The sequence below is a fragment of the Pseudomonadota bacterium genome, from assembly GCA_008501635.1.
Taxonomy (GTDB): Bacteria; Pseudomonadota; Gammaproteobacteria; order QQUJ01; family QQUJ01; genus QQUJ01.
On the sequence record QQUJ01000030.1, the window covers coordinates 57,672 to 173,014 of the forward strand.

Sequence of the window (115,343 nt, forward strand, 5' to 3'; positions counted from 1 at the left end):
CGCCGAAGATTTCGGCAATCGCTTCGGGGTGATCGCGTACCCCCGCCGTTTGCCCCAAGATCGTAATCAGCAGAAAACTGATCAGCGGCGTGCCCTCCCAGCGCAGCCAGTTGGGGATAGGCCGTTGCAGGCCTTTTTTATTGGCCCACTCCGAAGCGGCCCCCATGGGACACAGCAGCCCGCACCAGCTGCGGCCGGTGAAGATGACTGAGAGAAAGACCAGTGGAAACCACAGCCCCCACATGGCGTAGTTGGCGAAAAGGGTGAAGTGGGAGAGAGGCGTGGCGGTTTCGGCGGGCTCATCCAAAAAGACCGGTAGCACTACGAGCGCCAAAAACCCCACGAACATGACCCCGTGGATCCAAACCAGCTGCGGACGATGGTGCACGAAGAAGCGCTCAAGACTCTCCGCCAGGCGCTTCCACGACGAACTGGTGGATGGGGAAACCTCAACCCGAACGGAAATCTCCGCCAAACGTTCGCCTGCCGTACTCATCCGGACGGAACCACGGCACTGCGCTGACGGCGCATCCACCACCACGCCGCCGCCACCAGCGCGAGCACGACCAACACCCCTTGTGCGGCTACACCTTCCCAGGAGGGGAACAGCCCCAGCCACGGCCATTGAGGAATACCGGGGGCCGGCGTGATGGAGATCCAGCCCGCCTCCTGCAGCTCCAGCACGCCACTGCCAGCGAACGAGACCGCCAGGTAGTAGAGCAACGCTGCGGTCACCGCGAAGAAGAGCCCCAGCGGCAGTCGGAACGCGGCGCCGCGCATACCCCAGTAGACGGCCGCCAACGCAAGACATGCGGCGGCGAAGCCGGCGAGAATGGCTATTCCCTGTCCCTCGGTCTGCCCCGCAAGCGCCTGGTAGAACAGGGCGGTTTCCGCCCCTTCGCGGTAGACCGCGAGGAAGGCGGCTGATCCCAACGCGAGGAGGCTGCCCCGCGACAACGCCTTGTCGATCTGGCCACGCACATAGGCCTGCCAGCGCACCGCTTCACGCTTCGAGATGAGCCAATAGCTGACGTAGAAGAGGACTGCGGCGGCGATCAGCAGGGTGACGCCTTCCAGTGCCTCCTGCCCAGCGCCGGAAATCCGCAACACCACTGTCAGCAGGTAAGCAGTGGTCAGACTCGCCACCAACGCCCAACCGACACCGTGATAGATCACGCGTATCCTGTCGGCGGCACCCACCTTGCGCAGATAGGTGGCCAGGGCCGTAATCACCAGGATCGCCTCGAAACCTTCACGCAGCAGGATCAGAAACGATTGCAGCCCGGCGGTCCAGAATCCGCTGTGCACAGGCTGCCCAAAATCGCGGACCGCCGACTCCAGTCCCTCTTTCAACGCCTGCCAGGCGGCAACCACCTTCTCCCTGGGCTCACCACTGCCGGCGGATCCAATGACGGCAGCGAACTGTGCCTCCAACGCTGTCTTGCGCCGTGGCTCGCGCAGGCCTATCACCTGCTCCATGCCACTGCTCTCAAAGACGTCGAAATAGAGATCGGAGAATCGATCCGCACTGGCGACACCGTTGCCGGGATCGTAATCCTCTATGACCACGTCGCCTGCTTCGTTGAGATGCGCAACGACAGCCGCAAAATCCACACGAACGGGTTTTTCAGCATGACCAGCGCCTGCCCAGACCAGCAACACCGCGATACTTAACACACGCCAATCTCGCAGCACGGTCATTGCCCTGTCTGAAAGACCTCAGGAGGAATCTGCGCGGCATCGAGGACTTTCGCATCGCGCACCAGTGACGCCATCAAACCCTCGATATCGCCCTGCACTTCGTCAATCCCCACCCCCTGTTTAATCGCCTTGCGTAGAGCACCGAACTGGCGTTCGACAAGATAGTTGTACTTGGCTCCCTGCTCGATTCGCATGGCCGCTTCCATCTTGCTGCCTTCAAAGGCCCCGAAGTACGCCTGCGTTACCTGGCGTCGCGCACCTTCGGCATCGCCTCCCTGATACAGGATCAGCGCCTGGTGTAGCTCAGCGTTTACCTGGCTTGCCACACCTTGCCAGTACCCACCGCTGGCCAAGGCTGTCTCCGCCTTCAGGGTCGACGCCAACAACGTCCCCCAGACCAGTACGCCCAATACTCTTATCTTCAGAGAATGTGATCGAAACGACGCCACAGCACTTCTCCATTACCATTCTTGATGGGAATGATAATGGTTCTCATTACTAATAACAACATAGTGCTTTAGTAAGGTTTTCGGTGAGTCCCTTCCTGGGCACTGGCGGGAATCCAGCTTGCCGCCTGAAAGGTCAATGTCGAATGCCGCCGAACGATGGTTTTCGACGTCTGCGACGCTAAGCATCCCTGACCCGCAACCACACTACCCGCTGCTTTTAATACGTGTGCCCCATAAAAAAGGCCGGGCATTGCGCCCGGCCTGTTTCGGAACTGTCGATCCCGCATTGCGGTATCGTATCCTTCGTATTTTCCCTGGGTACTCTCAGCGTGTGTTGAGAATAACGTCAGTCCGGCGGTTGAGACGCCGACCATCGGCAGTCGTGTTAGCCGCAATCGGCTTGTCCGGTCCGAATCCGATGGCGTTGATCAACTCAGCACTGAAACCGCCGTTGTTGACAAGATATGCCTTGACCACGGCGGCTCGCTCCTGCGACAGCACCTGGTTGACAGCCGCGGTGCCGCTGGTGTCGGTATGACCCTCCACCGTCATGCTTCCGGCATCGACAATACGCGATGCCTGCATCACCTTGGTCAAGAGAGGATAGTGCTCAGGTAAGACGTAAGCCTTGCCGACTTCGAAGTTCAGGCCCTTGAGCCGGATCAGCAAATCATTCCCTTGCCGATAGACCTCGGCCTCGTTCTTGGAGAACATCTGCTGGACCCGCGCAAAACGTGCTGCCAAATCCTTCTCGTTCTCTAGTGCGGCGGCTGCGCGCGCCTCTTCCGCGCTAGACTTGGCGATCGTTGCCTGGTACTCGGTTTCACGCTTAAGCGTTTCTGCAACTTCCCTGCGGCGCTGTTCCTGCAGGCTGCTCAGCTCAGAATTGAGGAATCTCTGGTTGTCCACCAGCACACGAACACGCTGCTGGATGTCATCCATATGTTGATCCAGTGTCTGCACTTGCCGATCCTGTGAATCGCCCGCCAACGTTGCATCGATCTTGGTCAAACCGCTGTCCACGGAACGTATCTGATCCTCGAGGCTGATCCCCCCCCAAGTCTTGACCTGCTGCAGAACAATGTTCAGGTAGGATGCACGGCGCAAGGTGTCGCTGGCCCGGGCCTGGATCTCCTGCGTGGCACGCGGATTGCCCGTAATGAACTTGTCGGTTGCTGCCAGACTGCTCTGTGCCTCCTTGAGCGAACGCGGCGCGTTGCGATGTGCACCGTTGTCGATGGCCGTGTCGATGAGTCGACGTGCTTCGCCCAGGGTGTGCTCTTTGATGGCCCGTAATTCAAGTTCGCGGTAGACCTGAACAACGTTCTTACCGTCGTTGCGTGCACTCGACAGGTTCTCGTTCTCGACATCCTCGCCAAGCGCCCTGAACCGAGCCTCGACAGAACCGAAATCACGTCCGTATAGCTCTGCGGCACCCGCAGCGATCGCATCCTTACGCGCCTGATAAGACTCGGCGAGTTCCGTGCGGGCGATACCGGCAAACCGGTTGGCTTGTTCCAGCTCAGCCCTGCCACGGGCGACGGCTGTGAGCATGGTTTGAATGTCGCCACCGCGCTCGCGCAATCCGGCAGCCTCAGAGCTGCTGGCATCGGCACGTGCGAACCAAGTCGGTGAAAATAGATGAACCTCATTTTTTCGCGCAGTGTCGAGCGCCTCTTTCAATGATTTGATCTGCGCTGTGGGATCTGAACTCAGCGCAATCGGCTTGACCTCAAGCGCTGGTGCGCAGGCAACGATCCAGGTCGTGGTCGCGATCATGGCGATCAGGCGTACCAGCCATCCGCTGTGGGCGCGCACGATGTGATCCGGCCCAAGATACCGTTGAGAACAGGAGGCATTCATGTGGGTAAACTCCTTTTGCCTAGAGGGATGCTGCCTGAACAGAGGTAGAGGACTTCGACTTCTCCCTATTCCAACGTCTGGGCGCCGCGCATTGTAGCGCTCTTTCCAAAAAATAGATCTCTAACGAAGACTCATTTTGACCGATCACTTGAGCTGGCGCCCCTCTTTTTGAGAGAACTTACCCAGAGAGTGGATCGCGCCTCTCTTGGCGGCCCCAGCGGTCGTTTCGCGACCTCACTGTCTAAAAAACCGGCCATCGCCCACCTGGGCATGAGGAAGGATCCGATGAGGGATGGGTCGGCCACCGACCATTGCGCAGGCAGAGCCCCGTTCGGGCGATGCCCGATGCGCGCGGCAAAAGGCGAACTGAGGAATACACCAAGGGAATTTGGTGGGCCGTGTAGGATTCGAACCTACGACCAATTGATTAAGAGTCAACTGCTCTACCAGCTGAGCTAACGGCCCATTATGTTTTCTGGGTTGACCAGAAACCTGTGTAAACAATCTCTGATTGGGGGCTGAGCGAATTTAGGGTTACTTGCTCTGCCGATGGTGCCGACCGCCCCGCGCGAGGCTGCATAGTAAACCAGAAACATTGTTTCACCTCAAGGGTATAGAGCGGGCAGGAATGGTAATATCCCCCGCTGTAATCAAGCTTACGGCGACCACTTCCTTGGATCTTTCGCTACTTTCCGCCATGCTCATCGGCCTTTTCAGCGCAGTTCACTGCCTGGGTATGTGCGGCGGCATCATGGGCGCGCTCACCTTCAGTCTCCCGGCTGAAACACGGCAAAAATCCGGGCACCTGGCGCTCTACATCGCGGCCTTCAATGTCGGTCGAGTTGCCAGTTACGTGGCCGCCGGCGCCTTATTGGGCGCCATTGGCGAGACCTTCTATCACGTCGTCAATCTGCCGCTGGCCCACTACACGCTGCAAACCATCGCCGCACTGCTATTGGCCGGTATCGGTCTCTATCTGGCCGGATGGTTTCCCAGATTCGCCCTCATCGAACGCATCGGTGTCCCAATCTGGCGCCGGCTCGAACCCCTCGGCCGACGCCTGGTGCCGGTGCGATCGCTGCCGCAGGCGCTGCTCTACGGCATGATCTGGGGTTGGCTGCCTTGCGGATTGGTCTACACCACGTTGTTGATGACGCTCGCCGCGCCAAGCGCGCAACAGGGGGCGCTCTTCATGCTGGCTTTCGGGCTGGCAACCATACCTGCCGTGGTCAGCGCGGGTATCCTAACTGGGTGGGTGACACGCCTGACACGTTTGCCCTATCTTAGACCCGTGGTGGGGAGTCTCTTGATTGCCATGGCATTGGCAAGCATCGCGGTGCCGGGACTTATCGGGTCGATTCCCGCCCCTACTCATTGACACGATGGAACTGACACCATGAACGCATTTGAACGGTTGTTGGTCGGAGAATCTCCCGAACTCAAAGCGCTGATCAGGACGGCGCAGATCGCGGCGCTCACCGATGTGCCGCTGATGATCATCGGCGGCAGCGGCAGCGGCAAGACGCTGATGGCCCAAGCTGCTCACCAGCACAGTCCGCGCTACCGCGGTCCAATGATCGAGCTCAACTGTGGACTGCTCGAACTCGAGCGGCTGGAGAACGGTTGGAATAGCGCTCGCGGAGGAACCCTGGTGCTTGAAGATCTGGGTGACCTGCCCAGCGCAAGCCAGGCGCGGCTGCTGATGTTGCTTGAACAGAACCCCGAGACCCACACCCGCGATACGAAAGGGCAGGTGCAGAATGTTCGCGTGATCACGACGCTGGGCAGCGATCTCTTCGAGCGCGTCGAGAACGGACAGTTTCGCCGTGATCTCTATTTCCGTTTGAAGGTCGTTCCTCTGGAACTGCCTGGCCTCAAAGAGCGCACCGGAGACGCGTCGTTTCTGTTCCAACACATCACCTTGGAATTTGCGCGCCGCTACCAGGTGAACCGGCCTTACCTGACCCGCGGTGCAGAACAGGCTATCGCCCGTTACAGCTGGCCAGGCAATGTGCGCGAACTCAAGAATCTGTGCGAGCGCATGGTCATTCTCTTGGCGGGCAAGGCGATCGACGTCACCAATCTACCGCGCGAAATGCAGGAACCCGCCCAGCAGAACACCCGTTTCCAGTTACCGGACTCGGGGTTGAGTCTTGATGATCTGGAAAGGGACATGATCAAGCAGGCACTCGAAAGAACCGTCGGCAACCGCAGCCGTGCGGCCCGATTGCTCGGTATCACGCGTGATACGCTGCTGTACCGATTGAAGAAGTACGCGATCCAATAGTCAGCCGTCTCAACAGAAAAAGGCGGTCTTGGACCGCCTTTTTTCGTTCCACCCGCGACCGACGCCCGTCACCTGTGCCCCGAAGGCGCGTGTCCCTCCGAATTGCCGTCACTTCTGCTCACGGTGAACTCCACCGTCTGCCGGGTTCCGTCGCTGAACACCAGATCGATCGCAACCTGATCACCGAGTCTCAACGGCCGCTTGGGCCGCAGCAGCATCAGGTGGTAACCCCCGGGTTCGAAGATCAGCTCAACGCCCTTCGGTAACTCGATTCTCTGGCGGTGAATCATCATCGCCATGCCATCTTTGGTGACAGTCTGATGCAGCATGACGCTCTGGAAATCGTCGCTCTCCGCACTTACCAGTGTCTTCTGCGAGGAGTGGTTGCGGATCTTCATGTACCCCGCCAGCGCTTTTGCGGTGGGCGGCGCCTCACGAATCCACGGGCTTTCGATCACCACACCCCTATCGACAGCATGTGCCCAACTCATCGTCACCACCATCGCCATCGGGAATACCAGCTTCTTCAAAACGCGCATAACTCAATCTCTCTCATACACTCGAATGCAAGGCGCCCAACGATAACGTAATGCATGTAGCGGAGAAAGCGTACTCAGGCGCAAAAGGGCGAGAATTCCTCGGAATCAGTCTGTGCCCTGGCTGAAGGAATGTGATAGGCAGGGACCCGCTATCAGGCGGTCGGCGCCAATCCCGGCTTGGGCCTGTCAGCGCAATGAAAACTCCATGCCGAAGCGGATCGGCATCGGGCTTTCGACCTCGGCGGGCACCGCTGGCATCGGCAGGGCGTTTTTGACGGTCTGTTCGGCGGCCTGCGCCAGTATCGGATGTGACGCCTGCCCGTTCACCCGCAACGCCTCGATAGAGCCGCCGCGATGCAGGTTGAAGCTGACCTCGACCACGCCACCCAGGCGTCGGCGCCGGGCTGCATTGGGGTAGTGTTTGTGTTGCTCGATATGGGCGATCAGCAGGCCGAGGTAGGTCTGACGCGCCTGTTCGACCAAGGCGGAATCACCCTGAGGCTGAACGGCTGCCGCAACCGGCACGCCGGTCGGCTTCCCGGCCGCAACAGACTTCTGCGGCGGGGGTGGCGGCTCAGCAGGCCGGGGTACAGGGCGCGGCTTCGATTTCGCCACCGGCTCGGGTTTGGGCCGGGGTTTTGGCTTCGGTTGAGGTTTTGGGGATTGCGGTTGGGGAGGCGGCGATTTGCGCACCTCCCTGACGGGTTGCGGCACCGGTTCGGCCGCGGGCGGGGGAGGCACCGGCCGGGGCTGGGTGCGAAAGGTCAGTCTGGTGGCGCCGGCCTGCACCGCCTCGCGTCCCTGTGTGGCGCTGATCAGTGTCGATTTCTGCAGCAGCAGACCGCCATGAAGCAGCAATGAAGCGGTCAGGGCAACGCCCCAGATACCCGTGTCGCGCTGGATCATGGTTCCTCGGTCACGACATCGACGCCCAGCGCACCCGCCCTGCGGGCCGCGTCCAACACCTGCACGGTGACGTCGAGCGTGGCGCGCCGATCTCCCCGCAACCGCACCTTGCGTTCCGCGTTGCCGCTGAGCGCGTTGCGAATGACTGTTTCCAACTCCTTCGCTTCGACGAAGTGGTTGCGCACCCGCAAGCGGTTCTGCTCATCCACCACCACCTCGAGCACCTCCTCCTCTTCAAGCGCCATCCCGCTCTCGGCCGCGGGCAGATCGATCTGCAACGACTCCTCGCGCACGAAATGCGAGGTCAGCATGAAAAAGACCAGCATCAGAAACACCACATCGATCAGCGGCGTCAGATTGGGCACCAGGCTCGTTCGCCGCCGCCCTTCAAACTGCACGGATCACGCCCTCGCGGTGATGCACCGCTGCTTCATCCTCGGGTACGACAGCCTGCGGGAACTGCTCGATGATCAGAGAGGCATAGCCGCGCATCGATTGCGCACGCCGATCCGCAATGCCCTCCAGCAGGTGCAGCGCCAGCAGCACGGGTATCGAAACGGCGAGCCCCACTCCGGTGGTGACCATCGCCTCCCAGATCCCCCCCGCCAGCGCCTGGGCATCGACGCGCCCGCCGGCCTGTTCGATGACCATGAAGGCCTTGATCAGCCCGAGTATGGTGCCGAACAGACCGAGCAGCGGTGCGGTATTGCCCAGAATGGCCAGCGTGCGGAATCCCCGCTCCATGCGTTGCTGCTGCTCGGAGCCGAGTCGTATCGCCACCAGGGTCAGGTTCTTCACCCCCGCCTCCGCCGCCTGCACGATACCGCGCACCACGGCAACTTCGGGCCCCGCCAAACGCTCCAGCAACTCGCCCGCCCTGCCCTCGTTCAACGCCGCCAGCAGATCGCGCTCGAACCGGCGTGGAGGTCTGCGCATCGATGCCAGTTGCAGCAGACGCTCGATGATCAGCGCCAGCGCAATGCAGGAGTAGGCCGCCAGAATCCAGACGACTATCCCGCCTTTGGCGAACAGCGCTTCCAGGCTCATGGCTGCACCCAGCCGATAGCCGTCACTATGCCCAGCAGGATGAGCAGCGCACCCGCTCCCCCTTCGAGGGCCGTCTTCCAATGCTGCAGATGGCTGCGAATCTCCGCGCCCAGATAAGCGATGAGGGTCCCGAACAGCACCAGGGGAATCAGTACCGCACCGACGCCGAAGGCAAAACCCAGCGCCGCACCGGAGGCGGCCTCCGCCGTCGCCGCTGCGGCGACCAGCACGGTGCCAAGCGGCATGCAGGGATTCAACGCCATCCCCACCCCCATGCCGAAGAGTCCCAGGGGCAGACCGCGCTGTCCGGCACGCGGCTTGCCCCGCGATACGGACGGTTTGGCGCAGTCGGTTCTAGCGCGCCGGCTGCGCCACACCACGAGCACCCCGACGATCATCGTTGCACCGCCCAACGCGGCACGCCCCGGTTCGCCGATAAGCGCCTCGCTGAGCACTTTTCCGGCGGCGCCGGCCACCGCCGCCAACAGCGTATAGCCCACCAAGCGGCCGAGAAAAAACGGTGTCACCGTGCGCCAACTGCGGCGCATCCCGCCTTCATTCATCAGCAGCACCGGTCCGAGGAACGGCAGGCACGTGACGTTGCAGGGGCCTGCACCGAAGGCCAGTCCCATCACCAGAACGGCCGGCAGGCTGAGTGCAAGCGGCTCCATCGGCTCAACCCTCCGCGGAAACGGCGCGCCGCCGTTTGCCGTTGCGCAGCAGGTTCAGAAGATTGAACCGTTCCCAACGATTCTGCGCCTGCTTGCGCCGCTTGAAATAACCGGGATCGGCGCGAAAGATCGGGATCACGGCGTACTTGAGGCTAAGCACGTCCTTGTCGGGACAGAATTCGACGCAGCGGCCGCAGAGCGTGCAGTCGGCGAACAGCACATCCTTGCACTCCATCTCGGTATGCACCTCACGGATATCCATCGGGCAGGCCACGGCGCAGAGACCACATTTGTTGCAGCGTGGCTTGGCGTTCTTGACCAACCGCACCAGTCCGATTTTGCGAAACACCGCGTGCAGCGCGAGCATCGGACAGATACGGCAGAAGGGCTGGCGCACCTTGAGTGCCAGCGCCACCATGAGTCCGAACAGGAAGGTGCCGATGACGGACAGCACCACGTAGCCCACGCTGGTGTTATCGACCACCAGCTGCGACGTGTCGCCGCTCGCCAGGGTGGTGAGAATACGGCTCGGGCAGATGCTGCAATAGGGACTGCCCAACTCGCGACCTACCACGCCAAACCCCGCCAGCAAGGGAAAGACGAACACCAGCAGCACGAGTACCAGCCATTTCACCGGCCGCACCCGCTGCACGGTGGACTCGGGCAGACTCGCCTGCGTCTCGAGGCCCAGCTTCTGACCCACCAGGGTCACCATCTCCTGGAAGAACCCCAGCGGGCAGATCCACCCGCAGAACGCCTTGTTGAGCACAACGAAAAACAGCAGAAAGGTACCGAGCGTGAGCAGTGTCGGCATGAACGCTGCCACCACCGATCCGCCGGCAGCGAGAACCGCACCCACCCGGTGATCCATCTGATGCTGAAGCGGAATCAGCACGCAGTAGTCGGCGGTCTCCAGATCATAGGCACACGCCAGCGCTGGAAATGCCGCGCTGATCTTGTCCGCCAGATAAAACCCGACCACCGCCGAGCCATAGACCAGGAACAGGAACGCTGCCAGCTGCACCAACTTGCGGATCACCGAGAGGTTAAACAGCGGATTCATGACGTTACCCCCTTCGTTGGTGTTGCCTCCCGCCGGCGCGTCAGCCCCAGGATGCCCAGGCCGACCGCGAATCCGGAGAGCGCAGCGGCCAGCCCCGCACTGTTCGATTGCCAGTGCTGGGGATTGACGTAGTACGGCGCGCTCAGGCTGGTTCGGTATTCTTTGCCGTTCTCGGTATGCCGGGCGCGGAGCACGAAATCGGCCGGCGGGTTGTTGCGGCGGCCGATTTCGATATGGGTGAAATCCTCGGGTAACCGCAGCTCGATGCGCCCCTCGCCATCCGTCGTCAGATCCGCTTGTGTGCCATTGGACGTTTCCAGGCGCACCGGTGTGTTGGCCAACGGCTGCCCGCGATAATGGAGCTGGTAATTCGCGATGCGATCCGACAGATAGCGCTGATGTTCGCGCACCAGGGGTGCGGGCACGATTTCCAGCGGCAGCTTGTCGATAGCCACCAGTTCTGCCGGCGAACGCCCCGCAGGCTTGCCGTTGAGATAGAGGTAACGTATCGCCGACTCGTGCAGATTCCCCTGAGTTCGTTCCGCCACGACCGCGTGATAGTTGTCGACCCCGGTGGGCCGCACTACCAGCGCATCGTTGTCAGCCTTCAGTTCGACACGTTGCAGATCGGAACGCCACATCGAAAGCTGCGCGCCTGCCGACCCGTGCAAGTTCAAGGTTTCCGGCCGGCGATGGCGGCCATGGCTGCTCTGATTGCCGCCCTTCCGTTTGGCGGTAACCGATGAGTCCGGCGGCGGAGCTTCTGGCGCCGGACCGTGCTGATGTAGATTCAACGTTGCCGGCGCTCTCCAGACCAGATCGGCAGCGGCTGTTGCAGGATTCGTGAATAGCACCATCACCAAAAAAACGCTTCGTGCATGATCTCTCATGCTTACTCCCCAGTTTGCAATGCAACGTATTTCTATCAGCACTCACTTAGCGCGTAAGAAACGGACCGGCTGCTCAGGTGCATCTCTCATTGACGACGTTGGAAAGATCTTCGGCTCCATAACTACCATCCTCGTTGCCGTCGCCATGGCAGCACTGGGTGTCGTGGTAGAACTCGTCGAAGGGGTTATCGATGCGGTCTTAAAGGGAATCGACTCCCCACGGGGGGTGCCGGGTTCCATGGTGAATCTCAATAGTGCGGCAAACGGTGCCTTAGATAAGACAGACGGTGAGTCCACCTGAGAAGGCGTACGGGTAGAGATACCTGATCGCATTTTCACTCCCCGTCAGTCGCTCTCACAACAGCCTGTGGTCTTGATCAGCGGGGAATACTAGCGTCTTGTATCTTTTTGAATAATCGGAGATTTAACTCACAACAGGTGATTTGGCGCAGTTTTGACGACACCACATGATATGCGTCAAAGATCGCTTGGTGAAAACCGAGAAACCGGTGGTAAGAAAAAAGAACAGCCCGGCGCGAGCCGGGCTGTTCTTTAGGGATTGGGGTGAACGATGGGAATCGAACCCACGACCGCCGGAATCACAATCCGGAGCTCTACCTATTGAGCTACGTTCACCACTGTAACCAGTTGCACGGGCAGAAGTGGTACGCCCGGCAGGACTCGAACCTGCAACCCTCGGCTTAGAAGGCCGATGCTCTGTCCGGTTGAGCTACGGGCGCATCGGTTGAATCGCACTGCCGCGCATCGGGATATTGGTCGGGGTAGAGGGATTTGAACCCCCGACATCCAGCTCCCAAAGCTGGCGCGCTACCAGGCTGCGCTATACCCCGTAAACACATGGTGGCCCACTCGCATCGCCCTGAACGGGCCGACCATCCCGCGCAAGATGGGCGATAATACGCAGGCCCCGCTGCGCAGTCAATTACGATGCGGCCCCGCGCCTTGCACGACGCTGCTAGTTTAACGCCTTGTTCGCCCAAAGGGCACCGTGCGAGAATCCAGGGCCTTTCCGCATCACCCGCAAGAGGAGCGCCATGACCGCCCAGCTCATCGACGGCAAGAGTGTTGCCGCCAGCATCCGCCAGCAACTGCGGGGCGAAATCGCGCAGCGGGTAGCCAGCGGCAAGCGGGCACCCGGATTGGCGGTGATCCTGGTGGGCAGCGACGCCGCCTCACAGGTCTATGTGCGCAACAAGCGCCGCGGCTGCGAAGAGGTGGGTGTGGCCTCCTTCTCCTACGACCTTCCGGCGGAAACCACCCAGGAGGAGTTGCTGGCGCGCATCGCCGAGCTCAACGCCAACCCCGAGGTGGATGGCATCCTGGTGCAACTGCCCCTGCCGGCGCACATCCACTCGGAGGCGGTCATCGAGGCCATCGATCCCGCCAAGGACGTGGACGGCTTCCATCCCTACAACGTCGGGCGCCTGATGCAGCGCATCCCCAAGCTGCGACCCTGCACGCCGTACGGCGTCATTCAGCTGCTTCAACGCACCGGCATCGAACTCAAGGGTAAGGAGGCGGTGGTGGTCGGTGCCTCCAACATTGTCGGACGTCCCATGACCCTGGAGCTGATGCTGGCCGGCTGCACCACCACGACCTGCCACCGCATGACCCGCGATCTGCCGGCACACGTAAAGCGCGCCGAGATCCTGGTGGTGGGTGTCGGCAAACCCGGAATAGTGAAGGGGGATTGGATCCGCGAAGGGGCGGTGGTCATCGACGTGGGGATCAATCGCCTGGAAGACGGGCGGTTGGTGGGTGACGTGGAGTTCGACGCCGCCCGCGAGCGCGCGGCCTGGATCACACCGGTGCCCGGCGGTGTCGGCCCCATGACCATCGCGGTGTTGCTGCAGAACACGCTGGCCGCGCAGAAGCTGCGCGAGTGCGAAATGTAGGACAGGTCAAGGGCTATGGACGCGTCGCGTTGCCTCCCTCGAGGCAGCGGCAGAACACTAAACATATGTAGGTTGGGTTAGCGCAGCGTAACCCGACATTTCCGAATCCTGGCACCAATCGTTGGGTTACGCTGCGCTAACCCAACCTACGAGAACACCCAGGTAGTGCAGGATTTGCGCGAGAGTTGATTACCGTTACTCTCGGCGCCAAGTAGTCCCCTGTGGGCCATCTTCCAAAACGATACCCTCCTTTGACAGTTGATCACGTATTTGATCAGCCAGCCCCCAGTTCTTCTCAGCTCGGGCGTCGTTGCGTTGCTTTATTAATTCTTCGATTGTGCTTTCGGACATATGATACGTAAGAGTTGCAGGATGACCTTTGACCTCATACCTTCCTGGCGACGCCACCATAACTGTTCGCTCTGGGCCACCTTTCAGCCAGGCGTCGGGGTCACACTGCAGCACCCCAAGCACCCCTCCTAACTCAACCAGAACACCGGCAAGCCGGGCCGTTTCGGCGGGCGCCTCATCGCGACAACGGTTGATCTCGCGCACCAGATCGAACAGCACCGACAGCGCCTCGGGGGTGTTGAAGTCGTCATCCATCGCCGCCGTGAAGCGTGCGTGGAAGTCGGTATCACCCGCCGCAGGGGCTGCGTCGATGCCGCGCAAGGCGGTATAGAAACGCGTCAGTGCGGCACGCGCGTGGTCAAGCTGTTCGGTGGAGTAGTTGAGCGGGCTGCGGTAATGGCTGGTGAGAATGAAGTAGCGGATCTCCTCGGCGCGGTACTTCTCCAGGATCTCGCGAATGGTGAAGAAATTGCCCAGTGACTTGGACATCTTCTCCTCGTTGACGCGCACGAAACCGTTGTGCATCCAGACGTTGACGTAGGGGTGGCCGGTCGCGCCCTCGGACTGGGCGATCTCGTTCTCGTGGTGCGGGAACTGCAGATCCTGGCCGCCGCCGTGGATGTCGAAATGATCCCCCAGCGTCGCGGTGGACATGGCCGAGCACTCGATGTGCCAGCCCGGCCGCCCCTCGCCCCAGGGCGAAGGCCAACTCGGCTCACCCGGTTTGGCGGATTTCCACAGGGTAAAATCGAGCGGATCGTCCTTGGCCTCCCCCACATCGACCCGTGCACCGGCGCGCAGATCTTCGATCTGCTTGCCGGACAGCTTGCCGTAGTCTTTGAAACTGCTTACGTCGTAATAGACATCGCCGTTGTCGGCGGCATAGGCGTGGCCCCTGGCGATCAAGCGCTCGATCATCGCAATGATCCCGGGGAGGTAACCGGTGGCGCGCGGCTCGAGATCCGGCGGCAGTATTCCGAGCGCCTCCGAGTCCTCGTGCAGGGCGCGGATGAAGCGCTCGGTCAGACGCTCGAAGGGCTCGCCCTTTTCCGCAGCGCGCTGAATGATCTTGTCGTCGATATCGGTGATGTTGCGCACATAGGTGACGTCGTAGCCGATGTGACGCAGATAGCGCACCACTACATCGAAGACCACCATGGCGCGCGCGTGCCCGAGGTGGCAGTAGTCGTAGACCGTCATCCCGCAGACGTAGATGCGCACCTTGCCCGGCTCGATCGGCGCGAAAACCTCCTTGGTGCGGGTGAGCGTGTTGTGGATCTTCAACATGGTGGCCTCATTCACCGCATACCGCGGCCGCTTCACGGAGCCGTAGAATCTTCAGGGCTTCGGGCATCAGCGCCATGAGGCGGCCAAGCTCCGGGCCGCCCGCCTCGCCCGTGAGCGCAACCCGCAGCGGATGGAACAACGCCCTGCCTTTGACACCCAGTTGCTCTTTCAACACCGCGCTGAGCCCGGCCAGATCGTTATGTCCCGCGGCGGCCGCGGCGGCGGCTTTGGTATAGAAGCCGGGGGTCGCTTCACGCAGCGCGTCCTGCGCCGCGTCGCTAAAGGGTGGTAGATCTCCGTAGACGACTTCGGACCAGTAATGGACATCGGCGGTGAACAGGATGTTGGGCCGCACCGTTTCCAGAAACTCGACGCGGTCGTGGCGCGGAATCGGGTTCAGGTTGTCGCGGCCAAGCCAGTCCATCAGTTCCCTTATTTCGCAGCGATCAACCGCTACCCGCTGCCAATGGCGCAACTGCCCCTCATCGAACCGCGCCGGGGCCTTTCCCAGACGTTGCAGATCGAATCCAGCGACCAGTTCATCCCAATCAAACAGTGCGTCATCCTCAAAATGATGACCGAGACGCGCCAGATAGGCATTGATCGCGGCGGGAAGGTAACCCTGCTCGCGCAGATCCACCAGCGTCGAACTGCCGTGACGCTTGGAGAGCGGCGCGCCATCGTCACCGACGATCATGGAGATATGGCCGTAGGCCGGGATGTTCAGATCCAGGGCCTGGAGCAGCAGAATCTGACGCGGGGTATTGGTCAGGTGATCCTCACCGCGCAGCACGTGGGTGACGCCCATCACTGCATCGTCGACCGCGTTGCTGAAAAAGAAGGCCGGGCTGCCCGAGGCACGACGGACAATGAAATCCCCGATGTCGGCGGTGGCAAAGCCCTGCGCACCGCGCACCAGGTCGTCGAAGGCAACGGTTTCGCCCTCAGGCACCCGAAACCTCAGCGTAGCCTCGTCACCCGCCTGCAGACGCCGTGTGGCCTCCTCTGGGGCGATGCACGCGCAGCGGCCCGAATAACGCGGCGGCCGCCCGGCCGAGAGTTGTGCCTTGCGCTCCAGTTTCAGCTCGCGCTCGGTGCAGAAGCAGGGGTAGACGCGTCCCGCCGCCTCCAGACGATGGAAGTAATCGGCGTAGACTGCATCGCGCTCGGATTGCCGATAGGGGGCATGGGGCGCCTCCGCTTCCGGCCCCTCCTGCCAATCGAGCCCGAGCCAGCGTAGATCCTCCTCCAGGGCGGCGATATAGGGTTCATCGCTGCGCGCGTGATCGGTATCTTCGATGCGCAACAGGAACACACCCCGCTGCTGGGCGGCGTAGAGGGCGTTGAATAGCGCGGTGCGCACATTGCCGAGGTGCAACCGGCCGGTAGGGCTTGGTGCAAATCGCGTTTTGATAGGTTTGTCACTGGGCTGGTCGTGCATCGCGCGCATACTACCGGAAAGGCCGAGGCTGGACAAAACGATACTCGACGCACCATTCACCCCTGCGCAACGAGGCCGGTTACGCCCTGTGAGTGAAAACGTCTATCATTTGGGTCACGGCCTCGCGCCCCGTCATAAACCCATAACCGATGGATGCCATGAAACATTTTGCTCGATTCCTGACTCTTGTTCTCTCCCTGACGGTCACTCCCGGCCTGCTGGCGGATCAAACCGACGTTAAACCCCGGATACGCATGATCACCAACCTCGGCGAGCTCGTCATCGAACTGGAACCCGGGCGTGCGCCGCAGACGGTCAACAACTTTCTCACCTATCTGCAATTGGGTTGGTACGACGGCACCATCTTTCACCGGGTGATCGATGGCTTCGTGATTCAGGGCGGCGGTTTTCACCCATCGCTTGAGGCCATACCCCAGCGCGACCCGATCCCCAACGAGTCCGGGAACGGCCTGAGCAACCGCACCGGCACCATTGCCATGGCCCGCACCCGTGACCCCCATTCGGCCTCCAGTCAGTTCTACATCAATCTGCGCGATAACACATCGCTGGACTACAAAGGCGGTGCAGACCCGAGCGGCTGGGGCTATGCGGTGTTCGGCCGCGTCGTGGAAGGCATGGAGGTGGTGAAGAAGATCGGCGGCGTGCCCACCGGGTCCAAGGGCCCGTTTCCGCGTGATGTGCCGCGTACCGACGTGGTGCTGGAGAAGGTCCTGTTGATCGAGACCGCCAAATCTCAGTGACGATGAACGTCGCCGACCGCCCCACACTGTTTATTTCCGATCTGCATCTGGATGAGGATCGACCGGAAGTGGTGGAGCTGTTCTACGCGTTTCTCAACCAGCGCGCCATGCGGGCGGCCGCTCTCTACATCCTGGGTGATTTCTTTGAGGTATGGATCGGCGATGACGACGATTCGCCCCTGGCCAGCACGGTGATCAAACAGCTGCGCCGCCTTGCCGATCGCGGCGTGCCGGTTTTCCTGATGGTCGGCAACCGCGATTTTCTCATTGGCGAGCGATTCGCCGAGATGAGCCGTTGTCGCCTGCTGCCCGAACCGAGTGTCATCGATCTTTTTGGGACACCGACGCTGCTGTTGCATGGCGACAGTCTATGCACCGACGATCGGGAGTATCAGGCGTTTCGCAAACAGGTGCGCGGCGCCGAGTGGCGCAGCGGATTTCTCGCCCGGTCGCTGCAAGAGCGCAGCGCGGCAGCTCGCGAACTGCGCACCGCAAGTCGGCGCAGATCGCGTGACAAGCCGCAGGCGATCATGGATGTCAACAATGGTGCGGTGATCGAAGCGCTGCGCACGCACGGTGTCTACCAGCTTATCCACGGCCATACCCACCGCCCCGCCATCCATCGTCTTGAAGTGGATGGAACATCGGCGCAACGCATCGTGCTGGGTGACTGGAACGACACCGCGCAGGTTCTGGTGTGTGGCGCCAACGGCAATCGACTCGAGACCTTTGGTAACCGGGCATCGGTAACGCCGCACTCTCCGGTGGACTGAGAGTCCGGCGTCGGCCCCGTCGCTTCGGCGGAGAGTTGCGTCTTGAACACCCATCGCGCCCGCGAAGAGGCGAAGAACGCCAGGGTACAGACCACCCGTGCCGCGCTGCCCGGTATCCCCCGTTTATTCTGCAGGGCGGCCGGGCGTGATTGGCTGATCCCGGACCGGCGCTTTCACCGCAATCACCAAATCCATCACATTGGTACCGGTGGGACCGGTCTGGATCAGGTCGCCGCTCGCCGCCAGGAATCGCCCCGCGTCGGCACGGTCGAGACAATCGTCGGCATCCAGTCCGTACTCGGCGCCGCGCGCCAGGGTCCCGCCGTCCACCAACGCCCCTGCCTCCTCGCCTGGACCGTCGGTGCCATCGGTACCCACCGCGAGCAACACCACCGACTCGCTGCCGGCCAGCACCTGCGCCGCCGCCAATCCAAAGCTTTGATTGCGCCCACCGCGCCCAGGATTCTCGGGCAGTTCGATAGTGGTTTCGCCTCCCCACAGGTATATCCCCGGTGCGCCCTCAAGGACCGACTGGGCGCACTCGTGTGCTTCGTTCACCGTATGACCGGCCAACAAAGCATTGTGTTGGAAGACCGTGTACCCCAGGGCCTGGCCGGCTTGTGCGGCTGCTTCACGGGCAGTCGCGTTGCTGGCGACGATCTGCATCGGAATCGCTGTAGCCACTGGCGCTTCATCAAGGCGGGTGGCGTTGATCAGCGCTCCCAGCCAATCCGGGAGATCGCTATCGGATTCAGAGCTCATCAGGGTGGTAACCAGCAAACCGGAGCCGATGCTTGCCGGGTCATCACCAGGGACATCGGAGATCAACAGGCATCGTGTGGCCCGCCCTTTCAGGTAGCGAACCAATCTCCCCCCTTTGATACAGGAGAGGCGCCGCCGTACACGATTCATGCGATGGATATCCCAGCCGCTGCCCAGCAACCACTGGTTGACGCGCTGGTAGCTCGCCAGGTCCACACCCGCAGGCAGTACTTCCACCAGACTCGATGCACCGCCGGAGATCAGAAACAGGAACTGCGCGTTCACCGGGGCGGCGGCCAGGAACTCGAGCAGCGCCTTGCCGGCCGCCAGACTTCCCGCGCCCGGCACTGGGTGCTCAGCCTCCAGTTGCGTAATTCGCACATCACCGTGCAACGCCGGATCCCGATGCCCCGTTTTGGTGATGACCAACGCGGCGACCAGCATGTCGCCCAACACATCACGCGCGCCCAGCGTCATCGCCGCGGCTGCCTTGCCGATGGCGACTACATAGGTACTTGCCATCAGATTATCGGCGCGCAGCGCCTCCGCCGTGCATTTGCGACCCTCGACCTGGCGGAGCGCGTTCGCGTAGATGGAGAGGGCGTGGTGCCGCAGCTCCGCGACGGCTGCCTGCCGCTCAGACATGCCGCGACCCGAGGATACCCAACCGCCCGTCGGCGGTGATGAATGGTTGTGCGACCTCTCTGCGCGAAACGTTCGCGCGCAAAACGACGCCGCTGCCAGCATCGTGCTGATTGATCTCGGCCATGCTGGCGTCAGACGGAATCAGGTCAGGTAATCCCCCATACAGCTCAGTACTCTGAAAATCGGTGCCTGTCCACGGTCGCGATGGTTCGTGGTTTCAGCACTCGGCGCCGTGCCTTGGCCGACAAGCTTGACCGTCAGCCGGTTCCGATCCCTGCCATCTTCCGCCATATTGAACGGCCGTAAATGCGGTTTCAGAGATCCTCGTCGTCGAGAATGATTGCGCCGTCTGCATCACGATTGACACGCGTCAGCGCAGGATGCTCACGCTCGAGATCTCTGAGCGCCAGTTCATGGCGCGAAATAATGCCTTTCTGTTCGCGCACCTGATCGGCCAACCTTTGGTTCTCCAACATCAGATCGCGATGTTCCAAGGCCTGCCTGATGGTTATCAACAGCTCCTGGTCATTCCAGGGCTTGCTGACGAATCGATAGATCTGCGCATCGTTGATGGCACCCAACAGTGCCGAGAGATCGGTGTAAGCGCTCAGAATCATGCGCGCCGCATCGGGCTGCACCTGGCGGACCTCTTTGAGAAATACGACACCGTCCATTTGCGGCATGCGGTAGTCCGATACCACCAGATCAAAGGCGACCTCGTCGATACGCCCCAATGCATCGAGTGGGTTGGTAAATGTCTCCACTTCAAACTCGTCGCCCCTGAGCAAGCGCTTTAGCGACTTCAGGACATTCTCTTCGTCATCAACCAGCAAAATGCGTCTCATCGCCCTCTCCTAACGGCGCACGATATAAAGTGTATAGCTTCGTCCTGCCTCGCGTTCGAAATCCTTCAACTTCTGGATAACGACGGCTTTCAACTCATAACCTGCACGCAACAACAACATCCCATCGAAGTGAACCAGATCCCGCGACAATGCCATCCCTTCCTTCAGGTCTGCTGTGAATAGGCGCATTTCATCGGAAATACTCGCGTCTTCCTCTGGCTCCACCCCCGCAAGGAACGCTGCCACCACCCGTTCATCGTATCGACCTCCAATGTTACTGCGCAGATAGGTGCGTGCCTCCTCATCAGTGAAGGTGCCATCGACCAGCGCACCCAGTTTTAGAGCATCGTAATCGCTGGCGACAGCCAGAATGCGGGCTCCGAGAGGAATCGCATCCTCTCGCAAACCATCGGGATAGCCTTGCCCGTCGTAACGCTCGTGATGACTGCGTATCATTCGCGCCGAATTCTGAAGAGGTTCCAATGCCACCAGAGCACGTTCTCCGATCAACGGGTGCTGTTCCATCTTCTTACGCTCGGCTTCGTTCAGCGACAGATAGGGTTTACCCAACACGCTATCGGGCAGAGTGATTTTGCCTATGTCATGCAGTAACGCTGCGAACTGCACATCCTGCACCTCGAGTTCGTCCAGCCCCAGGTGCTGAGCAATCTTGCTCGCATACTCTGCTACGCGACGGCTATGACCTGAACCTATCCCTTCGCGTTGTTCGAGCAGGCTGGCAAACACCTCCACCGCGACCGCATACGATTGTTTTAGCTCCTCGTAGGCGAGATCCAGCATATCCGCTGTCTGCTGCACCTCGCTGGTGCGCGCCTCAACCATTTTTTCGAGATTCTCATTAAGGTGCTTGAGCTCTTCATTCTGTTTTCTGGTGAGCGCCTCAAGACGTCGGCGTTCGTGTTCGAGAAGCTTCTGTTCGAGCGCCCGTCGCACCAGAAGCTTGATATCCTCATCGTTCCAGGGCTTGCTGACGTACTGGTAGATCTTGCCCTTGTTGACGGCTGCGACGGTCGATTCGATATCAGCATAGCCGGTAAGCAGAATGCGCATGGTTTTTGGCCAGCGTTTGGCGACCTGTTCGAGAAACTGGGCGCCGTCCATCTCCGGCATGCGCATATCGGAGATCACCACATCGACGGGTTCCTGAGCCAGCACTTCGAGCCCTTGGGCGCCACTGTCTGCCACCAGTACTTTATAACGCTCAGTGCGGAACAGCCGCTTTAGCGCGCTCAGTATGTTCTGCTCGTCGTCGACACACAGCAATGTCGGAGGGCGTGTGCTCGTCTGCGCTTGCGTTGTTGACGGAGTTTCGACTTCGTTGTTCACGCTGCGGACTCCTCAGTTTCAACTTTCGGTCCGTCAACCGGAAGAACAACCCGAAATTTTGTGCCGATGCCCAACGCGCTCTCAACGTCTATTTTTCCGCCATGCTTTTGCACAATGCCGTAGGAGAGGGACAATCCCAACCCCGTGCCCTTGCCCACCGGTTTAGTGGTGTAGAACGGATCAAATATCCGCGTCAGTTTATCTGCCGGGATACCATTGCCGGTATCCTGCACCTCTATCCATACGTGATCGTCTTCTGCTCCGGTACTGATCGTGATCGTACCTCGCTCCGCCATCGCTTGCGCCGCGTTGACGAGCAGATTCATAAACACCTGGTTCAACTGAGAGGTCATGCAGCGTACATGGGGCAGATCACCATAAACCTTGTTCACTTCAGCCTTGTACTTGACTTCGTTCCATACCACATTGAGCGTGCTGTCGATACCCGCGTGAATATCCGCCCACTCCCAATCACCCGAATCGACGCGCGAGAAATCCTTCAGGTCCTGGACAATCTTTTTGACCCTTGTGATGCCCTCATCGCATTCGTCCATCAGAGACTGGCAATCGTCGCGCAGATAAGCGAGATCGATCTGTTCCTTGAATTCGCGAAGGCTCTGGAGCAATTCCACTGATCCGCTGAGGTTCGTCTCCGCCTCTTCGTAGCGCTGCAGCAATTCCAGCAGGTCGCGCAGATATCCCCGCAGGGTTGACAGATTGGAGTTGACATACCCGATGGGGTTGTTGATCTCGTGCGCCACGCCCGCGGCGAGTTGTCCGATCGACGCCAGTTTTTCAGACTGCAGAAGCTGATTCTGCGCCTCTTCCAAACGATTGTTCAGCACTTCCAACTGCTGAATACGATGTTGCGACTCACGGTGCAGCTGTGCATTTTCCAACACGAACGTAAGCATATTAACCAAGGAGCCGCCCTGTTCCAGTGCCTTCTCGGTAAACGCTTCCACACCCTCTTTGCGATTGATTGAGATTACACCGAGCAGCCGCTGATCGGTCGTCAGGGGCCAACACATGGCGGAGTTGGCGCGTACGGTTTGCCTGGGACGAACGGGCAACTGAAAACGAGGGTCACTGGAGACGTCGCCATTGAGCAACAACTCCTGCCGGTTCTCCGCCACCCAGCCCATCACCCCTTTTCCCAGGGGGATCGTCTGGCCGATTGCCTCTTGCGGCAGTTCGATGCCGGCGACGATGGTGAGTAACTCGGTTGATGAATCGTAGCTCGCCAACGAACCCGTGTTGGCCTGAAAAGCGCGCACGACATGTTGCAATATCGCTGTCTGAGCCTCTGCAGGATCCTTATGGCGGCTGAGATCGCGTCCCAGTTTATAGAGGCTGAAGTACCAGCTCGCGCTATCCATCATCTCTCCTGCAATCGCAAATCACAGAAACAGATTCGAATGCATGTTCAGCTGCTCGATCTCTCCGAGACACCGCCGCACATCAGCCCATTCAAATCGCATACGCTCCCATATTCTGGGATCCAGCGCCGGGATGGTGTCATCTCCACCATTACCGATATCCAGAGAGCGGCAGAAAATATCACCGATATGTACGACTGCCGCCAAGTCATCCTCCGTCTCGGCCGGTCGATGATGATCGCGTATCGCGAGGGTGACACCGCCCGGCAGTTTCCACCGCTCGGCAGCCAACGCACCGGCGTATGCGTGGTCGAAACCCATCACCTCGCGCTCGGCCTCGAGAAGCAGACAGCCCCGTTCCCGTGCCAGTTGCAGTGCCCGATGAAACTCTTCTGTCATCACGGTATCCATGACCAGCTTTCCCACATCGTGGAGCAATCCCGCCGTAAAGGCCGTCTCACCCTCCAGACGGCAATGATTGCCCACGACTTTGGAGGCGACTCCAGTCCCGATGGCATGTTGCCAAAAGGCCAGGCGATCAAACCTGCTCTCCTCTTCACCGGAAAACAGCGCCATCACGCCGGCGGTAGTCACCACATTGCGAATAGTATGCACACCCAGTACGACGGTGGCTTCTTTCAGCGAGGCGATTTGGCGTGACATGCCGTAGAACGGCGAATTGGCAATACGCAGAATACGCGCGGAAAGCCCCTGATCCTTGGCAATGCGCTGTTCGAGCGACGAAAGATCCACATCACGCTGATCCAGGATCGACAGCACCTCGGTTATCACCACCGACAGCGAGCCCAGATTTTCGCTCAAACCCTTTTCCAGTTTGTCTCGCATTGCCACATTCACCGCAGCACTTCGCCACGATAGTCGATAACCACCGCTTTGAACCGCTGCATCAGGTCATTGTCGCGGTGACGTTCGAAGCGGGCTTCCACGCGTTCGACTATTTCAAGCCGACGCGTCTCGATCTCGGCGGCATCCATCTCGTTCTCAGCCAGAACTGACACCATTTCAACGTTACGCCTGCGCAGCGCACTGAGTTTTTCGGCTGTCAACTCCGTACCCTGTTTCATCAACATCCGCCCTTTGTCGTCCAGCAGGTCCGCTGCCAATTCAGCCCCCTCTGTGACATCGTCTATAGGAATGCGCAGTATCTGCCTCACCTATTCCTCCTGTATCGGCACCATCACCACGACCAAGCCTCTTCCGCGTGATTCCTGATCAAGCTGGCTTATGGTCATGTCGCACTCTTCTCCGTGACAATCCACTCGCCCGCAATACCACGGATCGACATCGCCCGGAAAGGCGCTGAGCGCTTCAAAGACCTCACGAGGTGCTGCATGCTCTACCGTCATTCCAACCAGGCTGGAACCGGCTGCCAGCGCTTTTGCTTTTTGATTGGCCACCACAATCATGCCATCGCTGTCGACACCGATGACCCCAACCGGCAGATGTTCAAAGACCTCCTGGGCGATCTTCAAGGCCTGGAGGTTGATCATTACTTCACGCGTCTTCTCCTGCACGCGTTTCTCGAGATTCTGATTAAGCATGGACAACTCGTCATTGGCGCGCTGCAACTCTCCCGTGAGACGACGATTCTCGTCTTCGAGTTCGAAATGCTCGAAGGCCTCCCGGATATTCTTCCTTAGCAGTTCGTCATCCCACGGCTTGGTCAGAAACTTGTAGATGGCCCCTTCGTTAATGGCCGTGGTGACGGATTCCAACTCGGTATAGCCGCTGAGAACTATGCGTACGGTATTGGGGTGGTGCTCCTTGACTCGGCGCAGAAACTCAACGCCGGTCATCTGCGGCATGCGCTGATCCGACACAATGACGCCAACATCGTTTTCCGCCAGAAGTTTCAGTCCCTCATCGCCGCTCGTGGCGCTGAGGATGGTGTAGCCATCCCGGCGGAAAAGACGCGCCAGCGAACGAAGGATATTCTCCTCGTCATCCACCAAAAGTAACGTGCGCCCCATCTAACCACCCTACCTTCCTGGTCTGCGGAATCGATCGGATCGGTCTTACTTGCCCTATTCTCCACAATTATGACCGATTTGCACCGCATAGCAGCGTTATCGGGTGAACTCGCGCCGCGGCGCTGCGGAGTGAATTGAGCAGGGAACGACAGAGGATTGTTTACGGTTGCCCGTGAGAGCTTGACGCCCTCTGTTTGGGCTTGCGGAGGGGAATCGCTAATCGGCCAGGGCGCACCAAACCATGAAACTCGATGGGCGAATCACAGGCCACGGCTGAGATCGCGAATCAGGTCCGTCGCATCCTCGAGACCCACCGCCAGTCGAATCAAGCCCTCGCCAATCCCTGCGGCCGCCCTCTCCGCTGCACTGATGCGGCCGTGAGTCGTCGATGCCGGATGCGTAATCGTGGTCTTGGTATCACCCAGATTGGCGGTTATGCTGCATAACCGCGTCGCATCGATAACCCGCCAGGCCGCCTCTCGCCCGCCCTCGACCTCGAACGACACGATACCGCCATAACCCCTCTGCTGCCGCGTCGCCAGGGCATGCTGGGGGTGACTCGCCAATCCTGGATAGTGCACCCTGGCGACGCCAGGGACGGTCTCCAGCCATCGCGCCACCTCCAGCGCCGCTTCGCTGTGAGCGTTCATTCTCAGCTTAAGGGTCTCAAGCCCCTTGAGAAAAACCCATGCATTGAATGGGCTCATGGTGGGCCCTGCAGTGCGTAGAAAACCGAATACCTCTTTTCCGACGCGCTCGGCATCACCGATCACCGCACCGCCCACGCAACGACCCTGACCATCCAGATATTTGGTCGCCGAATGCACCACCAGGTCGGCCCCCAACGCCAGCGGCTGCTGTAGAGCGGGCGTGCAGAAACAGTTGTCCACCACCAGCAGGCAGTCGTGACGGTGCGCGATCTCAGCCAGTGCCGCGACATCCGCGATCTCGGTCAACGGGTTGGAGGGTGTCTCCAGAAAGAGCATGCGGGTACTGGGGGTGATCGCCGCCTCCCACCCGTCGTTGTCCGAAAGCGGCACAAAGGTTGTAGTAACACCGAACTTGGTCAGATAGTTGGAAAACAGCGAACTCGTCGTACCAAATATGTCACGCGACGATACGATATGATCTCCCTGGCGCAGCAACGCCATGCAGATGCTGAGGATTGCCGCCATCCCTGAAGAGGTCGCGACACAACACTCTCCGCCCTCCAGCGCCGCGAGGCGCTGCTCGAATATGCGTACCGTGGGGTTGGTGAATCGCGAATAGATATTGCCGGCCGCATCCCCCGCAAAGCGTGCAGCGGCTTCCTGGGCGTTGGCGAAAACAAAGCTCGATGAGGTGAATATCGGTTCGCCCTGCTCGCCCTCGTTGGTGCGAACGTGACCGGCGCGCACCGCCATGGTCGAGAATCCCCACTCTTCCCAATCGTTATCGCTCATCGCCGGATCACCTCATGGGCAAAAAAAAACCCACCTTCAGCTGATTGCCAAAGCAGGTTTCCCAACTCGCTTTAGCCGTATTTTTAAAGCGCCCGCAAGCTGATTGTTCAAATCGGCGCTACCGACGGAAAGCGTATTCCCAAGGCACTCTTAAGTCAACCACATCGCCGGCATCGCGGTTGTTAGAGGTTGTTGCGCAGATCCATCACCTCGGGATCAGCCAGCTCTTCGATGATGCGCTCATGCCTTAGCTTGGCACCATCGTTGCGCCTGGCTTCGAGGTGGTCCAAATACTGCTGATCGACATCTCCCGTCACATACTCTCCCGTAAACACAGAAGTGTCGAAGCGATCCACTCGCGGATTACCCTTACGCACCGAACTGATCAGATCATCCAGTTCCTGATAGATCAGCCAGTCGGCTCCTATCTCACGAGCAATCTCGTCGACTTCGCGGCCATGAGCAATCAGTTCGCTCGCCGACGGCATATCGATACCGTAGACGTTGGGATAGCGCACTGGAGGCGCTGCCGAGGCAAAGTAAACCTTCTTCGCACCGGCACGCCGCGCCATCTCGATGATTTTTGCCGACGTGGTGCCGCGGACGATGGAGTCGTCCACCAGCAGCACGTTTTTGCCGCGGAACTCCAGATCGATCGCATTGAGCTTATGGGTTACCGACTTCTCGCGCATCTTCTGCCCGGGCATGATGAAAGTGCGGCCGATGTAGCGGTTCTTGATGAATCCCTCGCGATACTTGACCCCTAACTTGAAAGCCATTTCCAACGCCGCAGTGCGGCTGGTGTCGGGGATGGGAATAACCACATCGATGTCGTGATCCGGTCGCGCACGCAGCATCTTGTCGGCCAAGCGTTCACCCATACGCAGCCGCGCTTTGTAGACCGAAATGTCGTCGATAATGGAATCCGGGCGTGCCAGATAGACGAACTCGAATATGCACGGCGAGTAGGTGGTGTTGTCGGCACACCGGCGGGTGTAGAGCTGACCGCGCTTGTCGATAAACGCCGCTTCGCCGGGCGCCAGATCGCGAATCAACTCGAAACCGACCGCGTCCAGAGCCACGCTTTCCGAAGCAATCATGTAATCCATGCCCTGCGGTGTTTCGCGCTGCCCGATCACGATGGGCCTGATACCAAAAGGATCGCGAAACCCGACGATCCCATAGCCGGTGATCATCGCCACCGCGGCATATCCGCCGCGACAACGCCGGTGCACACCGGCAACCGCCTCGAATACGTCATCTTCCGTGGCGCGCAGTTTGCCCCGGGTCTGGAGTTCATGGGCAAAAACATTGAGCAGGATTTCGGAATCCGACTCGGTGTTAATGTGGCGTAGATCCTCGGCGAACAGGTCACGTTTCAGCTGCGCGGAATTGATCAGGTTACCGTTGTGCGCCAGGGTGATGCCGTAGGGCGAGTTGACATAGAAAGGCTGAGCCTCGGCCGAAGAGGCGCATCCGGCCGTGGGATACCGTACATGGCCGATACCCATCTTGCCGCGCAGACGCAGCATATGCCGCTGCTGAAAGACGTCGCGCACCAGGCCGTTGTCCTTGCGCAGCGCCAGATGGGATCCCTCACAAGTGACCATACCGGCGGCATCCTGTCCGCGGTGTTGTAACACGGTCAGCGCGTCATACAGGTCCTGATTGACCGGGCTCCGCGCGACAATGCCAACAATCCCGCACATGTCGTATCCTCATGTCATACTCGGGCGCGCGGGTGCACACCCTGTCAAAACACCACGTTCCCGGCAATATCTGCCGGCAGATAACCGCGCACCCATACCGCCATCTTCTCGAACGAACCCAACAGGCGCGACTGGTCCCACCACGGGTCGCCAGGCAGGGGCGTCAGTCCCGCCAGTAACACCAGCACCACAACCACCAGAACCCCGCGCGCCGCTCCGAAGGCGACGCCGATGATCCGGTCGGTACCGCTGAGTCCGGTCTTCTGAACTATCTTGTAGACCAGATAGTTGAACCAGGCCCCAAGCGCCAATGTGACGAGAAACAGCAGCGCAAAGGCAGCTGCCAGCTGCAGCGAAGGCACCGAGATCCAGGCGGCGAAATGGACGGCCAGCGCGGCGGAGAAAGCGAAACTGATCCAGAAGGCCAGGATCCAGGAGGCCAGCGACAGCGCCTCGCGAACGAACCCCCGCAATAGGCTGACAACAGCGGAAATGGCAATGATGGCCAGAATGGCAATATCGACCCACGTCATGGATTATCGGCAGATGCTGAGTAAGGGGTGAGTGTCTCTGAGATCGGGACTGGGAGTGCCGTTCAGCATGGCGGGCATTCTAGCAGAGAGGTCTTCCGCGAACACGGTTTGCAGCTCAATTGTCCGACCGATCAGCGATGCCTGACCACAATACCTTCGATCCTGGCCTTCGCCTTCAACTTTTCAAGAAGCTTTTTGGCGCGCTCTTCATCCAGCTCGGGCCCCACCCTGACGCGAGTAGCCTGTTTGCCGTCCTCTTCATGCTCCTCTGTATAAGCGCGGAAACCGAGTTTGCGCAATTTGTCGCGCAATCGAGTGGCGTTCTCCTCGCTGGAAAAACTACCCACCTGTACCGCCCAGGTGGCGAGCTGCGGGTCGGGAGACAAGGCGCGCGGAGAGCGACTGGGCGCGGGTAGATCGGCGACCCGGGCCGGAGGATCGCGCACCTCACTCCGCTCTGGCTGGTTTGTGGATGACGAGCGATCCGACTGCTCCGGTTCCGTGACCACTGGAGGCGCGGCCATCCTGGCTGATTCGGCAAGGTTCTGCAGCTCCTGGAGCGGTGCGGGGATCAATGGTCGATCTTCCCCCAACCAACCGCGATTGGGTGTATCGAAGAGCATCGGCAGAAAAATGACGCCCAGAGCCACGAGGACGGTTGCCCCGACCAGACGCTGTCGAATTCGATCATCCATGGCGATCTATACACGCTCCCCTGTCGCTACAGCTGTGCGGACCCGCTTCTATTATACGGATCTCGAGAGGATAGCGGCGACGCTAAAAAATGAACCGCACACCACGATGCGATCCCCGGGTTGAGCCGCTGCAGTGGCGGCGTCACAGGCCGCGGCGACATCCGCCTCGACCGCTTTGGGTACCAGGCCCACTGCCTCTAAGCGCGCCGCCAACGCCCTGCCCGAAAGCCCGCGCGGCGCCGCGATGCCGCCCACATACCATGCCGTGACCCGATCACGCAGTGCTGACACGAATCCCGCGGTCTCCTTGTCTTCGAGCATTCCCAGCACGGCATGAGTGTTGCCGGCGCAGGGTCGTCGTTCCAGAAAATCCGCCAGGGCAGCCGCCGCCTGGGGATTGTGGGCGACGTCGAGGATGGTCTCCACCGGCCCCGGCAGCACTTGGCACCGCCCGGCAACATGGGCCTCCATCAACCCCCGCCGTATCGCACCCTGCCCCACCGGAAGGCGTTCGTTCAACAACTCCAACACCATCAGTACCGCGGCGGCATTGTGGATCTGATGCATCCCCGGGAGGGATGGCAGCGGCAGCGCCGTGCGCCGCCGCGCCGCACACCACCACTCCCACCCGGGGGGCGCGGAGCGCAGGTGAAACGCTGTGCCCATTTGATACAACGGAGCACCGAGGCGCTGAGCCTCGGCAGCGATGCTCGCCGGGGGCTCCGGATCACCGCACACCGCGGGCTTGCCGGCGCGGAAGATACCGGCCTTCTCGCGACCAATGGTTTCCCGATCCGGCCCAAGCCATTGCTGGTGGTCAAGTCCGATGCGCGTCACCAACGCCACATCGGCATCGAGGATATTGCAGGCGTCGAGGCGCCCCCCCAGCCCCACTTCCAGAATCACCACATCGGGCCTGGCGGTCATGAAGTGGTCAATGGCGGCCAGGGTGCCGAACTCAAAGTAGGTCAGCGGAACCTCGCCACGGGCCTTGTCGACGCGCTCGAACGCACTGCACAGCACAGCGTCTTGCACATCCATCGCCGCGACACGCACACGCTCGTTGTAGCGGATCAGGTGGGGCGAGGTATAGGCGGCTACGCGATATCCGGCGGACCGCAGTACCGCCTCCAACATCGCGACGCAGGATCCTTTGCCGTTGGTGCCGGCAACGGTGATGACAGGCCACTCGGGCGCGCCGTGACCGAGTCTGCCAAACACCTCCCGGACGCGCTCCAGGCCCAACTCGATGCGCGCGGCACTGCCGCTCTCCAGCCACTCGAGCCATTGCTGCAGATGAGAGAATCGCATAGCGGCGAAAAGCCTCGCGCGCAGCCGCCGGATCCTGGCGGGAGATCCTAGTTGACGGGTTGCTTGGTAAGAATCGAGAGCAGGTTGGCGATACGATCACGCAGATCGCGCCGATCGACGATCATGTCGATGGCGCCGTGCTCCAACAGAAACTCGCTGCGCTGGAAACCCTCGGGCAGAGTTTCGCGCACCGTCTGCTGAATCACACGCGGTCCCGCAAAACCGATCAGCGCACCGGGTTCGGCGATGTTGACATCACCCAGCATGGCCAGGCTGGCCGAGACGCCTCCGGTCGTGGGATCGGTCAGCACCGAGATGAAGGGGACGCCCTTTTCCGCAAGCCGCGCCAACGCCGCGCTGGTTTTGCTCATCTGCATCAGTGAAAAGAGCGCCTCCTGCATGCGTGCGCCCCCACTGGCGGAGAAACAGATCAGCGGAATATTCTCCTCGAGCGCCTGATGCGCCCCACGCACAAAACGCTCGCCCACCACTGAGCCCATGGAACCGCCCATGAAACTGAATTCGAAGGCTGCCGCAACCACCGGCTGCCCCTTCAACGCGCCCTTCAGCACAATGAGAGCATCGTTCTCTCCGGTACTCTTCTGCGCCTGAATCAGGCGATCACGGTACTTTTTGCTATCGCGAAACCTGAGGATATCGACCGGTTCCAGCTCTTCGCCGATCTCATCGCGCGGTTCGGCATCGAGAAATCCATCGAGACGTTTACGCGCGCCGATACGCATGTGGTGGGCGCACTTGGGACAGACTTCGAGATTGCGTTCAAGCTCGGGCCGGTAGAGGATCGCACTGCAGGCCTCGCACTTGGTCCACAACCCTTCCGGCACCGCGCGCTTCTGACCGCTCGCCTCGGTGCGGATCCGACTTGGCATCAACTTTTCAAACCAGCTCATTCTTTATTGGCCTTGTTTGGTTTTCCGGCCGACGGGCCACCCCGCCTGGCATTATAGGTCAGTCCCCTGAGCGATTCACTCGTTCCCTGCCGCAGCGCCGCGCCGCGGCAAGGCCTTGCGCATCTCGCCCACCAGCGCGGCGATGGACTGGATCAGCCGCTGCGTATCCTCGCCCTGCGACTCCACCAGTCGCACCAGCGCACTGCCGACGATCACCGCATCGGCGACTGCGCCAATGGCTGCAGCGGATTCTGCGTCCGTGATTCCGAAGCCGACGCCAACCGGGAGATCGGTATGGGTGCGAATCCGCTGCACTGCCTCAGCGACCGACCGGGCATCCAGTTTGGCTGCGCCGGTGACCCCCTTGAGCGAGACGTAGTAGAGAAAGCCACAACCTGCGGCGCTGATGGTGCGGATACGGGCATCGCTGCTGTTCGGCGCAACCAGATAGATGGGATCGACACCGTGGTCCTTGAGGGCGGGTCCAAACTCTCCCGCCTCTTCGGGTGGCATATCGACGGTGATCGCACCATCCACTCCCGCCGCCGCCGCCTCTCGAGCGAAGACTCTGTAGCCCAGTACTTCGATGGGATTCAGGTAACCCATCACGATCACCGGTGTCTCGGTATCTCGAGTACGGAACTCGCGCGCCATTCCGAGCACCTGACGCAAGCTGACATGATGCGCCAGGGCGCGCTGGCTGGCACGCTGTATTACCGGACCATCAGCCATGGGATCGGAGAAGGGAACCCCCAGCTCGATCATGTCCGCTCCCGCCGCCACCAGCGCATGCATCAGCGGCACCGTCACCTGAGGGTTGGGATCGCCCGCCGTGATAAAGGTCACCAGGGCAGCCCGATGTTCTTCGCGCAGTGCCTGGAAGCGTGTTTCGATACGGCTCATATCTCGATACCCTCGAGCGCGGCCACGGTATGGATGTCCTTATCGCCGCGCCCGGAAAGATTGACGATGATGAGCTTTTCACGCCCCAACTCAGCAGCCAGTTTCTCCGCATAGGCCAAGGCATGACTGGACTCCAGCGCCGGCATGATCCCTTCGGTTCGTGTCAGACGATGAAAGGCGTTGAGTGCCTCGTCGTCGGTCGCTGCGACGTAGTTGGCGCGCCCGCTGTCCTTCAACCAGGCGTGCTCCGGTCCCACACCGGGGTAGTCGAGACCGGCGGATATCGAATGGGTTTCGATGATCTGCCCGTCGGCATCCTCCATCAGGTAAGTGCGATTGCCATGCAGTACGCCCGGCTTACCGGCGCAGAGCGGCGCGGCATGATGACCGCTTGCCAGACCGTCGCCGGCGGCTTCTACACCATAGAGATCGACGTCTTCGTCATCCAGAAAGGGATGGAACAGACCGATGGCGTTCGAGCCGCCTCCCACGCACGCTACCAGCGCATCGGGAAGACGACCCTCGCGTTCCTGGATCTGCGCTCGCGCCTCGCGCCCGATCACCGCCTGAAAATCGCGCACCATCATCGGGTAGGGGTGAGGTCCGGCCACGGTCCCGATGATGTAAAAGGTGTTGTCCACGTTGGATACCCAGTCGCGCATCGCCTCGTTAAGAGCATCCTTGAGCGTCTTCGACCCCGATTCCACGGCAACCACTTGCGCCCCGAGCAACCGCATGCGAAAGACATTGATCGCCTGGCGCTTGATATCTTCTGAACCCATATAGACCACACACTCCAGCCCCAGACGCGCCGCAACGGTAGCGGTCGCGACCCCATGTTGGCCGGCGCCGGTCTCGGCGATGATCCGGGTTTTACCCATACGCCGGGCCAGCAACGCCTGACCAATGCAATTGTTCACTTTGTGTGCACCCGTATGATTGAGGTCTTCGCGCTTGAGATAGATGCGCGCACCGCCAACCTCACGGCTCAAACGTTCGGCCAGATAGAGCGGCGAAGGGCGGCCGACATAGTGCGCGAAATCGTCATCCATCTCGGCCAAAAACTCCGGATCTTCGCAAAAGCGCAAATACGCGGCACGCAGCTCCTCCAGTGGCTCCATCAGCGTCTCGGCGACGAACCGGCCGCCATAGGGGCCAAAATGCCCTCTGCTATCGGGCATGGTCTCACTCCCTGGTACGAAATCAACGGCATTCTGCATTGCGAACTCCTCGGATAAACGCGGCGAGCTTGGCGGGATCCTTGATCCCCTTTGCCGCCTCGACGCCTCCGCTCACATCCACCGCGTCGGGACGGACCTGGCGAATCGCCTCTTCAATATTCTCAGGTGTCAGCCCACCGGCCAGCACGATGGGTTTCGCGCGCTCATGGGGTATACGCTCCCAATCGAAACGGTTTCCGGTTCCGCCAGGGATACCCGGTTGATAGCTGTCCAGCAACACCCCGGCCGCATCACCGAAATCACGCATCACGCGCTGCAGATCCAGGCCGTCCCGCATCCGTATCGCTTTCAAATAGGGGCGCTGGTAGCGCCGGCATTGCTCCGGGCGCTCGTCGCCGTGAAACTGCAGCAAACCCAGCGGCACCCGGCCAAGCACCTCCTCAACGAAAGCGGGTTCCGGATCAACGAAAAGACCTACGACCGTGAGCAGGGGTGGCATTGCCGCGACCACTGCCTGAGCCTGCACAACCGTCACGGCGCGCGGGCTCGCCGGATAGAAGACCAGGCCGATCGCATCGGCACCCAGGCGGGCGGCAACAGCGCCATCATCGGGGCGCGTAATGCCGCAGATCTTGATTCGAATATGCACAGAGCCAGATCATCGAAAAGAGGGTGAGCGTAGCAGAAAACCCCAACACGTAAAAACGCAGCGATCAGTAGGGAAGGGATGGCAGTTGATGAGCGGGTAACGGGAAGCGCTGTGGATACTCGACCGCCATGAAATAGAGCCCTTGAGGTGGCGCGGTTACCCCACCCAGGGTGCGATCGCGATGCTTCAGCACTTCACGAGTCCAATCACTGTCCCGTTCCCCACGGCCAATGGTAATCAGTACACCGGCAATGTTGCGTACCATGTGATGCAAAAACGCATTCGCCACGACGTCAATCACCACCAGTTCACCGTGCCGCGCCACGCCCAGATCATGAATCGTGCGCAACGGACTTTTGGCCTGGCAGGCGACGGCGCGATAAGAGGAGAAATCGTGTTCACCCATCAGATGCAGGCACGCCGCCTGCATCCTGACTTCATCGAGTGGCGCGTGAATCCAGCTCATGCGGTTGCGCCCCAGCGCCGGCCGCACCCGGCGATTCAGAATCACATAGCGGTAGTGGCGTTTGATCGCGCCGAACCGGGCATGAAAATCATCGGCAACCGGTAACGCCCAGCGGACTGTGATATCCGCGGGCAGATTCGCGTTGGCTCCCAATACCCAGGAGCGCTCAGCCCGCTGAGCGGCGGTGTCGAAGTGTACAACCTGCCCGAGACCATGGACACCAGCATCGGTACGCCCGGCGCAGACCACCTGAACCGGGTGATCTGCGACCTGGGTCAGCGCCGCCTCGAGACAGTACTGTACGGTGCGCGCACCGGACTGTGTCTGCCACCCGCTGAAATCGGTACCGTCGTATTCGACGCCCAGGGCAATCCTCACGCCCGCAACACCCCTATCGGATCACTTCCGGCCAAAATGAAAGGAGGGTCGCAGGACCCCCCTTTTAACTGTGGTCAGCACCGTGTCGCCACGGTCGCCACAACCCCCTTTGCCCGTTTCTTATGACAGATTGGCGATCAACTCCTCGGCTTCCTTGCGCTGGGCGTCGTTACCCTCTTTGGCGACTTCGTCGAGAATATTCTTCGCGCCGTCCGCATCGCCCATGTCGATATAGGCCTTGGCGAGATCGAGTTTGGTCGCCACCATATCCGCCTCACCGTCGTCATCGTCATCGAGCGGGACCGCGGTGAAATCGAGTATGGCGGTCGATTCCAGATCATCCGGCTGTTCGGTTAGATGGGCACCACTGGTGTCGGCCTCACTCTCATCCTCCGGCGCCTCGAGCCCCATGCCGGTGATATCCCATTCGATGGAAAAATCACGGTCCTCGGCCATGGAAGCATCCTCTGGCGCGACGGCAGCGGTTTCTTCCTCGGCTTCAGGCGCCTCAGCGGCCTCTTCCGTGCCGAGTTTCGTGGTATCGGTCTGGATGGTGTTCAGCTCCAGGTCGAAATCCGTCGAGCTGAGATCGGTGTCGACCCCTTCGCTCTCCGCACCCCCGAAATCCAGATCGAGACCCGACTCGGCACCCTCGTCGGCGGCCTCTTCCAGATCGAAGGAGAGATCCAACTCCTCGTCATCCTGATCGACTCCCAGCAAGGTGGAGTCAAATTCCAGCGCCTGCGAAGGTTCGCCCTCGACCGCGGGGAGTTCGGCCTCGTCCTTCGCCGGCTCTTCATCGAGATCGAAACGGAAATCCGCACCCTCCTCTTCGGCAGTTGCGGCGGCGATCTCTTCTTCCGTGCCTGTCTCGGGTGCTGCAACCCCATCCAACTCCAGGCCCAGGTCTTCGTCCATGGTTTCATCCCCAGCAGCCTCACTCGCCGCTTCGCCGAAGGGATCGAAATCGATACCGGTGTCCAGGGCACCGGGTGGCAGTGTGCTTTCAGCATCGCCCGCACCTTCACCGCGATCACCAAACAGCGGATTCCCGGGACAGAGGTCCTGTCCCATAAGCTGCAACTTGTCCCACTCGGAACCGCCTTCCGCCTGAAGTTCGCTGTGCACGTCCCCGACAACGGCCTCGAACTCGCTGCGATTGCGGGTAGCGAAATAGACTTCGAGCAGTTTGCTCTTCAGATCGAGGCGCCCGGGATTTTCATCGAGCGCCCCCTTGATCAACTCTTCGGCCTGTTGGTAGCGACCATAGGCGAGGTAGACATCCGCTTCGGCGATCACCTGATCGACACCGCTCTTCTCTTCTTCCGCAGCGGCATCGACTTCCGGTTCATCGAAATCGGCAATCTCCATTGCCGCTGCCGCATCGAGCAACTCCTCGTCCATGCTGGAAGACTCCACTTCGTCCTCCGCTTCCATCAGGTCCGCTGAAAACCCGGAAGCCTCGGCCGCAGCGGCCTTGCGCCGACCGACCGCGTAAAAGAGCAGCAGAATCAGCAGCAGAACACCGCCACCAACCCCACCAAGCATGACCGGATCGGCCATCAGGTTGCCCAGCAGATCGTCAATAAAGCCCATGGGGCCAGGCTCTGCGGCGGGTTCGACCTTCGGCGGCTGGATAGAGGCCTGCGGCGCGGGTTCGCTCGCGGGAGGCGCAGGCTGCTCCTCTTTCATCTCGGCCATGGCCGGTTCGGGTCCGGGCGTCACCACGGCGGGTGCGGCGTCGCTTGGCGCAGGCGTCTCGGCCTTGGGTGCAACCTCGTCACCGGCCATCTCCGCTTTCGGTGGCTCTTCGGTAACGGGCGTTGGCGTAGCCTCGGGGGGCGCCATCGTGGCGGTCCGCTCTTCGGCACCCGCCTCTTGCAACCGCGCCTGCAGGGCAGCCAACTCGTCGACCTTGAGCGTCACCATACGCTGCATTTCGGCGAGCTTCTCTTCGAGGCCGGTGACTTGCTCGCGCAATTCCTCGTTTTCCAAACGGCGCGCCTCGGCCGCTTCGGTGGCCAATGCCAGATCGCGCTGCAAGCTCTGCGTATCAGCGCCGACGTCTTCCGTGCCCCCGGCACCAGAGGCCGCCGCTCCCGCCTCGCTCTTTGGTGCAACCACCTCGAGCCGCGGCTGCGGGGCGGCGGCGACCGAGGATGCAGCACCACCACTGTCGGCCATGCGCTGCTGACGGTAGGTACGCCATTCCGCGACCTGCCGCCGTACTTCAGCAACGGCTTCGGCCTGATCGACACTCAGGGCTTCCTGCGCGGTCGGCACCCGCAGCACATAGCCCTCTTTCAACAGATTGATGTTGTCATTGATGAAGGCTTCACGGTTGGCACGCAGAAAGGCCAGCATCGCCTGCTGTGAGCTGACACCTGGATCGGAGAAGGTATCGCGAGTGATCTTGAGCAGACTGTCGCCACGGCGCACACGATATTCATCGCCCCCTACCGGCAGAACCCGCGGAGCCGGGGCAGCGCGGGGGGTGCGGGTCGCCTGAGTCGGTGAAGTCGGCAGTGCCGGCTGCACCGGCGCCATCTGTGGCGCAGACCCCGCCGCGGGCGCTTGAACCGCGGGAGCGGCTTCCCTGGTCAGCACAGGCGGGTCGAGCAGCAGCGTGTATTCTCGCAGCAAGCGGCCGTTGGGCCACTCAACTTTCAGCAGGAAACTTACGAACGGTTCGCGAAAGGCATCCTTGGTGGTGACCTTGATAATGTTTTTATCGCCCCGCTGTACGGTTTCGAATACCAAACTGGCGAGGATAAAGGGGCGATCAAGCCCGGATCGTTCGAATTCTTCGCGGCTCGCCAGACTGACCTGCAGCTTTTCCAGGTCGCCGGGTTCGACCGAACGGAGTTCGATTTCAGCATCCAAGGGCTGATTGAGGCGCGACTGCAGCGAAACTCCGCCAAGGCCGAGGGCATGCGCGCCAGCGATGGGCAGTAATAGAAACGCCAACGCCAACAACAGCTTCCGAAACATGTTCACTCCCTTTCTTACGCTGTTTCAGCCCCGCGACGTAGGCGGAACCCTTGTTATCGTACCCACTGCACCGGGGCAACAGTTAGGTCCAATATTGGAGAATGCACTTTATATTACTCGTGTAACTATATTCTACAAATACCTTTTTACCAAAACTTCGGTATTTAGAACACCCTCATTCATGGGGATGTTCTACTTCTGCCAGGATAGTGGTTGCGGGAAGGGGCACGGCTATGCGGTGAGAATCGCGAAATCCGGCCGATCACGCCCTTCGGGCAACGGTTGGAATCGACACGATACGGCAGGAGCCACCACGGGGCCGCCACCGATACCGGTTGTTGGGGTCAGCGCGACTCAATTCTCCAGCAGGATACGCAACATGCGACGCAGAGGTTCTGCGGCTCCCCACAGCAGTTGGTCACCGACGGTAAAGGCGGTGAGGTAATCGTTGCCCATGGTCAGTTTGCGCAGGCGACCGATCGGTACGCTGAGTGTGCCGGTGACCGCCGCCGGCGTCAGTTCACGCACCGCGATCGCCCGTTCGTTCGGTACCACCTTGACCCAGTCATTGTGATTGGCGAGCAGCTGCTCCACATCAGCCAGTGGAACCTCTTTATTCAGCTTGATGGTGAGTGCCTGGGAGTGACAGCGCATCGCCCCGACACGCACGCAGATACCGTCGATGGGAACCGGGTGATCGCCGCGTCCCATGATCTTGTTCGCCTCAACCTGCGCCTTCCACTCCTCGCGACTCTGGCCCGACGGCAGTTGAGTATCGATCCACGGAATCAGGCTGCCGGCAAGTGGCACACCGAAGTTATCGCAGGGATAGTCGTTGCTGCGCAGGAAATCGGAAACGCGACGATCCAATTCGAGAATAGCACTGGCCGGATCGGCCATCAGATCCTTGCTGATCTCGTAGACACTGCCCATCTGCTGAATCAGCTCCCGCATATTCTTGGCGCCGGCGCCCGAGGCGGCTTGATAGGTATGGGGGCTCACCCACTCCACCAGATCCTCGGCAAATAGTCCGCCCATGGCCATCAGCATCAGACTCACGGTGCAGTTGCCACCGATGTAGTTTCTTATCCCGTTGGCAAGCCCGTCCTTGATCACCTTGCTGTTGACGGGATCGAGAATGATGATGCTGTCATCGTCCATACGCAGCGCTGAGGCGGCATCAATCCAATAACCTTTCCAACCTGCGCCGCGCAGTTGCGGGTAGATCTCCTTGGTGTAATCGCCACCCTGGCAGGTGATGATCACATCCATAGGCTGCAATGCCGCGATGCTTTTGGCATCCTGCAGTGGTGGTACATCCTTACCGATCGCCGGGCCGGCCTCACCCAACTGCGAGGTGGTGAATAACACCGGCTCGATAAGATCGAAATCACGCTCTTCCTGCATGCGCTGCATCAGGACCGAGCCCACCATACCGCGCCATCCAACCAAACCCACACGCATTGCACCAATCCTCAAACGTTGTCCCGGTAAATATTCCGATTCTAACCGCGCAATGCCTTGACCACAGCATCTCCCATCTCGCCGGTACCCACTTTGACCATACCCGCGGCATGGATATCCGGTGTGCGCAGATTCTGATCGAGCACAGTGCTGACGGCGGCCTCCAGGCGACCGGCAAGTTCACTCTCGCCCAATGAGTAACGCAGCATCATCGACACGGAAAGAATGGTGGCCAGAGGGTTGGCGACACCCTTTCCTGCAATATCCGGGGCGGAGCCGTGTATCGGCTCATACATGCCTCTGTTCTGCGCGTTCAAACTGGCTGACGGCAGCATGCCGATGGATCCGGTCAGCATCGCCGCACAATCCGAAAGAATGTCACCGAACATATTGGTGGTCACCATCACATCAAATTGCTTGGGTGCACGCACCAGTTGCATGGCAGCGTTATCGACGTAGATGTGACTCAGCTCCACTTCCGGATAATCCTTACCGACCTCAATCATCACCTCACGCCACAGTTCGGTGCACTCGAGCACGTTGGCTTTATCAACCGAGCAGAGTCGCTTGCCGCGCTTCATCGCAATACCAAAAGCGACCCGCCCGATGCGTTCGATCTCCGATTCGCTGTAAACCAACGAATTGAGTCCAACGCGCTGACCGTCGTCGCGTCGGCTTACGCCGCGTGGCTGCCCGAAGTAGATGCCGCCGGTCAGCTCACGCACAATCATGATATCCAGCCCTGCCACGACTTCCGGTTTGAGTGTCGAGGCGCTGGCGAGCTGTGGATAGAGAATCGCGGGACGCAGATTGGCAAACAGTTCCAACTCCGCGCGCAGTCCCAGCAGGCCGCGCTCCGGCCGCACCGAGTAAGCCAGGGGCTCCCACTTGGGCCCCCCGACGGCACCCAGCAAAAGGGAGTCACTCTCCTTTGCCAGCTTCAGCGTCTCTTCGGGCAACGGCGATCCGGTGGCATCGTAGGCCGCACCGCCCACCAGCGCCTGCTCCATCTCGATCTGCAGACCGAAATCGCTACGCAGGCAATCAAGCACCTTGATCGCTTCAGCAACGATCTCCACTCCGATCCCGTCCCCCGGGAGCACCAGAATCTTTTTTGTCATGCCTTCCTCGTTCCTAAATCAACACCACTACTCTCGCCAAACCGCGAAGTTCGCAAAGAAACCCATCAGGACCAGCTGGCGACCCTGGTGTCTCAGCGAGAGACCGAATTACCGGTTGTTTACGCGCGCTTGCCCGGAAACAACCATGGCGCCTCAACCCGACGCCGTTGCTCGTAGGCTTCAATATCTTGCAGTTTCTGCAAGGTGAGACCGATATCGTCCAGTCCTTCCAGCAGACAGTGCTTGCGGAACTGATCGACTTCGAACGCAATCGTCGCGCCTGCCGGTGTGGTCAGGGTCTGATTCGCCAGATCGACCGTGAGTTCATAGCCAGGCTGCGCTTCAACCTCACCAAACAGGCGGTCGATCTGCTCGGGCGGCAGAACAATGGGCAGCAACCCGTTCTTGAAGCAGTTGTTGAAAAAGATATCAGCATAGCTCGGTGCGATCACCACGCGAAATCCGTAATCCGCCAGTGCCCAGGGCGCATGCTCGCGTGAGGAACCGCAACCGAAGTTCTCCCGCGCCAACAGGATGCGTGCACCTTGATAGCGCGCCTGATTGAGCACGAAGTCATGATTGAGCGGGCGATTGACACAATCCATTCCTGGCTCGCCATGATCTGTGTAGCGCCATTCGTCAAACAGATAGGCACCGAATCCGGTACGCCCGATCATTTTCAGAAACTGTTTGGGTATGATGGCATCGGTATCGACGTTGGCGCGGTCCAGCGGCGCCACGATAGCCGTCAATTTCTCAAACTTCTGCATGTATCAAACCCCTCTATCTCCCGCAAAGGCGCGAAGTGCCCGAAGACCGCAAAGGATGAACCGAAAAGGGCCTTGGCGTTCTTTGCGTTCCTGACAACCTTGCACGTGGCTCTCTTTCACGATTTGCGGATATCCACGAAATGGCCGGCCAGCGCCGCGGCCGCTGCCATGGCGGGACTCACCAGGTGTGTGCGTCCACCCTGTCCCTGGCGGCCTTCAAAGTTGCGGTTCGACGTCGAGGCGCAGCGTTCGCCGGGCTCGAGCCGGTCGGCATTCATCGCCAGACACATGGAACAGCCCGGTTCGCGCCACTCGAAACCTGCTGCAGTAAAGATTTTATCCAACCCTTCAGCCTCGGCCTGCTCCTTGACCAAACCTGAACCGGGCACCACCAGGGCCAATTTGACATTGCCAGCGACCTTGCCGCCACGGGCCTTCACCACCTCGGCTGCCGCCCGCAGATCTTCGATCCGCGAGTTGGTGCAGGAACCTATGAACACCTTATCGAGCGAAATGGCGGTGATCGGCGTACCCGAGGCGAGCCCCATATACCGCAGGGCACGCGTCCACCCCTCACGGCGCACCGCATCGGGCGCGTTCAGGGGATCTGGAACCGACGCCGTAACCGGCAACACCATCTCCGGCGAGGTTCCCCAGGTCACCTGGGGAACGATATCGGCGCCCGCAATGTGCACCTCGTGGTCGAATACCGCATCTTCGTCGCTGTGCAAATGCTGCCAGGCACTCACAGCCCGGTCCCACATTGCGCCCTGCGGCGCATAGGGACGGCCCTTGAAATAGTCGATGGTTTTCTGATCGGCAGCGATGATGCCGGCACGCGCGCCGGCCTCGATAGCCATGTTGCAGACCGTCATTCGCCCCTCGACCGAGAGGGCACGAATCGCCTCACCGGCAAATTCGATGGTGTAGCCGGTACCGCCCGCTGTGCCAATGACGCCAATGATGTGCAGCACGATATCTTTTGCCGTCACGCCCGGACCGGCGGTTCCGGCAACGTTGATCCGCATGCTTTTGGATTTTTTCTGTATCAGCGTCTGCGTGGCGAGCACATGCTCGACCTCAGAGGTGCCGATCCCGAAGGCCAAGGCGCCAAAAGCGCCATGGGTCGCCGTGTGCGAATCGCCGCACACCACCGTCATCCCCGGCAGTGTCGCGCCCTGCTCCGGCCCCATTACATGTACGATGCCCTGGCGCAGGTCGCCCATGCGAAATTCGGTAACACCGAACTCGTCACAGTTGGTATCCAAGGTATCGACCTGCAGGCGTGAAACCGGATCGGTGATACCGCCCTCGCGATTGGTCGTCGGCACATTGTGATCGGGCACCGCCAACACCGTATCGGGTCGGCGCACCTTGCGGCCTGCCAGTCGCAGCCCCTCGAAAGCCTGGGGAGAGGTGACCTCGTGAACCAGGTGGCGATCGATGTAAATCAACGCCGTCCCGTCCTGCTCCTGGCGGACGAGATGGGCGTCCCACAGTTTGTCGTACAGGGTCTTGCCAGCCATCGTTTCTTGCACCGGGTTTGCGTGAGAATGCAGCATCTTACGTGGCGCTGCAGCATTACGCAAATTCATCTTTTTCATGAGACAAATTCATATTTTTCATGGCTTTAATAATTTCGTAGACTGGATTTTGCACCGATTGGGAAGGGGGAAACTCAGTATGGATATCGCTGCGCTCGACACCTTTGTCGCCGTCGCCAGCTGCGGCTCATTCTCCGACGCCGCGCAGCAACTGCAGCTCACCCAACCGGCCATCAGCAAACGCATCGCCGCGCTGGAGAGCGAACTCAATACGCGGCTGTTCGATCGCATCGGCCGGCAAATCACTCTCACCGAATCGGGACAGGCGTTACTACCCCGCGCCCAGCGCATACTCGAGGAGTTGGAGGACAGCCGCCGCGCGCTGAGCAACCTGTCGGGCACGGTGGCCGGACGGCTCACCATCGCCACCAGTCATCACATCGGTCTGCACCGGCTACCGCCGGTGCTGCGTTCATTTATGGCGCGCTACCCGGCGGTGGATTTGGACCTGCAGTTCCGCGCCTCCGAGGTGATATGCGACGACGTCGAGCACGGCAAACTCGAACTGGGGATCGTCACCCTGCCCGCCGAACTGCACGAGAACCTGCGGATGCACACCGTGTGGCACGATCCGCTGCGTATCGTCTGTGCCAAGACCCATCCTCTCGCTCAACTCAAGACTTTTGATCTCACACAGCTCAGCCATTACCCCGCCATTCTCACCGAGAAGGGAACCTTTACCCGCAATGTCCTCGAACAGGCCTTTGGCCCGCTGGGCATCTCGGTCCAGGCAAAGCTCTCCACCAACTTTCTGGAGACCATCAAAATGATGGTCTCGGTGGGGCTCGGCTGGAGTTGCATCCCCGAAATCATGGTGGATGCCGATCTGGTGGTACTGGATACCGGTCAGCTGACGCTCAGCCGCGAACTGGGCGTCATTCGTCACCCGCGACGCACCCTCTCCAATGCGGCCCATGCCATGTTGGCACAATTGGGGGCGGCCGGTTAAAGCGCACGAACGGGGTGATCAAAGCGGCCAGAAGAGAAGAATCATGGGCAACGCGGTGACAATCACGATCCCGGTAAGCGGCAAGCCCATGCGCCAATAGTCGGAGAAGCGATAACCCCCCGGGCCCATTACCAAGGTGTTGGACTGGTGCCCAACCGGGGTGAGGAAGGCACAGGACGCGGCCACTGCCACCGTCATCAGGAACGGGTCCATGCTCACCTCCATTCGCTGGGCTATCCCCACCGCAATGGGGGCCATCAACACCGCGGTGGCGGCGTTGTTGATCACGTTGGTCAAGGCAATCGTCACCACCATCAACGGCAACAGCGTCAACCAGGCTGGCAGTGCGGAGGTGATGGCCACGAAACCATCGGCGATGAGTTGGGTGCCGCCGGACGCATCCATGGCCCGCCCAACCGCCATCATACCCCCCAAGAGAACGATAATCGGCCAATCGACCTCCTTGTAGAGATCGCGCGGTGGCAAAATGTCCAGAAACACAAAGGCCATGATCGCCGCGCCGAAGGCGAAGGCGATATGAATCCAACCCGCCATACTCGCGGCGATAGCCGCGGCGAAAATAAGGAAGGCCAGGAACACGCGTCTTGGGTGATGCAGCATCAGATCGCGCTCCGCCAGAGGCATCAGGCCAAGGTCGAGATGCATTCCGGTGACGACATCCTCGTCCCCCTGCATCAGCAGCACGTCACCGGCCTTGAACTTCTGATCACGCAGGCGACGGCGGATCGAACGCCCCTGGCGTGCCAGGGCCACCAACTCCACACCCCCACCCATCTTGCGTCGCAGATAACGCAGATCACGACCCACGAGCGATGATTCCGCGTTGATCACCGCCTCGCACAGCGTCAGCCGATCGGCGCCCACATCCTCCAGCGCCTTGGCGCCACTGGCGGCCAATTCCAATCCGTGATCGTCCATTACTGTCTTGAGTCCGACGGCATCGGCCTCCAATACCAGCACATCGCCGGCGCGAATCTCGGGGTGCCTGGATGCCGGCGTAAACAGACCGCGTCCCCTGACGATACCGATGGGGACCGCTTCCCCCTCGGTCAGCTCGTCGACTTTGGAGAGCAGTGTTCCCACCAGATCACTCCCCTCCCTGACCCGTACCTCGATGATGTACTCGCCGATCTGAAAGTGCTCTTGAATCTCGCTCCTTTTACCGCGGCAATCGCTGGGGATCAGGCGCCAGCCGTAGAGTGCGATGAACAATACTCCGGCGATGGTGACGACCAGTCCCACGGGTGCGAAATCAAACATGGCGAACTCGGCGAAGCCCAGTTCGGCGCGGTAGGTGGCGATGATGATATTGGGCGGGGTGCCGATCATGGTGATCAGTCCCCCCAGGATGCTGCCGAAAGCCAGCGGCATGAGCAGCAGCGCGGGAGAGCGTTTGTTCTCCCTGGCCGTCTCCAGGGCGACCGGCAGCAACAGCGCCAGCGCCCCGACATTGTTCATGAACGACGAAAAGAAGGCAACGCCACCGGTGAGCGCCGCGATATGCATGCCTTGGTTTTTCGTGAACGGCGTCAGGACCCGGGCGATGAGATCGATCAGCCCGCTGTTGCGCAGCGCCCGACTGATGATCAGCACTGCCGCAACCGTGATCACCGCCGGATGACCGAAACCTTCAAGGGCTACCCCGGCCGGCACCACGCCACCGGCCACCACGGCAAACATGGCCCCCATGGCCACGAAGTCGTAACGCCAGCGTTCCCAGGCAAAGAGCGCGAGACTGATCAACAGCACTACGAAAACGTAAATCTGATCACCGCTCACGTTTGCGCCTGCTCCATGGTCAACACCGCGGCCCCTTTTACCTCACCGCACCTCAATCGCGCCAGTGCTTCGTTAGCGGCAACCAAAGGAAAGGTCTCGACAGAGGTAACCAGGCGCTGCTGCGCAGCAGCGGCCATGAACTCGATACCATCCTGCCGGGTGAGATTCGCCACCGAGCAGATACTGCGTTCGCCCCACAACAGCGAGTAGCTGAAGGTCGGAATCTGGCTCATGTGTATTCCAGCGCACACCACACGCCCCCCTTTGCGCACAGCGGCGAGAGCCGTCGGGACCAGCGCCCCCACCGGGGCAAAGAGAATCGCGGCATCCAGTGGCACCGGTGGCACCCTATCCGAAGCGCCCGACCATTGGACGCCCAGCTCGCGTGCAAATTGCTGCGCCGCTTCGTCACCCGGCCGGGTGAAAGCATAGACCTCGCGCCCCTGATGCAGGGCAACCTGAGCGATGATGTGCGCAGCCGCACCGAACCCATAGAGCCCAATGCGTCGCGCATCCCCCGCCATTCGGTAGGAACGATAACCGATCAGACCCGCGCACAGCAGCGGTGCAGCGTGGGCGTCATCGTAACCGTCGGGGAGCGGAAAACAGTAGCGGTGATCGGCCACCGTGTACTCCGCATAGCCACCGTCGATCCGGTAGCCGGTAAAACTCGCCACCTCACACAGATTTTCGCTTCCTGTCCGACAGTAGGCACACTTCCCGCAGGTCGCGCCCAGCCAGGGCACGCCTATGCGCTGCCCGGGGTCGAGCCCGGTCACCGCCGAACCCACACGCTCCACGCTGCCGACGATCTCGTGACCGAGTATCAGCGGGAGCCGCGGTTGGGTGAGCTCGCCATCGATAATATGCAGGTCGGTGCGACAGACGCCGCAAGCCCGAACCCGAAGCAGCACCTGCTCCGGACCGGGCTCAGGCACGGGCCTTTCCACCAATCGCAGCGGCCGCCCGGTGCCCTCGAAGATCATCGCACGCATGGTGTCAGCTCAAGCGGCTTCGGCCCGATCCAGATGCACGTCCATCTGCGGGAAGGGGATGGAGATTCCCTGCTCGTCGAAGGCCAGTTTGATCTTCTCGTTCAGATCAAAACGCACCGCCCAGTAGTCATCGCTGTTGACCCACGGGCGCACGTTGAAGTTGACGCTGCTCTCCGCCAATTCACCCACCGCGATCAACGGTTGCGGATCCTTCAGGATCCGCTCGTCGGCGTCGATGATCTGCTGGATGACGGCCTTGGCCTGCTTGATGTCATCGCCGTAACCAATGCCGAAAACCATGTCGATGCGCCGCGTCGATCGCGCCGAAAAGTTGGTGATGGTCCCGCCGTAGATGGCGCCGTTGGGTACGATCACTTCGCGGTTGTCGCCGGTACGCATCGTAGTGCTGAACATGCTGATCTTCTCGATCACACCCGCAGTGCCGGCGGCCTCGACAAAATGCCCCATGGCGAAGGGACGGAAGACGATCAGCATTACACCAGCGGCGAAATTCTGCAGCGAATCCTTCATGGCCAATCCGACAGCGATGCCGGCGGCGCCGATCAATGCGATCAGTGAAGTGGTGTTGACCCCCAACTGCTCGAGGGCTGCAACTACCACGACCACCGTCAACAGGGTCTTCAGAATCGACCCGGTGAAATTGACCAGGATGGCATCCATCTTGGCCCTCATGAGCAGGTTCTTGATCACACGAACGATTATGCTCGCGATCCAGCGGCCCACCACAAAGACAATCAACGCGGTAGCAATGTTGATGCCCCAGGGAATCAGGTAGTCCACACTCATCTTGCTCAGGTCCAATGTTTCCAGCATCGGGAATCTCCTTAAGATTTATCAGTTGTTACTTCCAGAAAAATAGTCTCCCGCCGCGCATTTGACCCGAGCGGGGGAGATTCCGACGATCTTACTTTGTTTATTGTTCCAAAGTCTCCGCCCTCCCGAACCCCCCGGGTGATCGGCAACAATCCGACACCGATTGCGAGGCACAGCACTCGCCTGGGCACAACCTGGATGTGAGAATGGCGGGTAGGTGCGAACCGGGTACCCTACACCCGACCTGCCGTTGCCGGGGTGGGTTCGCGAACCCAGGCCACCGCAACCAACAGCGACAACAGGGCCATCGCTGCAGCGGCATAATAGGCCCAGGCAGGGGCAAAACCCTCCCAGAGATAGCCGGCGGAGAGGCTGCCCAGGGCGCCACCTACCCCGAAGCTCATACTGCTGTAGAGCGCCTGTCCCCTACCCTGCAACCGGCCCGAGAAGTAGCGATGCACGAGATCGATGGCCGCCGCATGAAACGTACCGAAGGTCGCTGCGTGGAGCAGCTGCGCGAACACCATTACCGCCAGGTTGTCTGCAAAACCGCCGATCAGCAGCCACCGCACCACGGCCAGCGCGATACTCACCAACAACAGTCTTCGTGGCCCTATCAACGGTAACCAGCGGTGCATGAGCAGAAAAATGATGATCTCGGCAATGACCCCCAGCGCCCACAGCTGACCAATGGCGTTGCGCGAGTAACCATTGTCCTCCAGATAGAGTGTGAAGAAGACGTAGTACGGCCCGTGGCTGGCCTGCAGCAGGCTGCACGCGACGATGAGCGCCAACACCGGGGTGCTGCCCAGTGTGCGCCGCAGCGAAACCGCGGGTAGCTGGCTATGGTCGGCCAGCCGCTCGGGCACGTAGAGGCTGAACAGCCATACCCCCGCAAAGAGTCCCAGCAGTATCCACGGCAGGACGGTCGGCTCGTAGCGCTCGAGCAAGTGTCCAATACTCGCCACGGTCACAATGAATCCGACCGATCCCCAGAGCCGGATGCGGCTGTAGCGGTGGGCCTGCTCGCCGAGATAACTCAGCGTGATCGCTTCAAACTGAGGCAGCGAGGCGTTCCAGAAAAAACTGAAGGCCAGCATGACCGCAACCAGCCACCAATAGCTCGAACCGAGCAGCACACCGACGAATGCGATCAGCGCGGCCAGCGAAGCCAGGCGCACGATCCGCATACGGCGCCCGGTGTGATCGGCGATCCAACCCCAGACGTTGGGGGCGACAATCTTGGTGGCCATGAGCGCGGCCAGCAGTTCGCCGATCTCGGCGGCGTTGAATCCCTGATGGCGCAGGTAAAGACCCCAGTAGGGGATCAACGCCCCCAGGGTCGCGAAGTAGCAGAGGTAGAAACCCGACAGGCGCCAGTAGGGTGCGGCGCCCAGAACCGCTGTCATCAGTGTCCCGCTGGGATAACCGGCGTAGCGGAGCGCACATCCGCGTTCTGACCGCGATGGCGCAGGCAGTGATCCATCAGCACGATCGCCAGCATCGCCTCGACGATCGGCACACCGCGGATACCGACGCAGGGGTCGTGGCGCCCGGTGGTCGACACCTCCACCGGCGTCCCCTCCACATTGACGGTCTGTCCGGGGATGCGGATACTCGATGTCGGCTTGAATGCGACGCTCGCCGTAATCGCCTGCCCGGACGAAATCCCTCCCAGCACACCTCCCGCATTGTTGGAGAGAAATCCCGCCGGGGTGATCGGATCGCGATGCTCGCTGCCCTTCTGCTCGACACTGGCAAATCCGGCCCCGATCTCCACCGCCTTGGCCGCGTTGATCCCCATCATCGCGTAGGCGATATCGGCATCGAGGCGATCGAAAACCGGTTCTCCCCAGCCCGGGGGCACACCGTCGGCGACCACATTGACCCGCGCCCCCACCGAATCCCCGGCCTTGCGCAGGGCATCCATATAGGCCTCCAGTTCGCTCACCCGATCGGCGTCGGGAAAAAAGAACGGGTTGTGCTCGACCGCCTGCCAGTCGAGACGCTCAGCCTTCAGCGGGCCCAGGGCCGCCAGGTAGGCGCGGATAGTGATCCCGAACTGCTCGTGGAGGAATTTCTTGGCGATCGCTCCGGCCGCCACGCGCATCGCTGTCTCGCGAGCCGAAGATCGCCCACCGCCGCGATAGTCGCGAAAACCGTACTTCTGTTGATAGGTGTAGTCGGCATGACCCGGGCGAAAGCGGTCGGCGATATCGGAATAATCCTTGGAGCGTTGATCCTCGTTGTGGATGATCAACCCGATGGGCGTTCCCGTAGTGCGTCCCTCGAAAACGCCGGAGAGGATCTGCACGGTGTCGCTTTCCCGCCGTTGCGTGGTGTGGCGTGATTTGCCGGGTTTGCGTCGATCCAGATCATGCTGCAGATCGCTTTCGCGTAACGCCAGGCCCGGCGGGCAACCGTCGACGATACAGCCGATCGCCGGGCCGTGACTCTCACCAAAACTGGTGACGGTAAAGAGCTTTCCAAGGGTGTTTCCAGACATGGCGTGTTATCGGGTGGGTGCTGGGTCAGAAGGATTCAACGCGGGCGCTTTCCTTAAATAACCTTGGAGAAGCGTCGCTCCTGGCCTTCGCGCAAGTAGCGATCGAAAACCATGCAGACATTGCGAATAAGCAACTTTCCCGCCGGTTGAACTTCGATCCCGGAGTCACTGAGCGCAATCAGCCCATCTTTCTCCAGAGCGCGGCAATCCTCTATCTCGGCGCTGAAATAATCGCCGAAGGAAATTCCGTACCGGGTGCCCACGGCGGCGAAATCGAGATGGAAGTGGCAGATCAACTCGGTGATGACCGCGCGGCGCAATTTATCGTCAGCGCTGAGTTCCAGGCCGCGGAACACCGGCAATCGATCGGCGTCCAGACAGGCATAATAACCCTCCAGATCGCGGACGTTCTGCGCGTAGCAGTCGCCGACCTGACTGATCGCGGTCGCGCCCATGCCGATCAGATCGCAGTCGGCATGGGTCGAGTACCCTTGAAAGTTCCGATACAGCGTCCCCTCGCGCTGGGCCACCGCCAGCTCGTCATCCGGCCGCGCGAAGTGGTCCATGCCGATATAGACATAACCCGCCCTGGCGAGGCGCTCTCCCGTCAACTGCAGGATATCGAGCTTCTCCGCGGGGGTGGGCAGTTCATCGGCGTTGATGCGCCGCTGCGGCTTGAACAGATCGGGCAGATGCGCGTAGTTGAATACCGAAAGGCGGTCGGGCCGGTGCTCGATCACCTTGTCCAGGGTCGTCGACCAGCGCGCCAGGTTCTGGTGCGGCAGGCCGTAGATGAGATCGAGACTCACCGATTTGAAGCCTTCCTCGCGTGCGGCGGAGAGCACCGCCCAGGTTTCGTCCTCGCTCTGAATACGATTGACCGCCTTCTGTACCTGTGGATCGAAGTCCTGCACGCCGAGGCTGAGTCGATTGAAGCCGATCTCGCGTAACAGCGCGATGGTGGTGCGATCCGCCTCGCGCGGATCGACCTCCACCGAGTACTCGCCGCTATCGTCACCACGCAGCCGGAAGTGTTCACCCGTCACGCGCATCAGTTCGCGCATCTGCTCGTGACTGATGAAGGTGGGTGTGCCCCCACCCCAGTGCAATTGATCCACCGACCGGTCGTTGTCGAACAGTGCGCCCTGCAGGGCGATCTCGCGATGCAAGCGTTGCAGATAGGGGCTGGCCAGCGAGCGGTCTTTGGTCACCACTTTATTGCAGGCACAGTAGAAACAGACGGTGTCGCAGAACGGCAGATGGAAGTAGAGCGACAACGGTGGTTTCGGGGTTACATCATTCGTCCTCTCTGCCCGGGAGCGGAACTGCGTCTCGCCGAAACCATCATGAAATTGCACCGCCGTGGGGTAGGAGGTGTAGCGTGGTCCCGACTTGTCGTAGCGTCTAATCAGATCGAGATCGAATACCAGCGATTGATCCATGCAGAGCCTCGGAGGTGTATCAACGGGAGCGCGCGGCGCTGCTCCCTCAGCAAAACGCGCGGTGATGTTCGTTCACCTGGTCGGCGGTCAACAAAAACACACCATGGCCGCCGCGCTCGAATTCCAGCCACAAAAAGGGCACATCGGGAAAGCGCTCTACCAATGCCGCTTCACTATTGCCGACTTCGGCGACCAGTATACCACCGGGCGCCAAATGATCGGGGGCATCGCGTAGGATGCGCACCACCACACCCAGGCCATCATCGCCCGCAGCAAGTCCCAGGGCGGGTTCGTGTTGAAACTCCGCGGGCAGTGCGGCCATGTCAGCGGCATCGACATAGGGCGGATTGGCGACGATGAGGTCGTAGCGTTCTCCGGCCACGGCCTGATAGAGGTCCGAGACCAGCGCCCGCACCCTGTCACCCACACCATGTTCGGCGATGTTGTGTTCGGCCACGGCAATGGCATCGGGCGAGATATCGATGGCATCGACCCGCGCAGCGCCGAAAGCATAGGCGCAGGCGATGGCAATGCAGCCGCTGCCGGTACAAAGATCGAGGACGCGCGCCACCTCCCGCCCTTCCAGCCAGGGTTCGAATCCATGCTCGATCAACTCGGCAATGGGCGAGCGCGGCACCAACACCCTTTCATCGACATAGAACGCCAGGCCGGCGAACCAGGCGCGATGCGTAATGTAGGGTGCGGGGAGCCGTTCTTCGATGCGGCGGCGAAAAAGCATCAACAGCGCCGCCCGTTCCGCACGTGTCAGCCGCGCGTTCCCATAGTCGGCGGGCAGGCTGTGATCGAGATGCAGGCCGGCGAGCGCCAACGCCAGCGCTTCATCGAGTGCGTTATCCGTACCGTGCCCGAAATGCAGACCATTCTCGGCAAAACGGCTCGCTCCCCAGCGCACCAGATCGCGCAGCGTTCGCAATTCATCCGCAGCGGAGGCGTAGGTGGCTGTGGTGGGTAGCTTGACCATCTCTCCAACCCTTAGGGTGAAAAGGCGGTTACCTTACCGCGCAACGCTGTTCACGACCACCGATATCTGGCCTCGGCGCAATTGCCGCGACCCGGATGGTCCAGTGTCTGGCTCAGACTGCGCACCAAGGGGATTCCACGCCCATGGTAGTCCCGCGGGGAACGCAGTTGCTGTTCGACCGCAGCAAAATCAAAGCCGTTCCCGCTGTCCTCGACGCGCATTACGATCTCGCCGCCGACCTCTTGCGGTTGATGGTGAAGGGCGATAGCGCTGCTGGCCGGCAGCGCCCGGTTGTTCTCCTCGTCATCAACGATCAGGATCAGCGCCGCTGATTCCGCAGCGGGTGGCACAGCGGCAGCGCTCCACTTCAGCTGATCTTGAACAGCTGGTTGAAATTGGAAATGGTGAGAATGTTCCTGATCTCCGGCGGACAGTTGACGATATCGATATCCGATTTATCCCCGCCGGCCCGCTCGCGCAACAGCAGCAACATGCCCAGCGCCGAACTGTCCATGTACTCCGTCGTCTTGAGGTCGATCTGATAATGCACCTGCTTCGGATCGACCTGCTCATAGGCGGAGCGGAATTGCTGGTGCAGATTGAAATCGAAGCGGCCATCAATGGCGATGGTATAGGTTCTTCCATCTTCGGACAGGGTGGTCTGTACGGACATTCGGGGTTCCCTCACCACGTTACTTTTGCTACCGGGTCGGTTGGGTCAGAGGCCGCCGCCAGGTTGTCCTGAAACCTCTGAATCGGTGGTATCCACTATCGACATGGCCCAAACGTGGCCTATCATAACGCCCCTATTTGGTATTTGGCCAATACCTCTCCCGATCGCTCCGCAGCTCGCGATCGTCGGACATTTCAGGATAATTTGCCCCTTTCCCGATTTTCTCAAAGGAACACATCAACCATGGCGCAATACGTCTACACCATGAGCCGCGTCGGCAAGGTGGTGCCCCCCAAACGTGAAATCCTCAAAGACATTTCCCTCTCGTTTTTCCCGGGCGCCAAGATCGGCGTACTGGGTCTCAACGGTTCGGGCAAGTCGACCCTGTTGCGGATCATGGCGGGGATCGATACCGACATACTCGGCGAAGCGCGGCCGCAACCGGGGCTGCGCGTCGGCTACCTCCCCCAGGAGCCCCAGCTCGATCCCACCAAAGACGTACGCGGCAATGTCGAAGAGGCGGTCGCCGAGGTAAAGGGCGCGCTGCAGCGTCTGGATGAGGTGTATGCCGCATACGCCGACCCTGATGCAGACTTCGACGCGCTGGCCAAGGAACAGGCCGGGTCGGAAAACCTGATTCAGACGGCCGATGGCCACAATCTGGAACGCAAGCTGGAGATTGCGGCGGATGCGTTGCGTCTCCCGCCGTGGGATGCCGATGTCACCAGGCTCTCCGGCGGCGAACGTCGCCGCGTTGCACTCTGCCGTCTGCTGCTTTCGGCGCCGGACATGCTGTTGCTCGACGAACCGACCAACCACCTGGATGCGGAATCGGTGGCCTGGTTGGAGCGGTTTCTGGCCGAATTCCCGGGCACGGTGGTGGCCGTGACCCACGATCGCTACTTCCTCGACAACGTAGCAGGCTGGATTCTCGAACTCGACCGCGGCTACGGCATCCCCTGGGAAGGCAACTACTCCTCCTGGCTGGAGCAAAAGGAGCAGCGTCTGGAGATGGAGGAGAAACAGCAGAGCGCCCACACCCGCACCATGAAGAACGAACTGGATTGGGTACGCTCCAACCCCAAGGGCCGACATGCCAAGAGCAAGGCACGTCTTCAACGTTATGAAGAGCTGGCGTCACAAGAGTTCCAGAAGCGCAACGAAACCCAGGAGATCTACATCCTGCCCGGTCAACGTCTTGGCGACCTGGTCATCGAAGCCGAGGGTCTGGGCAAGGCCTACGGCAATCGTGTGCTCTACGACAACCTCAGCTTTTCGGTACCCAGAGGAGCAATTATCGGCATCATCGGTCCCAATGGCGCCGGTAAATCCACGCTCTTCCGGCTGATCACCGGGCAGGAACAGGCTGACAAGGGTGCTCTACGCGTGGGCGACACGGTACAGATCGCCTACGTCGATCAATCGCGCGATGCCCTGGATGCGAAGAAGACCGTTTGGGAGGAGATCTCCGACGGACAGGACATCATCAACGTCAACAACTATCAGATTCAGTCGCGCGGGTACGTGGGACGCTTCAACTTCAAGGGCACCGATCAGCAGAAGCGCGTCGGCGATCTCTCAGGCGGCGAACGCAACCGCGTGCACCTGGCCAAGCTGCTGCGCAGCGGCGGCAACGTGTTGCTCCTCGACGAACCCACCAACGACCTTGATGTCGAGACACTGCGCGCCCTGGAGGACGCCATCCTGGCCTTTCCCGGCTGCGTCATGGTGATCTCGCATGATCGATGGTTCCTCGATCGTATCGCCACACACCTTCTGGCCTTCGAGGGCGAGAGTCAGGTAACGTTCTTCCAGGGCAACTACACGGACTACGAAGAGGACCGTATCAAGCGTTTGGGCGCGGAGGCCGCACAACCGCACCGTATCAAGTACAAACGGTTGGAGGGATAATCGCTGAGGCATGACCCGGCAGTGAACGCGTACAGGCAGGAGGAACAATCACCCCAATGAGCGATAAACCGGCGACAAATCACGACGCGTTGGTCAACGTGGTGGAGACGGCAACAGCGCTGCTGGAACGGGTCGAGCACCTGCTGCCCCATGTTCCGCAGTCCGTCGCCTGGGAAGAGCATGTCGCCTTTCGGTGGCGCCGACGCCAGGGACGCGGATGGCTTGAAGGCGTGCGTCATCCGCACACCTTGAGGCTTCAGGATTTGTTGTGTATCGATCGCCAGAAAGATCGGATCCAACGCAACACCCGGCAGTTCGTGCAAACCAGACCCGCCAACAACGTGCTGCTGTGGGGGTCGCGCGGGACAGGAAAGTCATCGCTGATCAAAGCTCTGCTCAACGAATACGCGACACAGGGGCTGCGCCTGATCGAGGTCGACAAGCACGATCTCCTCGACCTGCCCGACATTGTCGACCTGGTCTGGGATCGTCCCGAACGGTTCATGCTGTTCTGCGACGATCTCTCCTTCGAAGCCGAAGACCCCAGCTATAAGGCGCTCAAGGCACTGCTGGACGGTTCGATCAGCGCCGCTCCCAACAACCTTCTGATCTATGCCACATCGAATCGCCGCCATCTGTTGCCCGAATACTTCGATGAAAACCTCGAGGCCCGCAACATCGGTGGCGAGATTCATCACGGCGAAGCGGTGGAGGAAAAAATATCGCTCTCCGACCGCTTTGGGTTGTGGATCTCTTTCTATCCTTTCCGCCAGGAAGAGTTTCTCGATATCGTCCACTACTGGCTGCAACAGCACGGAGTGGACACGTTCGACACGCGCGAAATCGGTCACGCCGCGCTACAGTGGGCGCTCGCACGAGGCTCGCGCAGCGGGCGCACGGCATACCAGTTTGCACGCGACTGGGCGGGGCGCTCGCATCTGGAGTGAATCTTTGCACGTACCGGAAAGCCCTTTTTGGCCATCAGAAATTCCGGTTCAGATCAAGCGACACCATCACACCTGCTTTGCGTATCCGGGCACATTTCACTCTCTTCGTGTCGCGCATATTTTGTGCTCAAGTGACCGTTGCTGTCGTCTCGCACTAATTCTTTAGCGACTCCTTCGCGCAAGCTATCAGCCTCGCAACTGGAACTGCGCCGTATCTATCAAAGCCCCTTCTCTTGAGTTCCATCGAAATTTTCGCTTAACGGAAATCACGCATCGGAAAATGCCGGCATGATCACACTGGTCGTGTGAGCGCACCCACATAACCAATCGAAAAATGGTGCCGTTTCCGCCATCGCGACGCGAGTGTGACGTCACCCACAATTGAATGAAGTTTATCTCTATACGTTTGCAACCGACGGAAACGGATGATCGTCACGCATTCAACGATCTTATGAGAGGTTGCAAACGTGACAGCAGTTTTAGCAAAGAGTGCCGCCCTTCTTGTGCGTCTTGCGACAATAGCGTTGAGTGCGACACTCCTGACTGCATGCCTGGAGATCGGCGATCAGGAAGTCAGCAGCGGCGGGCAGGCATCCGCTGTCGGTGCACCCCTGGCGGCGCCGGAAGTGACATTTGCGGCGGCACCCGCGTCTGTCGCCCCCAATGGCTCCACCACCCTGAGTTGGAGCAGCGTCAACTCAACCAGCTGCAGTGCAACCGGCAACTGGTCGGGCAGCAAAGCAACCTCCGGCAGCGAATCCATCACGTCGATCAGCAGCGACAGCACCTACACTTTGACCTGCACCGGCGACGGGGGTACCACCAGCGAGTCCATCACCGTAACCGTCGTGGTGCCCGCAACCCCGACACTCACCCTCAGCGCCAACCCGGCGACTGTTGCCTTCGGTGCAAATTCTTCACTGACATGGTCCACCAGCAATGCTTCCGGCTGCACCGCATCCGGTGCCTGGTCGGGTTCGAAGAATACATCGGGTAGTGCATCGGTTGGACCGCTGACTGCCGATAGCACATTCACGCTTACCTGCACCGGTGCCGGCGGCCAGATCAGCCGCTCCGCGACGATCGATGTCGGCGCCCCACCACCCGCATCGCCAACACTCTCGCTCTCGGCCAATCCCACGTCTGTCGCGTATCAGGGCAGCACCAGCGTCAGTTGGACGTCGAGCAATGTGACCAGCTGCACCGCATTCGGCGCCTGGTCCGGGTCAAAGAGTGCCAGCGGCAACCAGAGCTTCAGCGCCCTGACCAGCGATCGCACGTTTACCCTGAGCTGCACCGGCGCCGGTGGCAGCATCACGCGTTCGGTGACCGTGGCCGTTGCGCCCCCGCCTGCGCCCACGCTCAGCCTGAGCGGCAATCCAACCTCCGTGGCCTACAATGGCACCTCGGTGTTGAGTTGGTCGTCGAGTAATGCGACCTCCTGCAGCGCCGCGGGTGATTGGAGTGGCACCAAGGGCGCTTCCGGCGCCGAAACCGTGGGGCCGCTCACCAGCGACGCCAGCTATACACTCACCTGTACGGGTATCGGTGGCAGTGTGAACCGCACCGTATCGCTTACGGTGCAGGCACCGCCTGCTCCCACGATCACCTTGTCGGCAAGCCCGACGACATTGGCGGCCGGCAGTAACGCGACCTTGACCTGGTCCACCACCAACGCCACCAGCTGCAGCGCTTCCAACGCGTGGTCGGGAAGCAAGGCAACGTCGGGCAGTCAGTCGGTGGGGCCCATCAACAGCACCAGCACCTTTACGCTGAGCTGCTCCGGCCCAGGCGGCAGCAACAGCAGCAGCCGAACGGTAACCGTGGCGGCTGCACCAACGGTAACATTGAGCGCCAATCCCACCTCGGTGCAATCCGGTGGATCGTCAACATTGACATGGTCCTCGTCCAACGCCACCAGTTGTTCCGCATCCGGCGCATGGTCGGGCGGCAAAGGAACCTCGGGTAACGAAACCATTGGTTCGCTGACCAGCGACAGCACCTTTACGCTGGTCTGCACAGGTACCGGTGGCAGCACCACCCGTTCCACGACCGTCACCATCGTGGTCAACAGCTCGCGTTCGGTGGAGGTCACCTGGGATCCACCCACCACGCGCGCCGATGGCTCACCGTTGACCAACCTCGACGGCTACAAAATTCACTACGGCACTGCCTCTGGCAGTTACACGCAGACAATCACGGTGGACAACGCCAGCATTACCAGCTACACCGTCGACAATCTCACCAACGGCACCTACTACTTTGCGGTAACGGCTTACGACACGGATGCGATGGAGAGCGGCTATTCCATGGAGGTGAGCACCACGCTCAATTGATGCGGCATCACCTGTGGTGGTTTTGAACTTAAAACACGACCTCTCGGTGCATCGGCGAGGTCGTGTTGCTATTCAGGAACCAACTCCAGGCCGAGCTGACAATCGGTGAACTCCAAGTGGTGAACCGAGGTGCCGGCGAGCTTTTCCAACGCGGGTATTGTTCCACCAATCACCGCTTCCCGACGGCGGTCTGTCGATGTTGTCCGTCGATTCTGTATTCGCGGCAAACGCTCCAAAGGATGGTGCGGATATAGCGTGTTGGATCCGAATCGCATCGGGGGCGTGCGACACTCCATAACTCGCTTGGCCGGACCGGCTCGCAAGCGCAGTGCATTCAAGCGCCGCGCCCGGCTACTCCCTTACCAGGGCACGCCCGTTGACCACCAGACGAGCCGGTCCCGGAAGGGTCTCACCCGGTGGCACATACGCGCTGGTCTGCCACATGCGTCCATCACGATCGCGCAGCGTGAGGGTGAAATTCTCATAAGTGTAGGTACCGCTGCCACCCGCCATGGCGCGGCGCGCCTCGGCCTCGCTCCAGCGCGATAACATCACACCGCCATCCGGCACCACCAGATTCCATCCCGAGCCGATCATGCGCATGATATCGCCACGATCTTCGTAACTGCCATCGGCGCGCAACACCAGGCGCGGTGCAGAGGCATCGCGATAATCAGCACGTGCATAGGTGCCTTGGAACCGCTTACCGCTGTGCGGTGAGATCTTCATCCACGGGCGTCCGCGATCCGAGATCAGGGTGTGATCGTTTTCGATAGTATAGGTCGTCGTGTAGGAGCCGCGTTGCACGATGACACGCCTGCCCTCGCGCCGCCAGGTTCCCCACAGAATCCGTTGCTGCTGGCGCTCCCAACTGAAATCCGATGCAATTCCCCGCACCGGCAATCGGCGGCGATAGGTGCCGTCGGGATAGAAGACATCGACCTCCAGATAGTCGCTGATCTGTGTCTGTACCTGCGGCGCCGTACCCAGGTTGGAGGTCTCGTAACGTCCCGTGGACGGATTGAAGATCTGCTGCTGTCCGCTGCCGACACCCGCGCTGGCGGAGAGGCCGCGTTCTACCCCGACGTAGACCCCCGACAGGCCCTTGCCGAACTCTGGATCGAGTTGGTGAGATTTGATCGGCGGCGCCTTGACCGGTGCACTGACGGACGGCGCCGTGGACGCACTCACCGGATGCGTGAAGTCCTGCACGCTGCCGATGGCGTTGACAAAAATGGACTCGTAGCGATTGTAGGTATCATCGCTGTCCGCCAGCACCCAGAAACGCGCACGCAACGAGCCTAAACGCGCGACAGCGGTCAGTGCGGTATAGGTCGTGCCCTCCAGTTGCGTTACACCTACGCCTTGGCGAAACCCCCATCCATTTGGCAGTGATTGTTGTATGGGTTGATGAACGGGTGTCCACGGACCGAGATCGACGAGCGCTTTTTCGTAATCCGATTCCAGTGCCCCCCCTTCGGGTACCGGTGGTTCAATAAGGAACAGCAGCGAATTGCCGGGTGCAAGATCGCCGGGCACCGCAACCACCACATTGTTCTCAACGCTGCGTGACCAGTCGGCTGGAAGATCGAGCCACGCGACCAGATCGCGCGCTGAGCTTGCCCACAGCAACGCAGGCATCAGCAGCGCGGCGCCACAGACCTTGACCAGAACACCCGGGATACCAGTGCGCATACTAGCGTTCCTTATGATGGTTTGATCCGACATGGAAACCGATCCACTCTGCAATCCCCGTGCGGCTGGTCGACGAGGCGAAAGCGTTTGCACTTGGGGCCGCTGCGCCGAAGGCGCACACCAGAATACAGATGCCAACGGGCGAATTCTTCGAGTCTGACACCGCCTGGAATTCCCGCTAGCGATTTCGATCGCTGGAACAAACAACCCGCTGATCACTCAGCCTCAGCGCGCAGATTACGGAGGCGCGAGGAACATCACGATAGTTGAAAATACCGCCGGGATAGACTGCGACGACGGTCCACTCATGCCTGCCCACGGTGCGAATATCGGGAACGAAGAATCGGGTATCCGGCGTTTGCGTGCGCGGTAAATTGCTTCCCTCAACAAAGTAGTGAATGGCGCCGAGTCTGCCTTGCCATTCCAGCAGAACCGATCCCGGAATCTGGGGTCTGACGACGGGGAAAGCCCTGAAGCCCGTGGGATTCTGCGGACCACTCGTGGTCACGGTCCGCAATTCGCTCGCACCGGACCTGCCGTCCGGATACTGCACGGTGACCCACACGTGATGTTCTATACCGGGAGCGAGTCCGGATAAGAGAAAGTTCATCGAACTCGGCAATCCTGGCCGATTGGCACCGTCCAATGTCGGCTGCCTCACCTGCGGTCCCGTAGCGGTGTGGTTGAACCCTTTGGCGGTTGCGTGAACCTGGTAATTGCTCGCTCCCGGCAGCGGTCTCCAGATAACGTATGCAGTGACGGCATCTTCAGCTTGCACCGCGACCAGCGACGGTCCGGATACCAAGTTGCGCATCGACACTTCGCGCTCCCCTGCCGCAGCGTTCCCGAATTGACGCGGTACAGCGTCAACACCTGTCTGGGTCGTCGCGGTTTCGCCCTGCCGCCCGCCGCCTAACAGAGAGACGCCACCTGTATCGCTCCCCGCCCTGGTCGCGGCGACCAGTCCGCTCCCCACTTGATAGCGCCCCGCCAACGTCGCCTGCCGGGTATTGGACAGACTCAGATAAATCCGCAACACCCCACCGCCGAACTTGCTGCTGGCCCCCGACTTCGCCGGGTCCTCGGGTAACGTGATCTCAACCTCATCCGGACTCAGGCTGTCACCCAGTTTCGCGTTCAGGCGCAGCAGCGGCTCATGCGTGGCATCATCGTCGGGATAGCCGCTTACGTGCGCATACTCCGCGCTGCCAAATCGCGCGCCCTTGAGTCGCATGGTGGCTCCCCAAGGGCCCCGTTCCGGCGCCACCGTCCCGGCGGTCGTCTCCTGTTCCGCTGTGACAAGCCGCGCCGCCTTCGACGCCTGGGTGGCTTCGCTATAGAAACACTGATAGCGCAGGGCGTACTTAATCGGCTCATCCTTCCCTGCCTGGTGACTGCGTACCAGAGGCTCGCCCGCCGGCTCGCAACCCGCGGGACAGGGATTGCCCACCGTGGGATCGCTGCCCCAGTTAATCCATTGAGTGCCGCAGTTACGGCGCGGCGGTTGTTTTGCGGCTGGCGCAGACAGTGGAACGTACATGGCTCTCGCGTCACGCTTCGACTTGTTTCCCACATAGGGATCGTCTTCGGTCTCTTTCAGCGCACCGCCATCACCCGATCGGGTCAACCGGGAGGCGCCGGGAGTATTACCTGCACCAATTTGATCGCTGGGCCGCAGGGACTGATCGCCGAGCGCTTTGCCGAGTGCCGGCGAATCGGGCATCCCAATCTGACCCTGCGGGCGTTTGCGTCCCACCCAAAGGTCATCCTCTGTTTCCGAGACGCTTCCGCCACCGATAGTGCGATTGTTTGATGAAATCGGACCAGGCACCGAAGGTGCGCCGGGTATTCCCTCCTGCGCAATGCCTGGCGCATCGGCGCCTGGGACCGTGCGGCGCTCGACGATCAGGGTATCGATACCGCCGGCACCTTCGTCGTCACCGCCCCCGCCCTGACCACCGCCCGATCCACCGCCCGATCCACCGCCACTTGAACCACCGCTGCCTCCGGAGTCGCTACCACCGGTACCACCATCCTTCGCCAAACCACCCCGTGGCGGGCGCAATCCCCCTACACCCAGGGTCTGCTCCTCTACCTGCGGTGTCTCCTCGCCCGGCTGCACCTCGCCCGGCTGCACCTCGCGCTGCGGCACCACGTCCGGCAGCGGTGCAACGCCGGTCACCGGCGTCCTGTTCGTGACCAACGGCCTGGGCACGCTCACCCCGCCCGGCGGCGCAATGTGAGGCGCTGGCGTCCCGGGTGGCGCACCCGAGTCATCGACGGACAAGCCCCGTTCGGTTGCCACGGCGTAGGAGGAGAGGAACGCAGACACCGCGCACCACAGGAATGCGCAAGCCCTGAGTAACGTCGTGTTCTGCATCATTCATTCCTCACCGCGGTATGTTGCGCGTTGGCACCGACGGTGCGGGGAGTTCACCCGAAACCCTTTCCACCAACGCGGTACCCGGCGCGGGTCGTAAAGCTTCGTCGGCATTGTTACTAGGTAACTTGGGGCCGAACAGACTCGGACTGCCGTCCTGATTTATCCCAGTGCCGGAATAGATGTACATGCTGCACTCCCATTTCGTGGCGGACTGCCCTTTGTTCGGCTCACTTTGCACATGAATCACGACACTCTCCTTGGTCGGCCTGCCGGTTGCGGTGTCGACCGATACGGTTTCCTCGTTCCACCCCACCGCTGTGCCGTCGGGCTGCTGAATCTTGCACCCCACAATAAGGTTCTGAATCGACTCCTGCAGTCCGGATACCTGGAGAGGAACCGTAAAATTCACGGTTTGAGCTGCGACGCCTAACGGCGTCCAGGCCGTTAACAAAAGAGATGTGATGATTTTTGTTCTACCGTTCATGGTGTGATTCCCTCTTTCCGTGATTCGAACTAGTCGGTTCCGCGCCGTTAAATGCATCAGCGCGGGGGTTGTGGCGTGAGGCCAATGCGGCCACTCAAGGCTTTCGGCAATACCGGCCGGGATCGCAATCGTTGACCCGCCATCTGCAGCGCTGGCGTCGTAAGCGAGAGGGGAGGCAGTTCGAGTTCCTCGCGGGGCGAAGTCCCCAGGGTCGCGAGCCGCTTACCGGTCATTCGCAAGGGCAGCGTGGTCAGTGCGGTCGGCGGTGATGTGAGTTCGCGATTGGCTCCTGCACTCAGGCGCAGGAGTCTTTTACCGGTCATCTGCAACGGCGACGTAGTAACCGCGATGCTCCCTTCGGCAAGCGTCTTTTCGCGCGCAACGTTGCCCAGTTGCTGAGGTTGCACGCTGTATCTACCCGCCAGCAGCGGTTCCACGTTTTTGGGTAAAAATAGATACACCCGCACCACTCCACCCTTGATCTCGCCCGACCATCCCGACTTGGCAGGATCGCTCGGCAACTGGATGTCGATCGCGTTGGCTCCATGCCGCCTGTGGATCGTGGCGGTCTGCTGCATGACAGCGGGTTGAGTGTCATCATCGTTGGGATACCAGTACACCCGCACGCTCTCCACGCTAGCGAACTTCTCGCCGCTGACGCGCACCGAATCACCCCAACCTCCGCTGTCAGGCGTCAGGGTGCCGACGGCCTTGACGGGCATGCGCGGCCCGCTGCTGATTGTCTGTGCGCTGAGTACGCGATTGCATTGATACTGCCTGGCCACCACCACGGTCTCACCCTGTGGATGGCTCTTCTCAAGCAGCATTTCACCCGGTTCGCAGTTGGCGGGACAGGGATTGGTCTGGGGATTTTTCTTGTCGGCCCAATCGGTCCAGTGGGTCCCGCAACTGATGCGTTTCATGGACGCCGGCTTCGCCGACGGGGCAATGTCCCTAGCCGCCTTGGCATCCGGCTTGGGTTTGTTGCCGACATAAAGATCGTCTTCGGTCTCCCTGGCACCCCCGCCGCTGCTCTCCGACCGCGCGCGGTCGGTAGCGCGTTTCCTGGCACGCTCAACGATCAGATCGTCGATATCATCGTCGTCGCCGGTTTTTGCGCCCACCAGAAAACCTGACGCTGCGAGCATCGATGTGGAACTATCGCTCGCGCCTGTCATATCGGCCATGGCCATAGCCATGAGTCCAAGAACGCAAAGTATGAAAAACCGATACATCAACCGCTTCTCCCTCATCTTTCATTTCAGTCCAACGGACCGCGGTGATCCATTTCTACGCCATTGCCGCGTCACGCACAGTCACATTGCTGGCAGCCAACAACACCGGTCGGTGCGCTTTTTTGAACACCACGAGGGGTCCCGCTAAAACAACTTCTTCAGCGCCTTCCAACCCTTCTTGGCAGCGTCCTTGATCTCGTCCTGCGGTTGGCTCGGTTGCTCGGGCTGCGCCGCCGGTTGCGACTGCGGCTGGGCGGTCCGTTGCGAGGCCGCTTGCGCTACGGCGTCGTAGCGCATTCCCAATACACCGTGCGGGCCCAGACTGGCGGTACCCTTAGCAAGCGGTGCACGATCGCGGGAGTAGCTCTTCTCGTCGCCGCGCAACGCCTCGTCGATGACGATCAACGTGTAATAAGCCTCCTTCTCCACGGCGTTGAGGTACTCCAGCCAGGTTCCCCAGATGGCTTGGTCCATCTTCTTGCCTTGTGCCGCCATGGCTTGGTTTTCCTGCGCCTGCCCGGCGGCACTCGCGGCCGCTGAGCGCTCGTCTTCCTGGCGCTCCAGGGCGGCCAGTTCCGGGTGGCTTTCGACGAGCTTTTCCAACTCTTCATCAACGGCATCCGCCTCGTCGAATTTGCCCGCTTGCATCAGCGTGCCGAGCTTCTTGGTGAGTTCCGTGTAGCGGCGCGCGGCCTGCGGATTCTTCTTCATGAAGGCGTTGAATCTGGCGTCTTCCGGCGTTGCGTCCTCGTTGGCAGGTCGTGCCGTATTCGCGGCCTGCTGCATCTGCTGAATTTGCGCTTGGCTCGGCATCATGGTGCCGAAGGCCGCTTGCTTGAGCTCGTTCTGTTTTTTGCTGTAGCGAGCGCTCAAAGTTGCATCCACCGCTTCCGATTTCGGACCCTTGCGCTGGAAGAACGCCGACTCGACGCGACTGCGTTTCTTGTAGAGGGCATCCAGTTCCGCCGGCTTGCGTTTTCCGGGCTCCCCGTTGAACCAATCAACACCTTCCAGGAAGCCGCTGAAATGCCGCAACCCGGCGTAGAACTGATAGGCCTCCTGCCCCGCCCAGCTATCATCCGTGTTCTTTGCCTCCTTGCCCCTGGGCGGAAGCGGCGCCAGCGCGTGCAGGGAAATACCTCGATAAGTAGGGCCGGTTTCACCCCCGGACTTGGTGATCGCCGTTTCGACATACGCCGCGTAGGCCTGCGCGGGCGTCTGACCCGACGCTCCCTTGAAGGCCTGCATCGCCCCGAGGGACTTTTCGTAGAACGCCTTGACCTTGTCGATGGGGTCGCGGGTCAGAAAGCACCAGGAGCGGTCATTGCCGCTTGCCGCGGCCTGTGTCGGTGTCAGAACCTTACCGTCGAAACCCCGCGATGGGTCCAATCCACGGCAATCGAGGGCTTGCAGGCCACCGAAGCTCGCGGGACTGCGTGGCGCGTTCTTGACACCAGCGGCTGGAAAAGCAGGCACCGCACCCTGGTAGAGCGGTGCCACCAGCTTCGGGGATTCCGCCGCCCACGCGCCGCTGATCAACAACAGCGCCGAGGCGAGCACCGTGGAACGGAGTGTCATCGAAGTTTTCATGATTCGCTTTCCTGTCTATGTGTGCGGTAGATATTCGCGTCACTTGCATCGTGTAGTTTCTTAGGCCCACGCTTTGGGCTCTCCCGATAATCACGCTGCCCGCGTTCAGTGCGTGAGCTACGGTCTCGCAGCGTTGTACTCTCTAAACAGTCGCCAACTGATGGATTGGGTTATCGCCAAGTCTTCTTCCTCTTCAGCCTTTTTGATGAAAACGGAATCTCCCGCGAGGGTGGCGTTATCTCCTCGCAGTCGTTGGTACCCCGGTTCGGCGAGGCTTGTTTGTGTTGTCAGCGGAAGCGTCAACTCCATCTCTTCTATCGTCGTCGTATCGCCATCTACGCACTTATGCGGTGCAACCACAGAGAACAATGTGCTGAAGATGTAGGAGTCTAGCGATGAGTAGAGGAACAGATTGCCGCTAAGCGGGGCGTCAGGATTGAACGAGACCAAGTTCGACTTGAGTTGATCCAACTGGAGTTGACAGGTTCTCGAATCGTCCTTAACCGTCCACTGTTCGAGCTTCACCCAAAATCTCATTTTGGTAAGCCATGCCGAGCCGGGCGCGATGTCGTAGCGAACCCCGCCTTCGAACGCCTCTGCGAAATCGAAAACCAGCCGCGCTGTGCCAGAGTATTGAGTGGTTTCGCCCTGCTCGACACGCTTGCCGCTGAACGAAATCTCTCCCACGTAGAACTTGCCGTCGACAATGGTGATGTTGAGGACCGCCGTCCCCCCCTGCCAGCCCCGGGGATCCAATTCCGCGCTGATCGTAACGGTTGCCGGATTGGGAACCGTTTTCGGAGCGGTATAGACGGCTTTATTCCCGTTCGCCTTGATGTGACCGACGACGCTGTTGCCACCCCTGATGCCGTTTACGCTCCACTCGGTTGTAATCAGCTTGAACAGCGGCTTTTTGAACATTGCCTGGTCGTGCCTGGACAAGCGTTCGTTGCACTCAAAGTAAATGGATTGGTCTCCCCGTGAGTTCCTGAAACAGTACTTCACCTCCAACGGCAATGACTGGAAGACGCTGATCAAATCTTTCTGTGGCAGTATCTGCGCCCCATGGAGATCCGAAGGCACTGAGAGTTCTGGCGCCACGAGCGGCGCGAGTATGTCGCCCTCGGACGCCGCCGAAGAAATCGGTGCAAAGACCAGTTCCGTGCCGATCAGGCCCGCGCAGGCAAGGGCTCGAAACACTCTGTGCACAGCAAACCCTCCGTGGGATAAGGAATAACGCCGCATCGACGCTCCGCTCAGCGATTTCCCGGGTGGTGCGCCAAGCCACCTTCCTGTATCGGTAACTCCCTTTGCATGAACCCTCGGCTCACCCATCAGCTACTTCAACAACTTGGCCACCTGTCGCCAGTCGGTCTGCTCGACGATGGCGATGGGCACGCGGATCTGCACCGGTTGCTGCTGGGGTGGCACGTCGCGATCCTCCCAATCGGCGGCCGAACCGATACCCATGACCAGAAGTTGCATCGCGCTGGGAGCGAGTTTGGGATCGAAGAAGGCGGGATTGTAGGCCATCAACGGGGTCGCGCCGGATGTGCCAGCGGTGACGATCTCTTCCTGCAGAAACGCCTCCGGTACGATCCGGGTTGCGGCGGGTGCGTTGCGCTGTGCAGGTGTCATTGCTCCGAGCCTGGTCTCCATTTCGGCGACCGCCCTGCGCACCGCCAGCGAGATGGGATTCTCGTCCGCCGACTGTCCGGCCATCTCGCGGATCTGGCGCTCCTGCTCGTGATCGTCACGCTCTGCCTTGGCACGCGCTGCGGCGGCACGCTTGGGATCGGACTCACTCGCCCCCGCCGCCTCGATCGCCTGGCGACGCATCTCCTTCATTTCGGGGCTGTTGTAAGTGGCCAGCATTTCCTGGGCAGCACTGTTGCCCTCGCTTGCCTGCTGGATCTGCACGCTGGCTGCTGCAATAGCCGCCTGCAGTGCCCGCTCCTGGCTGACCGGTATAAAGAGCGGCGCCTTTCCCGGCGCAGTGACCCAGAGATAACCGGCAAGTACCGGGAAGCCGGCAATCTCCCGTTCCGCCGGCGGCAGCATGAAGAACTCGCCGGACTCGTCGCGGTACCATTCGCTGCGTTGTAAACCCTGGGTGCTGCCGTTGCCCCCGGCGGGCAGACGATTGATGTCGAGACTGAAGCCACCGGGACCGTTGAGCGCGTATTGGCCCTTGATACGCAGCTGCGGCCCAGCGCCGGAACCGGGTATGGTCTCAATCGCGTAGGGCCACCAGATCTGCACGTAAAGATTGCCGGTGTGCAGCGATTCATCTGGTGCGGTCACGTTGACCCGCAGCTTTGGAAAGTAACCGCCCAGATCGGCGAGCGCCGGACTCTGGCGAATCAGTTTCGCCAGCTGGCGCAGGCTCGGCTCCCAGGCGTTGCGCACCTCGGGCAGCAATTCCTCCAGTTGCGCGCTCTCTTCCGAGTCGAGCCAGGCGCCCTTATCCGCACCCGGCTCCGCCGGCGAGCCCTTGATCAGCGGGAAACCGGTGAATTTGGGCGGATAACGACACTCGTACTGCACGTCGTAGAGGAGCTTGCCACCCTGTTGATGGGTGCGCTCCTTAATCCGTTCGCCGCGCTCGCAACCGGCGGGGCAGGGACTGGTGGTCGGATTGGCCTGATCTCCCCAGCCCGTCCAGTGTGTACCGCAGCTTCGACCCGGCGCCGCGTCGGCCGTGGAAAGCGCACACAACCACAGCGCACATGCCAGCACCTTGTTGTTTCGCCCTGTCAAACTCATCCCTGCCTCTACCGCACCTGCTGCCACTCGGCTTCGGGCCAGCTTTTTGGATTCTCAGTCCCTCATTGTCAGGTTTTCAGACGCTCTGTATATTCGACGGCAGACTTAAGACTCTTGGTATCCAGGTCTTAGTACTCTCATTACGAAAGGACGCTGTTGAGAATCCTGCTCGCTGACGACCACGCGCTGTTCCGCGACGGACTGCGTCATTTACTTGCCGGGCTGAATCGGGATATCGAAATCCTCGAAGCCAGGGACTTCCAGGAGACTCTCGACACTATTTCTCTCCACGGCGACCTCGATTTGCTGTTGCTCGATCTGCGAATGCCCGGGATGACTGGCCTGGGTTCGCTGAAGCGATTGCTGGCAGCGGCGCCCGCGCTGCCGATTGCCGTCATTTCGGCCAGCGAGGACGCCGAGGAGATGCACGAAATACTCGAAACCGGAATTGTGGGTTTCGTTCCGAAAAGCGAATCACCGGCGGTGATGAAACACGCCATCGAACTCGTTCTGGATGGCGGGATCTATGTACCACCCGCTCTCCTGCGCACCTCGCGCAACGCCAGACATCCGCTCCACGAGGAACTGACACCGCGACAACAGGACGTTCTGCGCCTGATCGTTGCCGGCCACAACAACAAGGAGATCGCTCGCGACCTGAATCTCTCCGTCGCAACGGTCAAAGCCCATCTTGGTGCGGTCTTTCGCGCGCTGGATGTGACGACCCGTGTTCAGGCGGTGATCAAGGCTAAGCGATTGGGTATTTTCGCGCTGCATGATGAGCGTTGAAGCGCACTATTTTCTTACCAGCGCCCGCCTAGGACGCAACAGGGTCAGGCTGCAACGGCCCGGTCAGGAGTTTGTTCAACAAGGTTCGGAGTTTCGCCGGCTGCACCGGTTTGTGCATCAGCTGATAACCACTGGCTTGCGCCTCTTGCAGTCTTTCCGGCGCGGTATCTCCAGTGATGATCAAACCCGGCAGTGAGGCGCCGTATATTGCCTGCAACCGTTCAATGACTTCAGCACCGGTAACACCCTCGCGTAACCGGTAGTCGGCAATCACGATATCGGGGTAATCACCCGTTTCCTCCAGTTGCGCCAACGCACCGGTCAGCTCTTCGGCTGCGATTACGCTGCACCCCCACCCTTCAAGCAAGACACGGGTGCCTTCGCGCACCTCAGCCTCGTCCTCGATAACGATGATCGTTTTACCTGCAAGATGATTGGTCAAAGCAAAACGTGATTGAGAGGGTGACTGCGCCAGCGCTTGCTCGTCCCCAACAGGAATCTCGAAAATAAAACGTGACCCTTCACCTGGCCTGGAGCGCAGTTCCACGCGACACCCCAGCAGATTCGCCAGGCGCCGCACGATGGCCAACCCCAAGCCCAGTCCTTTGGTACGATCGCGCTCCGGATTCTGCAGTTGAACAAACTCGTGGAAGACCTCTTCCTGCTTGTCGTAGGGAATCCCGACACCGGTATCAGTGACGCCTATAGCGATGCTGTCGCGCACCGGGGTGACATCGATTTTTATGCGGCCGTTGTCGGTATAGCGAATCGCATTGCTGAGCAGATTGAGCATAATGCGCTCGACAAGCGCCGGGTCGGAGTAGGCCACCAGATCCGCGCACTCCCAGTCCAAGCGCACCTTTCTTGCGCTGGCCTGTGGCGCATACTCGTGTGCGAGTCTTTCAATCAGTGGGCGCAGTTTGAAATGCGCAGGACTGGCCTCCACGATACCGGCGTCCAGCCGTGAAATGTCCAGCAAGGATTGGAACAGGTCATCCAGCGCGGATACGCAGCGTCTGATGCTCTCGACGATACCCTGGTCGGTGGAGCGCGATCCACGCTCCTGCAGCGCTGTGGTAAAAAGGGTGAGTGCATGCAGCGGTTGACGAAGATCGTGACTGGCAGCCGCCAGGAACTTCGACTTGGCGATGTTGGCCTGCTCTGCCGCCTCCTTCTGCTCGCGCAGTTGCTCGATGAGATCTAGATTCTCGAAGCGCAACAGGATGGCATCCAGCGCCGCTCTGTGGGCACGCCGCATGATCTGGTACAGGATCACCAGATAGACCCACATGCCGATTCCCAGTCCCAACCATGCGGGAGAACCCACGCTCATCAGTTTCAACGCCATGAGCCCTACCGCCGGTATCGCAAAGGCATACTGCACTTGCGGCCAGTAGGAGGTGACGAACACGGATCCCGCCGGTATACCCACCACCATGGTGACCATCAGCACCTGGTGGGGCACCGAATCAGGAAGGAAAAAGAGCACGCCGGCAGCGCCCCACACCACGCCATCCCAAAGGGCGGTCCATGCGATCCGCTGCGCCCAACGCCGCGCTGAGGCCCCTTCTGCGCTGGCGTCGGCGAAGTACGCGTGCACCAGCGCGAAACGCAGGACAGGAACGGAAACCGCAGCCAGCAGCCAAACCCCCAACAACCGGTGATCGACCCAGCCCCACATCCCCAGCACAACCACCAAGGGTAGAAGCGGCATAAAGGGTTGCACGCCCTGCAGCGCATGGAACATACGCCGGATACCTTCCGCGACCGCCGCCTCATGGTACTTGTCGGTATGCTGATCCAGCGCTCGGGACATGGGGAAATCCAGTGCCTGACGATTTGGCCAAGCATCGGAGAGATCATCGAAGGGTGTCAATAAAGATATTGCAGCGGGATGACTGGAACCTATCTCAACATCCCCAGCGTGCTGTGTAGGGGACTGAGAGATAGGTTCTAATTGCGTGGGTGGGATGGCGACATCGCACGCGAAACAAAGGGCTTGAAGCCGCGCTTGACCAGTCGATATCCCAGCAGCACAGCGAGGATCGCGCCGTAGATCAACGGTTCCCGCAGATCCGCTTTGACCAGCCACAGGAAATGGACGACGACGCCGATGGCGATGACATAGACGGACCGGTGCAGCCGTTGCCAGCGGCGCCCACCCAACCGTCGCACCATCGCATTGGTCGAAGTGATCGCGAGCGGGATCAGCAATACGAAACTGGCAAAGCCTACGGTGATATAGGGTCGTTCAGCGATATCGTCAACGATGTGCTCCCAGGCAAAGAACTGATCCAGCACCAGGTAGGTCGCGAAGTGCAACACGGCGTAGAAGAAGGCATACAGCCCGAGCATGCGCCGCAAGCGCATCAGCCAGTTCCAGCCGCTGAGATTGCGCAGCGGTGTCACCGCGAGCGTGATGAATAGAAACCGCAGCGTCCAGTCACCCGTGTAGCGGGTGATGGTCTCGATCGGGTTGGCACCGAGTTGATCGGACCCGCCCAACCAGACCAACCAGCCGAACGGCAGCAGCGCCGCAACAAACACCAGCGGCTTACCGATCCAGCGGACGCGCTGCTGGAGTGTCAGCATCGGTGTCGGTTACCGGTGGCCACAACCATCGCTCAAAAGAACTTCTGGAGATCCATGCCGCTGTAGAGCGATGCCACCTGTTCGGCGTAGCCGTTGAAGGGCAGTGTATCGATCCTGAAGAATTGCCCGATCCGGCGTTCGCGTTTCTGGCTCCAACGCGGATGATCCACCGCCGGATTGACGTTGGAGTAGAAGCCGTACTCGCGGGGTGCCTGCATATTCCATGAGGTCTGCGGCTGCGTTTCGCTGAAACTGATCTTGACGATGGACTTGATGCTCTTGAAGCCGTATTTCCAGGGCACAACCAGCCGCAGCGGTGCGCCGTTCTGATTGGGCAGCACCTCGCCATACATCCCCACCGCCATCAGCGTCAACGGATGCATCGCCTCGTCGATACGCAGCCCTTCCCGGTACGGCCAATCGAGTACCGAACGGATCTGCCCCGGCATCTGTTTGGGGTCGAACAGCGTTTCAAAATAGACGTATTTCGCGCGCGACGTCGGGGCGAATAGTTTGAGCAACGCGGACAACGGAAAACCCACCCACGGCACCACCATCGACCAGGCTTCAACACAGCGTAACCGATAGATGCGTTCTTCGTAATCCAGATTCGCAAGCAGATCATCGACATCGAAGGTCCCGGTCTTCTCTGCCTCGCCCTCAACGGTGATCGACCACGGCCGCGTCTGCATCAGGTGCGCGTACTGCGCCGGATCCTCTTTCCCGGTACCGAACTCGTAGAAATTGTTGTAGCTGGTCGCCGACAGCTTTTTGGTAAGCTCATCTTCGGTAGCGTAGAGGGTGTTTGGCGCGAACTTCAGACCTTTACCGGCCGCTTCTTTGGCCTGCAGCAGTTGCGGTCCGGCAACCAATGTGCCGATGGCGGCCAATGCCGAGGTGCGCAAAAACTCACGGCGTTGCTCGTAGATTCCCTGTGATGTGATCTCCGAAGAACGGATGGCGCTAGGCTTCTTGATCAGCATGGCGGACCTCTGTGCGATGGCGGTATTCGATTCGATACCCTGCTTACCCGGAGAGTTCACCATACCGGCTGGCAAGGGTCGGAGTCTTCACGCAAAGATCACATCTCGCCTAGGCACTGGCGATCGCGCCGCCGGCCGGGAGATCAAAGGGTTAGCGCCCCTCCAGGGCGCGATTGAGGTCGGCGATAAGATCCCCCGGATTCTCCAGACCCACCGAGAGGCGGATCATCGAGTCGGTAATACCGCGCCGCTGCCGTTCGTCCGCCGCGAGCCCGTAGTGCGTCGTAGCGAAGGGTTGGCAGGCCAGGCTTTCGACACCGCCGAGACTCGGTGCGTTCAGAAACAGCTCCAGACTATCCACCACCGCCGTTGTCTGTTGCGCATCGCCGTCAAGATCGAGTGTCAACATACCGCCGAAGCCACTCATTTGACGCCGCGCCAGTTTGTGTCCGGGAAACTGTGGCAGCCCGGGATAGAGGACCCGTTTCACCCGCGGATGCTCGAGCATCGCTTCGGCAATCCGCAGCGCGGAGGCATTCTGGCGTTCGACCCTGACGGACAGGGTACGCACGCTGCGCGACAACAGGGCGGCGACTTCCGGAGCCGGAGCCTGCCCCAGGTTCTTGCGCCAACTCCAGACCGGTTGCAGCCGTTCCGCCGCACCCATCACCACACCGGCAGTGATATCGGAGTGCCCACCCAGGTACTTGGTCGCGGCATGGATCACCAGATCGGCGCCCAGTTTCAGCGGTTGCTGGTTGATTGAAGTCGCAAATGTGTTGTCCACAGCCAGCAACGCCCCATGCCGGTGGGCGATCGCAGCGACCTGGGCGATGTCACGGATGGCCAAGGTCGGATTGCACGGGGTCTCAAGGATCAGCAGCGATGCCTGCTGTTCCTCGAGGGTGCGATCGAGATCGGCAATTTCGTCATCGCGCAGCAGCCGTCCCGCGATGCCCAGCTGCGGCAACTTGTTACCGACCAGTTCCATGGTGCCCCCATAGACATCACCGACACAGACCACACCGTCCCGCCCATAGGCCAGACAAGTGGCTGAAATCGCCGCCATCCCCGCCGAAAAGGCGAGCGCGCGTTCCGCTTCCTCCAGGGGCGCCAATTGGCGTTCCAGCGCCGTGATGGTGGGATTCATGCCATAGCGCGTATAAAACCCGCCTTCGCGCTTGCCCGTCTGCATGTCGATCAGCGCCGCTGTGTCCGGAAACACAAAGGTGGTGGTGTTGTAGATCGGCGTGTGCGGAGCGCCATGTGCATCCTCGATCGGCGCGGGGTGAATACAGCGTGTGGCAATATCCAACTTATCGGGCATAGCGTGTTCCTTGAAGGCCAGATTGTCAGGCTGTGGATATCACGTTCTTGCGAACCCCCACAAGGGACAGCTTTGTGCTAGTTTTGCGGCACATCTCAAGAACCGGAGCCAACCATGCGTATTGTGCGCTTTATCGATCCTCAGGGTTCAGTGCGGCTCGGCGAAGACCAGGGCGATGGCAGCGCGCGCCTGCTGGCCGGCTCGTTGTTTGCCGGACTCACCGCCACGGATTCCACGGCAACCATCAGCCGGCGCCTCGCCCCGCTCGAGCCCGTCAACATCCTCTGCATCGGCAAAAACTACAGCGACCATGCCAAGGAGATGGGTTCGGAAGCACCCGAACTGCCTATCGTCTTCATGAAGCCGACCTCGGCGCTCAATCACCCCGGCGCACCGATCCCGATCCCCGCCGCCTGCGATCACGGTCCCGAAGTCGACTATGAGGCGGAACTGGCGGTGGTGATCGGCAAGGCCGCGCGCGATGTGCCGCGCGACCGGGCGCTGGACCACGTCTTCGGCTATACCTGCGCCAATGACATCTCCGCACGCTGGTGGCAGAAAGAGGGCAGCGGCGGTCAATGGATTCGCGGCAAGAGTTTCGACGGCTTCTGCCCCCTGGGGCCGGTCCTGGTCACGGCAGAGGAGATCCCTGATCCGCAAAAACTCTCGGTGCGCATGCGGCTCAATGGCGAACTGATGCAGGATGGCAATACCGGCCAGATGATGTTTCCCGTCGATTACCTGATTGCCGAACTGAGCCGCGATATGACTCTGCTACCGGGTACCGTCATTCTCACCGGAACCCCGTCGGGTGTAGGCTTCGCTCGCACACCGCAGGTGTTTCTGCAGCCGGGGGATCAGACGGAAGTGGAGGTGGAAAAGATCGGCGTGCTGTCCAACCAGATCACCAGCGCCGTATAGCAGGGTAAAAAAGAAGGGGTGCCGCGAGGCACCCCTAAGGTATCCAGGAGAACCGTCGCGCAGAGGAGGAGCGAGAGGCAATCGAGATAGTGACGGTTCTCCTGCTTCAAACTTATGCATTGTGCGTGCCAGTTTATTATTCTATTTAATTATCAAGTAGTTAGTAATTTTTGCTCCCCGCCGATATTTACCAAATCAGCCATAAGTGGCAAAAAAAGACGGAGGATTGCCGCTCAGCGTCACTTTTTCGGCGTTGCCAGAGCCTATCCCAAATAGACCCGGGCATTGCGGAACAGCCGCAACCAGGGGGCATCCTCGCCCCACTCCGGCGGATGCCAGGAGTATTGGACTGTGCGGAACACCCGCTCCGGATGCGGCATCATGATGGTGAAACGACCGTCGACGGTTGTCAGGCCGGTGATGCCCGCGACCGAACCATTGGGATTGTCCGGATATACCTCGGTGGCCTGACCCCGGTTGTCGACAAAGCGCAGTGCCACCAGTTTTTGCTCAAGCGCCCGTTCGGCACCCCGGAGAGAGGCGAATTCCGCCCTGCCCTCACCGTGGGCCACGGCAATCGGCAGCCGTGAACCGGCCATGCCGGCGAGAAACAGCGACGGCGAATCGAGCACCTCGACCAGCGAAAGGCGGGCCTCAAACTGCTCGGATTCGTTGCGCACGAAATGGGGCCACAGCTCGCTGCCGGGAATCAGCTCATGAAGATTGGAAAGCATCTGACAGCCGTTGCAGACACCCAGTCCGAAGGTATCCGGACGCGCAAAGAAGGCGGCGAACTCGTCACGAGCCTGGTTGTTGAAGAGGATCGACTTGGCCCATCCTTCACCGGCGCCGAGGACGTCGCCGTAGGAAAACCCACCGCAAGCCGCGATGCCGTGAAACTCTCCGAGGGTGTGACGACCGGTGATGATGTCGCTCATATGGACATCGACAGCGAGAAATCCGGCACGATCGAAGGCCGCCGCCATCTCGATCTGACCATTGACCCCCTGCTCGCGCAGGATGGCGATACGTGGCCGGACCCCGGTCGCGATGAAGGGCGCCGCCACATTGTCATCGGGATCGAAACCAAGGCTGGCGGTCAATCCGGGATCGTCGTCGTCCAACAGCCGGTCATACTCCTGCTGGGCGCAGCGCGGATTGTCGCGCAATGCCTGCATTTGGAAGGTCGTCTGTGACCAGACCCGGTGCAGATCCAGCCGCGTCTCGTCGATCAGCGCCCGGCGGTCGTGGCGAATGCAAATCCGGTGCGTGTCGTTCAGTGTGCCGATCACATGACTGTACTTGCCCAGGCCGTTGTCGTGCAGCCATTTCACGACCGTATCGGCGTCGCTGTGACGCACCTGAATCACCGCCCCCAGCTCTTCGGTAAACAGGGCGGCTACCGGATCATCGCCCAGATCATCCAGCTCCACGTCGAGTCCGATCCGTCCCGCGAAAGCCATCTCGCAGAGTGTGGCGAAGAGGCCCCCATCGGAGCGGTCATGGTAGGCCAGGAGCAATTGCTCCCGGGCCAGCTCGCGTATCGTCTGGAAAAAGGCGGTGACGGCCTGGGGATGATCCAGATCGGGTGCGTGGTGTCCCACCTGCTTGTAGACCTGCGCCAACGCCGAGCCCCCCAGTCGATTGCTGCCGCGCCCGAGATCGATGAGGATGAGGTCGGTATCCCCCTGATCGGTGCGCAACTGCGGGGTCAGCGTGCGCCGGGCATCCTGCACCGGGGCAAAAGCGGAAACGATCAGCGACAGCGGTGCCGTTACCGCTTTTTCCTTACCACCCTCTTCCCAGACCGTTTTCATGGACATGGAGTCCTTGCCAACCGGAATGACGATCCCCAACGCCGGACACAGCTCCATCCCCACGGCTTTTACGGTGTCAAAGAGCGCCGCGTCCTCGCCGGGGTGCCCGGCAGGGGCCATCCAGTTCGCCGAGAGGCGTACGTCCGAGATTCGCGCCACATCAGCGGCAACGATATTGGTCAGGGCCTCGCCGATGGCCATGCGTCCGGATGCCGCCGGATGCACCAGGGCGATCGGCGTGCGCTCGCCCATGGCCATGGCCTCTCCGGCGTAGGTCCGATAGCCGCTGGTGGTGACCGCCACATCGGCGACCGGTACCTGCCAGGGGCCGACCATCTGATCGCGCGCCACCAGGCCGGTGATGGTGCGATCGCCAATGGTGATCAGGAAACTCTTGTCCGCTACGGTCGGCAGGCGCAATACCCGGCGTGCCGCCTCGGCCACATCGATACCCGTGGTCTCGAACTCGGATTTGGGGTGGGGATGGTGGTGCACATCGCGCAGCATCTTCGGTGGTTTACCAAGCAGTACCTCCATGGGGATATCGATAGGGGTGTTTTCGAAGTAGGCATCGCCAACCACCAGCTGGCGCTCTGCCGTGGATTCGCCCACCACTGCATAGGGGCAGCGCTCGCGCTCACTGATCGCCTCGAACTCCGCCAGTCGATCCCGGTCGATGGCCAGCACGTAGCGCTCCTGCGCCTCGTTGCACCAGATCTCCTTGGGTGACATGCCCGGTTCGTCATTGGGCACGGTGCGCAGTTCGATACGCCCGCCGCGCGCGCTGTCGTTGAGCAGTTCGGGCAGGGCGTTGGAGAGCCCTCCCGCGCCCACGTCGTGGATCGAAAGAATCGGATTGGCGCCGCCGAGCGCCCAGCAGCGGTCGATCACCTCCTGGCAGCGGCGTTGAATCTCGGGATTGCCGCGCTGCACCGAGGCGAAATCGAGATTTTCCGCACTGGTACCGCTGGCAACCGAGGAGGCTGCCCCGCCCCCCAGACCGATCAACATCGCCGGGCCGCCCAGCACGATCAGCGGCGTCCCCGGGGGTATCTCCATTTTCGCGACGTGGTCGGCGCGGATATTGCCTAACCCGCCGGCGATCATGATCGGCTTGTGGTAGCCGCGCATCTCGGGACCCCGCGGTCCCTGCACCTCTTCCTCGAAAGTCCGGAAATAGCCGCACAGATTGGGCCGCCCGAACTCGTTGTTGAACGCGGCGCTGCCGATGGGTCCTTCCAGCATGATCTCCAGGGCACTCGAGATACGTCCCGGTTTACCGTAACTCCCCTCCCACGGTTGTTCGGAGCCCGGAATACGCAGATTGGAGACCGAAAAACCGGTCAGCCCCGCTTTGGGCTTGGAGCCGCGCCCGGTAGCCCCTTCGTCGCGGATCTCGCCACCGGAACCGGTTGCGGCACCCGCAAACGGCGAGATGGCGGTTGGGTGATTATGCGTCTCGACCTTCACCAGGATGTGGACGTCTTCGTCACTGTACCGGTAACTTCCCGTTGCGGAATCGGGATAGAACCGGCCGGTACGGTGTCCCTCGATAACCGCGGCGTTGTCTTTATACGCCGAAAGCACGCCCTCCGGGTTGCTGGAATAGGTATTGCGGATCATGTCGAACAGAGTGTGATTCTGGCGCTCGTGATCCACGATCCAGTCGGCGTTGAAGATCTTGTGCCGGCAGTGCTCGGAGTTGGCCTGGGCGAACATCATCAGTTCGACATCGGTGGGATTGCGCCCCAGCGCCTGATAGTTCTCCACCAGATAATCGATCTCGTCTTCCGACAACGCCAGACCCAGTTCCGCGTTGGCCAGCACCAGTGCCGCGGCTCCGACCCCCAGCAGATCGATACTCGCCACCGGTGCCGGCTCCGCGTGGGAGAACAGCACCTGTGCGTCCTCCAGATCGCTCAGCACCGTTTCGGTCATTCGATCGTGTAACAACGCCGAGGCCAGCGCCAGCTTGGCACCGGTCAGGACTTCGCCGCGCTGGGTACCGAGGTAGTAAATAATCCCTCGCTCCAGGCGCCGGATTTTACCCAAACCGCAATTGTGGGCGATGTCGGTTGCCTTGCTCGACCACGGCGAGATGGTCCCCTTGCGCGGCACGACCAGGCGCATCTGTCCCTCGGTCTCGACGGGCTGACTCCTGGGACCGTAGGCCAGCAGGCGTTCGAGGACTTTGAGCTCGGCGCGATCCAGTCGTTGCTCGAGTTCGGCGAAGTGCACGAATTCCGCCGCGATGCGGGCGATTTCCGGCACGCGCGAACGCAGCTGATTGAACAGCTTTTCGAGTCGGAACGGTGAAAGGGCAGCGCTACCACGCAGTCGCAGCATCGGATTCTCTGGCAGTTGGACGGTGGAGGAAAAGAGGCGTAATGATACTGGAAGCGGGGGATGCCTTAAACCATAAAGGCGTCAATCCGCTTCTTCTAACCACAAAGTACACGAAGTACACAAAGTGAAGTGCATTGAGACCTTGCACCCCTGCCTAAGGAAACATTTGCGCCAGGGCAGAAAGGTGCCCGATTTTCGACGTCAAAACGTCGTGAACTTCGTGTACTTTGTGGTTAATAGCCTTTTTATAGTCCATCCCCCTGATCGGCAACCCGCAGCCGATCGATATCGCCCAACACGTCGTGCAACACGGCGCACGCAGTCGCAGCATCGGATTCTCTGGCAGTCGGACGGTGGAGGAAAAGAGGCGTAATGATACTGGGGGCGGGGGATGCCTTAAACCATAAGGACGTCAATTCGCTTCTTCTAACCACAAAGTACACAAAGTGAAGTGCATTGAGACCTTGCACCCCTGCCTAAGGAAACATTTGCGCCAGGGCAGAAAGGTGCCCGATTTTCGACATCAAAACTTCGTGAACTTCGTGTACTTTGTGGTTAATAGCCTTTTAAGCCCGTCACCCAGATCAATCCACCACCACCCAGTCCAACCCCGCCTCCTGATCGGCAACCTGCAGCCGATCGATGTCACCCAACACTTCGTGCAACGCGGCGATGGCCAGATCGGGATGATTGTTCTTTTCGCTAAGGTGCGCGGCTACCACGCAGCGCAGCCGCGCATGATCGAGCCGCGCCAGCAGATCGGCCGCCTGCTGATTGCTGAGGTGCCCCCAATCGCCCCCCACACGGCGTTTGAGCGCCGCCGGGTACTCGCCGCGCATCAGCAGATCGGGGTCATGGTTGCACTCCAGAAGCAAGGCATCGCACGCCGTCAGCATTTCGACGACATGCGGGGTGACACTGCCCAGATCGGTCAGCACGCCGAATCGGCAACGCCCATCGTCGATCACGAGCTGGGTGGGTTCGCGCGCGTCGTGCGGCACGGGGAAGGGGTGGATCGAAACGCCGTTGTGGGTGAAGGGCTGATGGCTGGAGAAGAGCGTGACATCGACACCCTGACGGGCGCCAAAGGCCGAAGCTGTACCCGCCGTCATCCATACCGTGAGCCCAAGCCGCCGGGCAAGGCGCTCGACGCCACCGATGTGGTCGCTGTGTTCGTGGGTCACGACGATCGCCGTAAGATCATCCAGCGTACGGCCCAGACGCCGCAGCCCGGACTGCACGCGGCTCACCGACAGCCCGCAATCGATGAGGAGGCACATCGCACCGCTCTCAATCAGCGTGGCGTTACCCCGACTGCCGCTGCCCAGTGAAGCCAGGCGCATCGTGCTCGATTACCTCCACCACCAACCGTGTCGATCGATCAGCGCAACTGCTCCTCCAGAAGAGCAAGAATTTTCTCCGCTGCCTGCGCGGTGCTGGGCGTCGCCTCGTTCTCTGGATTGACGCTCACCCGAGTGCCCGCACCTGCCTCGGTCAACAGAACACGGAACCTGACCTCTTCGAGCGATTTCTGCTCGTCGTCACGCCAAAACGCCAGATTGGCGAAAAATCCTTTCTTTTGGGTCAGCTCCGTCAGCGGTTCCGCTGAGCGGACCAGGTAGGTGCCCTGTTGCTGATCACGGTCCTCTACCACGAAACCAAGATGATCCAGCGCGATGCCGGTCAGCCGCCAGGCACGCGCATAGCGTTCGTCGACGTCGAGAACATTACCGCCGCCGGGACCACTCACCAGACGCGCACGCGGCTCCTTCGGCGCAGTTGCCAGGCGCTGCGAGGCCTGTTCCTCTCCCACGCCGAGATAGACAACCAGGCGATTGAGGAACTCCGCTTCGAGTTCGGGATCGGAGGGGCGGGAATCCCACACCGTGGACTCGGGGTCACTGAGGGGGCCACCGCCAACGACGACCTGCTTCACCCCCCAATGGGTGAGAAAAATCTCAGTGGTGTTCCCCTCCGCGCCGCGTTCCATACGCACGCGGTATTTATCCCGTGTCGGCGCGGAATAGGCAAAATCGAACACCTTGCCCAGCCAGCGACGGATGACCCCTTGCGGGATATCGGCGCGGTTCTCGGCCCACTCGGTCTCGATAATACCCAGGCGCGGGTCTTCGCGTTTGATGAGGAAACCCTGATGCAACCAGAATTCCCGCACTGCCGGCCAGATCTTCTCCGGCCCCCCCTCGACGACCAACCAGCGACGCCCACCGTCGTGCTCGACGCGAAGTGAATCCGGTCGCGGCAGCAGGCTGGCGCCGGCTTTGCTGGTTTCGTCACCCTGGCCGCTGGTGAAACTGGAGTAGGTCGCGGTACCCAGCGCGCTGGTCGGCGCCAGACTCCCGCCGCCACGGGCTTCAACCTGGGTGAGGTCGGGGGGGACTTCCAGTCGCTCCAGGGTACGCGCCTGCCGATAGTCCACTTTGCGCTCGCGCACAAAGCCGCCCTCCCCGCTACAGCCGGTCAGCTGCAGGAGAAAAGAGAGGATTATCAGACTGATTGCGAGATGCCGTAACGGGTTGGCGCGGAAAAAAGCTATCACAGGGCTCCGGCCTCCCGCATCGCCTCGCGCAACGGTTCATGGAACCGCTCTGCCAGGGGTGTCATCGGCAAACGGATGCCCGGGGCGATCATGCCCATTTCAGTGAGCGCCCATTTGACCGGGATCGGGTTCGACTCCAGGAACAGGTTCTTGTGCAGCAGCGCCAAGCGGTTATTGATCGCCTCCGCCGCCGCCCGATCGCCGCGTAATGCCACAGCGCACATCTCGTGCATTGACTTGGGCACGACGTTGGCCGTCACCGAGATATCGCCTTTGCCGCCGGCCAGAATCAGTTCCATGGCGGTGGCGTCGTCGCCGCTGTAGACATCCAGACGGTCGCCGCAACGCTGCAGTATCTCGCGCGCCCGGTCGACATTACCGGTGGCCTCCTTGATGCCGACGATATTAGGGATCGGTGCGAGCCGCTCGACGGTCTCCGGCAGCATATCGCACGCCGTGCGTCCGGGAACGTTGTAGAGGATCTGCGGGATCGCGACCGCCGCGGCGATCGCCTTGAAATGCTGATACAACCCTTCCTGGGTCGGCTTATTGTAGTAGGGTGTGACCAGCAGGCACGCATCGGCACCCGCTTCCATCGCTCCCTGCGTCAACTCGATCGCCTCGTGGGTGGAGTTGGCGCCGGTGCCGGCGATGACGGGGAAACGGCCTTTGGCCAGCTTCACGATGCGGCGGATGACATCGAGATGCTCAGCCTCGTCCAGCGTGGCCGACTCGCCCGTGGTGCCCACGGCGACGATGGCGTCGGTGCCGTTCTCCACATGGAACTCCACCAGCCGCGCCAGGGCCTCGTGGTCCACGGCCCCATCTGGCTGCATGGGCGTGACCATGGCCACCATGCTCCCCTGAAACATCGCTCACTCTCCCCGAAGGAACAGAAATAGGGCATGGTACTTACCCACCCTGATGATGACAAGGAGCATGGAACGAGCCGGCGCGGCGCTGTTATCGCACCGCGGGGGGGATGGTACACTTGCCGCATGGTGGCGCCACCCGCCCTGGCTGCAAGAAGGCGTTCACCCACAGGATCTACACCCTACGACAAGATGGAAGCCCGCATGCTCAACTACCTGGTTATCTCGGCTCTCGGTGAAGACCGCTCCGGCATCGTCGATCGCCTCGCGAAGGTGGTGCTGGATGGCGGCTGCAATATCGAAGACAGCCGCATGGCCGTGCTGGGTGGGGAGTTCGCGGTGATGCTGCTGATTTCGGGCCAGTGGAACAACATCGCCAAGGTGGAAAACAGTCTGGAGCGGGTCGGGTCGGAACTGGGCCTGACCGTGTCGGCGAAACGCACCGAGGGACGGCGCTCGCGTCGCCATCTGATGCCCTACGCGGTGGATGTGGTGTCTCTGGATCATCCGGGCATCGTCTATAATCTGGCGCATTTCTTCTCGTCGCGTGACATCAATATCGAAGACATGACCACCAGCAGCTACGCCGCCGCCCACACCGGAGCACCGATGTTCTCGGTGCGATTGATCGTCGACATCCCCGCAGCACTGCAGATCGCCGCCCTGCGCGACGAGTTTCTGGATTTCTGCGATGAACTCAACGTCGATGCGGTGATCGAACCGGTAAAATCGTAATACTGTCCTGGCCAGACTGGCAGATTGGCCAGCAATTCCCGAGGATCTTGCGTATGTCCGCACCCAGCGTCGGCAAACCTGCTCCGCCATTCGAGCGCCCCGCCACGGGTGACAAAACGATCTCGCTCGCCGCTCTGAAGGGCAGGAACGTGGTGCTCTACTTCTATCCCAAGGACAATACGCCCGGCTGCACGCGTGAAGGCCAGGATTTCCGCGACCAGCATAAGGCTTTTGACAAACTCAATACCGTGGTCCTCGGCGTCAGCCGCGACAGCCTCAAAACCCACGAGAATTTCAGATCGAAACACAGCTTCCCGTTCGATCTGCTCGCCGATCAGGACGAGATTCTATGCCGTGCCTACGACGTGATCCGCAAAAAGAAGATGTATGGCAGGGAGGTCGTCGGCATCGAGCGCAGCACTTTTCTGATCGACGCCAAAGGCATTCTGCGCCGCGAGTGGCGCAAGGTGAAAGTCGATGGCCACGTGGATGAGGTCCTGGCTGCGGTAAAGGGGTTGTGATCTGACCGCTGCCGACCCATCGGCCCGCCATTCGGACCGGGCACCCTATTTCCCATACCTGCTGATGAACGGTGAGGCATGATCAAAAGCGCTGCCGGTAAACGCCTGTACGTACTCGACACCAATGTTTTGATGCACGATCCCGCTGCGATCTTCCGGTTCAAGGAGCACGACGTGTTTCTGCCGATGGTGGTACTGGAAGAGCTGGACGCCAATAAACGCGGCACCTCGGAATTGGCGCGCAACGTGCGGCAGGTGAGCCGCTTCCTCGATGAATTGATGATCGACGCCAGCAAGGACGACATCGATCGAGGCCTTCCTCTGCCCGCCACCGTCAACAGCGGTGAAACCGAAGCGCAGCGGGGCAAACTTTTTTTTCAGACGCAGGTACTCGACACACAACTCCCCGATTCGCTGCCCGGTCACCGCCATGACAACGAGATCCTCGCCACCGCGCTCGCTCTGCAAACCGTGCGCAACAACGACATCGTGGTGCTGGTCTCCAAGGACATCAACCTGCGTATCAAGGCCTCTGTGCTCGGCGTGCCCGCCGAGGATTACCGCAGCGACCAGGTGCTCGAAGATGTCGATCTGCTCTTTACGGGCTATGCCGCATTGGAGACTGGCTTCTGGGACAACCATGCCAAAGCGTTGGAGTCGTGGCAGGAAGCGGGTCGCAGTTTTTACCGTGTCGTCGGCCCCGAAGTGAGCGCGTGGCACCCGTCGCAGTTTCTCTATCTCGATGACGAGAGCCGCTTTGAGGCGATAGTCCGCAATGTAGGCAGCGAGAACGCCACCATCGAGGTGATCGACGACTACTGCCAGCCGCAACACTCGGTATGGGGTATCAACGCGCGCAACCGTGAACAGAACTTCGCCATCAATCTGCTGATGGATCCCGACATCGATTTCGTATCGCTGCTCGGGGCTGCCGGTACCGGGAAGACGCTGCTGGCACTTGCCGCCGGTCTCGCTCAGACGTTTGAATCAAACCGCTACGCGGAGATCATTACCACCCGCATCACCGTGCCGTTGGGTGAGGACATCGGTTTTCTTCCCGGTACCGAAGAGGAGAAGATGACGCCGTGGATGGGCGCGTTGATGGACAATCTTGAGGTGCTGACGAAAAGCGAATCCGGCGGCGAGTGGGGACGTTCCGCGACTGCGGATCTGCTGCGCAGCCGTATCAAGATCCGCTCCCTTAACTTCATGCGCGGTCGTACCTTCCTCAACAAATTCATCATCCTCGACGAGGCGCAAAACATGACGCCGAAACAGATGAAGGCGCTGATCACACGCGCCGGCCCCGGCACCAAGATGGTTTGCCTGGGTAACGTCGCGCAGATCGACACGCCCTATCTGACCGAAACCACCTCGGGCCTGACGTACGCCGTGGACCGCTTCAAGCATTGGCCGCACAGCGGGCACGTGACACTGCAGCGTGTCGAGCGTTCGCGGTTGGCGGATTATGCGTCGGAGGTGTTATAGAAATCTGGTCTCTCGCAGAAACGCCAGGTGCGCGGAGAAAAGCAACGAAATACAGGTCATTGTAAAGGTGCTCATAGGATGATGAGTCTATATATATCAGCAGGTTTGACCGCGACCGCCGTAATCACATGATAAAACCCGCGCTGGTCGAACTTCCGGAATCACGCGCCGCGCTGGGCAGCTCGGCTTTCGAGACGGTGCTCAAACATGAAGTCGCTGAACTCGGCTCCGACGTGCTGTCGTTGCGTTACGCCCTGGCGCAAGGAAACTATGTCCTCGATGACGGCATCGAGGTTATCGTGCTGAACGTTTCGGAGACACCGGAGACGGTCCGCGTGAAAGCCGGTATCCACTTCCTCAGCATCCTCACCGGTTGCGCCTGCGACGACGATCCGACGCCGGTCTCGGAGCTCAACGAATACAGCGAGGCGCTGGTAACAATCGATCGGAGCAACGGAGCGGCGACAATTCTGCTGATGTCGGACTGACCGCTCTATTACACCGCCACCCAATCCCTGTTCTCCCTCGCCAAAATTCATCCCAGATGCCTGAATGGCCGGCGTGGCATCCGCATCAGCATGGATGGCAAGGGCCGGTGGGTCGATAACGTCTTCGTCGAGCGCCTGTGGCGTAGTGTGAAATATGAGGAGGTGTATCTGAAGGCCTACGACAGCATCGCCGATGCGCGCACGTCGCTGGGGCGGTACTTCGCTTTCTATAATTCGGAAAGGCGGCATCAATCGCTTGACCGGCGTACGCCGGACAGCGTGTACTACGAAACCGCTGCCAGGCTGGCGGCTTGAACTGAGGACGCACTTATCGCGCCGTCCAATTTTCGGGGTCCATTTCTGGGAGCCTATTGACAGCCCTGTCGCTCGTTAGGTCTTGTGTACATCCATTACTCCCTCTCGATTAAAATATGGAGGACTTTGTTCTTGTAGTTACTGCTTCAAGCACCTTCATTCCTTTATGAGAATTCCCGTTCACATTTAGCTTTGGGCTCCAAACAGCAATACTGTATTTTCCTGGATGAATTGCGACGATGCCCCCGCCAACACCGCTCTTGCCGGGCAAGCCCGTTCTAAATGCGAACTCGCCTGATTCGTCATAAAATCCGCACATCTGCATAATTGAATTTATACGTTTCGTTCGACTTGGACTGATGACAGCTTCATTTGACATTGGATTTACACCGCCTGAAGCCAGGAATAAAAAAACTTGAGACAATTCTTTGCAGGTCATCTCAATCGAGCACAGATGGAAGTACAAATCCAAAACAGGTTCTACATCATTGTGAATATTCCCAAAATCCTTCATGAAATTAGTCAGGGCATAGTTTCTATAGCCAGTTTGTTTTTCGGAATCTGCTATTTGCGAGTTATAGTCAATACTAGCGATACCCGATGTTTTTCTGATGAATTCCAGTAATTTTAATTTTGGCTTATCCAGACAAGTAACCAATATGTCGCAAATAACAATAGCGCCTGCATTGATGAATGGATTCCGGGGGATGCCTTTTTCATATTCTAACTGGACCAACGAGTTAAAAGCAGAACCGGATGGCTCAACACCCAAGCGATTCCACAATTCTTTTCCCATGATCTTTAAGGCTAAAGTTAGAGACAATACTTTTGCGATACTTTGAATCGAAAACTTTTCATCTGCATCGCCAAAGGTGTAGTGAATTTTCTGTACAGTCGTAAGATGAATGCCCAATTTATTTGGATCCACCTTGCCCAATTCTGGAATGTATGTGGCAATCTCACCGCAATCATCTGTGTCTTTAAATTCGGCCACTATTTCACGAAAAATCTTTTGATAGTCTATGTTATTAATCATCTATTTAGTGGTCCAGATTAAGGGGCCAGGGCTCTTTTTCCCCACATTGTGTGATCTTCTTCTGAGTCGCTTTACGTTGTCCTTCCCCTTAGCACAGAAATCTCACTGCCTATCATCCACCACCTGCGGTTCATCCACCGCTCGCGGCCACGCGCGAAGCACCGCTTGCACCAGTGTCGCCAACGGAATAGCAAAGAACACTCCCCAAAAACCCCAGATACCGCCGAACACCAGCACAGCGGCGATGATCGCGATGGGATGTAGGTTGACCACTTCGGAGAACAGCAGCGGCACGAGGACGCTGCCGTCGAGCCCCTGGATCACCAGGTAGGCGATCATCACGTACCAGAAATCGGGATTGAGTCCCCACTGCGAGTAGGCGACCAGCATCACTGGCAGCGTGACGACCACCGCGCCGACATACGGGATCAACACCGAGATACCGACCAGGAAACTCAGCAGCATGGCGAACTTTAGCCCCATGACCGTAAAGGTGACATAGCACGCCACCCACACCACCAGGATCTCCCAGAACTTGCCGCGGATGTAGTTGCCGATCTGCAGGTCGACCTCCTCCCATACCTGATTGGCCAATCCACGTGCACGGGGCATATAGCCGCTCACCCAAACGAGGATTTTCTCCTTGTCCTTGAGAAAGAAGAAAACCAGCAGTGGCATCAGGACGAGGTAAACCAGAATCGTGAACAATCCGACGAGCGACGCCAGCGAATAGGAGAGAACGCGTTGACCCAGGCCGGCCAGTTCGCCGCGCAGATGACCGAGCACCGAGGTGATCTCTTTTTCGCTGATGAGTTGCGGATAAGCCTGCGGCAGGCGCATCAGCGCCTTCTGTCCTTCATTGATCATCAGCGGCAAATCCTGCACCAACTGTGTCAGCTGTCGCGACAACAACGGTAACAAGCCAAACAACGTCAGGAGCAGCAATGCGAGAAATGCAGCGTAGACGAGGATTACGGCCGGCAGGCGCAACGCGCCCTTGCGCACCAGCAGACTGACTACACCCTCCAAGAGGTAGGCGATGATGATGCTGGCGATGATCGGCACCACCATTTGACCGAACAGGATCACGCCGCCGAACCCGATCACGAGCAGGAAGGCGAGCATGAGCGCCTCGGGATTGGAGAAGTGGCGGACGTACCAACTGCGCAGGATCTCAAGCATCTCTAATTATTCTCTTTTTCTGCTTTGAAGCGCTCGTAATGCGCGGCGAACGTCGCCTCCAGATCATCGATCACCGCTTCTGCATCGCGCCCCTGCAAGGTGTGCTCGGCCAATAACCCGGCGGCCCTGTGCAACAGGGCCTGCGCCTCGATCATCGGGTAGGTGCTGCGCAGACGGCGCATCGCAGCGACCACGGTTTCGTGGTCGGGGCGCCCCAGTGGCAGCGGTTCTTCAATCGACTCCTCGACTTTCTCAAGCCCCGCCCGCCCGGCGAGAAATTCGGCCAGGGCGAGCACCGTTTCCCGGTCGTTTTCATTGAGGCGGCGAAACCTCGCCACCAGACGCTCTTCGGCGGTTTTCATCACTCACCCGGACTCCGGTGCAGTGTCGATTGCGGGTGCTCCCGCACCGCGGTATTGGACGTACTGAGTGAAGCGACGTCGATCACAGGCGGTCGTTGGGATGCTCTTCGCAGTAGCGCTGGGCGAACTCGTGCAGCTTTTCCATCACCCGGTGGCGAAACTGCTGTTTCTGGTGGACGAACGAGAACTCGCGCTCCAGGGGCGGGTCGAGCGGTATCACTCGCAATGTGCCCAACTGAATCTCTTTGTGCATGGTGGCGCGCGACATGATCGAGACCCCCATTCCCGCTTCGACCGCGCCCTTGATCGCCTCGGGGTTTCCCAGTTCGATGGAGATATTGAGACTGCTCGGATCGTGGCCGCACTGTTCGACATAGTTGGCGATCACCTCGCGTGTGCCGGAGCCCTCTTCGCGGGTGATGAACGGGTAGTCGAGCAGATCGCCGATCTTGAGTTTGCGCGAATCGGCAAGCGCATGATCGGGCGGCAGTATCACCACCAGCTGATCGATGCGGCACACCTCGACCGCGAGGTTCTTGTTGCTCACCGGTCCCTCGACCACACCGAGGTCGATGGTGTTGCCCTCGACCATCGAGACGATGCCTTCGGTATTGCTCACCTTGAGCTGGATGTTGACGTCGGGGTAATGGCGCTTGAAGTCGCCGAGCAGTGCCGGAAGCATGTACTCGGCGATGGTGGTGCTGGCGCCGATGGTGAGCACACCGCTGAGATCGCCGGTCATTTCGCGCACCGAATTGTCCATCTCGCCGTAGAGTTCGAAGATGCGGTCGGCGTAGCGATGGACGACCTTGCCCGCCTCGGTGAGACTGATGCGGTTGTGGGTGCGGTCGAAGAGCCGGGTGCCGAAATACTCCTCCAGCTGTCGCACCTGAAAGGTCACCGCCGGCTGGGTCATGTGCAGGGTTTCGGCCGCTTTGGTGAAGCTCAGCAGCCGTGCCACGGTGCGAAATACCTGTAACCGCCGATCCGCCATATTCTGTCCTGTCTCTGCGATCTGGCATGACAATAGGCCGAGCTTGTTTGTGACTTATTGTTCGCCAGCGCGGCGCCCGACAGCGCCCGCTTCAGGCCAGCATGGTATCAACTATCTTTATCCACCTAAAGGCGCTCCTTTTGCCCCGCGGCGGGCGGCATATCTCCGGCAAAACGCCTTTGCATCAAGGCGTAGTACATGACCGGAATCACGACCAGGGTCAGCAGCGTCGAGACCAGGACGCCGAAGATCAGGGCGATAGCGAGGCCGTTGAAGATCGGATCATCGAGAATGAAGAACGCGCCCAGCATCGCAGCCGCTCCCGTCAGCATGATGGGGCGCGCGCGCACCGCACCGGCGCGAATGACCGCCTCTGCGAATTCGACACCACGAGCCAGCTCGTGATTGATGAAATCGACCAGCAGGATGGAGTTGCGCACGATGATGCCTGCCAGCGCGATCATGCCGATCATCGAGGTTGCGGTGAATTGCGAGCCCAGCAGCGCATGCCCCGGTAGCACGCCGATCACGGTCAGGGGGATGGGCGCCATGATGATCAACGGCACCAGATAGGAGCGAAACTGCGCCACCACCAGCAGATAGATCAGCACCAGACCAACGGAATAGGCGATGCCCATATCGCGGAAGGTCTCGTAGGTCACCTGCCATTCGCCGTCCCATTTGATGCTGTAGCGATAGGGATCATCGGGCTGGGCGATGAGGTGCTGCGGCAACATGCCGAAATCCCCAATCGGCTCTTTGTGCAGCTGCGCAAAGAGATCGAACATGCCATACAGCGGGCTGTCCAGCGGGCCGGCCAGATCGCCGGTGACGTACACCACCGGCAAGAGGTCCTTGTGATAGATCGCCTGCTCGCGCGTACCCTCGATGACCTGCACCACCTCGCCCAAGGGTACCAGTGCGCCATCGCGGCTGCGCAGGCGCAGATCCAGCAACGGCAGCAGATCGGCCTTATCGGCTACGCTGAACTCCAGGCGCACCGGGATGGGATATTTGGCCTTGGCATCGTGCAGATAGCTGACATCCTCGCCGCCCAGGGCGGCAGTCACCGCGGCAACCACATCCTGCTGCGCCAGCCCCAGCAGCCCCGCGCGCTGCCGGTCCACCCTCAGCACCCACTTGGTCGCCGCTGTCTCGATGCTGTCATCCACATCGACCACATCGGTGGTGGCGATGAACCGGTTGCGCAACTCGCGGGCCACCGCCATCTGCCCCGCGTAGTTCGGCCCGTACACCTCGGCGACCAGCGGTGAGAGTACGGGCGGCCCGGGCGGCACCTCGACCACCTTGACGTTGGCGCCCATGCGCTGGCCGATCGCAGTCAGCGGCCCGCGTACTGCCAACGCTATCTCATGGCTCTTGCGATCGCGCTCATCCTTGTCCAGCAGGTTGACCTGAATATCACCGACATGCGCGCCGCGCCGCAGATAGTACTGACGCACCAGTCCGTTGAAGTTGATGGGTGAGGCCGTGCCGACATAGGCCTGGTAATCGGTCACTTCCGCTACTGTCGCAAGGTGAGCGCCCAACTCGCTGAGCACTGCTGCGGTGCGCTCGGCGGCGGTGCCCTCCGGCATGTCCACCACCACCTGGAACTCCGATTTGTTGTCGAAGGGCAGCATCTTGAGCACTACCCACTGTACGGCAGCCAATCCGCCGGAGAAGATGATCATTACCATCAGCACCAAGGTCAGCAGCCAGCGGCGGCGGCGCCCTTTGCCCTCATCCAGAAAGGGTCCCATAAGCCGCTGAAACAAGGGATAGAGCTGGAGATTCTCCTCACCTCCATGTCCCTGGAGATGATCCTGATGGCGCAGCATGCGATGGGTAAACCACGGCGTCACGACAAAGGCCACCGCGAGAGAAATCAACATGCCGGCGCTGGCGTTGATGGGGATCGGGCTCATGTAGGGCCCCATCAGGCCGGTGACGAAGGCCATCGGCAGCAGTGCCGCGATTACCGTGAAGGTCGCCAGAATGGTCGGCCCGCCGACCTCGTCGACCGCCACCGGAATCGATTCGATCAGCGACTTGTTGCCCATCGCCCAGTGGCGATGGATGTTCTCCACCACCACGATGGCATCGTCGACCAGGATGCCGATGGAGAAGATCAGGGCGAACAGCGAAACGCGGTTGAGCGTGAAGCCCCAGGCCCAGGAGGCGAACAGGGTCGCCGCCAATGTGATCACCACCGCGCTGCCGACGACAAAGGCCTCGCGGCGGCCGAGGGTGAACAGAATCAGCAGGACGACGGCCCCGGTGGCGAAGATCAGCTTCTTGATCAGCGTCTGCGCCTTGTCATTGGCGGTGGCGCCATAGTTGCGCGTGACGGTGACATGCACACCTTCGGGGATGAAGGTGCCGCGCAGCGCCTCGAAGCGCTGGATGACCTGCTCGGCGATGGTGACCGCATTGGTACCCGGCTTTTTTGCCACGGCAATGGTGACCGCGGGAAACGTGCCCTGCCGGGTTATGCCTTTCGTTGCGGCGGCCTGCCCGGTGCCGAACCAGACGTATTGTTCCGGTTGATCGGGTCCCAGGCGTACCGTCGCCACATCCTCCAGGTAGACCGGCGCACCGTCGCGCAGGCCGACAATCAAGCGGGCGATCTCCACGGCAGTGCTGAGAAATTCACCGGCCTGAACGGTGATCTCCTGATTCGCGGCGACGACCGCACCCGCCTCCGCCGAATGGTTGGCACCACCCAGCGCCTGGCGCAGATCATCGATGCCGACACCCATACCCGCCATGCGTTGGGGGTCGAGTTGGACGTGCACCACGCGGTCGGGGCCGCCGATGGTGTAGATGTCGCGTGTTCCCGGTACGCGTTTCAGCTCCGCCTCGATGGCGTGCGCGACCCGCAGCAGTTCATCACCGCCGCGCTGGGGGTCATCGGTCCACAAGGTACCGGTGACGATCGGCACGTCGTCGATGCCCATTGGCTTGATCAACGGCTGGCCGACGCCGAGATTGGCCGGCAACCAGTCCTGATTGGAATAAATGGCGTTGTAGAGGCGCACGATGGACTGGGTGCGATCCTCACCCACCTTGAACTCGACACTGAGGATCGCTTGCCCCGGGCGCGACATCGAATAAATGTGATTGACCCCTTCGATCTCGGAGAGCACCTGCTCGAGGGGTGTGGTCACCAAATGCTCCACCTCTTCAGCGCCCGCGCCCGCGAAAGGCACGAAGACGTTGACGAGGGTGACGTTGATCTGCGGCTCCTCCTCGCGCGGCGTGACCACGACGGCGAACAGGCCCAGCAGCAGACCCACCAGGGCCAGCAGCGGGGTGATCTCACTGTGGAGAAACGTGCGGGCGATACGCCCCGAAATACCCAATTTACCGATCACGGGGCAGCCCGCCCCTGTTTCAGCACCGCCGCTGCCGCCACCGGATTCAAAGCGACGCGCTCGTTCTCCTCGAGACCGGCCAGCACCTCGACCTGCCCGTCAGGCCCAGGGCGCCCGGCACGGATCTGGCGCAGCAGCACCCCTCCGTCCGCGCCGATCACGTAGACCGCGGTCAGTTCGCTGCGCTGCACCACCGCCGCGCGTGGAATCAATAGCCGTTGCTCGGCCCCGGTGGGCACCATCACCTTCACCATCATGCCCGGATTCACTCCCTTGATACCGGCAGGCAGCTCGACACGCACACGTACCGTATGGCTGGCCGCATCGGTGAAGGGAAATACGGTCATCTGCGCGCTGGCGATCGCCAATTCGCCGCCGTCGGGCAGCAGCACCGTTACACCCCGATCGCGCTGCAGCTGGGCGATGACCTGCTGCGGCAGGGCGGCGGTAAGGCGCAGCTGCTCCAGCGAGAGCCCCGCCATCAGCGGCTGGCCGACCGTGACCGATTCGCCGACCTCTACAAGTCGCTTGACCACAATGCCGGCGTAGGGTGCGCGCACCTCGGTGTAGCCCAGCAGTTCCTCGGCACGCTGCAGGCCCGCTTGTGCGGAATCCGCGCGCGCCTTGGCGGCCTGAAGATCGGCCTTGGCTCGATCCAGGGCAGACTTGGAGACCAGGCGTCGCTCGTAGATCTGCTCTACCCGCTCGAACTCGATCTGCGCCTCGCTGAGGCGCACTTCGGCCTCGCGCAACACGGCTTGGGCGACTTCGAACTGGGTGCGCTGTTCGGTGTCTCTGAAACTGATGATCACCTTGCCGCGCGGCACATAGTCGTGGATATCGAAGTAGATCCCGACGATGCGCCCGTTGATCTGGGCCGACACGGTGGCCTGGTTGACCGCCTCCACCGTCGCGTCGAAAACGCGTTGCTTAGGCACAGTCTGATAAGCAGCGGCCGCGGTCTGCAACTCAGCCGTTGCGCCCAGTCCGCTCCAGGCGAGAAGAGAAACAATTACCAACCAACGTCCGGATCGTTTCCGCATCGCTCAGATCCCCAATAGATGTTCGACAAACCGACCCTGATTCTATATTAGTATTTTCTAATATGCCAATTATTGATGCGGGCGTCATGCCAGCAACGCTGCAACGATACCCGTAATAAAGATACCGTCGTAAGTGCCCGCCCCACCGATTGAGGCCATGGGCGCCCCCATGCGGCGTATGTCGTCCAGGCGCAGCAGATCCGCCCCGATCAACACCCCCAGCGTACCGCAGATGTAGGCGAGCGGCGCGCTGACGTCGGGCTCCAGGGTGACACCCACCACGGCCGCCGCAACGGGTGCGATGAACAGCGGCAGCGCAATCCCCATGCCCTGGATGGGACGGCTCACAATACGGCACAGCAGCGTCACCAGCAGGCAACCGAGGATTACCTCATTCCAGCCTACTTCCGCGTTGCGCAACAGATAGAGGCAGAAAAAGACCGGGATCACACAGCCGCCGACATTCACCATGATCAGGGTACGACCCGGCCTGAAATTCGGCGGTAGCAGCAGCGAACGTCGCCGGTACTGTTCCAGCAGACCTGGGGGTGGCGGATCAGAGGTGATCGAGAACAGTGGCAGGTTCACCACGCTGCCCGCCAACGAACCCAGCAACAGCAGAAAGCCCGCCTCAGCCGAAAGGCCCAACTTGTCGAAAGCGACGGTCAACAGCCCGATCTGGACCATCACCACCACCCCGACCAGCATCATTACCAGAAAGACGTACGGCATTCGAGGTCAGCATCCTTGTCGCTTGGCGCGGATCAATCCACCGTAGCACGGCGCACCGGGCTCACAACACCGTAGGGCGATATTCCCTCTATCGCTTCTGTGCCAATGCGACGAAATCTGCGGCGCTGACCGGTTTGCTGAAATGATAGCCCTGGTACGCGTCACAGCCGCGTTCGCGTAAAAATTCGAGCTGTGCCTGCCGTTCCACACCCTCGGCAATCACGTGATATCCGAAGCGCTGCGCCATGGCGAGAATCGTCTCGACAATCGCGGCATCATTGGCATCGTCCAGCACCCCGTCGACAAAGGAACGGTCGATCTTCAGAACTTCCAAAGGCAGTCGCTTTAGGTACATGAGCGAAGAGTATCCGGTACCAAAATCATCGATTGCAAAGCGGATGCCCAGTTCGATCAGGCAGGCCATCTTGTAAGCGGCATCCTGCACATCATCGACAAACATCCCCTCGGTGACCTCCAGCTCCAGATGACGGGCATCGATACCTGTTTCAGCAACTATGGCGGCCACACGTTCGACGAAATTCCACTGGCGAAACTGTTTGGGACTGACATTGACCGCGAGACGGAAATCCTCACCGACCACCCCCTGTTCAATCCACAAACGTATCGATCGGCACGCCTCGCGCAACACCCAGTCACCCACAGCCAGAATGATGCCCGTCTCCTCGGCGATGGGGATGAAGTCACCGGGCGACACCAGACCACGACGCGGGTGATTCCAGCGCACCAGGGCCTCCGCCCCGACAATGGCTCCGCTGGCGACGGCCACCTGAGGTTGGAAATAGAGTTCCAACTCCTGGCGATCCAGCGCGTTGTGGAGATCGTTCTCTATCTCCAGGCGATGTTGCGCGGCTAACTGCATTCCCGGGAGATAGAAGTGAAAGGTGCCGCCGCCCGCCCCCTTGGCCTGATACATGGCGGTATCGGCCTGCTTTAACACCTCGTCGGCGTGGGCGCCGTCCATGGGAAAGAGCGCGATCCCGATGCTGGGCCCGGTGTGCAGTTCGTGATTGCCGATTTGAAAAGGCCGCGCAACAGCCACCAGCAGTTTCTCCGCCACCGCTTGCGCGACTACGGCGGCACGCTCGGCATCACCTTTCAACTCCGCCAGCACCACCACAAACTCGTCACCCCCGAGGCGTGCGACGGTATCGGTCGCGCGCACCGCTTTTCTGAGACAGTCCGCCACCGCCTGCAGCAATCGGTCACCCACTGCGTGCCCCAGCGAATCGTTGATGGTCTTGAAACGATCGAGATCGATATAGAGAACAGCGCCTCTATGGCTGTGGCGCTCGGCGGTCACCAGCGCCTGATGGAGACGGTCGCGCAACAGCGCTCGATTGGGCAGCGCCGTCAGCGGATCGTAGTAGGCCGATTGGCGCAACTCACGTTCCCGGCGCTCCAACAGGCTGAAACCGGCGACCAGCCCCGCGATGCCCAACAACCAGAGGAAGGTGTGGCCAAACGTAAGCGCGGTTACCCGCCCTGTAAGCCACTCAGCATCGGGCTCGACAAGCGGCACGCTGACGCTGACGCCGCCGAGCACCTCGCCGGGTTGAAATCCCTGATCTTTGTGACAGGCAAGACAGCTCTCCTCGACGAAGCGGGGTCGCATCACCCGGTAGTGTTGTTGGCCGGAGGCCGTCACCACGACCTCGGCCACCTCCGCCGTGCCGTTCTGAAAGCGCAGGAGTGCGCTCTGTTCCCAGCTATCGGGGGCATTCTGCACCCGTAGCGGACGCAGGCTGGTCACATGACTCACCGTACCATCCCCTCCCTCCTGCACCTCGGTATCGTGCAGGAGGCGCATGAAATACGAGGAGTTGATGAGCGTCAGCGCAACCCCTCGATCCGAGGCGATATCGCGATCGGGAACGTGAGCGAGATAGGGGTTGGGAATCGCGCCGCGGTCGGTGCGCGCATAGACACCCCCCAATCGGGCCACCAGGGCGCGGGCGCCCATGTCCTTTTCCAGCACCGCCACTGCCTGACTGTAAGCCTGATCGATCCGGGCCTTGTCATGCAGGTGGATATTCCATACCAGGGAGGCAGCGACCGCGGCACTCCACAGTACAATGACCAACCAGCGCCACAAAATCAGACGGGTGGTTGGTGGTTCTCCACTTTCCGCTGGTGAGTTGCGGCCGGTTTGATCGAATCGGCGATCGGAGCCGTCCGTCATCAACTGTGAGTCCCCTGCACTGATCTGGCGCTTCTGGTCGCGCAGCGCACTTTCTGTGTGGTGTGCGCTTGTGGTGTAGTGTGCGTGTTCTTCGCACGGCTGAGGGCAGTGTACCCTAGGCCAATCGCCTCATGCCAATGAGGGATAGCTGCAACATAAGCGACACATTTAACAGGGTTTTAGGGTGTTGAACCTACCGCTGTATCACGGCGCAAAAGGAACTTCAGCCGGTTTTGCAGGAGTTCAATAGCTGGCCGGGCAGAAGCAGACTGAAGGTGGCCATTCCCTCTTCCTCGCGTACTCGATCGAACACTTCGCAACTCATGCACGAGAGGCGGTTTTCCGCAAACGACCCGTGGACGATACCGCTGCAGTAGGTACCGGTCACCGCCCAGCAGATCCGCCCGCCGTTGAAACCGTGATTGATGCCGTCGGCTTCCTCGGCAATGGCCGCCGCACACACGCCACGGGTTTCTGCCATGGTGCCACCGGGCTCACGCCCGCAACGCTTGATCTCCCAGCAGTTCTGCCGCTCAGTCATGACGCCCCTCCTCTCAGGTGTTCACAACAGCCGCCGCTTTAGTGGGATACCTCTTTGGGAATAGATGGCGGACTACGATGCAGTAAGCGTGAACGTGCCCGGTATTGCAAACAAAATATTGAATTGAGGTATAGAAACGGATTATCGAAGAGTTACCAATAGTGCATGGCGTTGGCATAGAGCTCCGCCAACGCGTCCTGATCGACCACGCGCGGAGCATTCTTCAGCAGCCGCTGCTGGGCAAAAGCCCCCTCGACCAGACCGGGTATATCACTGCTGTTGTAACCCACGCCGCCGACCCCGTTGGGCATGTCGGTGGCGCGCATCAGTGACTCAAGATGGCGGGCAACCAGTTCCCCGGATTCCTCGGGTGCCACATCGCGCACCTCCGCCCCCAGCAGCCGAGCGCCTTCCAGATGACGCTCCGGACAGGCGCTACCGGTGAATCGGAATGCCGCCGGGGCATTGACGATGACCGACATGCCATGAGGGCAGATCGGTTCGTTGGCGGGATAGCCTGCAGGTTGAAAATCCTTGACCAGTCCCGCCACGGAGTAGGACATGCCGTGCGGAATGTGCACACCGGCATTGCCAAAGGCGAGTCCCGCCAGCGTGGCGGCGAACATCATTCCGTCACGCGCCTCGTGATCGGAGGCGTCGCGCACCGCGCGCACCAGAAGCCTGCCCGCCAGCCGCAGCGCCTCACGACAGCCGATATCGCTCCACGGATTGGCCCCCTGACTCATGGGCCGCAAACTTGGCTGCGTTGGCCGCGCGCGCTGCGTATAGGGAATGGCGGTGAAACTCTCCAGCGCGTGGCTCAGAACGTCGAATCCGCTGGCGGCCACGACATTGGCGGGCAGCGTGTAGGTGGTGGTGGGATCGATGACAGCCCGCGTCGGGCGCAGTTCGCGATGGGCGATACCGGTTTTGGCGCGCATCGCAAGCAGGTCGAATACCGCGATGCCGGTGCACTCGCTGCCGGTGCCCGACGTTGTCGGGCAGGCGATGTGCGGTTTCAGCGGGCCGGGTACGGCCACGCCGTTGCCGATCGGCGGATTGACGTAGTCCATGAACTCTGCCGGCCAGGTGCTGTAGAGATTGGCCGCTTTGCAGGTGTCGATGACCGAACCGCCGCCGACCGAGACAAAGCCATCAAAGTCGCCTTCCATCGCGAACCGTGATGCCGCCTGAAACGCCACGTCCGTCGGCTCGACACGGACTTCGTCATAGACGGCCACGTCGATTCCTGCCTCCTGCAGCGCTTTGCGGACCTGCGCGACATGGCTCGATTCCGAAAGCAGGCGATCCGTGTAGAGCGCGACGCGCTTCAGGCCCAAAGCGCGGGCATCATCACCCACCTCGCGCAGCGCACCAGGTCCGAATTTGATGGCAGAGGCGTCGACGCTGAAGATCTCATCGCCGTGCTCGGTAAACGCATAGTGATGACAGCAGGCCATACGAGTTCTCCAGTAATGGCGTGATGCGCGGCGTGCAGTTACTCGGTTTCCGGGTCCGGAGACACAAACCGCAGCCCGACACCGGTCGGCTCGGCACGCACGATCTCCATCTTGACGATCGGCAAATCCTCGACCGGTCCCTGAACCTGCCCCTCCACCACCGTCCCCACGGGAGGTATTGGTGCCCCTTCGGTTATCAGAAACACGCCGCCATCCGAGACATCGCGGGTGGTCAACACCACGCTTCCAATGGCGTCATGCCAAACACGAACCTTGATGCTGACCGGTGTGCGAATATATCGACGTTTATCGCTCATAGTTCTTTTTCGATTTTTTAGTGCCCCTGCCCTGCACCATGCGCGAGCAGAATGCCGACTCAGAATACAACATAACCTCCGACGCGTCAGACTCCGTCCGCTACCGTGTCCGCATGCAGGATTCCTGCGAATCGGATGGCCACCAATCGCCGCGGCTGTACCCGTGATGGAAGCTAGCCGGGTAGCGTCGGGAAACCAGGCCGTGGCCCGATATCGAAGCGATCCCGATCGTAGAGCGGCCGACTCTGGACATAGGCGGTGAGCAGCCGGACCAGCGATTCAAGAGCATTGCAGTGGATGCGCTCGTAGCCATGCGAGGCGTCGATACCGAAACAGATCAACGAGGTGCGCAGATCATTGCCCGCCTCGACGGCAGCAGCACTGTCGGAGCGATAGTAACGAAAGACATCGCGCTGGTGGGGGATCGCAAACTCCTTGCACAATTCCAGCAGCCGATGGGTCAGATGGTAATCGAAGGGTCCGGTCATATCGGCCATGGCAATGGTCACACCAAACTCACTGGAGTTCTGCCCTGGGGCGGTCGTGCCGTTGTCGATAGTCACCATCTCGGCTACGTCCTGGTGCAGGACGGCCGAAGCGCCCGATCCTACCTCCTCGGAAATGGTAAAGAGCAGATGACAGTCAACCGGTAATCGGATATCCGAGTCACGAATCGCCTTCGCCAGGGCAAACACGACCGCGGCGCCCGCCTTGTCGTCGAGGTGGCGCGAATTGATGAAACCATTGCTGTGGAATTCAGGGATCGGGTCGATGGCGATGGTATCGCCGACGTGAAAGCCGAGACGCATCAGGTCAGCGCGACTGGCACACAGCTCATCCACGCGCACCTCAATATTGTCCCAGGCCACCTTTTGTGAATCGATTTCCGGACCGAAGGTGTGCCCCGAGGCCTTCAAGGGCAGCAGGGTGCCGCGGTGAGACCTTTCGTCGGTAAATACCGTGACCCTTGCACCCTCGGCGAACCGCGCGTTCCAGTGCCCGATGGGCACGACCTCGAGCCGCCCGTTCTCCTTCAGCGCCTTGACCATGGCGCCCAGCGTGTCGAGATGGGCGACGATAGCCCGATCGGGGCTTTCGCGTTCTCCCTCGATGGTGGCGCGGATCGCGCCGCGACGGGTAAGTTCGAAGGGTATGTTCAGCCGCTCCAGTTCATCGCACGCCAGATGCACGATACGGTCCGTGTACCCGGTGGGACTGGGAGTCTGAAGCAATCGGGCAAGGGTATCCAGCAGATAGCCCCGATCGATCGGGGGCAGCTTCATGCGATCCCCCTCCTGTGGGCGCCACGGGAGGCGGTTTGCGGGAACAGCAGATCGATAAAACGCTCGGCGGTCGGCTGAGGTTCATGATTCGCCAGACCGGGCCGCTCGTTGGCCTCGATAATCACGTACTCCTCACCCCTTACATCGGGGACCAGAAAATCGAGTCCCACCACCGGGATGTTGAGGGCCTGGGCAGCCGCCACCGCAGCGTTGCGCAATTGCGGATGCAACTGCGCGGTAACGTCGTGGATGGTACCTCCAGTGTGCAGATTGGCGGTCTTGCGCACTTCCAGTTCCTGATTGAGCGAGAGCACATCATTCAATGCATACCCCTCCTGGCGGACACTGCGTTCGGTTTCACCGTCGAGCGGGATACGACTCTCCCCCCCGGTCGCGGCAGCGCGCCGGCGGCTCTGCTTCTCGATCAGCTGGCGGATGGTGTGGCGGCCGGTTCCGACTATCGCCGCTGGTCGCCGCACCGCGGCCGCGACCACCTCAAACCCGATCGTGATTATGCGCAGATCCAGACCGGTTACGTAGCGCTCGAGCAACACGGTATCACAGTGGCGACGAGCCTCCGCGATTGCGCGCTCCATCTCTTCGACGGTGGCGACCCCCACGCTGATCCCCGTACCCTGTTCACCGCGCGCCGGTTTCACAACGATTCGCGTGTGGAGTGACAGGAAACGCCCGTTCTCAGCGGCGGCCCCTGCCACCTGCTGAGGCGGCACCGATAGGCCCGCCTCCGCCAGCAGGCGGTGCGTCACCCGCTTGTTGTCGCAACGACTCATCGCCACCGCGGTGGTGAGCTCCGAGAGTGATTCACGGCAGACGATCGTGCGCCCGCCCAGCGACAAACTGAAGTAGTTATCCTCCTCATCCAGCACCTGCACCGCGATACCGCGGCGCCGCGCTTCGCGGACGATAATCGATGCATAAGGATTCAGTGCTTCCTCCGGTTCCGCCGCAATGTACAGTGGCTCGTTGAAAGCGTTCTTGTTTTTCAGGGCGAACACCGGAACACGAACGAAACCGAGCTTCTCGTACAGTGCTATCGCCTCGTGATTGTCGTGCATTACGGAAAGGTCGAGAAATGACCGCCCGCGGGTCAGAAAGTACTCGGCCAGGAACCGCACCATCGCCTCGCCGACGCCGGGCAGCCCGGTTTGCGGATCGACCGCCAGGCACCAGAGACTGGCACCGTTCTCCGGATCGTTGAACGCCACACGGTGATCTATACCTGTCACCGTCCCGATGATCTGCCCGCTGCCCACCTCCTCCGCCACCAGATAGGTGAGGGTACGCGAATCGCGTTTGGCCCAGAGAAAGTCCGGATCGACCTGTACCATTTGACGCTTGGCGTAGAGCTCGTTGATCGCCCGCGCGTCCTCGCGCGCGAGCATGCGCCGCACGATGAATCCCTTGGGCATCTCATCACTGGTTTGATAACGATCGAGCCACAGGCGATAGGTGTGGGAGGGATCGAGGAACAGTTCGTGGGGTGCCATGGCGATGACGACATGCGGATCGCGCAGGTACATGCCGATATCACGCCTGCCCGGTTGCTCGGATTGCAGCGTTCGAGCCAATTTCTCATTGCTGCCGAAGGTGTGCGCGAATATCAGGTGTCCCCAACCGCAATCGACGGTGACATCCGATTTGTACTGCTCCACCGCAGGTCCCTGCAGACGTTGCCAGTTTCTAACCGAAGGCGCGTTGCGACGTTCAAAACGATGCTTCTTGACCATTAGCGTGACGTCCTATCCTGTGTATCTGTGCTCCATTGCCGACTCGCGACCAGCGTCCCGATACCGCTCCGTGATGCCGCCGGATTCACAGCGCGCAAAAAACGCATCTTCGACGCGCGCTGCCCCCAGGGCCGGTTAGCGCCATACGGAGAGCCAACCCGCGGAGAGGCAGCCGGTTCCCCGCACGGTCGCAATGTCCTTCTGTTGATGAACGGCAGGCACACGGTGCCCGGTGCACCTGATCCTGCAAAAAACCGGCCTTGGCCGATGGATATCCGCATCGTGCCGACCGACCCTAGACACCCTGCCCCTGCAACCACAGTTCCAGCAGTGCCACCTGCCAGAGCTTGGAGCCGCGCAAGGGGGTGATGTGTTCTTCAGGGGCGGCAAACAATGCCTCGACATAGGGCGCATTGAACAGCCCACGTTCACGCGCAGCCCGGTTGCCCAACGCATCGCGCACATATTCCAGAAACGGTCCCTGCAGATACTTCAGGGCCGGTACGGGGAAATAGCCTTTGGGCCGATCGATCACCTCCTGGGGAATGAAGTTGCGCGCGACCTCCTTGAGAATGTATTTGCCCCCCGCGGCCACCTTGTGTTCGGCCGGAATGCGGGCAGCCAGCTCCACCAGTTCGTGGTCGAGAAACGGCACCCGCGCCTCCAGCCCCCAGGACATGGTCTGACTATCGACCCGTTTGACAGGATCATCGACCAGCATGATGGTGGTATCGATGCGCAACGCCTTGTCGAGAGGCTCCTGAGCGCCATCCTGCGCAAAGTGCTCGCTGAGGAAACGCCCGCTGTGGTCTGCACCACACAACGGCTCCGCCACCACCCGGCAATACTCGGCGTGATCACGGTCGAAAAAGACCCGCGCATAGTCGGCCACCGGGTCGTGACTGCCCATCAACGGCGGATACCAGTGATAGCCGCCGAATACCTCGTCGGCGCCCTGTCCGCTCTGCACCACCTTGACGTGTTTGGCTACTTCGCGCGACAGGAGAAAGAAACCGATGTTGTCATGGCTGACCATCGGTTCGGACATGGCCCGAATGCAGCGGGGTAACTCCTCTAGTGTTTCGCGGGCATCGATGCGTATCTTGTGATGCGCCGTCGCGAAACGCTCGGCAACGAGATCGGAGTATTGGAACTCATCGCCCTCCTCGTCATTGACGCTTTCAAAACCGATGGAGAAGGTGTTGAGTCCCTGCTGACCCTGCTCTGCCAGCATTCCGACGATAAGACTGGAATCGACACCACCCGAAAGCAGCACGCCAACGGGAACATCGGCTACCAGGCGGCGTTTCACCGCGGTCATCAGCGCATCGGTCAGCAGCGCCTGCCACTCACCGAAACTGCGCCGCTCATCGTCCTCGCCGCGTTCGAACCGCAGGCTCCAGTAGCAGCGCTGTCGAGTGCGGCCATCCGCCTCTATGTGCATCAGCGTTGCCGGCGGCAGCTTCCTCGCACCCTTCAGTATCGTCAGCGGCGCAGGCACCACGGAGTGAAAGGTCATGTAGTGATGCAGGGCCACTTCATCGATAGCGGTATCGATGCCGCCGCCTTGCAACAAGGCTGGCAGTGTCGAGGCAAACCGCAGCGCGCCGGCGGTCTGCGTGTAGTAGAGCGGTTTGATACCAAGCCGATCACGCCCCAGGAGCGCCCGCCCCGAATCGCGCTCCCAGATCGCGAACGCGAACATGCCGTGAAAGCGCTGCACGAAATCCTCACCCCAGGCGTGGTAGGCCTTCAACACCACCTCGGTATCGCCGGTCGAGAAGAAACGATAACCCTTACCTTCCAGCTCGCGGCGCAGTTCCGGGTAGTTGTAGATCATGCCGTTGAAAACGATCCCCAGACCGAGTTCGCTGTCGACCATCGGCTGCTGGGCATGCTCGCTGAGATCCACGATCTTCAACCGCCGATGCCCGAAGGCGAATCGCCCCTGATGAAAGAGACCCGATGCGTCCGGACCGCGGGGCGCCTGCGCCGCGTTCATCGCTGCCACGGCGCCACTGTTCGCCAGCCCGTGATCGAATCGTATCTCTCCTGCAATACCGCACACGTGATGGTTACCTTCGATTAGACGGAGACAGGCTCAAGCAAGAGCGCAAACGGGGGGGGTGGGTGCACACAACGTAGTAGCGCGGAAACGGATACGGCGCCACCTTGAAATGGGCGATGCGGAGTTGGGCCCGCCGGTTTTCATTCTCGCCGCCATCCGCGACATCCTGCGTGGAAAACAACGGTGAACCCAGGGTGTCGCGCCCGACACGAATTCTGCAATTGACCGGTATGCGGGTGTAGTGGCGTTTATTCATCCTGATTTTCGTAGCCGGGGGACTCATTGAATGTCTTGGCGATTTCTGCCGCACTTCGCCCCGAAACCCAACAGGGTACAACACATCGCTTCGAACTTCAGGTCCCGCCAGCGTATCGCTGCGCGTTCCGTGCATCGGTAATGCGCGGCTATTCCCCACCACTATTGCGTTTTAAAGGTTCTGCGTTACCCTGTCAGGCAAACACCAACGGGTGGCCGTGCATGGCCTGGAACATCAGCCGATTCGACTATCGCGTCGTTGCCGCAGCCTGCCTTATCGCCGGACTGATGTTGGTACCGTTCTCCGTACACCACTTCCTGGCAGCCGACTGGCAGCTGTTTGTTCCGATCACCGGTCTAGCGCTACTGATCGCTGTGGTTACCGTCGTCGTGTGGCGTTTCAAACGCGTGCCCCCGCTGGCGCTGACCATCGGTGTACTGGCATCCAATATCGTGATCTTTCTCGCCGTGCTGCGGCTTCGCGAAGTAGGTGTCTACTGGATTTTCCCCATGGTTGCCGCGAATTTCTTCCTGCTCGGGCCACGCATGGGGCTGGCCTTCAATCTCGGATTTCTAACCCTGACGCTCAGTTTTGCCGCCACCTGGTTGCCTTTCGAACACTTTTCCCGCGTGGTCGCCACGGTCCTCGTGCTGATGAGTTTTGTCTTCGTATTCTCACACGACTCATACCGCCAGCGTGAAGAGCTCAATAAATTGGCTTCCATAGACCCTCTGACGGGCGCCGGCAATCGCCGTGACATGCAAATGGTGCTGAGTAACGCGGTGGTTGCACATCAAAGTTTCGGTACCGCCACCTCCATCATCATCATCGATCTGGATCACTTCAAAACCATCAACGATACACTGGGCCACGATGCTGGCGACAAGGTGCTCAGTGCCTTCGCTGAACTGGTGCGAAAGCGTTTCCGCCAATCCGATCACCTGTTTCGTTACGGCGGAGAGGAGTTTCTCATCCACTTGAACGATACCGACGGCCATACTGCTTTTCGTCTGGCCGATCAGCTGCGTGAAACGATCCAGAACACACCGCTTGTTAGCGCCGGCAAGGTCACGATCTCCTGCGGGGTGGCCGAATTGCGGCACAATGAATCCGTCGAGAGCTGGATAGTACGTGGCGATGAAGCCCTCTATCGCGGCAAGAAAGAGGGCCGCAACCGCGTCGTACTGGGCTAGCAGAAGGAATTTCGACGGCTCAGGACTTGCCGCCAGTCGCCGAATCGGCCCGGCCCTGGACTGCCACCATTCTTCGATCAGAGTTCGCCCGTTGCGCCTTCGCTTTGCTCGTCAAGCCGCTCCTCCTGCTGCAGCTCCCACATAGCGGCGTAACGACCGCCCTGCGCGAGCAGTGATTCGTGCGTTCCGCGCTCCACGATACAACCCTGATCCATCACCAGGATCTGATCCGCATCGACTATGGTCGAGAGCCGGTGCGCAATCACCAGCGTGGTGTGGTTTTCAGCCAGTTCTTTCAGCGCCTTCTGGATAATCTGTTCGGAGTGTGAATCGAGCGAGGAGGTGGCCTCGTCGAAGACCATGATGCGCGGATTCTTGAGGATCGCCCGCGCAATCGCCACGCGCTGTTTTTCGCCGCCGGAAAGTTTCAGTCCGCGCTCCCCCACCACGGTCTCGTACCCCTGCGGCAGCGACACAATGAAGTGGTGGATATGCGCCAGCCGCGCCGCCTGCTCCACCTCTTCGCGCGTCGCCCCGGGGTTGCCGTACTGGATGTTGTAAAACACCGAATCGTTGAACAGCACCGTGTCCTGAGGGACGATGCCTATGGCACCGCGCACGCTCTCCTGCGTCACGTCGCGCACATCCTGGCCATCGATGAGCACCCTTCCGGCGTTGACGTCGTAGAAGCGGTACAGCAGACGCGCCAGGGTCGATTTGCCCGAGCCGCTGGCGCCGACCACGGCGACCTTCCTCCCCGCGGGTACCGTGAAATCCACCGCGAACAGGATCGGGCGATCGGGGTTGTAGCTGAAATCCACGCGCTCGAAACGGATCGCACCCCCGTTGAGCTTGAGAGGCTGCGCATCGGGCCGGTCGCGGATCTCCGGGTGGCGTTCCAGGAGTTCGAACATCATCTCCATATCGGAGAGCGCATGCTTGAGCTGGCTGTAGACCACACCCAGAAATCCCAGCGGAATGAAAAGCTGGAGCAGGAAGGCATTGACCATCACCAGATCCCCCAGGCTCAATACGCCGGTCGCAACGCCATCGGCGGCGAGGATCATGATTGCTGTCACCGCCATGGCGATTATGAGGCCCTGACCAAAGTTGAGGGCCGAGAGCGAGGTCTGGGTCTTTACCGCCGCATCTTCCCATTCCCGCAGGCTGCCATCGTAGCGCTCGATTTCATAGCGTTCGTTGCCGAAGTACTTCACCGTCTCGTAATTGATCAGACTGTCGATGGCCTGGCTGTTGGCTTGGGAATCCATCGCGTTCATACGATGGCGAAAGCGGATCCGCCAATTGGTCACGGCAAAGGTAAAGGCGATGTAGGCCACCACCGCGCCGAAGGTGACCACTGTGAACCAGATGTTGAAGCGGGTGAGCAGAATACTTGCGATCAGCACAAACTCGACGATGATCGGCAGCACACTGAAGACCATGAAGTTGAGCAGTGTGCTTGCCGCTCGGGTACCGCGTTCGATATCGCGTGAGATGCCGCCGGTCTTGCGCTCCAGGTGAAAGCGCAGCGAGAGCTCGTGCAGGTGCCTAAGGATCTGCCGCGAAAGCACCCGCACGATCCCCTGCCGCACCTTGGCGAACACACCATCGCGCAGTTCGTTGAAGAGCGCACCCGCGACCCGCAGCGCACCGTAGCCAAGCAGCAACGCAAGGGGTAGCACGAGTTCGGGTTGCTGGGTGCTATCCAGCGCATCCACGACCTCTTTCAGGATCAGCGGCACCGCAACGGCTGCCACTTTGGCCAAAACCAGGCATGCCAGGGCGAGAAAAGCCCGCTGGCGATAACGCCACAGATAGGGCAACAACGAACGAATGGTCTGCCAGTCTTTGCGGTGCTCGCGCGGCGGCGCGGTGTAACGTACGTGCATGAATTCGGGACGGCCTCGGAGTAGCAACCTGGGATCCACAGATCCCCAAAAGGGCTAACAGTGTAGCGGCAAAGTCTGAAAGCCAACATCAATACCCAAAGAACCCACTGAAAATCCGTGTTTTTTTCCCCGGACTTACCTATAATTGGCCGACTTGAAATTGACCTGGTACACCCTTATATCCAACCCCAGGTCATAGCAACCGTTGCATGAGGTGCGTCAATGCCGATCTACGAATATGCTTGCAAAGAATGCGGTCACGAACTCGAGGCCATCCAGAAGATGAGTGATGCCCCGCTGACCGTATGCCCCAGCTGCGAACAACCGGCGCTCAAGAAACTGATCTCGGCTGCCGGATTCCGCCTGAGCGGCAGCGGCTGGTATGAAACGGATTTCAAAAAGGGCGACCAGCGCAATATCGCCAAGAAGGACAAAGAGGCTCCCGCCTGCGCCGATTCCAAGAGTTCCACCTGCGCTTCGTGCGTCGGCGAGTAAACCCGATCGTACTCCCGACAAGGCCGAGCTAAGCTCGGCCTTGATCGTTTCAGGGTTTGTGACCGGCCCTTCCTTGCTTACCACCCCTCCAAGCCTTAACATTTCGCGTTTTTCCGGACGCCTGAACAGGACCGAAGCATCATGCGCAGCCACTATTGCGGCCAGCTGAACATTTCCCATCTGGATCAAGAGGTTGAACTCAGCGGCTGGGTCCATCGCCGGCGCGATCACGGTGGGGTGATCTTCATCGATCTGCGCGATCGCGAGGGAATCGCTCAGGTGGTAATCGACCCCGACACCCCGGAACCCTTCCAGGCTGCCGAGCGGGCACGCTCGGAGTACGTGCTGCGCATCCGCGGACGGGTACGCCACCGCCCCGCAGGCACCGAGAATCCCAACATGCCCACGGGGCAGATCGAGGTGCTGGTCAAGGAGTTGGAGGTTCTCAACCGGGCGGAGACCCCACCCTTCCAGGTCGAGGACGAGATCGACGTCAATGACGAGACCAGGCTGCGCTACCGCTACATTGATCTGCGCCGCCCGACCATGCAGCGCAAGCTGCGCCTGCGTGCCCAGATCGCCCGCATCCTGCGCAACTTCATGGACGACGAGGGTTTTCTCGAGATCGAGACGCCCTTCCTCACCAAGGCGACACCCGAAGGTGCACGCGACTACCTGGTGCCGGCCCGCAATCATCCGGGTTCGTTCTACGCGCTGCCCCAGTCGCCGCAGCTCTTCAAGCAACTGCTGATGATGAGCGGCATGGACCGCTACTACCAGGTGGTGCGCTGTTTCCGCGATGAGGATTTGCGCGCCGACCGCCAGCCCGAGTTCACCCAGCTCGATATCGAAACCTCGTTCATGGATGAGAACGAGATCATGAACGTCATGGAAGAGATGATCCGCCAGCTCTTCGCCAAGACCCTGGAAATAGCCCTCCCCGACCCCTTCCCGCGCATGAGCTATGCCGAGGCGGTGCGCCGCTACGGCTCGGACCGGCCCGACCTGCGCATCCCGCTGGAGCTCGTCGATGTCGGCGACCTGATGAAGGATGTCGAGTTCAAGGTCTTCTCCGGCCCGGCCAATGATCCCAGGGGCCGTGTCGCCGCGCTGCGCATGCCCAAGGGCGGCGAACTGACGCGCAAGGAGATCGACGACTACACCAAGTACGTCAGCCAGTACGGCGCCAAGGGATTGGCCTATATCAAGGTCAACGCCATCGCCCAGGGCCGCGGGGGGTTGCAGTCGCCGATATTGAAGTTCCTGCCCGATGCGGTGATCAGCGAAATCCTCTCCCGTACCGGCGCGACAGATGGCGACCTGATCTTCTTCGGCGCCGACAGCGCTCGCGTGGTCAACGACGCACTGGGTGCGCTGCGTATCCGCCTCGGCGAGGACAACGGCCTGGTCGAGCACGGCTGGCGCCCGCTGTGGGTGGTCGATTTCCCGATGTTCGAGTGGAACGAGGATCATCGCCGCTGGGATGCCCTGCACCACCCCTTCACCGCACCGCAGAACCAGGATCCCGAGGCCTTGCTGGCCGATCCCGGCAATGCCCTGTCCCGCGCCTACGACATGGTGCTCAACGGCATGGAGGTAGGCGGCGGCTCCGTGCGCATCCACCGCGAGGAGATGCAGAGCGCGGTCTTCGGCCTGCTGGGACTCAGCGAAGAAGAGATACGCGAGAAGTTCGGCTTCCTGCTCGACGCCCTCAAATACGGCGCCCCGCCCCACGGCGGCATCGCCTTCGGCCTCGATCGGCTGGTGATGCTGATGACCGGCTCCAGCTCGATCCGCGACGTCATCGCCTTCCCCAAGACCCAGACCGCCAGCTGCCCGCTCACTTCGGCCCCGGCGCCGGTATCAGCGCTGCAGCTGGATGAACTCAACATCCGCGTCAAACACATGCCGTAAGTAAATCGGGTGGGTCGGGTTAGCGCAGCGTAACCCGACGCCGGGCGAGGACCACAGGAATTTCTCGGGTTACGCTGCGCTAACCCGACCTATGAGAATGCCGACCGTCACCCCATCAAAACCCCGCTATAAACACCCCGTTTCAGTACTGGTGGTCGTAGCTACCGTGACAGGCGAGGTACTACTCATGGAACGCACTCAGCCACGCGGTTTCTGGCAATCGGTGACCGGCAGCCTGCGCGACGAAGAACAGGAAACCGTCGCCGCCCGGCGTGAACTCCTGGAAGAGACCGGCATCGATGCCGGGGACGCGCTTGAAGACTGCCACCTGGCCAATCATTTCCCGATTATCGAGGCCTGGCGGCACCGCTACGACCCCAATGACCGCTACAACCGCGAACATGTATTTCGTATCATCCTGGAAAACCGCACCGCGGTGCGGTTGAACCCGAAGGAGCATCTGGGCTACAAATGGCTGGCGCGCAGCAAGGCCGCGCAACTGGCCGGCTCGTGGACCAACCGAATCGCCATACTTGCGCTGGTCGGCAGCCCGCTTCATGAACCATCCTCCCAAACCGATGCCTTATCTGATACTGAGTGAGCACAGCGACAATCTCGACGAGATTGCGCAGGAGATTCCAGCATGCTAGCCAGCAGCCTGAACATCGACGATTACACCCTGTTGGACGACGACGAGTGCAACAGCCGCATTACCGAAGCCAAGCGCATACTCGGCAGTGATCTGGTGATCCTCGGTCACCACTACCAGCGCGACGAGGTGTTCCAGCATGCCGATTTCAGCGGCGACTCGCTGAAGCTCTCGCGCCAGGCCGCCGACTCGGCGGCAAAGTACATCGTTTTCTGCGGCGTGCATTTCATGGCCGAGGTGGCTGACATTCTGTCCCGCCCGGATCAGATTGCGATCCTACCCGACCTTTCCGCCGGTTGCTCCATGGCCGACATGGCCAATCTGGCCAAGGTGGAGCGTTGCTGGCGCGAGCTGGCCGAGGTGCTGGATCCGGACGATCAGGTCACGCCGGTCACCTACATCAACTCGGCGGCGGACCTGAAGGCCTTCTGCGGGCGTCACGGTGGCATCGTCTGCACCTCCAGCAACGCCCGCAAGGTGCTCGACTGGTCGTTCGCCCGGCGCGACAAGGTCCTCTTCTTCCCTGACCAGCACCTGGGGCGCAATACCGGCTACGCCATGGATATTCCGCTCGATGAGATGGTGGTCTGGGATTTCGACAAACCCCTTGGCGGGCTGACACCCGCGCAGATCCAACAGGCACGCATCATCCTCTGGAAGGGTTTCTGTTCGGTGCACCAGATGTTCCAGCCCGAGCAGATCGACCGCTTCAAGGCCCGGTATCCGGAGACCCAAGTGATCTCCCATCCCGAGTGCTGCTTCGAGGTGTGCCAGAAATCGGACTACGTCGGCTCCACCGAGAACATCATCAAGACCATCACAGCCGGCGCGCCGGGCAGCCGCTGGCTGGTGGGCACCGAACTGAACCTGGTCAATCGCCTGCATCAACAGATGGCACCGGAGGGCAAATCGATCCATTTCATGTCGCCCACGGTCTGCATGTGTTCGACAATGTTCCGCATCGATCCCCAGCATCTGCTCTGGACGCTGGATAACCTGGTCGCAGGCCATGTGGTCAATCAGATCAGCGTGCCCGCCGACGAGGCTGAACAGGCCCGTATCGCACTCGACCGCATGCTGGCGCTGAGCTGAGACCCACTCGCGCGACGCGCATGGAAGCCACGACGCCGCCCCTGCCACTGAGGGAAGCCGTCATCCTGGTCCACGGCCTCTGGATGAACGGCGTGGAACTCGCCTTTCTGGCACGCCAGCTGAGGCGCTGCGGATTCACTCCCTACCGTTTCAGTTATCGCAGCGTGCGGCAACCCGTCGCACAGAACGCCCGGAATCTGGCCCGATTCGCAGCCACGCTGAACGAGCCAGTCGTCCATTTCGTGGGTCACAGCCTCGGTGGTCTGGTGATCCTGCGCATGTTCGAGGAGCAGCCCCCCGAGCGTCCGGGGCGCATCGTCACCATCGGTTCACCGTTTCAGGGCAGTCAGGCGGCGCGCTCCCTGGCCGGCTACCGTGTGGGTCAGCGCATGCTGGGCCACAGCACGCACGAGGCGCTGCTGGGTCATCCCGTCACGGTGCCGGGAGCGCGGGATATCGGAATCATTGCCGGTACTCTGGGCGTCGGCGCCGGGCGCATATTCCCGGGTCTGGGCTCGCCCAGTGATGGCACCGTGGCGTTGGATGAGACCCGCCTGGAAGGTGTCCACGAACGCGTCGAACTGCCGCTCACCCATACCACCCTGCTCTTCTCCCGGCGCACTGCGCGTGCCGTGTGTACCTTTTTGCACCAGGGAAGTTTCAGCACCGAGCGAGGTTTTGCTCCTTGACCTCACACCGCGCCCGATGCGGTCATCATTGGTCATCTCCCGTCGCCAGGATCCTGACCGCCGCTGGCCCCTGAACCGGCACGGGCGGTATGATTGTCCGGATTTTTTATCTCGCAACCCTTTCTCACCCGAGGTCGGTATGGCAGGACACAGCAAATGGGCCAATATCCAGCACCGCAAGAACGCCCAGGATGCCAAGCGCGGCAAGCTATTCACCAAATTGATCCGCGAAATCACCGTATCAGCGCGGGTTGGCGGTGGGGATCCCGCCGCCAACCCGCGGCTGCGGGCGGCCATCGACAAGGCCCTCTCCAACAACATGACCAAGGACACCGTCGAACGCGCCATCAAGCGCGGCACGGGGGATCAGGATGGCGCCCATTACGAAGAGGTGCGCTATGAGGGTTACGGCCCCGGTGGCGTGGCAGTGATGGTCGACTGCATGACCGATAACCGCAATCGCACGGTGGCCGAGGTGCGTCACGCCTTCAGCAAGTGCGGCGGCAATCTGGGCACAGATGGTTCGGTGGCTTATCTCTTTTCCAAGGCGGGCATCCTCGAGTTTGCCGCAGGCGCGAACGAGGATCAGATCATGGAGGCCGCCCTGGAGGCCGGTGCCGAGGATTTCACCACCAACGAGGACGGCTCGATCGAGGTAATCGTCGATCCCGATCAGTTGGTCGCCGCAAAGGAGGCCATGCAGGCCAGTCAACTGGAGCCCGATTACGCCGAAGTCACCCAGCGGGCCGCCACCACCGTGGAGGTGGAACTGGAACAGGCGCAGCAGATGATCAGGCTGTTGGAGATGCTGGAAGATCTGGATGACGTGCAGAACGTCTACTCCAATGCCGACTTTTCCGATGAGGTGATGGCGCAGCTCGGCTGAGCCGCGCTCCGGCCATGCGCATCCTCGGTATCGATCCCGGTTCCCGTATTACCGGATTCGGCATCATCGATATCGAAGGCGGCCGCACGCGCTACATCACCAGCGGCTGCGTCAAAGTGGCCGGCGAGGCGCTGCCGGAGCGGCTGCAGGAGATTTTCGCCGGCATCGCCGAGGTGGTGCGGGATTACCGGCCGGATCACATGGCCATCGAACGGGTTTTCATGGCGCGCAACGCCGACTCTGCGCTCAAACTCGGACAGGCGCGCGGCGCTGCGATCTGCGCCGCCACCAGCCGCGCCCTCGTCGTCAGCGAGTATTCGCCACGCGAGATCAAACAGGCGGTCGTGGGCAAGGGCGGGGCAACCAAAGAGCAAGTCCAGCATATGGTCTGCATCCTGCTCAGCCTGAACAGCCCGCCGCAAGCCGACGCCGCCGACGCCCTGGCCGTTGCGCTCTGCCACGGTCACACCCACCAGACCCTTTTGAAGACAGGTGCTCAACTACGATGATCGGACGACTGCGCGGCCGCCTGGCCGATAAGCATCCACCTCGCCTGCTGCTCGACGTCAACGGCGTCGGCTACGAGGTGGAAGCCCCCATGTCCACCTTCTACCAGCTCCCGGCGGTGGGTGAAGAGGTGTCGCTGCACACCCACCTGGTGGTGCGCGAAGATGCCCAGGCGCTCTACGGCTTCTACTCCGAGCGCGAACGGACCCTGTTTCGCAGCCTGATCAAGGTGAGCGGCATAGGACCGCGGGTGGCGATCACCATCCTGTCGGGAATCAGCGCCGACGATTTCGTCAGCTGCGTCAACCACAACGACAGCGCCGCGCTGACGCGCATGCCCGGTATCGGTAAAAAGACCGCCGAGCGGCTGATCGTTGAGATGCGCGACCGCCTCGCGCATTGGGAGGATGTAGCCGCACCCGCGCTCAATCCGGCGACGGGAACCGCGGCTCCGGCCACGGGAGGCGCGACGCAGGACGCGGTCAGCGCGCTGATCGCGCTGGGTTACAAGGCGCCCGACGCAAATCGAATGGTGCGTGCCGTGGCGGAGGACGACCTGGGCAGCGATGAGCTGATCCGCCGCGCCCTGCAGGCCACGGTACGGTAGAATGCGCCGCAGAGCACCCGGACCCCACGATTAAAACAACACAATGATCGAAACCGACCGCCTGGTCAGCAGCGAGTCCATCAGCGACGATGCAGCACTGGACCGCGCCATCCGCCCAAGGACACTGGCCGACTATGTCGGCCAGCCGGCCGTCAAGGAGCAGATGGAGATCTTCATTCCCGCCGCCCGCGCACGCGCCGAGGCGCTGGACCATGTGCTGATCTTCGGCCCACCCGGCCTCGGCAAGACCACCCTGGCGCATATCATCGCCAACGAGATGGGGGTCAACCTGCGCCAGACCTCCGGCCCGGTACTCGAACGCGCCGGTGATCTGGCCGCGCTGCTCACCAACCTCGAAGCGCGCGATGTGCTGTTTGTCGACGAGATCCATCGCTTGAGCCCCCAGGTCGAGGAGATCCTCTATCCGGCGCTCGAGGACTATCAGCTCGACATCATGATCGGCGAGGGCCCGGCGGCGCGCTCGATCAAACTCGACCTC

General features: G+C 60.6%; 99 protein-coding genes, 4 tRNA genes, 2 pseudogenes and 1 riboswitch (2 of these 106 cut by a window edge). Of the genes and pseudogenes, 27 read left to right on the forward strand and 78 right to left on the reverse strand.

What is annotated here, in order from left to right:
• From DWQ09_17540 to DWQ09_17560, 5 genes are all read right to left on the reverse strand, one after another.
• Positions 1–496, reverse strand: partial view of a 4Fe-4S binding protein gene (locus DWQ09_17540; GenBank protein KAA3626041.1) — the start only. Its footprint begins 950 nt before the window's first position; the window shows 496 of its 1,446 coding nt (coding positions 1–496); the start codon lies at positions 494–496; its stop codon lies beyond the left edge, outside the window.
• Positions 493–1,701, reverse strand: coding sequence for an iron permease (locus tag DWQ09_17545; GenBank protein ID KAA3626042.1), 1,209 nt, complete (start codon positions 1,699–1,701; stop codon positions 493–495). Before DWQ09_17545 ends, DWQ09_17540 begins: the two co-directional genes overlap by 4 nt.
• A complete protein-coding gene (locus DWQ09_17550; protein KAA3626043.1) occupies positions 1,698–2,111 on the reverse strand; it encodes a hypothetical protein in 414 nt (137 codons plus the stop codon). Before DWQ09_17550 ends, DWQ09_17545 begins: the two co-directional genes overlap by 4 nt.
• Positions 2,112–2,474: 363 nt before the next feature.
• The gene (locus DWQ09_17555) at positions 2,475–4,013 is read right to left on the reverse strand and encodes an OmpA family protein (protein KAA3626044.1); all 1,539 of its coding nucleotides are present in this window, start codon (positions 4,011–4,013) and stop codon (positions 2,475–2,477) included.
• A 389-nt stretch (positions 4,014–4,402) separates the two neighbouring features.
• A tRNA-Lys gene (locus DWQ09_17560) sits at positions 4,403–4,478 on the reverse strand.
• Between the two features lie 208 nt (positions 4,479–4,686).
• Here DWQ09_17560 and DWQ09_17565 point away from each other — a divergent pair.
• A complete protein-coding gene (locus DWQ09_17565; protein ID KAA3626222.1) occupies positions 4,687–5,391 on the forward strand; it encodes a sulfite exporter TauE/SafE family protein in 705 nt (234 codons plus the stop codon).
• Positions 5,392–5,409: 18 nt separating this feature from the next.
• Positions 5,410–6,300 carry a sigma-54-dependent Fis family transcriptional regulator gene (locus DWQ09_17570; GenBank protein KAA3626045.1) on the forward strand — a complete coding sequence of 297 codons (891 nt, stop codon included), beginning with the start codon at positions 5,410–5,412 and terminating at the stop codon, positions 6,298–6,300.
• A gap of 68 nt (positions 6,301–6,368) precedes the next feature.
• Here the strand turns inward: DWQ09_17570 and DWQ09_17575 are convergent, their stop codons facing one another.
• From DWQ09_17575 to DWQ09_17605, 7 genes are all read right to left on the reverse strand, one after another.
• Positions 6,369–6,839 carry a copper chaperone PCu(A)C gene (locus DWQ09_17575; GenBank protein KAA3626046.1) on the reverse strand — a complete coding sequence of 157 codons (471 nt, stop codon included), beginning with the start codon at positions 6,837–6,839 and terminating at the stop codon, positions 6,369–6,371.
• Between the two features lie 186 nt (positions 6,840–7,025).
• On the reverse strand, positions 7,026–7,745 hold the full coding sequence (locus DWQ09_17580; GenBank protein KAA3626047.1) for an energy transducer TonB: 720 nt from the start codon (positions 7,743–7,745) through the stop codon (positions 7,026–7,028).
• The gene (locus tag DWQ09_17585) at positions 7,742–8,143 is read right to left on the reverse strand and encodes a biopolymer transporter ExbD (GenBank protein ID KAA3626048.1); all 402 of its coding nucleotides are present in this window, start codon (positions 8,141–8,143) and stop codon (positions 7,742–7,744) included. Before DWQ09_17585 ends, DWQ09_17580 begins: the two co-directional genes overlap by 4 nt.
• Positions 8,133–8,792 (reverse strand): MotA/TolQ/ExbB proton channel family protein, encoded by a 660-nt coding sequence (locus DWQ09_17590; protein KAA3626049.1) that lies wholly within the window; start codon positions 8,790–8,792, stop codon positions 8,133–8,135. Before DWQ09_17590 ends, DWQ09_17585 begins: the two co-directional genes overlap by 11 nt.
• Entirely contained in the window at positions 8,789–9,463 is a 675-nt protein-coding gene (locus DWQ09_17595) for a sulfite exporter TauE/SafE family protein (GenBank protein ID KAA3626050.1), read from the reverse strand. Before DWQ09_17595 ends, DWQ09_17590 begins: the two co-directional genes overlap by 4 nt.
• A 4-nt stretch (positions 9,464–9,467) precedes the next feature.
• Positions 9,468–10,526, reverse strand: a complete 1,059-nt coding sequence (locus tag DWQ09_17600; protein KAA3626051.1) for a 4Fe-4S binding protein — start codon at positions 10,524–10,526, stop codon at positions 9,468–9,470.
• Positions 10,523–11,416 (reverse strand): hypothetical protein, encoded by an 894-nt coding sequence (locus tag DWQ09_17605; GenBank protein KAA3626052.1) that lies wholly within the window; start codon positions 11,414–11,416, stop codon positions 10,523–10,525. Before DWQ09_17605 ends, DWQ09_17600 begins: the two co-directional genes overlap by 4 nt.
• Between DWQ09_17605 and DWQ09_17610 the strand changes: the two genes are divergently transcribed.
• Positions 11,415–11,717, forward strand: a complete 303-nt coding sequence (locus tag DWQ09_17610; GenBank protein ID KAA3626053.1) for a hypothetical protein — start codon at positions 11,415–11,417, stop codon at positions 11,715–11,717. The genes DWQ09_17605 and DWQ09_17610 overlap by 2 nt on opposite strands.
• Before the next feature lie 259 nt (positions 11,718–11,976).
• Here DWQ09_17610 and DWQ09_17615 read toward each other — a convergent pair.
• From DWQ09_17615 to DWQ09_17625, 3 genes are all read right to left on the reverse strand, one after another.
• A tRNA-His gene (locus tag DWQ09_17615) sits at positions 11,977–12,052 on the reverse strand.
• 27 nt (positions 12,053–12,079) lie between these two features.
• Positions 12,080–12,156, reverse strand: a tRNA-Arg gene (locus DWQ09_17620).
• Between the two features lie 34 nt (positions 12,157–12,190).
• A tRNA-Pro gene (locus DWQ09_17625) sits at positions 12,191–12,267 on the reverse strand.
• Positions 12,268–12,471: 204 nt separating this feature from the next.
• On the opposite strand from DWQ09_17625, the gene DWQ09_17630 reads away from it, so the two are divergent.
• Positions 12,472–13,332, forward strand: a complete 861-nt coding sequence (locus DWQ09_17630; GenBank protein ID KAA3626054.1) for a bifunctional methylenetetrahydrofolate dehydrogenase/methenyltetrahydrofolate cyclohydrolase FolD — start codon at positions 12,472–12,474, stop codon at positions 13,330–13,332.
• A 195-nt stretch (positions 13,333–13,527) separates the two neighbouring features.
• On the opposite strand, the gene DWQ09_17635 is transcribed toward DWQ09_17630, so the two are convergent.
• Together DWQ09_17635 and DWQ09_17640 are read right to left on the reverse strand one after the other, a co-directional pair.
• A complete protein-coding gene (locus tag DWQ09_17635) occupies positions 13,528–14,970 on the reverse strand; it encodes a cysteine--tRNA ligase (protein ID KAA3626223.1) in 1,443 nt (480 codons plus the stop codon).
• Positions 14,971–14,977: 7 nt separating this feature from the next.
• Positions 14,978–16,411 (reverse strand): glutamate--tRNA ligase, encoded by a 1,434-nt coding sequence (locus DWQ09_17640; protein KAA3626224.1) that lies wholly within the window; start codon positions 16,409–16,411, stop codon positions 14,978–14,980.
• Positions 16,412–16,569: 158 nt separating this feature from the next.
• Here DWQ09_17640 and DWQ09_17645 point away from each other — a divergent pair, with 158 nt between their 5' ends.
• Positions 16,570–17,172: a peptidyl-prolyl cis-trans isomerase gene (locus DWQ09_17645; protein ID KAA3626055.1), complete on the forward strand. Its 603-nt coding sequence runs from the start codon at positions 16,570–16,572 to the stop codon at positions 17,170–17,172.
• A gap of 2 nt (positions 17,173–17,174) precedes the next feature.
• The gene (locus DWQ09_17650) at positions 17,175–17,945 is read left to right on the forward strand and encodes a UDP-2,3-diacylglucosamine diphosphatase (GenBank protein KAA3626056.1); all 771 of its coding nucleotides are present in this window, start codon (positions 17,175–17,177) and stop codon (positions 17,943–17,945) included.
• A 123-nt stretch (positions 17,946–18,068) separates the two neighbouring features.
• Here DWQ09_17650 and DWQ09_17655 read toward each other — a convergent pair whose 3' ends face one another.
• The 22 genes from DWQ09_17655 to leuC all read right to left on the reverse strand — a co-directional run bounded on the left by DWQ09_17655 (position 18,069) and on the right by leuC (position 42,964).
• A complete protein-coding gene (locus DWQ09_17655; GenBank protein KAA3626057.1) occupies positions 18,069–19,454 on the reverse strand; it encodes a DUF4147 domain-containing protein in 1,386 nt (461 codons plus the stop codon).
• Positions 19,455–19,666: 212 nt separating this feature from the next.
• Positions 19,667–20,197 carry a response regulator gene (locus DWQ09_17660; GenBank protein KAA3626058.1) on the reverse strand — a complete coding sequence of 177 codons (531 nt, stop codon included), beginning with the start codon at positions 20,195–20,197 and terminating at the stop codon, positions 19,667–19,669.
• Positions 20,198–20,206: 9 nt separating this feature from the next.
• Complete coding sequence (locus tag DWQ09_17665; GenBank protein ID KAA3626059.1) at positions 20,207–21,544, reverse strand: response regulator; 1,338 nt, start codon at positions 21,542–21,544, stop codon at positions 20,207–20,209.
• The gene (locus DWQ09_17670; protein KAA3626060.1) at positions 21,541–22,926 is read right to left on the reverse strand and encodes a GAF domain-containing protein; all 1,386 of its coding nucleotides are present in this window, start codon (positions 22,924–22,926) and stop codon (positions 21,541–21,543) included. The genes DWQ09_17665 and DWQ09_17670 overlap by 4 nt, the downstream gene beginning before the upstream one ends.
• Before the next feature lie 18 nt (positions 22,927–22,944).
• Positions 22,945–23,769, reverse strand: a complete 825-nt coding sequence (locus DWQ09_17675; protein KAA3626061.1) for an HDOD domain-containing protein — start codon at positions 23,767–23,769, stop codon at positions 22,945–22,947.
• A gap of 8 nt (positions 23,770–23,777) precedes the next feature.
• Positions 23,778–24,098 (reverse strand): hypothetical protein, encoded by a 321-nt coding sequence (locus DWQ09_17680; GenBank protein ID KAA3626062.1) that lies wholly within the window; start codon positions 24,096–24,098, stop codon positions 23,778–23,780.
• Positions 24,099–24,896, reverse strand: coding sequence for a response regulator (locus DWQ09_17685; GenBank protein ID KAA3626225.1), 798 nt, complete (start codon positions 24,894–24,896; stop codon positions 24,099–24,101).
• A gap of 278 nt (positions 24,897–25,174) precedes the next feature.
• Positions 25,175–26,356, reverse strand: a complete 1,182-nt coding sequence (locus tag DWQ09_17690) for an O-succinylhomoserine sulfhydrylase (protein KAA3626063.1) — start codon at positions 26,354–26,356, stop codon at positions 25,175–25,177.
• Positions 26,357–26,406: 50 nt separating this feature from the next.
• Positions 26,407–26,485: riboswitch (SAM riboswitch) on the reverse strand.
• Positions 26,486–26,538: 53 nt separating this feature from the next.
• Positions 26,539–28,065 carry an amidophosphoribosyltransferase gene (locus tag DWQ09_17695; GenBank protein KAA3626064.1) on the reverse strand — a complete coding sequence of 509 codons (1,527 nt, stop codon included), beginning with the start codon at positions 28,063–28,065 and terminating at the stop codon, positions 26,539–26,541.
• A gap of 44 nt (positions 28,066–28,109) precedes the next feature.
• Positions 28,110–28,598, reverse strand: coding sequence for a CvpA family protein (locus DWQ09_17700; GenBank protein ID KAA3626065.1), 489 nt, complete (start codon positions 28,596–28,598; stop codon positions 28,110–28,112).
• 131 nt (positions 28,599–28,729) lie between these two features.
• Positions 28,730–29,293, reverse strand: coding sequence for a hypothetical protein (locus DWQ09_17705; protein ID KAA3626066.1), 564 nt, complete (start codon positions 29,291–29,293; stop codon positions 28,730–28,732).
• A 51-nt stretch (positions 29,294–29,344) separates the two neighbouring features.
• A complete protein-coding gene (locus DWQ09_17710; GenBank protein KAA3626067.1) occupies positions 29,345–30,604 on the reverse strand; it encodes a bifunctional tetrahydrofolate synthase/dihydrofolate synthase in 1,260 nt (419 codons plus the stop codon).
• A 47-nt stretch (positions 30,605–30,651) separates the two neighbouring features.
• Positions 30,652–31,515 carry an acetyl-CoA carboxylase carboxyltransferase subunit beta gene (locus DWQ09_17715; protein KAA3626068.1) on the reverse strand — a complete coding sequence of 288 codons (864 nt, stop codon included), beginning with the start codon at positions 31,513–31,515 and terminating at the stop codon, positions 30,652–30,654.
• Between the two features lie 75 nt (positions 31,516–31,590).
• Entirely contained in the window at positions 31,591–32,418 is an 828-nt protein-coding gene (locus DWQ09_17720; protein ID KAA3626069.1) for a tryptophan synthase subunit alpha, read from the reverse strand.
• Positions 32,415–33,638 carry a tryptophan synthase subunit beta gene (gene trpB, locus DWQ09_17725; protein ID KAA3626070.1) on the reverse strand — a complete coding sequence of 408 codons (1,224 nt, stop codon included), beginning with the start codon at positions 33,636–33,638 and terminating at the stop codon, positions 32,415–32,417. The genes DWQ09_17720 and trpB overlap by 4 nt, the downstream gene beginning before the upstream one ends.
• Entirely contained in the window at positions 33,622–34,248 is a 627-nt protein-coding gene (locus DWQ09_17730) for a phosphoribosylanthranilate isomerase (protein ID KAA3626071.1), read from the reverse strand. The genes trpB and DWQ09_17730 overlap by 17 nt, the downstream gene beginning before the upstream one ends.
• Before the next feature lie 64 nt (positions 34,249–34,312).
• Entirely contained in the window at positions 34,313–35,080 is a 768-nt protein-coding gene (locus DWQ09_17735; GenBank protein KAA3626226.1) for a tRNA pseudouridine(38-40) synthase TruA, read from the reverse strand.
• 132 nt (positions 35,081–35,212) lie between these two features.
• Complete coding sequence (locus DWQ09_17740) at positions 35,213–38,083, reverse strand: hypothetical protein (GenBank protein KAA3626072.1); 2,871 nt, start codon at positions 38,081–38,083, stop codon at positions 35,213–35,215.
• Positions 38,084–38,437: 354 nt separating this feature from the next.
• On the reverse strand, positions 38,438–39,547 hold the full coding sequence (gene asd / locus DWQ09_17745; GenBank protein KAA3626073.1) for an aspartate-semialdehyde dehydrogenase: 1,110 nt from the start codon (positions 39,545–39,547) through the stop codon (positions 38,438–38,440).
• Positions 39,548–39,588: 41 nt separating this feature from the next.
• Complete coding sequence (leuB, locus tag DWQ09_17750) at positions 39,589–40,668, reverse strand: 3-isopropylmalate dehydrogenase (protein KAA3626074.1); 1,080 nt, start codon at positions 40,666–40,668, stop codon at positions 39,589–39,591.
• A 119-nt stretch (positions 40,669–40,787) separates the two neighbouring features.
• Positions 40,788–41,438, reverse strand: a complete 651-nt coding sequence (gene leuD / locus DWQ09_17755) for a 3-isopropylmalate dehydratase small subunit (GenBank protein KAA3626075.1) — start codon at positions 41,436–41,438, stop codon at positions 40,788–40,790.
• A gap of 116 nt (positions 41,439–41,554) precedes the next feature.
• On the reverse strand, positions 41,555–42,964 hold the full coding sequence (gene leuC / locus DWQ09_17760) for a 3-isopropylmalate dehydratase large subunit (GenBank protein KAA3626227.1): 1,410 nt from the start codon (positions 42,962–42,964) through the stop codon (positions 41,555–41,557).
• Positions 42,965–43,121: 157 nt separating this feature from the next.
• On the opposite strand from leuC, the gene DWQ09_17765 reads away from it, so the two are divergent.
• A complete protein-coding gene (locus DWQ09_17765) occupies positions 43,122–43,991 on the forward strand; it encodes a LysR family transcriptional regulator (GenBank protein ID KAA3626076.1) in 870 nt (289 codons plus the stop codon).
• An 18-nt stretch (positions 43,992–44,009) separates the two neighbouring features.
• On the opposite strand, the gene DWQ09_17770 is transcribed toward DWQ09_17765, so the two are convergent.
• The 9 genes from DWQ09_17770 to DWQ09_17810 all read right to left on the reverse strand — a co-directional run bounded on the left by DWQ09_17770 (position 44,010) and on the right by DWQ09_17810 (position 53,223).
• Positions 44,010–45,791, reverse strand: a complete 1,782-nt coding sequence (locus tag DWQ09_17770; protein KAA3626077.1) for an SLC13 family permease — start codon at positions 45,789–45,791, stop codon at positions 44,010–44,012.
• The gene (locus DWQ09_17775) at positions 45,788–46,786 is read right to left on the reverse strand and encodes a zinc-binding alcohol dehydrogenase family protein (protein ID KAA3626078.1); all 999 of its coding nucleotides are present in this window, start codon (positions 46,784–46,786) and stop codon (positions 45,788–45,790) included. Before DWQ09_17775 ends, DWQ09_17770 begins: the two co-directional genes overlap by 4 nt.
• A gap of 9 nt (positions 46,787–46,795) precedes the next feature.
• Positions 46,796–47,620, reverse strand: a complete 825-nt coding sequence (locus tag DWQ09_17780; GenBank protein ID KAA3626079.1) for a mechanosensitive ion channel family protein — start codon at positions 47,618–47,620, stop codon at positions 46,796–46,798.
• 233 nt (positions 47,621–47,853) lie between these two features.
• On the reverse strand, positions 47,854–49,029 hold the full coding sequence (locus DWQ09_17785; protein KAA3626080.1) for an MFS transporter: 1,176 nt from the start codon (positions 49,027–49,029) through the stop codon (positions 47,854–47,856).
• Positions 49,029–50,126, reverse strand: coding sequence for a chorismate synthase (locus tag DWQ09_17790; protein ID KAA3626081.1), 1,098 nt, complete (start codon positions 50,124–50,126; stop codon positions 49,029–49,031). Before DWQ09_17790 ends, DWQ09_17785 begins: the two co-directional genes overlap by 1 nt.
• Before the next feature lie 53 nt (positions 50,127–50,179).
• Positions 50,180–51,568, reverse strand: coding sequence for an oxygen-independent coproporphyrinogen III oxidase (gene hemN, locus DWQ09_17795; protein ID KAA3626082.1), 1,389 nt, complete (start codon positions 51,566–51,568; stop codon positions 50,180–50,182).
• Between the two features lie 46 nt (positions 51,569–51,614).
• Positions 51,615–52,550: a 50S ribosomal protein L3 N(5)-glutamine methyltransferase gene (locus DWQ09_17800; GenBank protein KAA3626083.1), complete on the reverse strand. Its 936-nt coding sequence runs from the start codon at positions 52,548–52,550 to the stop codon at positions 51,615–51,617.
• 50 nt (positions 52,551–52,600) lie between these two features.
• A complete protein-coding gene (locus DWQ09_17805) occupies positions 52,601–52,900 on the reverse strand; it encodes a hypothetical protein (protein KAA3626084.1) in 300 nt (99 codons plus the stop codon).
• A gap of 17 nt (positions 52,901–52,917) precedes the next feature.
• The gene (locus DWQ09_17810; protein ID KAA3626085.1) at positions 52,918–53,223 is read right to left on the reverse strand and encodes an anti-sigma factor antagonist; all 306 of its coding nucleotides are present in this window, start codon (positions 53,221–53,223) and stop codon (positions 52,918–52,920) included.
• A 243-nt stretch (positions 53,224–53,466) separates the two neighbouring features.
• Here DWQ09_17810 and DWQ09_17815 point away from each other — a divergent pair, with 243 nt between their 5' ends.
• The 3 genes from DWQ09_17815 (at position 53,467) to DWQ09_17825 (ending at position 58,417) form a co-directional block, all read left to right on the forward strand.
• Positions 53,467–55,134 (forward strand): energy-dependent translational throttle protein EttA, encoded by a 1,668-nt coding sequence (locus DWQ09_17815; protein KAA3626086.1) that lies wholly within the window; start codon positions 53,467–53,469, stop codon positions 55,132–55,134.
• A 56-nt stretch (positions 55,135–55,190) separates the two neighbouring features.
• Positions 55,191–56,081, forward strand: a complete 891-nt coding sequence (locus DWQ09_17820; protein ID KAA3626087.1) for an ATP-binding protein — start codon at positions 55,191–55,193, stop codon at positions 56,079–56,081.
• Positions 56,082–56,548: 467 nt separating this feature from the next.
• Positions 56,549–58,417 (forward strand): fibronectin type III domain-containing protein, encoded by a 1,869-nt coding sequence (locus tag DWQ09_17825; protein ID KAA3626088.1) that lies wholly within the window; start codon positions 56,549–56,551, stop codon positions 58,415–58,417.
• Positions 58,418–58,768: 351 nt separating this feature from the next.
• On the opposite strand, the gene DWQ09_17830 is transcribed toward DWQ09_17825, so the two are convergent.
• From DWQ09_17830 to DWQ09_17860, 7 genes are all read right to left on the reverse strand, one after another.
• A complete protein-coding gene (locus DWQ09_17830; GenBank protein KAA3626089.1) occupies positions 58,769–60,112 on the reverse strand; it encodes a hypothetical protein in 1,344 nt (447 codons plus the stop codon).
• A 178-nt stretch (positions 60,113–60,290) separates the two neighbouring features.
• A complete protein-coding gene (locus tag DWQ09_17835; GenBank protein ID KAA3626090.1) occupies positions 60,291–62,294 on the reverse strand; it encodes a hypothetical protein in 2,004 nt (667 codons plus the stop codon).
• A 208-nt stretch (positions 62,295–62,502) separates the two neighbouring features.
• Positions 62,503–62,979: a hypothetical protein gene (locus tag DWQ09_17840; protein KAA3626091.1), complete on the reverse strand. Its 477-nt coding sequence runs from the start codon at positions 62,977–62,979 to the stop codon at positions 62,503–62,505.
• A gap of 56 nt (positions 62,980–63,035) precedes the next feature.
• Complete coding sequence (locus DWQ09_17845) at positions 63,036–64,214, reverse strand: hypothetical protein (GenBank protein KAA3626092.1); 1,179 nt, start codon at positions 64,212–64,214, stop codon at positions 63,036–63,038.
• A 144-nt stretch (positions 64,215–64,358) separates the two neighbouring features.
• Positions 64,359–65,804: a hypothetical protein gene (locus DWQ09_17850; GenBank protein ID KAA3626093.1), complete on the reverse strand. Its 1,446-nt coding sequence runs from the start codon at positions 65,802–65,804 to the stop codon at positions 64,359–64,361.
• Between the two features lie 117 nt (positions 65,805–65,921).
• Entirely contained in the window at positions 65,922–67,013 is a 1,092-nt protein-coding gene (locus tag DWQ09_17855; protein KAA3626094.1) for a hypothetical protein, read from the reverse strand.
• 129 nt (positions 67,014–67,142) lie between these two features.
• The gene (locus DWQ09_17860; GenBank protein ID KAA3626095.1) at positions 67,143–68,570 is read right to left on the reverse strand and encodes a hypothetical protein; all 1,428 of its coding nucleotides are present in this window, start codon (positions 68,568–68,570) and stop codon (positions 67,143–67,145) included.
• Positions 68,571–68,726: 156 nt separating this feature from the next.
• Between DWQ09_17860 and DWQ09_17865 the strand changes: the two genes are divergently transcribed.
• Entirely contained in the window at positions 68,727–69,359 is a 633-nt protein-coding gene (locus tag DWQ09_17865) for a DNA-binding response regulator (GenBank protein KAA3626096.1), read from the forward strand.
• A 28-nt stretch (positions 69,360–69,387) separates the two neighbouring features.
• On the opposite strand, the gene DWQ09_17870 is transcribed toward DWQ09_17865, so the two are convergent.
• The 4 genes from DWQ09_17870 to DWQ09_17885 form a co-directional block, all read right to left on the reverse strand.
• Positions 69,388–71,175: a response regulator gene (locus tag DWQ09_17870; protein KAA3626097.1), complete on the reverse strand. Its 1,788-nt coding sequence runs from the start codon at positions 71,173–71,175 to the stop codon at positions 69,388–69,390.
• A 137-nt stretch (positions 71,176–71,312) separates the two neighbouring features.
• The gene (locus DWQ09_17875; protein ID KAA3626098.1) at positions 71,313–71,951 is read right to left on the reverse strand and encodes a protein-methionine-sulfoxide reductase heme-binding subunit MsrQ; all 639 of its coding nucleotides are present in this window, start codon (positions 71,949–71,951) and stop codon (positions 71,313–71,315) included.
• A gap of 32 nt (positions 71,952–71,983) precedes the next feature.
• Positions 71,984–72,934 carry a protein-methionine-sulfoxide reductase catalytic subunit MsrP gene (locus DWQ09_17880; GenBank protein KAA3626228.1) on the reverse strand — a complete coding sequence of 317 codons (951 nt, stop codon included), beginning with the start codon at positions 72,932–72,934 and terminating at the stop codon, positions 71,984–71,986.
• 151 nt (positions 72,935–73,085) lie between these two features.
• Positions 73,086–74,261, reverse strand: a complete 1,176-nt coding sequence (locus tag DWQ09_17885) for a cystathionine gamma-synthase (protein KAA3626099.1) — start codon at positions 74,259–74,261, stop codon at positions 73,086–73,088.
• Positions 74,262–74,375: 114 nt separating this feature from the next.
• Between DWQ09_17885 and DWQ09_17890 the strand changes: the two genes are divergently transcribed.
• Positions 74,376–75,182 carry an FAA hydrolase family protein gene (locus DWQ09_17890; protein KAA3626100.1) on the forward strand — a complete coding sequence of 269 codons (807 nt, stop codon included), beginning with the start codon at positions 74,376–74,378 and terminating at the stop codon, positions 75,180–75,182.
• 263 nt (positions 75,183–75,445) lie between these two features.
• Here DWQ09_17890 and DWQ09_17895 read toward each other — a convergent pair whose 3' ends face one another.
• The 4 genes from DWQ09_17895 to DWQ09_17910 form a co-directional block, all read right to left on the reverse strand.
• A complete protein-coding gene (locus DWQ09_17895) occupies positions 75,446–79,345 on the reverse strand; it encodes a phosphoribosylformylglycinamidine synthase (protein ID KAA3626101.1) in 3,900 nt (1,299 codons plus the stop codon).
• 584 nt (positions 79,346–79,929) lie between these two features.
• Positions 79,930–80,688, reverse strand: coding sequence for an MBL fold metallo-hydrolase (locus DWQ09_17900; GenBank protein KAA3626102.1), 759 nt, complete (start codon positions 80,686–80,688; stop codon positions 79,930–79,932).
• Positions 80,689–80,726: 38 nt separating this feature from the next.
• Complete coding sequence (locus DWQ09_17905; GenBank protein ID KAA3626103.1) at positions 80,727–81,902, reverse strand: outer membrane protein assembly factor BamC; 1,176 nt, start codon at positions 81,900–81,902, stop codon at positions 80,727–80,729.
• Entirely contained in the window at positions 81,899–82,774 is an 876-nt protein-coding gene (locus DWQ09_17910; GenBank protein ID KAA3626104.1) for a 4-hydroxy-tetrahydrodipicolinate synthase, read from the reverse strand. The genes DWQ09_17905 and DWQ09_17910 overlap by 4 nt, the downstream gene beginning before the upstream one ends.
• A 204-nt stretch (positions 82,775–82,978) precedes the next feature.
• Here DWQ09_17910 and DWQ09_17915 point away from each other — a divergent pair, with 204 nt between their 5' ends.
• From DWQ09_17915 to DWQ09_17935, 5 genes and pseudogenes are all read left to right on the forward strand, one after another.
• The gene (locus tag DWQ09_17915) at positions 82,979–83,509 is read left to right on the forward strand and encodes a glycine cleavage system protein R (protein KAA3626229.1); all 531 of its coding nucleotides are present in this window, start codon (positions 82,979–82,981) and stop codon (positions 83,507–83,509) included.
• A gap of 53 nt (positions 83,510–83,562) precedes the next feature.
• On the forward strand, positions 83,563–84,030 hold the full coding sequence (locus tag DWQ09_17920) for a peroxiredoxin (GenBank protein KAA3626105.1): 468 nt from the start codon (positions 83,563–83,565) through the stop codon (positions 84,028–84,030).
• 78 nt (positions 84,031–84,108) lie between these two features.
• Positions 84,109–85,518, forward strand: coding sequence for a PhoH family protein (locus DWQ09_17925; protein ID KAA3626106.1), 1,410 nt, complete (start codon positions 84,109–84,111; stop codon positions 85,516–85,518).
• A 128-nt stretch (positions 85,519–85,646) separates the two neighbouring features.
• Positions 85,647–86,006, forward strand: coding sequence for a hypothetical protein (locus tag DWQ09_17930; GenBank protein ID KAA3626107.1), 360 nt, complete (start codon positions 85,647–85,649; stop codon positions 86,004–86,006).
• A gap of 75 nt (positions 86,007–86,081) precedes the next feature.
• Positions 86,082–86,321: pseudogene (locus DWQ09_17935) on the forward strand (transposase).
• Positions 86,322–86,430: 109 nt separating this feature from the next.
• On the opposite strand, the gene DWQ09_17940 reads toward DWQ09_17935, so the two are convergent.
• The 14 genes and pseudogenes from DWQ09_17940 to DWQ09_18005 all read right to left on the reverse strand — a co-directional run bounded on the left by DWQ09_17940 (position 86,431) and on the right by DWQ09_18005 (position 104,664).
• Positions 86,431–87,357 carry a glutaminase gene (locus tag DWQ09_17940; GenBank protein KAA3626108.1) on the reverse strand — a complete coding sequence of 309 codons (927 nt, stop codon included), beginning with the start codon at positions 87,355–87,357 and terminating at the stop codon, positions 86,431–86,433.
• 102 nt (positions 87,358–87,459) lie between these two features.
• Entirely contained in the window at positions 87,460–88,539 is a 1,080-nt protein-coding gene (locus DWQ09_17945; GenBank protein KAA3626109.1) for an AI-2E family transporter, read from the reverse strand.
• Positions 88,540–88,541: 2 nt separating this feature from the next.
• Positions 88,542–88,901: a hypothetical protein gene (locus tag DWQ09_17950; GenBank protein ID KAA3626110.1), complete on the reverse strand. Its 360-nt coding sequence runs from the start codon at positions 88,899–88,901 to the stop codon at positions 88,542–88,544.
• An 82-nt stretch (positions 88,902–88,983) separates the two neighbouring features.
• Positions 88,984–89,895 carry a LysR family transcriptional regulator gene (locus DWQ09_17955; protein KAA3626111.1) on the reverse strand — a complete coding sequence of 304 codons (912 nt, stop codon included), beginning with the start codon at positions 89,893–89,895 and terminating at the stop codon, positions 88,984–88,986.
• Positions 89,896–90,020: 125 nt separating this feature from the next.
• Entirely contained in the window at positions 90,021–93,269 is a 3,249-nt protein-coding gene (locus DWQ09_17960; protein ID KAA3626230.1) for an AcrB/AcrD/AcrF family protein, read from the reverse strand.
• Complete coding sequence (locus tag DWQ09_17965; GenBank protein ID KAA3626112.1) at positions 93,269–94,315, reverse strand: efflux RND transporter periplasmic adaptor subunit; 1,047 nt, start codon at positions 94,313–94,315, stop codon at positions 93,269–93,271. Before DWQ09_17965 ends, DWQ09_17960 begins: the two co-directional genes overlap by 1 nt.
• 84 nt (positions 94,316–94,399) lie before the next feature.
• The gene (locus DWQ09_17970; protein KAA3626113.1) at positions 94,400–95,047 is read right to left on the reverse strand and encodes a DUF1614 domain-containing protein; all 648 of its coding nucleotides are present in this window, start codon (positions 95,045–95,047) and stop codon (positions 94,400–94,402) included.
• 88 nt (positions 95,048–95,135) lie between these two features.
• Positions 95,136–97,247, reverse strand: coding sequence for an EAL domain-containing protein (locus DWQ09_17975; protein KAA3626114.1), 2,112 nt, complete (start codon positions 97,245–97,247; stop codon positions 95,136–95,138).
• Positions 97,248–97,533: 286 nt separating this feature from the next.
• A pseudogene (locus DWQ09_17980) lies at positions 97,534–97,788 on the reverse strand (hypothetical protein).
• 152 nt (positions 97,789–97,940) lie between these two features.
• Complete coding sequence (locus tag DWQ09_17985; protein ID KAA3626115.1) at positions 97,941–99,248, reverse strand: iron-containing alcohol dehydrogenase; 1,308 nt, start codon at positions 99,246–99,248, stop codon at positions 97,941–97,943.
• Positions 99,249–99,286: 38 nt separating this feature from the next.
• Positions 99,287–99,565: a PilZ domain-containing protein gene (locus DWQ09_17990; GenBank protein KAA3626116.1), complete on the reverse strand. Its 279-nt coding sequence runs from the start codon at positions 99,563–99,565 to the stop codon at positions 99,287–99,289.
• A gap of 173 nt (positions 99,566–99,738) precedes the next feature.
• Complete coding sequence (locus tag DWQ09_17995; protein ID KAA3626117.1) at positions 99,739–100,848, reverse strand: osmoprotectant NAGGN system M42 family peptidase; 1,110 nt, start codon at positions 100,846–100,848, stop codon at positions 99,739–99,741.
• The gene (gene ngg / locus DWQ09_18000) at positions 100,845–102,596 is read right to left on the reverse strand and encodes an N-acetylglutaminylglutamine synthetase (GenBank protein KAA3626118.1); all 1,752 of its coding nucleotides are present in this window, start codon (positions 102,594–102,596) and stop codon (positions 100,845–100,847) included. The genes DWQ09_17995 and ngg overlap by 4 nt, the downstream gene beginning before the upstream one ends.
• Before the next feature lie 295 nt (positions 102,597–102,891).
• Positions 102,892–104,664, reverse strand: a complete 1,773-nt coding sequence (locus DWQ09_18005) for an N-acetylglutaminylglutamine amidotransferase (protein KAA3626119.1) — start codon at positions 104,662–104,664, stop codon at positions 102,892–102,894.
• A 396-nt stretch (positions 104,665–105,060) separates the two neighbouring features.
• Between DWQ09_18005 and DWQ09_18010 the strand changes: the two genes are divergently transcribed.
• Positions 105,061–106,113, forward strand: coding sequence for a sensor domain-containing diguanylate cyclase (locus tag DWQ09_18010; protein ID KAA3626120.1), 1,053 nt, complete (start codon positions 105,061–105,063; stop codon positions 106,111–106,113).
• A gap of 77 nt (positions 106,114–106,190) precedes the next feature.
• On the opposite strand, the gene DWQ09_18015 is transcribed toward DWQ09_18010, so the two are convergent.
• The gene (locus tag DWQ09_18015) at positions 106,191–108,005 is read right to left on the reverse strand and encodes an ABC transporter ATP-binding protein/permease (GenBank protein ID KAA3626121.1); all 1,815 of its coding nucleotides are present in this window, start codon (positions 108,003–108,005) and stop codon (positions 106,191–106,193) included.
• 222 nt (positions 108,006–108,227) lie between these two features.
• On the opposite strand from DWQ09_18015, the gene DWQ09_18020 reads away from it, so the two are divergent.
• From DWQ09_18020 to DWQ09_18060, 9 genes are all read left to right on the forward strand, one after another.
• A complete protein-coding gene (locus tag DWQ09_18020) occupies positions 108,228–108,500 on the forward strand; it encodes a zinc ribbon domain-containing protein (protein KAA3626122.1) in 273 nt (90 codons plus the stop codon).
• Between the two features lie 141 nt (positions 108,501–108,641).
• Positions 108,642–110,414 (forward strand): aspartate--tRNA ligase, encoded by a 1,773-nt coding sequence (locus DWQ09_18025; protein KAA3626123.1) that lies wholly within the window; start codon positions 108,642–108,644, stop codon positions 110,412–110,414.
• A 97-nt stretch (positions 110,415–110,511) separates the two neighbouring features.
• Positions 110,512–111,015: a dihydroneopterin triphosphate diphosphatase gene (locus DWQ09_18030; protein ID KAA3626231.1), complete on the forward strand. Its 504-nt coding sequence runs from the start codon at positions 110,512–110,514 to the stop codon at positions 111,013–111,015.
• A 42-nt stretch (positions 111,016–111,057) separates the two neighbouring features.
• Positions 111,058–112,155, forward strand: coding sequence for a quinolinate synthase NadA (locus DWQ09_18035; protein KAA3626124.1), 1,098 nt, complete (start codon positions 111,058–111,060; stop codon positions 112,153–112,155).
• A 20-nt stretch (positions 112,156–112,175) separates the two neighbouring features.
• Positions 112,176–112,844 carry an alpha/beta fold hydrolase gene (locus tag DWQ09_18040; protein ID KAA3626125.1) on the forward strand — a complete coding sequence of 223 codons (669 nt, stop codon included), beginning with the start codon at positions 112,176–112,178 and terminating at the stop codon, positions 112,842–112,844.
• Between the two features lie 139 nt (positions 112,845–112,983).
• Entirely contained in the window at positions 112,984–113,730 is a 747-nt protein-coding gene (locus DWQ09_18045) for a YebC/PmpR family DNA-binding transcriptional regulator (protein KAA3626126.1), read from the forward strand.
• 14 nt (positions 113,731–113,744) lie between these two features.
• Complete coding sequence (locus DWQ09_18050) at positions 113,745–114,239, forward strand: crossover junction endodeoxyribonuclease RuvC (protein KAA3626127.1); 495 nt, start codon at positions 113,745–113,747, stop codon at positions 114,237–114,239.
• Complete coding sequence (locus tag DWQ09_18055) at positions 114,236–114,844, forward strand: Holliday junction branch migration protein RuvA (GenBank protein KAA3626128.1); 609 nt, start codon at positions 114,236–114,238, stop codon at positions 114,842–114,844. The genes DWQ09_18050 and DWQ09_18055 overlap by 4 nt, the downstream gene beginning before the upstream one ends.
• 43 nt (positions 114,845–114,887) lie before the next feature.
• On the forward strand, positions 114,888–115,343 hold the 5' portion of the coding sequence (locus tag DWQ09_18060; protein KAA3626129.1) for a Holliday junction branch migration DNA helicase RuvB. It continues 597 nt past the right edge of the window; the window shows 456 of its 1,053 coding nt (coding positions 1–456); its start codon is at positions 114,888–114,890; its stop codon lies off the right edge, out of view.

What these genes read in the sequence shown, in the direction of transcription:
- DWQ09_17545 (KAA3626042.1), bottom strand. Translation starts at nt 1,701, where the DNA reads ATGACCGTGCTGCGAGATTGGCGTGTGTTAAGTATCGCGGTGTTGCTG.
- DWQ09_17555 (KAA3626044.1), bottom strand. Translation starts at nt 4,013, where the DNA reads ATGAATGCCTCCTGTTCTCAACGGTATCTTGGGCCGGATCACATCGTG.
- DWQ09_17570 (KAA3626045.1), top strand. Translation starts at nt 5,410, where the DNA reads ATGAACGCATTTGAACGGTTGTTGGTCGGAGAATCTCCCGAACTCAAA.
- DWQ09_17575 (KAA3626046.1), bottom strand. Translation starts at nt 6,839, where the DNA reads ATGCGCGTTTTGAAGAAGCTGGTATTCCCGATGGCGATGGTGGTGACG.
- DWQ09_17580 (KAA3626047.1), bottom strand. Translation starts at nt 7,745, where the DNA reads ATGATCCAGCGCGACACGGGTATCTGGGGCGTTGCCCTGACCGCTTCA.
- DWQ09_17590 (KAA3626049.1), bottom strand. Translation starts at nt 8,792, where the DNA reads ATGAGCCTGGAAGCGCTGTTCGCCAAAGGCGGGATAGTCGTCTGGATT.
- DWQ09_17595 (KAA3626050.1), bottom strand. Translation starts at nt 9,463, where the DNA reads ATGGAGCCGCTTGCACTCAGCCTGCCGGCCGTTCTGGTGATGGGACTG.
- DWQ09_17600 (KAA3626051.1), bottom strand. Translation starts at nt 10,526, where the DNA reads ATGAATCCGCTGTTTAACCTCTCGGTGATCCGCAAGTTGGTGCAGCTG.
- DWQ09_17610 (KAA3626053.1), top strand. Translation starts at nt 11,415, where the DNA reads ATGCTTACTCCCCAGTTTGCAATGCAACGTATTTCTATCAGCACTCAC.
- DWQ09_17605 (KAA3626052.1), bottom strand. Translation starts at nt 11,416, where the DNA reads ATGAGAGATCATGCACGAAGCGTTTTTTTGGTGATGGTGCTATTCACG.
- DWQ09_17630 (KAA3626054.1), top strand. Translation starts at nt 12,472, where the DNA reads ATGACCGCCCAGCTCATCGACGGCAAGAGTGTTGCCGCCAGCATCCGC.
- DWQ09_17635 (KAA3626223.1), bottom strand. Translation starts at nt 14,970, where the DNA reads ATGTTGAAGATCCACAACACGCTCACCCGCACCAAGGAGGTTTTCGCG.
- DWQ09_17640 (KAA3626224.1), bottom strand. Translation starts at nt 16,411, where the DNA reads ATGCACGACCAGCCCAGTGACAAACCTATCAAAACGCGATTTGCACCA.
- DWQ09_17645 (KAA3626055.1), top strand. Translation starts at nt 16,570, where the DNA reads ATGAAACATTTTGCTCGATTCCTGACTCTTGTTCTCTCCCTGACGGTC.
- DWQ09_17650 (KAA3626056.1), top strand. Translation starts at nt 17,175, where the DNA reads ATGAACGTCGCCGACCGCCCCACACTGTTTATTTCCGATCTGCATCTG.
- DWQ09_17655 (KAA3626057.1), bottom strand. Translation starts at nt 19,454, where the DNA reads ATGCTGGCAGCGGCGTCGTTTTGCGCGCGAACGTTTCGCGCAGAGAGG.
- DWQ09_17660 (KAA3626058.1), bottom strand. Translation starts at nt 20,197, where the DNA reads ATGAGACGCATTTTGCTGGTTGATGACGAAGAGAATGTCCTGAAGTCG.
- DWQ09_17670 (KAA3626060.1), bottom strand. Translation starts at nt 22,926, where the DNA reads ATGATGGATAGCGCGAGCTGGTACTTCAGCCTCTATAAACTGGGACGC.
- DWQ09_17675 (KAA3626061.1), bottom strand. Translation starts at nt 23,769, where the DNA reads ATGCGAGACAAACTGGAAAAGGGTTTGAGCGAAAATCTGGGCTCGCTG.
- DWQ09_17690 (KAA3626063.1), bottom strand. Translation starts at nt 26,356, where the DNA reads ATGAGCGATAACGATTGGGAAGAGTGGGGATTCTCGACCATGGCGGTG.
- DWQ09_17695 (KAA3626064.1), bottom strand. Translation starts at nt 28,065, where the DNA reads ATGTGCGGGATTGTTGGCATTGTCGCGCGGAGCCCGGTCAATCAGGAC.
- DWQ09_17700 (KAA3626065.1), bottom strand. Translation starts at nt 28,598, where the DNA reads ATGACGTGGGTCGATATTGCCATTCTGGCCATCATTGCCATTTCCGCT.
- DWQ09_17705 (KAA3626066.1), bottom strand. Translation starts at nt 29,293, where the DNA reads ATGGATGATCGAATTCGACAGCGTCTGGTCGGGGCAACCGTCCTCGTG.
- DWQ09_17710 (KAA3626067.1), bottom strand. Translation starts at nt 30,604, where the DNA reads ATGCGATTCTCTCATCTGCAGCAATGGCTCGAGTGGCTGGAGAGCGGC.
- DWQ09_17715 (KAA3626068.1), bottom strand. Translation starts at nt 31,515, where the DNA reads ATGAGCTGGTTTGAAAAGTTGATGCCAAGTCGGATCCGCACCGAGGCG.
- DWQ09_17720 (KAA3626069.1), bottom strand. Translation starts at nt 32,418, where the DNA reads ATGAGCCGTATCGAAACACGCTTCCAGGCACTGCGCGAAGAACATCGG.
- trpB (KAA3626070.1), bottom strand. Translation starts at nt 33,638, where the DNA reads ATGCAGAATGCCGTTGATTTCGTACCAGGGAGTGAGACCATGCCCGAT.
- DWQ09_17740 (KAA3626072.1), bottom strand. Translation starts at nt 38,083, where the DNA reads ATGTTTCGGAAGCTGTTGTTGGCGTTGGCGTTTCTATTACTGCCCATC.
- asd (KAA3626073.1), bottom strand. Translation starts at nt 39,547, where the DNA reads ATGCGTGTGGGTTTGGTTGGATGGCGCGGTATGGTGGGCTCGGTCCTG.
- leuB (KAA3626074.1), bottom strand. Translation starts at nt 40,668, where the DNA reads ATGACAAAAAAGATTCTGGTGCTCCCGGGGGACGGGATCGGAGTGGAG.
- leuD (KAA3626075.1), bottom strand. Translation starts at nt 41,438, where the DNA reads ATGCAGAAGTTTGAGAAATTGACGGCTATCGTGGCGCCGCTGGACCGC.
- leuC (KAA3626227.1), bottom strand. Translation starts at nt 42,964, where the DNA reads ATGGCTGGCAAGACCCTGTACGACAAACTGTGGGACGCCCATCTCGTC.
- DWQ09_17765 (KAA3626076.1), top strand. Translation starts at nt 43,122, where the DNA reads ATGGATATCGCTGCGCTCGACACCTTTGTCGCCGTCGCCAGCTGCGGC.
- DWQ09_17775 (KAA3626078.1), bottom strand. Translation starts at nt 46,786, where the DNA reads ATGCGTGCGATGATCTTCGAGGGCACCGGGCGGCCGCTGCGATTGGTG.
- DWQ09_17780 (KAA3626079.1), bottom strand. Translation starts at nt 47,620, where the DNA reads ATGCTGGAAACATTGGACCTGAGCAAGATGAGTGTGGACTACCTGATT.
- DWQ09_17785 (KAA3626080.1), bottom strand. Translation starts at nt 49,029, where the DNA reads ATGACAGCGGTTCTGGGCGCCGCACCCTACTGGCGCCTGTCGGGTTTC.
- DWQ09_17790 (KAA3626081.1), bottom strand. Translation starts at nt 50,126, where the DNA reads ATGTCTGGAAACACCCTTGGAAAGCTCTTTACCGTCACCAGTTTTGGT.
- hemN (KAA3626082.1), bottom strand. Translation starts at nt 51,568, where the DNA reads ATGGATCAATCGCTGGTATTCGATCTCGATCTGATTAGACGCTACGAC.
- DWQ09_17800 (KAA3626083.1), bottom strand. Translation starts at nt 52,550, where the DNA reads ATGGTCAAGCTACCCACCACAGCCACCTACGCCTCCGCTGCGGATGAA.
- DWQ09_17810 (KAA3626085.1), bottom strand. Translation starts at nt 53,223, where the DNA reads ATGTCCGTACAGACCACCCTGTCCGAAGATGGAAGAACCTATACCATC.
- DWQ09_17815 (KAA3626086.1), top strand. Translation starts at nt 53,467, where the DNA reads ATGGCGCAATACGTCTACACCATGAGCCGCGTCGGCAAGGTGGTGCCC.
- DWQ09_17820 (KAA3626087.1), top strand. Translation starts at nt 55,191, where the DNA reads ATGAGCGATAAACCGGCGACAAATCACGACGCGTTGGTCAACGTGGTG.
- DWQ09_17830 (KAA3626089.1), bottom strand. Translation starts at nt 60,112, where the DNA reads ATGCGCACTGGTATCCCGGGTGTTCTGGTCAAGGTCTGTGGCGCCGCG.
- DWQ09_17840 (KAA3626091.1), bottom strand. Translation starts at nt 62,979, where the DNA reads ATGAACGGTAGAACAAAAATCATCACATCTCTTTTGTTAACGGCCTGG.
- DWQ09_17845 (KAA3626092.1), bottom strand. Translation starts at nt 64,214, where the DNA reads ATGTATCGGTTTTTCATACTTTGCGTTCTTGGACTCATGGCTATGGCC.
- DWQ09_17850 (KAA3626093.1), bottom strand. Translation starts at nt 65,804, where the DNA reads ATGAAAACTTCGATGACACTCCGTTCCACGGTGCTCGCCTCGGCGCTG.
- DWQ09_17860 (KAA3626095.1), bottom strand. Translation starts at nt 68,570, where the DNA reads ATGAGTTTGACAGGGCGAAACAACAAGGTGCTGGCATGTGCGCTGTGG.
- DWQ09_17870 (KAA3626097.1), bottom strand. Translation starts at nt 71,175, where the DNA reads ATGTCCCGAGCGCTGGATCAGCATACCGACAAGTACCATGAGGCGGCG.
- DWQ09_17875 (KAA3626098.1), bottom strand. Translation starts at nt 71,951, where the DNA reads ATGCTGACACTCCAGCAGCGCGTCCGCTGGATCGGTAAGCCGCTGGTG.
- DWQ09_17880 (KAA3626228.1), bottom strand. Translation starts at nt 72,934, where the DNA reads ATGCTGATCAAGAAGCCTAGCGCCATCCGTTCTTCGGAGATCACATCA.
- DWQ09_17885 (KAA3626099.1), bottom strand. Translation starts at nt 74,261, where the DNA reads ATGCCCGATAAGTTGGATATTGCCACACGCTGTATTCACCCCGCGCCG.
- DWQ09_17890 (KAA3626100.1), top strand. Translation starts at nt 74,376, where the DNA reads ATGCGTATTGTGCGCTTTATCGATCCTCAGGGTTCAGTGCGGCTCGGC.
- DWQ09_17895 (KAA3626101.1), bottom strand. Translation starts at nt 79,345, where the DNA reads ATGCTGCGACTGCGTGGTAGCGCTGCCCTTTCACCGTTCCGACTCGAA.
- DWQ09_17900 (KAA3626102.1), bottom strand. Translation starts at nt 80,688, where the DNA reads ATGCGCCTGGCTTCACTGGGCAGCGGCAGTCGGGGTAACGCCACGCTG.
- DWQ09_17910 (KAA3626104.1), bottom strand. Translation starts at nt 82,774, where the DNA reads ATGTTTCAGGGGAGCATGGTGGCCATGGTCACGCCCATGCAGCCAGAT.
- DWQ09_17915 (KAA3626229.1), top strand. Translation starts at nt 82,979, where the DNA reads ATGCTCAACTACCTGGTTATCTCGGCTCTCGGTGAAGACCGCTCCGGC.
- DWQ09_17920 (KAA3626105.1), top strand. Translation starts at nt 83,563, where the DNA reads ATGTCCGCACCCAGCGTCGGCAAACCTGCTCCGCCATTCGAGCGCCCC.
- DWQ09_17925 (KAA3626106.1), top strand. Translation starts at nt 84,109, where the DNA reads ATGATCAAAAGCGCTGCCGGTAAACGCCTGTACGTACTCGACACCAAT.
- DWQ09_17930 (KAA3626107.1), top strand. Translation starts at nt 85,647, where the DNA reads ATGATAAAACCCGCGCTGGTCGAACTTCCGGAATCACGCGCCGCGCTG.
- DWQ09_17940 (KAA3626108.1), bottom strand. Translation starts at nt 87,357, where the DNA reads ATGATTAATAACATAGACTATCAAAAGATTTTTCGTGAAATAGTGGCC.
- DWQ09_17945 (KAA3626109.1), bottom strand. Translation starts at nt 88,539, where the DNA reads ATGCTTGAGATCCTGCGCAGTTGGTACGTCCGCCACTTCTCCAATCCC.
- DWQ09_17950 (KAA3626110.1), bottom strand. Translation starts at nt 88,901, where the DNA reads ATGAAAACCGCCGAAGAGCGTCTGGTGGCGAGGTTTCGCCGCCTCAAT.
- DWQ09_17955 (KAA3626111.1), bottom strand. Translation starts at nt 89,895, where the DNA reads ATGGCGGATCGGCGGTTACAGGTATTTCGCACCGTGGCACGGCTGCTG.
- DWQ09_17965 (KAA3626112.1), bottom strand. Translation starts at nt 94,315, where the DNA reads ATGCGGAAACGATCCGGACGTTGGTTGGTAATTGTTTCTCTTCTCGCC.
- DWQ09_17970 (KAA3626113.1), bottom strand. Translation starts at nt 95,047, where the DNA reads ATGCCGTACGTCTTTCTGGTAATGATGCTGGTCGGGGTGGTGGTGATG.
- DWQ09_17975 (KAA3626114.1), bottom strand. Translation starts at nt 97,247, where the DNA reads ATGACGGACGGCTCCGATCGCCGATTCGATCAAACCGGCCGCAACTCA.
- DWQ09_17985 (KAA3626115.1), bottom strand. Translation starts at nt 99,248, where the DNA reads ATGGCCTGCTGTCATCACTATGCGTTTACCGAGCACGGCGATGAGATC.
- DWQ09_17990 (KAA3626116.1), bottom strand. Translation starts at nt 99,565, where the DNA reads ATGAGCGATAAACGTCGATATATTCGCACACCGGTCAGCATCAAGGTT.
- DWQ09_17995 (KAA3626117.1), bottom strand. Translation starts at nt 100,848, where the DNA reads ATGAAGCTGCCCCCGATCGATCGGGGCTATCTGCTGGATACCCTTGCC.
- ngg (KAA3626118.1), bottom strand. Translation starts at nt 102,596, where the DNA reads ATGGTCAAGAAGCATCGTTTTGAACGTCGCAACGCGCCTTCGGTTAGA.
- DWQ09_18010 (KAA3626120.1), top strand. Translation starts at nt 105,061, where the DNA reads ATGCGCGGCTATTCCCCACCACTATTGCGTTTTAAAGGTTCTGCGTTA.
- DWQ09_18015 (KAA3626121.1), bottom strand. Translation starts at nt 108,005, where the DNA reads ATGCACGTACGTTACACCGCGCCGCCGCGCGAGCACCGCAAAGACTGG.
- DWQ09_18020 (KAA3626122.1), top strand. Translation starts at nt 108,228, where the DNA reads ATGCCGATCTACGAATATGCTTGCAAAGAATGCGGTCACGAACTCGAG.
- DWQ09_18025 (KAA3626123.1), top strand. Translation starts at nt 108,642, where the DNA reads ATGCGCAGCCACTATTGCGGCCAGCTGAACATTTCCCATCTGGATCAA.
- DWQ09_18030 (KAA3626231.1), top strand. Translation starts at nt 110,512, where the DNA reads ATGCCGACCGTCACCCCATCAAAACCCCGCTATAAACACCCCGTTTCA.
- DWQ09_18035 (KAA3626124.1), top strand. Translation starts at nt 111,058, where the DNA reads ATGCTAGCCAGCAGCCTGAACATCGACGATTACACCCTGTTGGACGAC.
- DWQ09_18040 (KAA3626125.1), top strand. Translation starts at nt 112,176, where the DNA reads ATGGAAGCCACGACGCCGCCCCTGCCACTGAGGGAAGCCGTCATCCTG.
- DWQ09_18045 (KAA3626126.1), top strand. Translation starts at nt 112,984, where the DNA reads ATGGCAGGACACAGCAAATGGGCCAATATCCAGCACCGCAAGAACGCC.
- DWQ09_18050 (KAA3626127.1), top strand. Translation starts at nt 113,745, where the DNA reads ATGCGCATCCTCGGTATCGATCCCGGTTCCCGTATTACCGGATTCGGC.
- DWQ09_18055 (KAA3626128.1), top strand. Translation starts at nt 114,236, where the DNA reads ATGATCGGACGACTGCGCGGCCGCCTGGCCGATAAGCATCCACCTCGC.